92 protein-coding genes (1 of these 92 running past the window's edge) are annotated in these 115,343 nt (G+C 46.0%); 64 read left to right on the top strand and 28 right to left on the bottom strand.

Translation table 11 applies throughout. The features are described from left to right. Window positions 1-3: 3 nt before the first annotated feature. The 13 genes from AB6805_RS23445 to AB6805_RS23505 all read left to right on the top strand — a co-directional run bounded on the left by AB6805_RS23445 (window position 4) and on the right by AB6805_RS23505 (window position 17,887). Window positions 4-4,140, top strand: coding sequence for a condensation domain-containing protein (locus AB6805_RS23445; RefSeq protein WP_370912161.1), 4,137 nt, complete (start codon window positions 4-6; stop codon window positions 4,138-4,140). Continuing rightward, window positions 4,137-7,235 carry a cyclic peptide export ABC transporter gene (locus AB6805_RS23450; protein WP_370911885.1) on the top strand — a complete coding sequence of 1,033 codons (3,099 nt, stop codon included), beginning with the start codon at window positions 4,137-4,139 and terminating at the stop codon, window positions 7,233-7,235. The genes AB6805_RS23445 and AB6805_RS23450 overlap by 4 nt, the downstream gene beginning before the upstream one ends. Window positions 7,236-7,271: 36 nt before the next feature. After that, the gene (locus tag AB6805_RS23455; RefSeq protein WP_370911886.1) at window positions 7,272-8,801 is read left to right on the top strand and encodes a serine hydrolase; all 1,530 of its coding nucleotides are present in this window, start codon (window positions 7,272-7,274) and stop codon (window positions 8,799-8,801) included. Window positions 8,802-8,823: 22 nt separating this feature from the next. Continuing rightward, entirely contained in the window at window positions 8,824-9,024 is a 201-nt protein-coding gene (locus AB6805_RS23460; RefSeq protein WP_370911887.1) for a hypothetical protein, read from the top strand. Then, window positions 9,017-9,970 (top strand): glycosyltransferase family 9 protein, encoded by a 954-nt coding sequence (locus AB6805_RS23465; RefSeq protein WP_370911888.1) that lies wholly within the window; start codon window positions 9,017-9,019, stop codon window positions 9,968-9,970. Before AB6805_RS23460 ends, AB6805_RS23465 begins: the two co-directional genes overlap by 8 nt. A gap of 17 nt (window positions 9,971-9,987) precedes the next feature. Next, the gene (locus AB6805_RS23470) at window positions 9,988-10,779 is read left to right on the top strand and encodes an aspartate/glutamate racemase family protein (RefSeq protein ID WP_370911889.1); all 792 of its coding nucleotides are present in this window, start codon (window positions 9,988-9,990) and stop codon (window positions 10,777-10,779) included. A 111-nt stretch (window positions 10,780-10,890) separates the two neighbouring features. Beyond that, complete coding sequence (locus AB6805_RS23475) at window positions 10,891-11,226, top strand: DUF6249 domain-containing protein (protein WP_370911890.1); 336 nt, start codon at window positions 10,891-10,893, stop codon at window positions 11,224-11,226. A 31-nt stretch (window positions 11,227-11,257) separates the two neighbouring features. Then, entirely contained in the window at window positions 11,258-13,702 is a 2,445-nt protein-coding gene (locus AB6805_RS23480) for an outer membrane beta-barrel protein (RefSeq protein WP_370911891.1), read from the top strand. Window positions 13,703-13,752: 50 nt separating this feature from the next. Beyond that, window positions 13,753-14,307 (top strand): RNA polymerase sigma factor, encoded by a 555-nt coding sequence (locus AB6805_RS23485; protein ID WP_370911892.1) that lies wholly within the window; start codon window positions 13,753-13,755, stop codon window positions 14,305-14,307. After that, window positions 14,304-14,732, top strand: coding sequence for a hypothetical protein (locus AB6805_RS23490; protein WP_370911893.1), 429 nt, complete (start codon window positions 14,304-14,306; stop codon window positions 14,730-14,732). Before AB6805_RS23485 ends, AB6805_RS23490 begins: the two co-directional genes overlap by 4 nt. A 207-nt stretch (window positions 14,733-14,939) precedes the next feature. Further along, window positions 14,940-15,452 (top strand): UpxY family transcription antiterminator, encoded by a 513-nt coding sequence (locus AB6805_RS23495; protein ID WP_370911894.1) that lies wholly within the window; start codon window positions 14,940-14,942, stop codon window positions 15,450-15,452. A 31-nt stretch (window positions 15,453-15,483) separates the two neighbouring features. Beyond that, the gene (gene ggpS, locus AB6805_RS23500; protein WP_370911895.1) at window positions 15,484-16,995 is read left to right on the top strand and encodes a glucosylglycerol-phosphate synthase; all 1,512 of its coding nucleotides are present in this window, start codon (window positions 15,484-15,486) and stop codon (window positions 16,993-16,995) included. A gap of 10 nt (window positions 16,996-17,005) precedes the next feature. Next, window positions 17,006-17,887, top strand: a complete 882-nt coding sequence (locus tag AB6805_RS23505) for a glycosyltransferase (RefSeq protein WP_370911896.1) — start codon at window positions 17,006-17,008, stop codon at window positions 17,885-17,887. Here the strand turns inward: AB6805_RS23505 and AB6805_RS23510 are convergent. After that, on the bottom strand, window positions 17,884-19,224 hold the full coding sequence (locus AB6805_RS23510) for a condensation domain-containing protein (RefSeq protein ID WP_370911897.1): 1,341 nt from the start codon (window positions 19,222-19,224) through the stop codon (window positions 17,884-17,886). The genes AB6805_RS23505 and AB6805_RS23510 overlap by 4 nt on opposite strands. A gap of 70 nt (window positions 19,225-19,294) precedes the next feature. On the opposite strand from AB6805_RS23510, the gene AB6805_RS23515 reads away from it, so the two are divergent. The 5 genes from AB6805_RS23515 (at window position 19,295) to AB6805_RS23535 (ending at window position 25,064) form a co-directional block, all read left to right on the top strand. After that, window positions 19,295-19,867 (top strand): M15 family metallopeptidase, encoded by a 573-nt coding sequence (locus AB6805_RS23515; protein ID WP_370911898.1) that lies wholly within the window; start codon window positions 19,295-19,297, stop codon window positions 19,865-19,867. Between the two features lie 23 nt (window positions 19,868-19,890). Then, on the top strand, window positions 19,891-20,595 hold the full coding sequence (locus tag AB6805_RS23520) for a thioesterase II family protein (protein WP_370911899.1): 705 nt from the start codon (window positions 19,891-19,893) through the stop codon (window positions 20,593-20,595). Between the two features lie 25 nt (window positions 20,596-20,620). Beyond that, entirely contained in the window at window positions 20,621-22,771 is a 2,151-nt protein-coding gene (locus tag AB6805_RS23525; protein ID WP_370911900.1) for a carbamoyltransferase, read from the top strand. Between the two features lie 106 nt (window positions 22,772-22,877). Next, window positions 22,878-23,921 (top strand): glycosyltransferase family 2 protein, encoded by a 1,044-nt coding sequence (locus AB6805_RS23530; protein WP_370911901.1) that lies wholly within the window; start codon window positions 22,878-22,880, stop codon window positions 23,919-23,921. 78 nt (window positions 23,922-23,999) lie between these two features. Then, on the top strand, window positions 24,000-25,064 hold the full coding sequence (locus AB6805_RS23535; RefSeq protein WP_370911902.1) for a TauD/TfdA family dioxygenase: 1,065 nt from the start codon (window positions 24,000-24,002) through the stop codon (window positions 25,062-25,064). 21 nt (window positions 25,065-25,085) lie between these two features. On the opposite strand, the gene AB6805_RS23540 is transcribed toward AB6805_RS23535, so the two are convergent. Together AB6805_RS23540 and AB6805_RS23545 are read right to left on the bottom strand one after the other, a co-directional pair. Beyond that, window positions 25,086-25,832, bottom strand: coding sequence for a hypothetical protein (locus tag AB6805_RS23540; protein WP_370911903.1), 747 nt, complete (start codon window positions 25,830-25,832; stop codon window positions 25,086-25,088). 170 nt (window positions 25,833-26,002) lie between these two features. Beyond that, on the bottom strand, window positions 26,003-26,158 hold the full coding sequence (locus tag AB6805_RS23545; RefSeq protein WP_370911904.1) for a hypothetical protein: 156 nt from the start codon (window positions 26,156-26,158) through the stop codon (window positions 26,003-26,005). A gap of 287 nt (window positions 26,159-26,445) precedes the next feature. Between AB6805_RS23545 and AB6805_RS23550 the strand changes: the two genes are divergently transcribed. After that, on the top strand, window positions 26,446-26,901 hold the full coding sequence (locus tag AB6805_RS23550) for a protein-disulfide reductase DsbD domain-containing protein (protein ID WP_370911905.1): 456 nt from the start codon (window positions 26,446-26,448) through the stop codon (window positions 26,899-26,901). Between the two features lie 113 nt (window positions 26,902-27,014). On the opposite strand, the gene AB6805_RS23555 is transcribed toward AB6805_RS23550, so the two are convergent. Together AB6805_RS23555 and AB6805_RS23560 are read right to left on the bottom strand one after the other, a co-directional pair. After that, the gene (locus AB6805_RS23555; RefSeq protein WP_370911906.1) at window positions 27,015-27,410 is read right to left on the bottom strand and encodes a nuclear transport factor 2 family protein; all 396 of its coding nucleotides are present in this window, start codon (window positions 27,408-27,410) and stop codon (window positions 27,015-27,017) included. A gap of 57 nt (window positions 27,411-27,467) precedes the next feature. Continuing rightward, entirely contained in the window at window positions 27,468-27,896 is a 429-nt protein-coding gene (locus tag AB6805_RS23560) for an EthD family reductase (protein ID WP_370911907.1), read from the bottom strand. A gap of 242 nt (window positions 27,897-28,138) precedes the next feature. Between AB6805_RS23560 and AB6805_RS23565 the strand changes: the two genes are divergently transcribed. From AB6805_RS23565 to AB6805_RS23620, 12 genes are all read left to right on the top strand, one after another. Next, entirely contained in the window at window positions 28,139-28,726 is a 588-nt protein-coding gene (locus tag AB6805_RS23565) for an RNA polymerase sigma factor (RefSeq protein ID WP_370911908.1), read from the top strand. Between the two features lie 64 nt (window positions 28,727-28,790). Beyond that, on the top strand, window positions 28,791-30,002 hold the full coding sequence (locus tag AB6805_RS23570; RefSeq protein ID WP_370911909.1) for a FecR family protein: 1,212 nt from the start codon (window positions 28,791-28,793) through the stop codon (window positions 30,000-30,002). 228 nt (window positions 30,003-30,230) lie between these two features. Beyond that, window positions 30,231-33,533, top strand: a complete 3,303-nt coding sequence (locus AB6805_RS23575; protein WP_370911910.1) for a SusC/RagA family TonB-linked outer membrane protein — start codon at window positions 30,231-30,233, stop codon at window positions 33,531-33,533. A gap of 10 nt (window positions 33,534-33,543) precedes the next feature. Further along, window positions 33,544-35,001, top strand: a complete 1,458-nt coding sequence (locus tag AB6805_RS23580) for a RagB/SusD family nutrient uptake outer membrane protein (RefSeq protein WP_370911911.1) — start codon at window positions 33,544-33,546, stop codon at window positions 34,999-35,001. A gap of 32 nt (window positions 35,002-35,033) precedes the next feature. Next, window positions 35,034-35,801: a hypothetical protein gene (locus tag AB6805_RS23585; RefSeq protein WP_370911912.1), complete on the top strand. Its 768-nt coding sequence runs from the start codon at window positions 35,034-35,036 to the stop codon at window positions 35,799-35,801. A gap of 29 nt (window positions 35,802-35,830) precedes the next feature. Further along, entirely contained in the window at window positions 35,831-36,766 is a 936-nt protein-coding gene (locus AB6805_RS23590; RefSeq protein WP_370911913.1) for an ABC transporter ATP-binding protein, read from the top strand. Then, window positions 36,766-39,090: a Gldg family protein gene (locus tag AB6805_RS23595; protein ID WP_370911914.1), complete on the top strand. Its 2,325-nt coding sequence runs from the start codon at window positions 36,766-36,768 to the stop codon at window positions 39,088-39,090. The genes AB6805_RS23590 and AB6805_RS23595 overlap by 1 nt, the downstream gene beginning before the upstream one ends. A 34-nt stretch (window positions 39,091-39,124) precedes the next feature. Then, on the top strand, window positions 39,125-40,438 hold the full coding sequence (locus AB6805_RS23600; protein ID WP_370911915.1) for a DNA mismatch repair protein: 1,314 nt from the start codon (window positions 39,125-39,127) through the stop codon (window positions 40,436-40,438). After that, window positions 40,435-41,754 (top strand): DNA mismatch repair protein, encoded by a 1,320-nt coding sequence (locus AB6805_RS23605; protein ID WP_370911916.1) that lies wholly within the window; start codon window positions 40,435-40,437, stop codon window positions 41,752-41,754. The genes AB6805_RS23600 and AB6805_RS23605 overlap by 4 nt, the downstream gene beginning before the upstream one ends. Window positions 41,755-41,808: 54 nt before the next feature. After that, window positions 41,809-43,287 carry a S41 family peptidase gene (locus AB6805_RS23610; RefSeq protein WP_370911917.1) on the top strand — a complete coding sequence of 493 codons (1,479 nt, stop codon included), beginning with the start codon at window positions 41,809-41,811 and terminating at the stop codon, window positions 43,285-43,287. A 150-nt stretch (window positions 43,288-43,437) separates the two neighbouring features. Beyond that, window positions 43,438-44,421, top strand: a complete 984-nt coding sequence (locus tag AB6805_RS23615; RefSeq protein WP_370911918.1) for a YhcG family protein — start codon at window positions 43,438-43,440, stop codon at window positions 44,419-44,421. A 190-nt stretch (window positions 44,422-44,611) separates the two neighbouring features. Then, complete coding sequence (locus AB6805_RS23620) at window positions 44,612-45,721, top strand: acyltransferase family protein (protein ID WP_370911919.1); 1,110 nt, start codon at window positions 44,612-44,614, stop codon at window positions 45,719-45,721. Between the two features lie 24 nt (window positions 45,722-45,745). On the opposite strand, the gene AB6805_RS23625 is transcribed toward AB6805_RS23620, so the two are convergent. The 5 genes from AB6805_RS23625 to AB6805_RS23645 all read right to left on the bottom strand — a co-directional run bounded on the left by AB6805_RS23625 (window position 45,746) and on the right by AB6805_RS23645 (window position 52,957). Next, on the bottom strand, window positions 45,746-46,123 hold the full coding sequence (locus AB6805_RS23625) for a nuclear transport factor 2 family protein (RefSeq protein ID WP_370911920.1): 378 nt from the start codon (window positions 46,121-46,123) through the stop codon (window positions 45,746-45,748). 169 nt (window positions 46,124-46,292) lie between these two features. Next, window positions 46,293-47,684, bottom strand: a complete 1,392-nt coding sequence (locus AB6805_RS23630) for a RagB/SusD family nutrient uptake outer membrane protein (protein WP_370911921.1) — start codon at window positions 47,682-47,684, stop codon at window positions 46,293-46,295. A gap of 14 nt (window positions 47,685-47,698) precedes the next feature. Further along, a complete protein-coding gene (locus AB6805_RS23635; protein WP_370911922.1) occupies window positions 47,699-50,974 on the bottom strand; it encodes a SusC/RagA family TonB-linked outer membrane protein in 3,276 nt (1,091 codons plus the stop codon). 157 nt (window positions 50,975-51,131) lie between these two features. After that, window positions 51,132-52,295: a FecR family protein gene (locus tag AB6805_RS23640; protein ID WP_370911923.1), complete on the bottom strand. Its 1,164-nt coding sequence runs from the start codon at window positions 52,293-52,295 to the stop codon at window positions 51,132-51,134. 65 nt (window positions 52,296-52,360) lie between these two features. Then, window positions 52,361-52,957 (bottom strand): RNA polymerase sigma factor, encoded by a 597-nt coding sequence (locus AB6805_RS23645; protein WP_370911924.1) that lies wholly within the window; start codon window positions 52,955-52,957, stop codon window positions 52,361-52,363. A gap of 439 nt (window positions 52,958-53,396) precedes the next feature. On the opposite strand from AB6805_RS23645, the gene AB6805_RS23650 reads away from it, so the two are divergent. Then, window positions 53,397-54,530: a DUF4932 domain-containing protein gene (locus AB6805_RS23650; protein WP_370911925.1), complete on the top strand. Its 1,134-nt coding sequence runs from the start codon at window positions 53,397-53,399 to the stop codon at window positions 54,528-54,530. Window positions 54,531-54,597: 67 nt separating this feature from the next. On the opposite strand, the gene AB6805_RS23655 is transcribed toward AB6805_RS23650, so the two are convergent. From AB6805_RS23655 to AB6805_RS23680, 6 genes are all read right to left on the bottom strand, one after another. Further along, on the bottom strand, window positions 54,598-55,656 hold the full coding sequence (locus tag AB6805_RS23655) for a hypothetical protein (RefSeq protein ID WP_370911926.1): 1,059 nt from the start codon (window positions 55,654-55,656) through the stop codon (window positions 54,598-54,600). A gap of 89 nt (window positions 55,657-55,745) precedes the next feature. After that, window positions 55,746-56,642: an aminoglycoside 6-adenylyltransferase gene (locus tag AB6805_RS23660; RefSeq protein ID WP_370911927.1), complete on the bottom strand. Its 897-nt coding sequence runs from the start codon at window positions 56,640-56,642 to the stop codon at window positions 55,746-55,748. A gap of 31 nt (window positions 56,643-56,673) precedes the next feature. After that, window positions 56,674-59,322, bottom strand: a complete 2,649-nt coding sequence (locus AB6805_RS23665) for an ABC transporter permease (protein ID WP_370911928.1) — start codon at window positions 59,320-59,322, stop codon at window positions 56,674-56,676. Window position 59,323: 1 nt separating this feature from the next. Continuing rightward, window positions 59,324-59,656, bottom strand: a complete 333-nt coding sequence (locus AB6805_RS23670) for a PadR family transcriptional regulator (RefSeq protein ID WP_370911929.1) — start codon at window positions 59,654-59,656, stop codon at window positions 59,324-59,326. A 156-nt stretch (window positions 59,657-59,812) separates the two neighbouring features. Further along, window positions 59,813-60,793: a type I glyceraldehyde-3-phosphate dehydrogenase gene (gap, locus tag AB6805_RS23675; RefSeq protein WP_370911930.1), complete on the bottom strand. Its 981-nt coding sequence runs from the start codon at window positions 60,791-60,793 to the stop codon at window positions 59,813-59,815. Window positions 60,794-60,821: 28 nt separating this feature from the next. Then, window positions 60,822-61,823: a GlxA family transcriptional regulator gene (locus tag AB6805_RS23680; protein ID WP_370911931.1), complete on the bottom strand. Its 1,002-nt coding sequence runs from the start codon at window positions 61,821-61,823 to the stop codon at window positions 60,822-60,824. 296 nt (window positions 61,824-62,119) lie between these two features. Here AB6805_RS23680 and AB6805_RS23685 point away from each other — a divergent pair, with 296 nt between their 5' ends. Together AB6805_RS23685 and AB6805_RS23690 are read left to right on the top strand one after the other, a co-directional pair. Further along, window positions 62,120-63,271: an alginate lyase family protein gene (locus AB6805_RS23685; RefSeq protein WP_370911932.1), complete on the top strand. Its 1,152-nt coding sequence runs from the start codon at window positions 62,120-62,122 to the stop codon at window positions 63,269-63,271. A gap of 15 nt (window positions 63,272-63,286) precedes the next feature. Beyond that, window positions 63,287-63,643 carry a nuclear transport factor 2 family protein gene (locus tag AB6805_RS23690; RefSeq protein ID WP_370911933.1) on the top strand — a complete coding sequence of 119 codons (357 nt, stop codon included), beginning with the start codon at window positions 63,287-63,289 and terminating at the stop codon, window positions 63,641-63,643. A gap of 12 nt (window positions 63,644-63,655) precedes the next feature. Here AB6805_RS23690 and AB6805_RS23695 read toward each other — a convergent pair whose 3' ends face one another. Then, window positions 63,656-64,429: a hypothetical protein gene (locus AB6805_RS23695; RefSeq protein ID WP_370911934.1), complete on the bottom strand. Its 774-nt coding sequence runs from the start codon at window positions 64,427-64,429 to the stop codon at window positions 63,656-63,658. Between the two features lie 103 nt (window positions 64,430-64,532). On the opposite strand from AB6805_RS23695, the gene AB6805_RS23700 reads away from it, so the two are divergent. Beyond that, window positions 64,533-65,000: a hypothetical protein gene (locus AB6805_RS23700; RefSeq protein ID WP_370911935.1), complete on the top strand. Its 468-nt coding sequence runs from the start codon at window positions 64,533-64,535 to the stop codon at window positions 64,998-65,000. Between the two features lie 39 nt (window positions 65,001-65,039). On the opposite strand, the gene AB6805_RS23705 is transcribed toward AB6805_RS23700, so the two are convergent. Then, window positions 65,040-65,366 carry a multidrug efflux SMR transporter gene (locus tag AB6805_RS23705; RefSeq protein ID WP_370911936.1) on the bottom strand — a complete coding sequence of 109 codons (327 nt, stop codon included), beginning with the start codon at window positions 65,364-65,366 and terminating at the stop codon, window positions 65,040-65,042. Window positions 65,367-65,441: 75 nt separating this feature from the next. Further along, the gene (locus AB6805_RS23710; protein ID WP_370911937.1) at window positions 65,442-66,005 is read right to left on the bottom strand and encodes a Crp/Fnr family transcriptional regulator; all 564 of its coding nucleotides are present in this window, start codon (window positions 66,003-66,005) and stop codon (window positions 65,442-65,444) included. A 50-nt stretch (window positions 66,006-66,055) separates the two neighbouring features. Here AB6805_RS23710 and AB6805_RS23715 point away from each other — a divergent pair, with 50 nt between their 5' ends. The 11 genes from AB6805_RS23715 (at window position 66,056) to AB6805_RS23765 (ending at window position 82,357) form a co-directional block, all read left to right on the top strand. Then, window positions 66,056-66,622, top strand: a complete 567-nt coding sequence (locus tag AB6805_RS23715) for a Crp/Fnr family transcriptional regulator (RefSeq protein ID WP_370911938.1) — start codon at window positions 66,056-66,058, stop codon at window positions 66,620-66,622. Window positions 66,623-66,685: 63 nt separating this feature from the next. Further along, window positions 66,686-67,498 carry an alpha/beta fold hydrolase gene (locus AB6805_RS23720; RefSeq protein ID WP_370911939.1) on the top strand — a complete coding sequence of 271 codons (813 nt, stop codon included), beginning with the start codon at window positions 66,686-66,688 and terminating at the stop codon, window positions 67,496-67,498. A gap of 185 nt (window positions 67,499-67,683) precedes the next feature. Then, window positions 67,684-68,274, top strand: a complete 591-nt coding sequence (locus tag AB6805_RS23725; RefSeq protein ID WP_370911940.1) for an RNA polymerase sigma factor — start codon at window positions 67,684-67,686, stop codon at window positions 68,272-68,274. 111 nt (window positions 68,275-68,385) lie between these two features. Continuing rightward, the gene (locus AB6805_RS23730; protein WP_370911941.1) at window positions 68,386-69,552 is read left to right on the top strand and encodes a FecR family protein; all 1,167 of its coding nucleotides are present in this window, start codon (window positions 68,386-68,388) and stop codon (window positions 69,550-69,552) included. A gap of 253 nt (window positions 69,553-69,805) precedes the next feature. Further along, the gene (locus tag AB6805_RS23735; RefSeq protein WP_370911942.1) at window positions 69,806-73,051 is read left to right on the top strand and encodes a TonB-dependent receptor; all 3,246 of its coding nucleotides are present in this window, start codon (window positions 69,806-69,808) and stop codon (window positions 73,049-73,051) included. 15 nt (window positions 73,052-73,066) lie between these two features. Continuing rightward, a complete protein-coding gene (locus AB6805_RS23740) occupies window positions 73,067-74,530 on the top strand; it encodes a RagB/SusD family nutrient uptake outer membrane protein (protein ID WP_370911943.1) in 1,464 nt (487 codons plus the stop codon). 79 nt (window positions 74,531-74,609) lie between these two features. Then, window positions 74,610-76,259, top strand: a complete 1,650-nt coding sequence (locus AB6805_RS23745; protein ID WP_370911944.1) for an FAD-dependent oxidoreductase — start codon at window positions 74,610-74,612, stop codon at window positions 76,257-76,259. Window positions 76,260-76,262: 3 nt separating this feature from the next. Beyond that, window positions 76,263-77,498 carry an MFS transporter gene (locus AB6805_RS23750; RefSeq protein WP_370911945.1) on the top strand — a complete coding sequence of 412 codons (1,236 nt, stop codon included), beginning with the start codon at window positions 76,263-76,265 and terminating at the stop codon, window positions 77,496-77,498. 32 nt (window positions 77,499-77,530) lie between these two features. After that, on the top strand, window positions 77,531-80,446 hold the full coding sequence (locus tag AB6805_RS23755; RefSeq protein ID WP_370911946.1) for a T9SS type A sorting domain-containing protein: 2,916 nt from the start codon (window positions 77,531-77,533) through the stop codon (window positions 80,444-80,446). Between the two features lie 124 nt (window positions 80,447-80,570). Beyond that, window positions 80,571-81,473 carry a helix-turn-helix domain-containing protein gene (locus AB6805_RS23760; protein WP_370911947.1) on the top strand — a complete coding sequence of 301 codons (903 nt, stop codon included), beginning with the start codon at window positions 80,571-80,573 and terminating at the stop codon, window positions 81,471-81,473. A 107-nt stretch (window positions 81,474-81,580) separates the two neighbouring features. Then, window positions 81,581-82,357 (top strand): alpha/beta fold hydrolase, encoded by a 777-nt coding sequence (locus AB6805_RS23765; protein WP_370911948.1) that lies wholly within the window; start codon window positions 81,581-81,583, stop codon window positions 82,355-82,357. A gap of 48 nt (window positions 82,358-82,405) precedes the next feature. On the opposite strand, the gene AB6805_RS23770 is transcribed toward AB6805_RS23765, so the two are convergent. Next, window positions 82,406-84,028 (bottom strand): NADP-dependent glyceraldehyde-3-phosphate dehydrogenase, encoded by a 1,623-nt coding sequence (locus AB6805_RS23770; RefSeq protein ID WP_370911949.1) that lies wholly within the window; start codon window positions 84,026-84,028, stop codon window positions 82,406-82,408. 330 nt (window positions 84,029-84,358) lie between these two features. Between AB6805_RS23770 and AB6805_RS23775 the strand changes: the two genes are divergently transcribed. Genes AB6805_RS23775 through AB6805_RS23785 form a run of 3 tightly spaced genes read left to right on the top strand, consistent with a single transcriptional unit; the run spans window position 84,359 to window position 87,928 of the window. Then, window positions 84,359-85,195, top strand: coding sequence for a hypothetical protein (locus AB6805_RS23775; protein ID WP_370911950.1), 837 nt, complete (start codon window positions 84,359-84,361; stop codon window positions 85,193-85,195). A 39-nt stretch (window positions 85,196-85,234) separates the two neighbouring features. Further along, a complete protein-coding gene (locus AB6805_RS23780) occupies window positions 85,235-87,526 on the top strand; it encodes a glycoside hydrolase (RefSeq protein WP_370911951.1) in 2,292 nt (763 codons plus the stop codon). A gap of 12 nt (window positions 87,527-87,538) precedes the next feature. Then, window positions 87,539-87,928: an STAS/SEC14 domain-containing protein gene (locus AB6805_RS23785; protein WP_370911952.1), complete on the top strand. Its 390-nt coding sequence runs from the start codon at window positions 87,539-87,541 to the stop codon at window positions 87,926-87,928. Window positions 87,929-88,006: 78 nt separating this feature from the next. On the opposite strand, the gene katG is transcribed toward AB6805_RS23785, so the two are convergent. Continuing rightward, the gene (gene katG, locus AB6805_RS23790; protein ID WP_370911953.1) at window positions 88,007-90,283 is read right to left on the bottom strand and encodes a catalase/peroxidase HPI; all 2,277 of its coding nucleotides are present in this window, start codon (window positions 90,281-90,283) and stop codon (window positions 88,007-88,009) included. 224 nt (window positions 90,284-90,507) lie between these two features. On the opposite strand from katG, the gene AB6805_RS23795 reads away from it, so the two are divergent. Next, entirely contained in the window at window positions 90,508-91,662 is a 1,155-nt protein-coding gene (locus AB6805_RS23795) for a peroxiredoxin family protein (protein ID WP_370911954.1), read from the top strand. On the opposite strand, the gene AB6805_RS23800 is transcribed toward AB6805_RS23795, so the two are convergent. From AB6805_RS23800 to AB6805_RS23815, 4 genes are read right to left on the bottom strand one after another with little or no spacing between them, the layout of a single operon-like run. After that, entirely contained in the window at window positions 91,651-92,400 is a 750-nt protein-coding gene (locus AB6805_RS23800; RefSeq protein WP_370911955.1) for an NADPH-dependent F420 reductase, read from the bottom strand. The two genes, AB6805_RS23795 and AB6805_RS23800, sit on opposite strands and share 12 nt — an antisense overlap. Before the next feature lie 13 nt (window positions 92,401-92,413). Then, window positions 92,414-92,872, bottom strand: a complete 459-nt coding sequence (locus tag AB6805_RS23805) for an SRPBCC domain-containing protein (protein WP_370911956.1) — start codon at window positions 92,870-92,872, stop codon at window positions 92,414-92,416. A gap of 12 nt (window positions 92,873-92,884) precedes the next feature. Continuing rightward, window positions 92,885-93,208 carry an ArsR/SmtB family transcription factor gene (locus tag AB6805_RS23810; protein WP_370911957.1) on the bottom strand — a complete coding sequence of 108 codons (324 nt, stop codon included), beginning with the start codon at window positions 93,206-93,208 and terminating at the stop codon, window positions 92,885-92,887. Next, complete coding sequence (locus tag AB6805_RS23815) at window positions 93,189-93,641, bottom strand: SRPBCC domain-containing protein (RefSeq protein ID WP_370911958.1); 453 nt, start codon at window positions 93,639-93,641, stop codon at window positions 93,189-93,191. The genes AB6805_RS23810 and AB6805_RS23815 overlap by 20 nt, the downstream gene beginning before the upstream one ends. Window positions 93,642-93,875: 234 nt before the next feature. On the opposite strand from AB6805_RS23815, the gene AB6805_RS23820 reads away from it, so the two are divergent. The 14 genes from AB6805_RS23820 (at window position 93,876) to AB6805_RS23885 (ending at window position 113,758) form a co-directional block, all read left to right on the top strand. Next, window positions 93,876-94,697: an alpha/beta fold hydrolase gene (locus AB6805_RS23820; protein ID WP_370911959.1), complete on the top strand. Its 822-nt coding sequence runs from the start codon at window positions 93,876-93,878 to the stop codon at window positions 94,695-94,697. Between the two features lie 148 nt (window positions 94,698-94,845). Beyond that, window positions 94,846-95,448 carry an RNA polymerase sigma factor gene (locus AB6805_RS23825; protein ID WP_370911960.1) on the top strand — a complete coding sequence of 201 codons (603 nt, stop codon included), beginning with the start codon at window positions 94,846-94,848 and terminating at the stop codon, window positions 95,446-95,448. A gap of 162 nt (window positions 95,449-95,610) precedes the next feature. Further along, window positions 95,611-96,759 (top strand): FecR family protein, encoded by a 1,149-nt coding sequence (locus AB6805_RS23830; RefSeq protein ID WP_370911961.1) that lies wholly within the window; start codon window positions 95,611-95,613, stop codon window positions 96,757-96,759. Between the two features lie 206 nt (window positions 96,760-96,965). Next, a complete protein-coding gene (locus AB6805_RS23835; protein ID WP_370911962.1) occupies window positions 96,966-101,183 on the top strand; it encodes a TonB-dependent receptor plug domain-containing protein in 4,218 nt (1,405 codons plus the stop codon). Window positions 101,184-101,203: 20 nt separating this feature from the next. Continuing rightward, complete coding sequence (locus AB6805_RS23840) at window positions 101,204-102,589, top strand: RagB/SusD family nutrient uptake outer membrane protein (protein WP_370911963.1); 1,386 nt, start codon at window positions 101,204-101,206, stop codon at window positions 102,587-102,589. A 10-nt stretch (window positions 102,590-102,599) separates the two neighbouring features. Then, complete coding sequence (locus AB6805_RS23845; protein ID WP_370911964.1) at window positions 102,600-103,331, top strand: RNA polymerase sigma factor; 732 nt, start codon at window positions 102,600-102,602, stop codon at window positions 103,329-103,331. 106 nt (window positions 103,332-103,437) lie between these two features. After that, window positions 103,438-103,905 (top strand): DUF2059 domain-containing protein, encoded by a 468-nt coding sequence (locus tag AB6805_RS23850; protein ID WP_370911965.1) that lies wholly within the window; start codon window positions 103,438-103,440, stop codon window positions 103,903-103,905. A 58-nt stretch (window positions 103,906-103,963) separates the two neighbouring features. Then, window positions 103,964-104,893: an ABC transporter ATP-binding protein gene (locus tag AB6805_RS23855; RefSeq protein ID WP_370911966.1), complete on the top strand. Its 930-nt coding sequence runs from the start codon at window positions 103,964-103,966 to the stop codon at window positions 104,891-104,893. Window positions 104,894-104,903: 10 nt separating this feature from the next. Then, a complete protein-coding gene (locus AB6805_RS23860; protein WP_370911967.1) occupies window positions 104,904-107,246 on the top strand; it encodes an ABC transporter permease subunit in 2,343 nt (780 codons plus the stop codon). Window positions 107,247-107,258: 12 nt separating this feature from the next. Further along, window positions 107,259-109,607, top strand: coding sequence for a Gldg family protein (locus AB6805_RS23865; protein WP_370911968.1), 2,349 nt, complete (start codon window positions 107,259-107,261; stop codon window positions 109,605-109,607). Between the two features lie 26 nt (window positions 109,608-109,633). Further along, entirely contained in the window at window positions 109,634-110,965 is a 1,332-nt protein-coding gene (locus AB6805_RS23870; RefSeq protein WP_370911969.1) for a DNA mismatch repair protein, read from the top strand. 54 nt (window positions 110,966-111,019) lie between these two features. Next, window positions 111,020-112,345 (top strand): DNA mismatch repair protein, encoded by a 1,326-nt coding sequence (locus AB6805_RS23875; RefSeq protein WP_370911970.1) that lies wholly within the window; start codon window positions 111,020-111,022, stop codon window positions 112,343-112,345. Next, complete coding sequence (locus tag AB6805_RS23880; protein WP_370911971.1) at window positions 112,342-113,283, top strand: serine protease; 942 nt, start codon at window positions 112,342-112,344, stop codon at window positions 113,281-113,283. The genes AB6805_RS23875 and AB6805_RS23880 overlap by 4 nt, the downstream gene beginning before the upstream one ends. An 85-nt stretch (window positions 113,284-113,368) precedes the next feature. Continuing rightward, window positions 113,369-113,758 (top strand): DUF1801 domain-containing protein, encoded by a 390-nt coding sequence (locus AB6805_RS23885; protein ID WP_370911972.1) that lies wholly within the window; start codon window positions 113,369-113,371, stop codon window positions 113,756-113,758. 15 nt (window positions 113,759-113,773) lie between these two features. Here AB6805_RS23885 and AB6805_RS23890 read toward each other — a convergent pair whose 3' ends face one another. From AB6805_RS23890 to AB6805_RS23900, 3 genes are all read right to left on the bottom strand, one after another. Then, window positions 113,774-114,103 (bottom strand): hypothetical protein, encoded by a 330-nt coding sequence (locus AB6805_RS23890; protein ID WP_370911973.1) that lies wholly within the window; start codon window positions 114,101-114,103, stop codon window positions 113,774-113,776. Window positions 114,104-114,206: 103 nt separating this feature from the next. Then, complete coding sequence (locus AB6805_RS23895; RefSeq protein ID WP_370911974.1) at window positions 114,207-115,028, bottom strand: helix-turn-helix domain-containing protein; 822 nt, start codon at window positions 115,026-115,028, stop codon at window positions 114,207-114,209. A gap of 71 nt (window positions 115,029-115,099) precedes the next feature. Beyond that, a protein-coding gene (locus AB6805_RS23900) for an SDR family NAD(P)-dependent oxidoreductase (protein ID WP_370911975.1) crosses the window boundary here: on the bottom strand, window positions 115,100-115,343 show its final stretch. Its footprint extends 779 nt past the window's final position; 244 of the gene's 1,023 nt are visible here — the last part of the coding sequence; the start codon falls outside the window, past its right edge — the gene reads right to left on this strand; its stop codon occupies window positions 115,100-115,102.

A 115,343-nucleotide genomic window follows, 5' to 3' on the forward strand; every position in this document is an offset into this window, starting at 1 on the left:
CAATTGACTGTAACGGGTCTGTCTTTACGCTATGTTATTTTCGGGGGAGAAGCACTGAGCCCTGGGAAATTGCATTCATGGCGGGAGCTGTATCCTGCTGTTAAGCTGATTAATATGTACGGGATTACGGAAACGACGGTGCATGTTACCTACAAAGAGATCACAGAAAAAGAGATCGGTAGTAATATCAGCAACATTGGCAAACCTATCCCTACTTTATCAGTTTACCTGCTGGATGAGCATCAGCGGCTGGTTCCGGCTGGTATCACCGGTGAATTATACGTAGGGGGATCTGGTGTTTCCAGGGGTTACCTGGGCAACGAAGTCTTAACATCTGCAAAATTTGTACAGGATCCGTATAAAATGGGAGGCCGGCTTTACCGCACCGGCGATCTTGGGCGTTTGCTGCCCGGAGGTGAAATTGAATACCTTGGCAGGAAAGACCACCAGGTACAGTTACGGGGTTTTCGTATAGAGCTGGGGGAAATAGCGCATGCCTTATCAGGTAACAGCCGTATTGGTGAAGTGGTGGTGGAAGCCCGTGAAAAAGAAGACGACAAATACCTGGTGGCCTATTATACTGCTGATCAGGAGATCAGGGTGTCAGAGCTGCGTACTTACCTGTTAGGGAAAATACCGGACTACATGGTCCCTTCTTATTTTATCTACCTGGATCACTTCCCGCTAACCTCAAACGGAAAACTGGACAGGGCAGCGCTTCCGGAGCCTCATGTATCCGCTACGGATGAGTATATACCACCATCCGGAATAGTAGAAACGAAACTGGTGGAAATATGGGCTGATATATTGAAGCTGGATAAAGATGCCATCAGCGTAAATTCCAGCTTCTTCGACCTGGGAGGACATTCGCTGAGGGCAACTGTACTGGTGAACAAAATATTGAGCGAGCTGGGAACAGAGGTGCCACTCAAAGAAATTTTTGAAAGACGCGTGATTGCCAGCCTGGCGGAGTATATCCGGCAGGTGGGGGCAATGCAGGTGTCCCGTGTGCCCAAAGCAACCCCTAAGCCTTATTATAGCCTCTCACCGGCACAAAAAGCGATATACTATTTCTCAGAATACGACAAACAGACCCTCGCTTACAACATGCCCAGGGTAGTGGTGATGGAAGGAAACCTGGATAAAGACAAGTTGAAACAGGTAATGGAGCAACTGGTAGCCCGGCATGAGGCATTCCGTACTTCTTTCCAGGTGATAGGGGAAGAGGTGGTGCAGCAGATTGCAGATAGTGCCGCGCTTACCCTAACACATTATGTGGCAGCAGAGGAAGATGTTAAACAGCTGGTGCAGCAGGTCATCGCACGTTTCGACCTTTCCCGCGCACCGTTGTTAAGAGTAGCATTAATTGAAGTGCAACCGGAAAAGCATGTACTGGTAGTGGATACCCATCACCTGGTAATGGATGGTACGTCCTGGGGAATATTTATCAGGGAATTCAAGACATTGTTTAATAATGGCATACTCGCGCCGTTAACCCTACAGTATAAGGATTATGTAGAATGGCTGGATACAGAGGAGAGAAGGGCCGAAATGGACAAGCAGAATGATTTCTGGTACCAGGAGCTTTCCAGGGACATGCCGCAATTAGATTTGCCGGTTGACTTTGAACGGCCGGAACAAAAGAACAATCATGCAGGAAACGTCAACTTCAGAATTGAAGAGGAACATACCGGTCATCTCAAGGCAATTGCCGATAAAGAAGGCGCTACTTTGTTCATTGTACTGCTTTCCGTTTATAATATTTTGCTTGAAAAAATTACTAACCAGGAAGATATCATGATCGGTATCCCCGCATCGGGAAGGGATCATAGTGATCTGCAGCACATGTTGGGCATGTTTGTTAAAATATTGCCCTTTAGAAATTTTCCGGCAGAACAACTAAGCTTCCGGCAGTTCATGAATGAGGTGAAGGAAAGGACATTCGCTTTCCTGGAGAATCAATCCTATGAATATCACCGGTTATTGGACAGATTAAAGATCAGGCGGGCAAGAGCGCACAGCGCATTGTATGATGTCATGTTCGTATTTCAGAATTTTGAAGAAACCAGGTTTGTCATTCCTGATTTAAAAATATCCTCCTACAAAGCCAGCCATCTTGTAGCTGAATTTGATATGTCTTTAACTGCGTTTGAAAATAATGGGGAAATAAGACTGGCTATTGGTTACCAGGATAGCCTGTTCAAACCGGAAACTATCTTGAAATTTGCCGCTTACTTCAGAAAAATAGTAGCAGCGGTGGTAGCAGATCCTGACATTAAAATTGCCGATATTGATGTAGTCAGCGAAGACGAACGGAAAGCCCTGTTGGGTCGTTTCCCCGGAAATGGGAATAGTGTGCCAACAGAAACGATTCTCTCCCGGTTCGAAAAATCCGTTAGCCGTTTCCAGGAAAAAACCGCTATAAGATACAAGGATGTTTCCTGGAGTTATGCGGATGTAGACCGCATCTCCAGTCAGATCGCATATCACCTTAAAGAAAATACAGGTGTCGGGAAATCGATGCTGGTTGGTGTAATGATGGAGCGGGATGAATACCTGGTTCCCACTATATTAGGCATTCTCAAAACCGGTGCAGCCTTTGTTCCATTGGATCCCGCTTATCCTCCCGGTATTTCCGGTACGCTTATCAGCAAGGCGGGGATTGGGGTTTTAATAACGGGGAATACCACCTTCGATGTTTCAGCTATAAATGTAAAGGTTCTTAACATACAGCAGGAGTGGAACTCCATATTGGAATGCAGGGAACTTCCACCGGCTTCCGGTGTAACCGCCGATGATCTGGCATACGTCATGTATAGCCTGGAGTCTTTATCAAATCCTGTCGGATTCATGTTCAGTCACCAGGCACTCTTCAGCGCCCTGGCAGGAATGCAGGACACATACCCTGTACAGGAAACGGGCGGCTACTTATTAAGAACGAATACCAGTCTGCAATCTTCCCTGCAGGAGATATTCAATTGGTGTTTATCAGGAGGATGCTTGTCCATTCTTCCTCCGGAAAACGAAAGCGAAATAGATAAGATCATCAGCTGGATAGAGGTTTATGGCATCACACACATACATTTTGAAGCGCCGGTATTCAATGTGTTTACTGACGTGCTAACACGCCGGGGACGGGAGAAAATTAAATCCCTTCAGCATATCTTTCTCACCGGTATGGGCGCGTGGGCAGATCCTGTCCGCAAATTCAGCCAGCTGAATACGGGCATCCTGCTGGAAGACATGTTTGGCGTACCGGAGTATGCAATTTTTGCCTGTGGACGTACGCTTCCTGCACCTGGCGCCACAAATACCAGGATACTATACCAGGCTTTACCGGGAGCTGTTTTATACACCGTTGACAGGAACAACAAATTACAGGCAGATGGTTTATATGGCAGTTTGTGTATAGGTGGTACCGGCCTGGCCAGTGATTATCTGACGGAAGAAGAACTGTGCCACCAGCTATATTTTCCACTTCCGGAACTGGAAGTTAGTGTAATCAAAACTCCCTGGCAGGCAAGATACTTAGCGGAGAAAGGAATTGAATTTTCAGCAAGGGAAGCCGGGCCGCTGATGCTGAGCGGGCACCGGGCAGACTTATCAGAAATTGAAGCTGTGATCATGCGGCATGGAGAGGTAACCAATACTGTAGTCATTATTCCCGGGAATCAGCAACCTGGCAAGCGGCTGCTGGCATTGGTGGAACTGCCTGATAAGTCGGCCACTGTTGGAAAGATTAAAAAGTATTTGAGAAGTCAGCTACCCAGGCATCTGATGCCTACCGACGTCATAAAATTTGGACACCTGCCATTGACAGCGGCAGGAACAGTGGACCGGGATGCCATTCCTGCATTGCTGGAAAGATCGGCCATTGTGATAGACGAAGCCGCTCAGCCACAAACAGCTGTGGAAAAACAGATTGCACTGATATGGAAGGAATTGATGGGACTGGAACAGGTGACACTAAATGATACATTTTTTGGTTTGGGCGGACACTCGTTGTTACTGGTGACCAATAACGAAAGAATGAAGAAACAATTTAATGTGGATCTCCCTTTCAGTATATATTTTAACTGTACCCTGAAACAGATTGCCGAAAAAGTTAGCCAAACCTCACCGCACAAAGTAGCAGAATGAGCAAATTCATCGCATCTTTTATCGTGACAGCCTTAAAACCTATACCGGTTTTTGTTTTTTTACTGGTATACTCCGGCCACCTTTGTTTTGCCGGCCCCGTGGCTGACACTATTCCATTACATGCGGTAGACTCCATTGTGAGTAAGCTGATGAAAGACGGCAGCATTCCTGGACTCAGTGTTGCTATTATCTCGGGGAATACAACCGTTTTCAGGAACTACGGGTTTGCTGATTTGGATAAAAAAACACCGGTCACCCCCGCCACATTATTCCAGATAGGTTCATGCAGCAAGGCTTTCACTGCATTGGCTGCACTTAAGCTGCAACGGTCCGGATTGCTCGACCTGGATGCTAATGTCAGGGACTACCTGCCCTGGTTTAATGTGAGTTACAACGGGAGGCCGGCGCAAATAAAAATCAGGCATTTATTGCATCATACGAGTGGATTACCCTGGAAAACAATTTCACTTATTCCGGAAAGTGACAGCAGCAACGCCCTGGAAAGGACCATACGGAATCTTTCCGGCGTCAAACTGGCGAATAAGCCGGGTCTGTACTTCGAGTACGCCACGGTGAACTATGATATACTGGCTTACATTATTGCGCTGCGCAGCGGAGGTTCCTTTGAGGACTATCTGCAGAAAAATGTATTGGATTCCCTCGGTCTTACCCAAACTACTATTGGTGCGCCGAAAGACAGCACCTTCATGTCTGCCGGTTATAAGATTGGCTTCTTTAAACCCCGGAGATATGATGCACCTGTGTACAGGGGAAATAATGCGGCGGGATACATCATATCCGATATACGGGATATGGCGAAATGGCTGAAGCTGCAAATGGGGCTGCAACCTTCAAATCTTTATCCGCTGATAGCAAAAACACATGAGGGGGACGTGACTGTGCCCATACATGATATGTCTTCCTATGGAATGGGCTGGCAGGTTTCATTGATGGGGGATGGGGCTGTTTATCACGGGGGACTGAACCCTAACTATACTTCTTACGCTGCATTTGATCCTGGGGAAAGAACCGGTGTAGTAGTGATGGCCAATTCAAACAGTGGCGCTACGCGTATTATTGGCGCCTCACTGCTGGACCTGGTGTCAAAAGAAATAAGAGACAGGGAATTTACGGTTGCAGATGGTAATGATAAAGCTTATAGCATTGTATGTGCGGCACTGTGTATCTACCTGCTGGTGTTGCTGGGCTTCACGGGAATGGTGATATATCAGATATTCACCGGCACAAGGCGCCTGGAGGGAGGGAACATCAACACTGTGGGACGGATAGGACTTTCAATTGTGCTGGCATTGCCATTTTTATATGGATTTTATATGTTACCGCACGCCCTGTTAGGGATGAGCTGGCAGCCCGTTATTGTCTGGAGCCCGGTTAGTTTTGTGGCAATGGTAGGTCTTGCGTTATTATCGCTGGTGACAACCTACCTGGCATACTTTATCACATTGCTGTTTCCGCAACAGAACAAGTACAAACGGGTGATTCCCAAAATATTGCTGGTAAGCATCGTGTCCGGAATGTCTAACATGGTATTGATACTTTTGATTGTATCTGCCATTAACAGTAAGGTAGAATTACAGTACCTGGTGTTTTATTTCCTGTTAACTGTTGCTGTGCATATGTTCGGGAGGAAGTTTGTGCAATCCAGTTTAATTGAGCTCTCCAAGGGTATCGGATTTGAACTGCGGATTAAAGTCTTTGAGAAAATATTTTCTACCTCTTACCAGAAATTTGAAAACATGGACAGGGGAAGGGTATACACCTCTGTAAATGATGATGTGGACACCATCGGCAATTCTTCCAATATGGCCATTACGCTGGTGACCAGTGTATTCACTGCTGTGGTCGCCTTCCTGTACCTGGCTACCATGGTTTTCTGGGCAACGCTCATGACATTGATACTCATTATTGCGTTGGCGACGCTCTATTATTTTGTCAGCAAAAGCACCAATAAATATTATGAAGAAGCCCGTGATACCAGGAATATTTTTATGCGACTGACCAATGGCATGATCGACGGGTTTAAAGAGATCTCCCTGCAACGGAAAAAGAAGCTGGAGTACTATAAGGACATTACAGATGCAGCGGATAGCTATCGCCAGAAAATATCATTCGCAGCCATGCGTTTCCTCTATGCCTCTTTGCTGGGAGAGTCCATGCTGATACTTTTGCTGGGTACGGTGGCATTTATTATCCCACGTTTGTTTACAGATACTAAGTCAGGTACCATCATGAATTTTGTGATCGTACTTTTATATCTTATCGGACCGGTAAACAGGTTACTGACTGCAGCACCTTCTATATTACAGTTGAGGATTGCCTGGAACAGGATCCAGCAATTTTTGTCCGAAATACCGTCCAATCTCGACTTACATGAACTTTGTCCTCCTTTGGAGCCCGAAGTGATGAGCATAAAGGCACAGGGTTTGAAGTTTGCCTATAACAGCCAGGAGGGTTTCCAGGTAGGAGCCATTGATCTTGAAGTGAAGAGCGGGGAAATACTCTTTATCATTGGGGGAAACGGCAGTGGTAAATCCACATTGGCTAAACTGCTCACGGGTTTATATGAGCCCTCTGAAGGAACGATCACTATTAATGAAAAAGAGCTTAAAAGCTGCGACCTGAGCGAATACTATTCTGCAGTATTTTCCCCGTTGTACATCTTTGGAAAACTGTACAATATTGACACTGTCAGTAAGAAAAATGAGATTGAAAAATATCTTCGTGTGCTGAACCTCGAAAATATCGTCGGTATCCTGGATAACAAATACACCACTATTAACCTGTCTGGCGGGCAGCGAAAGCGATTGGCGCTGTTGCAATGCTACCTGGAAGATGCCCCCATCTACCTCTTTGATGAGTGGGCAGCGGATCAGGACCCTGCATACCGTAATTTTTTCTACAGAACACTACTGCCACAAATGAGGGAAGCGGGAAAGATCGTTATAGCCATTACTCATGATGACCATTATTTCGATGTGGCGGATAAGATCCTGAAAATGGAACATGGCAAGCTGGAAATTTATAATGACGAACGTTCCTTTACATCTCTCACGATGAAAATAGAGAAATTCTAAACGGCCCCAGGTAATCATTCATCTTATTATTTTTTTATGAGAATATTTGATTTTTCAGCGGCATATGCCCGGAAGGTTTTGAATGCAACGGTGGTATCAATGTTATTGCTCACCGCTTGTTTTCAGTTTAGCCTGGGTCAATCACCGAAATACTTTAAAACCGATGGCAGAAAGGTAAATATCAATGCATTTAATGCTGAAGTAAGCCACATGATGGAAGAGGTGGGGATTCCTGGTGTATCCCTGGCCGTTATAGAGAATAATAAGGTTGCTTTTTACCATACCTATGGTTACAAGCAGTCGGGGCAGCCGGAAACTGTAGATGATGAAACTCTTTTTGAGGCCTGTTCACTGTCGAAAAATTTCATGTTGTTCATGGTATACCAGTTGGTGGATCAGCATAAGCTTGACCTGGATAAGCCGATGTACCAGTACCTGGAGTACGAGCGGCTTAAACATGATGCGCGGTATCGCCTGATAACTCCCCGGATGATCCTGGGTCATTGCTCCGGCATTGAGAACTGGAAATCCGATTTTAACCCCGATACCCTCGATATTGTTTCCAACCCGGGTGAGAAATTTATTTACTCCGGGGAAGGGTTTCATTACCTCGCCCGGGTAATTGAAACCATACTCAAAGAGCCTTACCAGGATATTGAAAAAAGGATGGTTTTATCCCGGTTGGAGCTGGAAAGGACCTTTACCAGTTTTAAAGATAGTGTTCCGGGTAATTATTCAAATGGACATGATGTGCTGGAGAGAAAAATTCCCAAATGGAAAAATAAGTCGGTTTTTCCGGCCGGGGGCGTTAACACTACTGCCCTGGACTACGCCCATTTGCTGATAGGCATGTTCAATGGTAAATATTTATCACGGGATCGCATAAACGATATCCTGCACAAAACGACCAGCCTGGATGATTATTTTCCTCCCAACCACTACTTCGGAGGAGGGTATGAAGTTATTTATACGCCAAAAGATACCATCATCGCACACGGAGGTAGCAATCCTGGTTATAAATGCCAGGTTTTCTATTCTGTTGTTCATAAACGGGGAATAATATTTATGACCAACTCTGACCGGGGTAAGCTTATTTCGCAGCGACTCGTGGATATGTCTGTCCGGCTGGATATCAAATCGGAGTTTGCCAAACAATACTATGAGCAGTATCCCAGTAATGCCATTACATTGCTGAAAAAGTACAGGCAGGCAGGAGGAGATGCAATGATAGCTGATGCAGGAAGATTGAAGAGCGAACAAAAGCTGGGTGTTAATACGTTGAATGAGCTTGGACATATTTTTATAGGAATAGATACTGCTATAGCCCGGAAATTACTAACGGAAAATACCATCCTGTACCCGGATGCATCCAGGGCTTTCTACCTGCTGGGCACACTGGATATGAAACAGAAAGATTTTAACGCGGCCTACCAGGATTTTCTCAGAGCAAAAGCCCTCCATTCAGAAGAATTTACATTGGATTTTAATTTGAGAAAATGTGAGAAGGAGCTTCGGAAGCAGGCCGTTTATTCCGGCAGCAGCAGCGGAGCCGCTTCAAATGATTAATACACCGGCAATTTTATTTTCTATGAAGACCAGGACGTATGAAGAAATCACGGCGCGGGCTGATGAAGTGAAAACCCGTTTGGCGCTCATTAACCACGAGATAGAGAAGGAACTCTCCCGGCCGTTTCTCGACAGATGCCAGTTCCGGTCAAGGGTACTGGACCAGAATAAAAAGGTATGTACAGCAGCTTTAGAACAATTGAACTGGATTTTAAATGCGTGAAGAAATTATTGTAGTTACCTGGGGTGGTATCGGTGATCTGATGCTCTGTACCCCTGCTTTGAAAGCCCTCAAAGAGGAAAATCCCCACTCAAGGATCATTGTGTACTATCAGCACTTTCATCCGGGACATAAGCAGGTGTTACTGAACAATCCTCATATTGATTCATTGAGGGAATTGCATGTTACATCCATGTGGAGGCATCCCCGTCACTTGTTTGTATATCTTTTTAAAAGGAAAAAGTGGATCAAAGACAGAAAGTATTATCACATGTATCTGAACCATGTTCCGGCTACATGGATATACGAAAAGAATTATAAAGAAGTAGCGGCTGATGTTTTCGATGTGAAGCTGAGTGGGGATCGTAAGATACAGCTGTTTTTCACAGCAGCGGAGGAACAACAGGCCCGGGAGCGGATCAGGCATTTTAAAAACGTTGTTTTTATTCATACCTATTCCAAATGCTCCGTCAATCATTTATGGGATATTAAAAAATGGAACCGCCTTGTAAAAGAGTTACCGGAGCTGACGTTTATCCAGATTGGGATGCCAAATGAACCAACCGTGGAAGGAGCCATTGACTGGAGGAGTAAATTATCGCTTCGCGAAACACTTTGCCAGCTTAAATATGCCACTTCATTTGTAGGGGTGGAATCAAGCTTTGCGCATGCAACCAATGCTTTCAACCTGCCAGGTGTGGTATTGTTTGGAGATACCAGTCCCCAGCACTGGGGACATGAAAACAATATTAATATTTATAAAGGCGTGGCTTGTTCTCCCTGCTTTCATTATTTGTGGGGCCGGTCATGCCCGCTGGGTAATGATTGTATGAAGCTAATTGAAGTGGAAGAAGTAAAGGAAGCCCTGATCAGGCAGGTAAGTATCAGCAGTGCCGGTTTCCGGCAGGAAGCGCCGGCTGCCGAACTGATGGGGAAATTACATTTATAATATTTATTGCAACAGATATGAAGCCCGGACGAAACAAGGTAATTGGTATAGTAGGCGGAATGGGGCCTGAGGCAGGGCTTGCCCTTTTTAAGAGCATTCTGCTGATGACACCCGCAACGCTTGACCAGGAACATTTGCCGGTTATATTGATGTCATTTCCCGATGCTATCGGCGACAGGACCCAATACCTGGACGGATATATCTCAGTAAACCCTGCGTACAGTATTGTTAAGATGATCCGGAAACTGGAGGCTGCCGGCGCGGAGGTGGTGGGCCTGGCTTGCAATACAGTGTATTCGCCCGCCATATTTGATGTTATTGCCGGCAGGATACAACACCCCGACAGTCGTATTGCTTTGCTTAATATGCCTTTTGAAACCTGCCGGCATATTAAGGATAACCTGCTGGGCGTGCGGCGTATCGGGCTCATGACCACCAATGGTACTTACAGATCCGGTATTTATAAAACCGTCCTGGAAACAATGGGGTTTGAAGTGGTGATACCGGATGCCCGCTTTCAGAATGATATTATCCATAGAATGATTTATGATCCCCGCGATGGTATCAAAGCTTGTCCTGGTAATATAACACACCAGGTAAAGCAATGGAGCGGGCAGGCACTCAGTTATTTCAAACAGCAACAGGTGGATGCCATTATCCTTGGTTGCACGGATTTGTCCCTGGTATTTACAGAAAGCACGATAGATGAGATGATTATAGTCGATTCCACGGCATCTTTTGCCCGGGCTCTTATCAGGGAGGCATTGGCTGAAAACCCGTTTACAGGAGCCGGTAAACAGGAAATCTGACAGGAGCATTCCCCTGTACTTTTAACCACAAAAAAGAAATTTGTGAACGCTGCAACTTTTTAGGTTTTATGGGTGTCTACTGGGGAAAGATCATTTTATAAACGAACTGACATGCATCCTAAAACTTTGGTATTCCTTTTACCGGTAGCGCTTTTCATAACAATTGCGGTGGTGATAGTAGCTTATTTCAACTATAAGTTGAAAAAACATATTATAGATTCAGGTATAACAGATGCTGCCGCAGCAGAGCTTCTCGGGCAGCTGTCTGCTTCCCGCCGTGAGGCACTTAAATGGGCGCTGGTACTCTTTTTTGGAGGGCTGGGCCTGGTGGTGATCGGGTTCCTTTCTTTTGCTGATGCCGAATCCCCGGTGCCATATGGTATCGAGGCTATTTTCATTGCATTGGGTTTTGGGCTTTATTATTTCATCGTACAAAAGGACAGGTAATTTGTTCATCATCAGTTTTAAACCCAAGGCAATGAATAAATTAACCCGGAAAACCTGTTTGTTCTTTACTGTGTGTTGCTTGTTTGTGTTACCCGTATTTGGTCAGGCTCCCCTGAATGATTCAACAATTACTGGTGTTGTGGTTGATTCTGCTACAGGATCACCTCTTGCTTATATCACCATCGGATTAAAAAATGATACCGGTATTATTAAGGCTGCCGTGACGAAGGAAGACGGTTCTTTTATATTTTCTGATTTGAAACCGCTCAGTTATTCATTAACGGTAATGGCTATGGGTTTCCGTAAGCAAACGCTCCAGGTAAACCTGGCTGCGGCAAACGGACATGCCGGACTCGGCAAAATAAGTATTGTAAGAGCATCAAGTACCCTGAAAGAAGTAAAGGTGACCGGGGAGAAACCCATCATTACCCAGCAAATTGACGGCATTTCTTATGACTTGCAGGCCGATCCGGACAGTAAGGGTAGTAATGTGCTGGAGATGATGCGGAAAGTACCGCATATTTCGCTGGATGCCGATGATAATATCTTGCTGAATGGAGACGCAGGGTACAAAATACTGATCAACGGTAAACCTTCCAGTATGGCAGAAAGAAATCCGAAAGCCATTCTGCGATCCATGCCAGCCTCGACTATTCAAAGGATTGAAGTGATTACAACGCCTTCCTCAAAATATGACGGTGAAGGCTTTGCAGGAATCATTAATATCATTACCAACAAACGACCGGCGGATGGATACAAAGGCACCATCAACCTCAACGGGCGTACCCCGGTGGGTGGCCCCGGAATGGGCGGCTCCCTTTCCCTGAAAAGTGGAAAATGGGGCATATCAGCTTCCGGCGCCGCCAGTATTTATAATTCCCCGGAAACGGAAACTACGATAGACAGATCGGCGACCGGCGCCAAAAAAGACCATCTGCTTCAGAACGGAACACAGAAATCCAATAGCAGCAATGGTTATATTGGTGCGGAATTCAGTTATGAAGCGGACAGTCTTAACCTGGTATCGGTGCAGCTGAATATCAATGGCAACAAGGATAAGGATAATAATAAGCAACAATCCGTGCTGACGGCAAGTGATGGCTATCTGCAAGGGTACGATATAGCCGGGGAGGGAGAAACACATGGTAGTGGAAAAGATATTTCCCTGAATTATCAGCTTGGATTCAAAAGGAATAAAAAAGACCTGCTGACATTCTCTTATCGTTATTTTACATATGACTCGAGGCAGCAGACAGATGTATCAGTATTAGATACCATTAACTACCCGTTATCAGATTATAAACAATCGAACAGGCAAAGCGCCGCAGAGCAAACAGTGCAGGTGGATTACGTGTTCACTATAGGTAAAGTGGCTGTCGAGTCAGGAGTGAAAGCTATTTTCAGAAAGAACGAGGGGGATTTTCAAACAAGTATATTTGACCATTTAACAGGTGATTTTAACCAGGATACCAGCCTCGGAAACGTACTCCGCAACCGGCAGAATATACTGGCCGCTTACAACACATATGAGTATGGAATTAATGGCTGGTCATTTAAAGGAGGTGTGCGGATTGAACAAACTACTATTGATGCAGACTTTATTTCCAATGCCTCAAATGTTAAGCAGAATTACTTTAATGTGATGCCTGCAATTTCCATTGGCAAGAAGTTAAGTAGGAAAAGTATGATGACGCTGGGATTCAGGCAGCGGATAAAGCGCCCGGGTGTGAACCAGCTCAATCCTTTTATAGACCGTTCTAATCCTAATGTGGAACATACCGGTAATCCGGAGCTCAGCCCGGCGTTGCTCAACGGCGTTCAGCTGGGATACACTTATTCCGGTAAAGTGGTCATTGTAACAGGTGTGGACTATGCCTATTTTAATAAACTGGCGATACCGGTATCATTTTTTATTCCGGAAACAAATGTAGTGCGGACAAGATTTGAAAACGCCGGCAGCGGCAAGGGATTAAGCGGAAGCCTGAATATCAGCTATCCTGCAACGAAGCGATTGAGCTTAACCCTGAATAATAATTTCGTTTATATATGGACAAAAAGTGTTTCCAAAGGAGCCAATATTGATAATCAGGGTTTCATGTATACTATTGCCGGGTCAGCAGGGTATAAGTTTGATAAGGGATGGCGCGTAAGCAGTAATGTAAATGTGATCAGTCCGAAAGTAACCTTTCAGGGGACTTCTAATTCCGTTGTTACATCTTCATTTGGCTTAACAAAATCCCTGCTGAATGATAAACTGTCCCTGTCAGCCGCGCTCATCAACCCTTTTGGTAAATTCCGGAACGATATCAGAAGCACTTTTGGAAATGATTTTGAACAAAATATTACCAGACGGTTGTATTTCAGAGCAATTAGTTTTAACTTAAATTATAATTTCGGAAAACTCAGAGAAACGATCAGGAAGAATAAGCGTGGAATTAAGAATGATGATGTATCCAATGAAGACTTTAATCAATAATATCCATATGATGATACCCATACCCACCAACGCCGAATTCCAGAGAAATTATGGTTGATGAAAAAGAACTGATTCCTGTTATCTTAAAGGGTGATTTACATGCATTTGAGATACTGGTGAAGGAGTATCAGCGGCTTGTGTTTTTTATAGCAGGTAAAATAGTAACAAACAGGGAAGAAGTAGAAGATGTCTGCCAGGAAGTATTCATCAAGGTGTACCGTCATCTGGGTAGCTTTAAATTTCAGTCGAAACTGTCAACCTGGATAGCCCGCATTGCCTGGGTTACCGCTGTTAACCATAATAGAAAACAACGAAGGGAACACAGGCGAAAAATCACAGAAATAGAAACCATTGAGCAGGCCAGCGAAAACCCGGAAGAACTTTTAGATAGAAAAGATGTAGCAGCTTATCTGAATCAGCTAATAGATCAGATGCCGGAACAGTACCGGACAGTGATCGTATTATATCATCTGAACGAATTTTCTTATGAGGAAATTACGCAGATAACAGGAATGCCATTGGGAACGATAAAGAGTTATCTTTTCAGAGCGAGGAAGCTCTTGAAGGATAAATTAACGGGTAGTTTAAAAAAGGATATAGTATGAGCAATACAAACGATGAAAGTATCCAGAGAATGCTGGAAGAAAAGGGAGAGGGGGCCGGTGAACAGGCGCCTTACAATGATCCCCGATTCAGTGCAGATGTAAAACTGTACCAGTTATTATTTGATGAACTGAAAAAACTGCCTGAAGCTGATCCTCCACCGGATTTTGCCCGGAATGTTACCGCCGCATTAGCCGCATCCGGTAAGAAAGTGAAGGCTGGCCGGGAAGAACTTGTTATTGTAGTTTCCCTCTCCGTTATTGGCGTATTGCTGGCTGTAAGCATGATAGGATGGATAGGTATGGATACGATCCCATTGGCCTCCATTGCTACGCCCGGTATGCTGTTTATTGCTGTATTTGTATTGACCTGTTTTCTGATTATGCAATCGCTTGAGAACAAGCTGTTGAGAAAGAAGTACAGTTAAAAATCACGTATGTACTAAAAATTGTTGCCACGTAAAAGACCATTATTGAATAAACGCGATTTAGTAAGTAAAAGTACCGTTAGTTAATCCATCTGCTATATTTGATAACCCACCTATATTCCATCATCAAAAATGGGGATTGACTCAATTTGCCGGTAGCGTTATTCTTTGCCAGCATATTCATTTACACAGCTTAAAATACACCCTATGCGCGAATTAGCACTTCAGCAAACTGTATGCAGTTGGTATGTCGTTTACACATACCCACACTATGAGAAGCGAATTCTCAATCAATCCAAAAAGATAGGTATTCACTGTTTTCTGCCTACAAAAAAAGTTGTCAAGCAATGGAGCGACAGGAGAAAGATTGTCGATGAACCGCTTTTCCCGAATTACGTTTTTGTATATGTGGAAGAACAGGCAAGGTTCAGGTTGTTGGATATTACGGGGGTGTCACGTTACGTGGCCTTTGATGGAAAGCCTGTTGTTGTATCGGAAAAGGAGATAAACACCATTAAAAAACTAATGATTGAACCGGAGGTGACAGTTGAGCAGGAACTGCAAAGTGGCAATAAGGTGCTGATCACAGAAGGACCTTTCATTGGAATAGAAGGTGTTATTTTTCAGAAGAAAGGAAAAACAAGATTTGGGGTAAAAATTCCGGTGCTCAACCACTCCATTTCCGTGGAAATACCAGCCTCCTCATTCAGCAGGATCTGATAGCATGTAATACTCAAATTTTTTACCATTTATGAAGAGAAAAATAATAGTGCTGTATCATCGCCAGCCATATGAAGAGGTGATGGTTAATGGCAGCACCATTTACAGGCGGGATGCTGGTAAACCAAATGGTATTATTCCCCTGCTGAAGGGATTTTTTTCTGTAGTGCCTGATGGCATGTGGATTGCCGGAAGTGAATTCGCGGATAGCCCGTCCGTTCCGGTTTATGAAAGGATTGATATGCCGGAAGCAGCGGCGGCTTGTACGCTTAAACGGGTGCTTATTACAAAAGAAGAGCTTAATTGCTTCTATCATAAAACATCGAAGGAAGGATTTTGGCCCATACTGCATTCATTCCACGAAAACTTTGACTGCCAGAAGATCAACTGGGAAAATTTTGTAATGATCAACAAAAGGTTTGCTGAGGCTGCATTAGAAGAAGCAGATAGCAATACCACTGTCTGGATCCACGATTATAATTTGTGGCTTGCTCCATACTTTATAAGAAAGAAGGCGCCGGATGTGAAAATTGCTTTTTTTCTCCATACGCCTTTCCCCGGACCGGATATCTTCAATGTTATATCATGGAGGGAAAAAATCATAGAAAGCCTGTTATGTTGTAATCATATCGTTTTCTCTATCCCCAGGTACATCGAGAACTTTATAGCGGTAGCCAAATCAGTGACCAATATTTCGATTAAGCAACGTAAGAAGGTAACACCTTATTTTTCGCAATCCGGTAACGCCCTGAGCGAGCCTGTAGTAACATCGAAAGTGTTGTTTGATAACAGAACCGTTCAGCTGGATGCTATCCCGGTGGGTACGAGTTGTGCCCGTATTGACCAGCTACTTAAAAACCGGCGCATAAAAAGCAGCGTATCAGCTATCAGGAGCCAGTTCAAAGAGAGGATACTGATTTTCGCGGCTTCAAGAATGGATTATGTAAAAGGAATGGACAAACTGTTGGAGTGTTACAGCCGTTTGCTGGACAGGCGGCCGGAATTAGAAGGTAAAGTGGTGCTGTCTCTCGTAGCGGTGCAACCGGCCGCCGGCATAACCGCTTATGATCAGTTTCAGATAAAAATCAGGCAACAGGTGGCCCGGATTATCAGCGCTCATGGCGCCGCAGACTGGACCCCGGTTATTTATTCGGAAGCAGCCCTTTCTTTTGAGGAAATGGTGAGTTGGTTTTCCGCTACAGATATTATGTGGGTACCCTCGTTGCGGGATGGCACTAATCTCGTGTGCAAAGAATTCCTGGCGGTGAAAAAAGGTGGGAAAGGCGTACTCGTCTTGTCTGAGTTTGTTGGCGCTGCTGTTGAGCTTCATGAAGCAGTACTTACAAATCCTTACTCTTACAACAGCATGGATAATGCGATAGATCAGGCATTGGAGATGCCGGTACAGGATCAGGAAGCGAGGAATCGTAAACTTTACCTGAAAGTCAGGCATTCGGATGTGCAACGCTGGTCGAAACGCCTGATGGATCTTGGTGGAAAAAAATTGAATAATCACCCGTCTTTCGCTTTGAAAACAAGTTAAATATAGCATCATGAACAAAAAGGCGCCCAGCATCAGTATTATTATTCCAACGTACAACAGGGCATATCTGTTAGACTACACATTAATGAGTATCAATGCCCAGACACTGGATAAATCCCTGTTTGAAGTGATCGTAGTGGATGACGGGTCCTCCGATAACACCAGGGAGACTGTCGGTAAATACGAGGGCAATTTCCCATTGAAGTACCTGTTCCAGGAGGATGACGGCTACAGGGTGGCAACGGCCAGAAACCTGGGAATTGCCAATGCAGAAGGAGAGATCCTGTTGTTTATTGATTCCGGCATTGTACTGGATCCCGGCTGTATCAGTGCACACCTGGCGTCGCACGCAGACCAGAACGTAGTCGTGATCGGCTATGTGCTGGGTATTGAAGAAGTATATGATCCCGGTGAAACCCTTTTGAAAGAGATTGATCTGCTGAACCCAAGGGATACGATCAACAGGTTTATTGCCGGAGATAAATACCTGGATATCAGGGAATCCGTTTATGCTGCCTGTGGCGATGATATTATGACCCTGCAGGCGCCATGGGCTATGTTCTGGACTGGAAATTTGTCCGTGAGATCGGGTGAATTGCAACGAACCGGTGTGTTTGATACTGCTTATGATCAACGATGGGGCGTGGAGGACATCGATCTGGGCTACCGTATCTACAAGAATAATGTTCGCTTTGTACTGAACAGGAAAGCAGCTTCACTACATTGCCCGCACTTCAGTGACACAACGGAGAAACTGCGTCAGGAGCATCACAACAAGTTATATTTCCTCCAAAAACACAACATCCCGGAAGCGGAAGTGTTTATGTCGTGTACCGCAAGAGATCTCAATTTTGAACTGGAGCAACGCAGGGCAGGTATTCCCCAAACCTAATCCAGGTTATTTAAGAAGCTTTTAACATCGGTTTGACTATCGCCGGTCATCATCTCCAGTATCTCTTCAAATTGCGCTGCCAGGAGTTCAATAAGTGTCCGGTTAAAGAATTGAAGATGATAAGACCATTTCAGCACCACGGTATTCTTGTATTCAAACGCCTGGCAAACTAAAGGTGATTCTGCCCAGACATTGCTGCTAAAGGCGGGCTCTTTATAATTATACAGGGAATTATTCTGCATTTCCTTTGGCAGAAAGTTAAAGAACAGGAAGTTGCCTGTAGTGAGTTCAAGAGGATTTAGTTTTTCTGAACTGAATATAATATGAGAGGTTGCTTCCTGGTAACGGTGGCTTGTTTGGTTCATCAACGCTGAAATGCTTTCATCAGGATGGATGTCGGTAAAAATAAGCAGCTTACCCAATAAGTTGCCTATGATATTCGTGGTAATAGGTTCCTGCCGGCAGGCATGATGACATTGTATCAGTATTTGCCGGTTATTGGTCAGCTTTGCCCCCAGCAGGTTAATGGCAGTAAGCAGGATATTCAGCATGCTGGATTTTTCATTATAGCGAAGTTGCTGTAGTTGTTCGTAGAGATGTTCGCTGATAGCAGCAGTATATGCTTCTCCCGTGGGGTTTGCGATAAGGTCGGTGCCTGTCAGTCCCTTCCATGGAAAAGCCTGTTCGGCTGGCGGAGGTGACAGCAGGTTCCGGTGAATGATATCATAGTCTGAATGCCAGCTTTTTGTTTCCAGTTTTGATTCCCAGTACCTGATTACGTTGTCGTGATGTTCATTGTAGAACGCTGTTTTGGAAAGTATATAGGCTCCGAGCTGTTCAGATGGCATTTCATTATGTGTTACCTGGTTGTTGGCATGTTTGAGGTACAATTGCTGCAGGTCATTTTTGATGATGTTGACAGACCACTGGTCCGAAATAATATGATGGACGATAATGTGTAGCCTGTAAAGCCCGGCATCTTTTTTACAGGCTATTCCCCGGATCAGAGGTCCGTTTTCCAGGTCCTTCATTTCCCTGATAACCATTTCAGAAAGGGTGTGCAGAGAGGAAGGGGTATATTCATCCACATACATCAGTTCAAATTTGCCGGAAAGTTCTTCTACCTGTTGTATAACCTGGTTTTCAATTACCCGGAAGGTGGTGCGCAGACTTTCATGTTTTTGTATTAACGAAGAGAATGCGGATTTCAGTGTGCCGATATCGATGCCGGCCAGATCAGTTTCAATTCTCATGATGGTGGGTGGAACACCGGGCTTCAGGTTATAATTATATTTCCAGTCTTCCAGTTGCCTTGGGGATAGAGGGTATTGTTTCATGGTGTGTTGATTGAATCCTATGGGTCTGTTTTTTAAGTATGTAATAATCTCCGAAATCTAATAAAAAAATATGTCAAATAAATACCTGGAGCATCTTATTCCGGAATTCAAAGTGAAGGTTGAAGCATTGATCGGGAAATGCCTCGACAGAAACGTGATAATGCGCCCTTTCGAAGGTATCCGTAATCCCATTGTCCAGGCAAAATACTGGAGGCAGTCAAGATCTGAAGAGGAAGTCAGCAGCAGGTTGAAAGAACTGGAAAAGGAGGGAGCATACTTTCTCGCCAGCTGCATCGCTATGGTGGGACCACAAGCCGGAAGAAAGTTGACCAACGCAATACCGGGCTTGTCGTGGCACCAATGGGGAGAAGCCGTGGATTGTGTATGGATAGTAGATAACAAAGCGGTATGGGATGTTGACGGGCTGATTGACAATGTGAATGGTTACCATGTTTATGCAGAGGAAGCGAGGGCGCTGGGGTTGGAGGCCGGGTTGTTCTGGCCGCGGTTCGTTGATGCCGTTCATGTTCAGTTACGGACTGCTGCCAGTCCGCAGGAACTCTTTTCTCTTCAATACATAAATCAGTTTATGGAACAGTGTTATTCCAGGTTGGTGGATGATGTTAAACTAAAAGATCATTAATTATTTCATCGTATTTCAGTCATATGTCAGGAACGCAGTTATTTGTTATACACTTTGCCGGAGGAAGCTCCTATTCGTTCAAGCCCATCCTCTCTTTGCTGGAGGATATAGATATTATTCCGGTAGAATTGCCGGGTAGAGGTAAGCGGATGGCGGAACCCCTTCTGGTTGATTTTGAAGCCGCCGCCCTTGATCTTTTTAATAAGGTATTGGACAGTGTGGAGTATCCCGGTTTCCTGCTATATGGGCATAGTATGGGCGCTTCTCTTGCATTTAAAGTATGCAGTATGCTGGAAGAGGTTGGGGAGTCGCCCGGGCATCTTATTGTAAGCGGCAATGCCGGCCCGGGGATAAAAGCTCAGCAAACTAAAAGCCTGCTGGCGGATAAGGATTTTATAGAAGCGATCAGGAAGATGGGAGGCATACCGGCTGAGTTGCTCGATAACAGGGACTTCCTGCAATTTATATTACCCATTTTGAGAGCAGACTTCCATTTATCTGAAAATTGCCAGCTAAGCAGGATTCCACCTGTTAATACACCTATCTGGGCTATCATGGGGAACGAAGAGGAGAATGCCGGGAATATCACCAACTGGAAAGCGTTTACCAGGGCGGGGTTTAAGGATAGTATTTTGCCCGGTGGGCACTTCTTTATCGATCAGCATCCTGAGAAAATGGCGGAAATCATCACGGACTGTATTAAATCATCCTCTGCTATTTCAAAATAGAAGAGTCAATAACTTATCAAATCGTATGAGTAAACCAATTTATGTACTTGGTACAAACCTTTCGCACGATGGGTCAGCCTGCCTGTTAAAGGATGGGGAGATTTGTGTGGCTATTGAAAAGGAGAGGATAACAAGGAAAAAGCATGACGGAATGAATGACACCGCTGCTATTCAATACTGTTTGAATGCGGCCGGCATCACTATAAATGAGGTGGACCTGGTTGTTCAGAATGCGCTTTATGGCGGAAGCTTCGATTATGGTAATGGAAGTTTCAAAGGTCCCAGGATTTTTACGGACGATGTAAAAGTTCCTGTCGTCACCATTTCTCATCACCTGGCGCATGCCTATAGTACCATTGGTACCAGCCCGTTTGAGGGAGATTTTAATGTACTGGTGATAGATGGATCGGGAAGTCCTTTCTGCGAATGCATAGACCTGGAAGGAGCATTCATTCCTGACAATGAAAAAATTCATGCAGATGTATCCCACTTGTATTTTGAGAAAGATAGCTTTTATACCTATCAGAACGGGTGCCTTACACCTGTTATAAAAGATTTTTCCCCTTACGGGGTTTTCTATAAAAATGCGCCGGTAGCACCTTATACCATGCATTCTCTGGGAAGTGCCTATCAGGCTATCAGTCACTATTGCTTCAGGAATATGAGTGACGTAGGAAAGCTGATGGGACTTGCCCCATATGGGAATCCTGGTGTGATAAAGGAGGATATATTTCACCTGCGGGACGGCCGGGTTTTTATTAACTATGATTTGATGAAGTCACTGAACAGACCGGCCGGTACGCATAGTGAATTTAAAAGAAACTTTACCTACTATGCCAATATTGCGTATAAAATGCAGGAGGAGATAGAAAAGGCAATTTTATACCTGGTGGAAGACCGGCTAAACAGGGGAGTGGGAAACAAATTATGCTATGCCGGCGGCGTAGCATTGAATGCGGTAGCCAATAACCTTATTTTGAAAAATACCAGGGTCAGTGATTTGTATATTCAGCCTGCCGCCGGTGATAACGGTATTGCTATCGGGTGTGCTTATTATGGCTGGCTGGAAGTAATGAAAAGGGAGCGGAAAATAAAGGCGTCCAGGTCTACCTGCTTTGGCCAAACCTATTCGCAGGAAGAAGTAAAGAAGGCCATCTACTCCTATTCCAATACGCATCACCGGGATAATATCAGGACGCGCATCGACAACTTTTTCCGTTTGATAAAACAGCATGCTGCCGCCGGGAAGGCGAAGGGAGCGGTAAGCCTGATTGAATTCAACATCAGTGATTACTGCAGATACCAGCTGAAGGTCAGTGACAGCGGGGTTTATATAGAAGTGGATGGTGAAGGCCGTGCGGATTGCATTGTAAACATTGATGCGCATCAGTTGGGAGCTGTGATTATGGATCCTTTATATTCCGGTATTTTACTGGATGCAGGCAATGTACAGGTATCTCATCCTCCGTCTATTGGCCTCCTCGGTAAAGTGGTGGACCTGGGAAAAGTATTTGGCAACAAAGAGCTTTTTAACGGAACGCTCCACAGAAGTATTATAGAGCAGGTTATTTACAGTGATAATTATATCAAACAGGCAGCGCAACTGCTGGCAGCAGGGAAGGTGATTGGTTGGTTTCAGGGAGGGTCTGAATTTGGGCCGCGCGCCCTGGGCAGACGCAGCATATTAGCTGATCCCCGGAATAGTGGCGTACGGGATTATATTAATACGGAGATCAAGTTCAGGGAAGACTTCCGTCCTTTTGCCCCTGCTGTATTACGTGAAGATGTAGGAACATATTTTATGACCGACCGGGAGAGTCCTTATATGATCCTGGTAGATGATGTAAAGCCGGAATGGCATCAGCAGATACAAAGTATTGTGCATCGCAATAATACTTCCAGGATACAAACTGTAACAGCAGATTGGTCACCTGAGTTTTATCAGCTCCTGGTTGAATTTAAAGCATTAACCGGTATCTCACTGCTGCTGAATACATCGCTGAACAAACGGGGAATGCCTATTGTAGAAACGCCGGCAGAGGCCCTTGACTTCTTTCATTCCTGTAAGTTAGATCACCTGGTGATCGGCAATTATATTGTTGGAAAAGAGCTGCCGCCAGAGAATAATGGTCCGGCTAATCATTTACTGGCAGTAAACAGCAGCGTTTCGGAATAGGATGATCTGCTGTATTAAAATCTAAAATATGCTGGAGAACGAGCTTGTTAAACAAAGAGCACTCTCTGAATATGGTCCGTGGAAAATATCATTCTGCATAATCTGTATGAACAGATTATACCATTTAAAGGAAACCTTGTTAAAGAATCTTACTAATAATACCGGGTATCCGGGGCTGGAAGTATTGTTGCTTGATTATAACTCGGGCGACGATATGGAGCAATGGGTAAAGAACAATTTATCGGATCACATAGAAAGAGGGGCATTAGTTTACTATAAAACATTTGATCCTTTGGAGTTCAACCATAGCCATGCCAAAAATATGGCGTTCAAACTTGCCTCCGGTAATATTGTTTGTAATATAAATGCGGACAATTTCACAGGAAACAGGTTTGTATATTATATCGATGAGGTTTTCAGGACGAATAAAAAGGTGTTTATGAGACCTTTGGGGTTACATCCCGGTGTAGCGGGCGTTGTATGTGTGAACAAGGCCGACTTCCTGCATGTAGGTGGGTTCGATGAAAGGATGTCTGTTTACGGATGGGAAGATGTAGACTTCAGAAACCGCCTCCGGCTTGCGGGCGTAGAGGAATGGAAGATCAGGGAGAAATTTTACCTTGATGCCATTGGTCATGAAGAGAAGTATGACAGGCAAAAACTCCTTTCCAGGATAAAAGCTGCTTATGTAAGTGAAGTCAATCCCGTTAATGCGGTTACTACAAAGGTGTTGATATTATTTGAGGATTACAGATTCAAATATGGTACTGTGATAAATAATAAGAGAAAAGGAGGGCAATTCGAGTACCTGTTTGATCTGGAAGAAATTTGTTGGACAGAAGGGTATTGGCAAAAAGAGGGTGGCGATCTGAAGTTGCTGGATGAAGCCCGCGATGTTGTATATGACGCAACTATATTTGATGGCCGCAATATACGATTACCCGATAATAATGCCGGAAGTGTGTTGTTGTATCGTGTGACAGACGAGTATGTACTCAATATGATAAGCTACTTTGAGATGGATTATCGTAATCGTACAATTATGATTAATAATATGGAACGCAAGGCAGTTGCAGTGAATAATGGGATGTTTGGGCAGGGACGTGTTTTTAAAAACTTCAATTACGAAATGAAGATAGATATGGAGTAAATAATTTTGCAAGATGGGATACGCAGGCAATAATATTTGGCGGGGCTATTGGCTTTTAATCATCATTAAAGTAAAATAATGGAAAGCAATTTTTCGGACAATATAGCTTCAGGTCCGGCAACGACCATAGACACCGTCATTTACGGTGTGAACAGATCATCCCTGAATGATGAAACCAGGCTCATGCCTCTTGTAATCAGTTCTTCGCAGCCTAACGGGGATCTTGTAAGTTGGATGAACGCCAATAAGACAGTTTTTGAATCCGATCTGGTAAAACACGGAGGCATACTGTTCAGAGGTTTTAATATCAGGACCTCTGCGGACTTTAAAGAATTCATGAATTGTTTTAACACTGATCCGCTTCCTTATCTGTTCAGGTCTTCCCCAAGAAAAGAACTTTCATCTGATATCAAAAATATTTACCTGTCTACAACATATCCGCAGGAGAGGCCCATTAACATGCATAATGAAACTTCATACAGTCGCGTATGGGGAAGGAAGATCGTTTTCTGTTGTCTTGTGCCTGCTGAAAAGGGTGGGGAGACACCCCTGGCAGATTCTCGCCTTGTACTGTCTGATATTCCTCCGGAGCTGCTGACCAGGTTCCGGGAAACAGGGGTAAAGTATCGCCGGAATTTGTCGGAGGGACTTGGAATGCCCTGGCAGGAAGTGTTTCAGACAAACGACAAAGAGGAGGTTTTAGGTATATGTAAAAGAAATGACATTACCTGCGTTTTTACGGGCAGGAACGATGCTGTTATAGAATGGGTGAAACCTGCTGTTTACCGTCATCCTGTTTCCGGAGAGGAGATGTGGTTCAATCATGTCCTTTTCTTTAATAAATATGCCCGTTACGAGGAAGTAGGGCTTGATCATAATAGTTATCTGCCGGAGGATTATCTCAGCTCTGATACCTTTTTCGGGGATGGTTCAGATATCAGCTATAACCAATACCGGAGCATATGGGAAGCGTATGAAAAAAATAAAGTAGTATTTTCTTATCAGCAGGGAGATATTATTTTTCTCGACAACATGCTTACCTCACATGGCAGGAATCCGTATTCCGGCGAAAGGGTAATAGCTACTGCCATTATAGAAGCTTCGTATGATGAGGGATACTCAGCTGTATCCTTTAATGTATAGTATTCTCTTGGGTTTACGCTGCTACTCAAATGACGCACTTCTTTCAATACTTCCCATAATACTGATACTACTGCCTTTGGCCAGCTCAGGACTTACTTTCCCCATCTTTTGAGCAATGAATCTGAACGAGAGTATGTTGACCTGGTGCGTTGGACTATCAAAGGTTGACTTAGATACCACATGACGCCCTTCAGAATGAATGCTGATCGTATCTGGCATATGCTCCTCATAGGTAGTAATATTGGGCTCCTCCTGTTTTTTTACTTTCAGGGTTCTCTCGATGGCCAGGTAATTTACGCCGGTCAGCTCTTTCCAGGTTATTTCATAATCCTTATTTAGATTTCCCTTTTCTGTATAACTGATGTTTTGACCATTCACCAGGTCAAGGGCATCCACCCCGGCCAGGAATGATTTTTTACCATCCGGAAGCACTATTTCAAAATTGAATTGATTGTTTTTAGGATTGGCACTATCCTTTAAATAATAGGTGCTGGATGTGTAATAGAGCCCTTGTCTGACCGTGTATTTTACTTCGTCCCCGTTCACATAAATTTTGATAGAATCGTTTTTAATGGTCTTTCCCTCTTCATCGGACAAAACGACCACCACCTGGTTTTCGATCTTGCTATGTAAACGTTGCGTGATATTGATTTCTGCGCGTATAAGCGATAGGCTGGCTATAGGGCCTTTAGACAATTTTGATTCATTGCACGACAGTGCAACGATCAGCATGCAGAAGATAGGGAATAGTTTTTTCAATTTTGCCATGATTGTACCGTGTTATCATCTGTTGTGAGATGTTTATCTGGGTGGATGTTTTGTTGATTCAATCTTTAAAGCTTTCTCAATGGGGACAAATCCGTTCCCCCTTTTCACTTTTGATGCTATCAACACTTTCATAGGAAAACCGAGAAAGTGCTCCCGGCCGGTGATGTATACTACCGCACCCGGTAACCGGTGGCTACTGCCGGCAGTCGCATTCTTTTATCAATAAACGGCAGCACACTGACCACCAGGTATAACAGCACCCCGGTTATCACTGGTAGCATCGCCGCAAGCACATACATTAGTTTTTTACCGGTTTCTTTCTTCATTGATTAACGGCACTGGTTTTTATTTTCATCTCCGACTGCATATACAGCAGGTATAGCACTTTTTGTACGACATGCCTTAACCATTGAATCTTTTTTGATGGCAATTTGAAATTACTTTGAAAGTAGTATTTTTTGTGGTAATCCAATATGATAGTTTAGATTAATTATGGAATGACCTGAAATTTTTTTTAATGAAGGTAGGGACGAACGGTTGTTTTGATACTTTATTAGTGAGTAGTGTGTAATTACAGTACTAAAAAATGAATGGTGAATCAATAAACATATATATGAGACATGTATTGGTTGCAGTTTTCCTGCTTTTACTATCCCATCTTGCCAGTGCGCAAATCGAGAACCCCGTAAAATGGACATTTAGCGCAAAGAAAATCGATGCAAAGCGAATCGAACTGCAAATGACAGCGAATATTGATGTACGCTGGCATATCTATGCTCAGGAAACCGGAGAAGGCCCCATTCCTACTTCATTCCGGTTTAATAAGAATCCGTTGGTTACGTTCGTGGGAAAAGTTGAGGAATCCGGAACTTTGAAGAAAGCTTATGACGATAATTTTAAAACAGAATTGAAGTACTATGAGAGAAGAGTTAATTTTATTCAGCAGATAATGCTAAAGGGGAAGGCTGCCACTAAAATTAAAGGATGCGTGGAATTTATGGCCTGTGACGACCACCAATGTTTGCCGTCAAAAGTAGTGGAGTTTTCACTTAGTGTTGGCGGAAAGTAGTGCTGTGATCACCTGACTTTAGAAAAACCCGTCTCTACTGAGTAGAAACGGGTTTTTGTTTTTAACCTATAATTCTTTCTATAGAAGCAGGAGAGGCTCCTGCCAACGACTTCTCACGGTAATTCCTGCCGGTAAGAAACCTTATCCACAATCAGCCATTTCCCGTCTAGCTTTATCAGGTTAAACCGGTCAATGAACCGAAAGGTGGCAAAAGTCAATTGCACGTGGGCAGAACCAGTATCTCCATCCCAGGTAAATGAAAGGAGTTCGGGTTGGCATTCCTGTATTGTTGCCTGGGCAACCAGGTCCAGATATTGTGGCAGTGCCCACTGAACTAACTTTCCATCTATGATGGTCCTGATGTAAGCATCGGGGTGAAACGCTGCCCGGATCCTTTCGATGTCGAGTACCGGACGTCCTTGAAGATAATCATTAAGTGTAAGTAGGATCAATTGCTTTTCCTCTTCTACATTGACCTGGCTTGTTTGGGTTTCCATTTTTTTTGCCACAAATTTATTTGTTTTTCCTTATAAATACATCCCCGGAAATAAATCGCTATGTCAGCTTTATTTTACAACTTCACTCACCAAAATGACAGGAACGACATTGGTATAGTTTATAAAATCTGCACGAATCGCATCCCTGTTTGGAGCAATAGCCGCCTGATATTCACTCAGGCTTTTTACATAGAATGTACCAATAGCCATAAAGGGTAAAGGTTGGTTTGGAATACCGCTGGAAAGTCCTTTTTCAATAGTATATTTAACCAGGTTTGCTCCTAAGAAACCAGCCACCATGGGCATATGCTTAGTTTCATAATACTCCATATTGAAAGTTTTACCCTCAGCATATGGATACATGACGGATATCTTTATTAAGCCTTTTTCAGTAACAGCAATGTCTTGATTTTGGGATTTTCCGGATGGCATATCTTGACTAAATGAAACAAAACAAGTGGTTAAAAGAAAAAACGATAAAATTAGTTTAAACTTCATGATCAGTTAACTTTAAGTTACAAACAGGAACAGAACTATCATGATCAATTTACGATTTTTGTTGATGTAGATATAGTTTTTTGGTTAGAAATATCCATTGCTGTAGGCGAATTACTTTTTGGAATACGCCGGGCTTCTTTATTTCCCCGGTAAGGCCGGGAAGAAATTCCACTCCTCAATTGCATTTTTATAGCTTGATTTTTTGACTATTTTTACATTTCAACTAAAATCGGGGTGCAAACTTGTCGCGGAAATCTTTTAATAATGAGTATCAGCTTTTGCAGGGCTTGACTTCGGGGGATACATTGCATTATTCTTATATCTTTAAAGAGTATTATAATGCCCTTTGCCACTACGCCGAATCTATCATCGGTGAGCCTGGGCATGCAGAAGATATTGTGCAGGACGTTTTTGAAAAATTATGGCAGAAGCCATATGCCTTCGAGGATCTCCGGCATCTGAAGGATTTCTTGTACAAGGCTACACGTAATGCAGCCCTTAATTTCCTGAAAGGGGCACAGCATAGCAAGGAACGCCAGGCTAAATTCCTACACGAGCAGGAAAAGGCCACCACAGGTGAGGATCTGGATATCATCCGCATGGAGGTGTTCAGGGTAATTTACCGCGAGATCAGTAACCTGCCGGAACAATGCGGGAAGATCGTCCGTATGAGTTATATCGACGGACTGAAGAACGAACAGATCGCCGAAATCCTTTCTATCTCACTCCAAACGGTTAAAAACCAGAAAACCAGGGGCATGAAGCTGCTGAGAATGCGCGTGTCGCCGGCTGTAGTAGCCTTATTTTTGTCGTTTTCCCTCCACTCATAATTTTTTTTTTGGTTCTTTTGGTACGATCGGGACACCATGTTGTAATAAGATAAACACATCAGACATGGGGTCTTCTTTAAACGATCCATTCATCATAGCTGCGCTTATTTCCCGTTCGCAACAGGGCACGCTTACCGCCGACGAGCAGGATCAGCTGGATGCGTGGATCGCTGCCAGCGACGAGAACCGGCAGTTATGGATGGAATTGAACAATACCGACATACAACAGCAAAATGTGCGGGCCATGGCCCGGTTTGATGAAACCGCTGCGATGGAACGTTTTCTTTCTAACAAACCTGCAAAATCAAATATACGCCGGATGCAGTTCCTTCGCACCTGGAAATGGGCGGCCGCGGTACTTGTGCTGGGGTTAGGCATATCCACTTATTTCCTCCTCACACCTGGTGCGCAAAATGCTGATCCTTTTGGCCGGAAATCCGCCCTGCACGACATCCCACCGGGTAAAAACGGCGCTATCCTGACACTGGCAGACGGTACGCAACTGGTACTGGATAGCCTGGGCGAAGGAAAAATCGCTACGCAAAACGGAACGCAAATTTCCCTGAACAATAACGAGCTTAAATACGACGCCTCCGCCGCAACAGACGGGGAGGCCCATAATACCATTACCACACCTAAAGGCCGCCAGTACCACGTCACTCTTCCTGATGGAACGGAAGTATGGCTGAATGCCGAGTCTTCTATACAATACCCGGTTGCTTTCAAGACGGGGGAACGAAGGGTGAAAATCAGCGGGGAGATTTATTTTGAAGTAGCCAGCAAAAGCTGGCAGCCATTTGTAGTGGAAACCGGTCAGATGAAACTGGAAGTATTGGGTACCTCATTTAATGTGAACACGTATGATGACGAAAAAACAATCCGCACAACACTATTGACCGGCGCTGTGAAAATAACGCCGCTGGCAGGCAATAAGCATACCACGCCTCCCCAGGTGCTTGTGCCCGGCCAGACAGGGGTTTTAAGCAAACCGGATGCATCGGAGGAAGCCACGTTGACCGTAACGGAAACGCCTGATGCGGGCAACGTGATCGCATGGAAAAACGGGCTGTTTAATTTTGACGGCATGGATTTATATAGTGTAATGCGCCAGCTGGAAAGATGGTACAATATAGATGTGCAATACGTTGGGAAGCCGGATAATGTCATCTTCAAAGGGAAAATGCACCGCAATACCAATTTGTCTAATGTATTAGAAGTGCTGGAAACGATGGATGTGAATTTCGAACTGAAGGGAAATATTTTGTATGTAAGATAGCAAGTAATAAAAGAGGTTGCTTAAAACGAAACCGGAAGTGCTTGCGACACTCCCGGTAGATGTTCAAGTAATGTAATCATCACAATCAGGTAAAGACTGCTTATTTATTCACTTAAACATTCCGCCCTTTATGAAAAGGACGGACGATGCAAAGCTATGCTAATTATTTCTTATTGCATACGGGTTCCCTATGGATGGAAACGTGGCTCAACCAAATCTCTGTTAGTCATGAAGCTAACATTCTTTCTCCTTACCGCTGCCCTGTTGCAGGTATCTGCCAGAGGGCTTTCACAGAGCATCAACTTTAACGGTAAAAACGTTGCACTGGAAAAAGTTTTTGCAGCTGTAGAATCGCAAACCGATTATGTTTTCCTGTACAAGGCTACCGCCTTATCGGTGGCAAAGCCGGTCACCATTACTGCCAGGGGAATTGACCTGGGAGCCTTTCTCAACAAGGTATTTGAGAACCAGTCACTGACCTACAAGATCATCGACAAAAACATCCTGGTATCCCAGAAGGAGTCCAGGCCGGCTGTAGCCAGTCCGCCCGTTGATACGGTGCCGGCGAAACAGGAATCGATCACTGTCTATGTCTATTCTTCCGGTTACACGCCGTTGGTCAGCGCTACCATTAGCAATCTTACCGACAAGCGGAATTATCTGACCGCAGGGAATGGATCGGTCCAGGTGCCGATGAAGGTGGGCGACCAGATGCGGATCAGCTATATCGGCTATGTGGACCATCTATTTAAAATAACGGAACCCATTTTTGCTGCCAGGGCATACAACACGGAGCTGGTGCTTTCCGAAAACAAACTGGATGAAGTGCAGGTGACTGTTTTGGGCACCACCAATAAAAGAATCGGCACCGCCAATATCGCTACAGTGAAAGCCAGTGATATTGAAAGGCAACCCGTCGTAAATGTGCTGGACGCGATCGCAGGCCGCGTCCCTGGCCTCCGGATCAGCCAATCGGCCAACACGGCAGGAGCGAGGAAAGTAGAGCTACGCGGACGGAATGTGCTGAACGAAAACATGTTTACGGACCCGCTGTATGTGGTTGATGGATTACCGATTGCTACTTTATCCGTTAATCCATTGGGTGCAGGCACACCTGTTAGCGGCGGTTACTCGACTACTGAAAGTCCTTTGTATATGATCAATCCCCTGGACATTGAAAGTGTGGATGTGCTGAAAGATGCGGATGCCACCGCGTTGTATGGCTCCAGGGGCGCCAACGGCGTGATCATCATCACTACCAAAAAAGGAAAGCCAGGTCCTACCCGGTTTAATGTAAGCTACTCCAAAGTGTTTTCGGGCGTGCAGCGTTACATGGATATGATGAACACGGAACAGTACCTGGCGGTGAGAAAGGAGGCAATGCTGAATGATGCAGTTCTTCCTACCCGGGATAATGCCCCGGACCTCACGATCTGGGATCCCAAGGCCTATACCGACTGGCAACGCGTCTTCTTCAAAAATGAGCAGTCGAATGATGTGCAGCTGAGTGTGGAAGGCGGATTGTTGCAGAATACCTACCGCGTGAGTGTGGGATATACCTCCACAACGGAAATGTACAACCAGGGGAGAGGAAACGATCGCCTAACAGTGGGATTGTCTTTCAATCATCGCAGCCCGAACGGCAAGCTGATGGTGGAACTTTCTTCCAACAGTACCTATTCCAACAATGAAACTGCCGCTACGTTGGACTTTTACTCGCTGGCGCCCAATGCTCCATGGATTTATGATGAGAACGGGCAATATAATTTTGAACCGTACAGGAACCAGTATGGGAGCGTTTATCCATTCAGGGATATTAAAAACTGGGGGGAGAATCAAACGCTGAAAAGCCAGACCAATGTTGGTTTTACCTACGAAATATTTAAGGACCTGACGGCAGGCGTTCGCTTTAGCGGGGAATTTTTCTCCAATAAATCCGGCTACTATATGCCTAAAGCTGGGAAAGATCCTATGTATTTTCCCATAAGCATGGCAATTTTCGGTAATGGTTCCGGAAAGAGCCTGCTGGTGAGGCCAAGTATCAACTATGTTAAACTGTTCGGCGGCGCCAGGGTGTCGGCTTCCCTGGCAGCAGACTACAGTTATGCCGATCAGGATGTGGTAACAACGATAGCGATGATGTTCTCGAACGATAACCTCATCAAGAGCTACTCGAATGCCCAGCTGGTGCAGGCGATGAATAATTATGCCCAGCTGAAAGTTGCTTCGTTGCTGGCAACGGTGGCATTCGACTGGGAAAATAAATACATCGTTAGTTTAAATGGCAGGAGGGATGGCTCGTCGCGTTTCGGTGACGGGGCCCGTTTCGGGAACTTCGGATCTGCAGGGGTTTCATGGGTTTTATCTAATGAAGAATGGTTTAAAAATGCCGGCATGGATTGGTTCTCGTTTGCCAAAATCAGGTCTACCTATGGCGTGATGGGGAATGCCAATGTGGGCGATTATCAATATCTCTCGCGCTGGTCGAACATTCCAACGGGTATCCTGGACAAACTGCCGGATTATGACGATCAGACTATTTATACGCTCATACAGCCCGTTAACCAGAAATACAGCTGGTCCAGCGCCAGCAAGTTTGAAGTAGGCGCCAGGGTGGGATTTTTCAACAGCACCGTGAACATTGAAGGTAACTTCTACATCAACAGGGACGGAAAGCAGCTGACAAGCATTACCACGCCGGCATTCACAGGGTTTCCTTCTGTGGTGGGCAACTGGCCCGCTGTTATCCGGAACAGAGGGGTGGAGCTGATGTTGGATGGAACGATTCTGAACACGAAGACCTGGGGTGTGACCGCACGATTCCAGGTAAGTAAGAACAATAATACGCTGGTAGCTTTCGAAGGGTTGGAAGATTCTCCCTACAAGGATATGTACAGGATAGGGGCTTCCGTAACCGCCAGGTCCTACTCGCATTATATCGGCATCAACCCAATGAAAGGAACACCTGAGTTTGAGGATTATAACGGGGATGGGGTGAGACCTGTCGGAATAGCTTCCACGAATTTTCCTGACACGGAGCTGGACGATCATTACCGGGTGGTTGACCTGAATCCTAAATATTTCGGTGGGATGGGCTTCCGGGTAGATTTCAAGCGGGTGTTGTCGCTGGATGCACAATTCAGCTTTGAAAATTCCCTGGTCGCGGATCAGTTGAATAACCTCGGGTATGGGAATCAGGCCAACATGGTGATGTATAAGGAGGTCCAGGACAGGCACTGGAAACAACCGGGCGACAAAGCTCTTTACACCAAGTATTCCACTTTCAACAGCGGTGGATTTTCCGGGTCGGATGCCTACTATGCCAAAGGGGCTTATGTCAGCCTGGACAATCTTAGTTTGTCGTACATGCTGCCGGTAGCATGGTTAAAGAAAGTAGGCATGACGCAGGGAACGGTCTCCGTGAATTCATCAAAGATTTTCAAATTCTCGCAATACAGGATGTCGGATGTTGAATTGGGCACTACGCCGCAGATCAGAAGAATTGCCGCAAACCTGAGATTAAGTTTCTAAAATCAATCGTATGAAAAGATTTGCTTTCAATATATATGCAACCGGTATTCTGTTGTCAGGCGTGCTGGTAACGGGGTGCAATAAATTGCTGGATATAAAGGACCCGGTAAATTCGATTACTACCAACCAGGTTTTCCAGAGCGATGATCAGGCATCCATTGCGCTTAATGGTTTGTATTCTTACCTGATCAGCGGAGGAGAACTCGAAGTTAATTCGTACGACCAGCTGGGCAGCGATTTATACAGCGCCGGGGGAATTACGCTGGCTGCCGGGCATTCGGCGGATGAATTATATCAGCCTTCGCTCAGCGGGGACTACCAGTACTATGTGGAGATGGCCGCCAGGATTACATTGCGGAACCCCGGGTATTCCACTAAAATATGGAAGACGGCCTATAAGGGAATTTTCAATGCCAATGCGCTGATAGACGGTGTAAAAGCTGCTACGTCAAACGAGTTTACGCAGGACTACCGGAAACGGGTGCTGGGCGAAGCGCTGGCGGTAAGGGCAATGGGATATTTCTACCTGGTAAACCTGTTCGAAAAAATTCCCCTCGCTTTATCCATCGATTATAATAATACAGTAAAACTCCCTTCTGCCAGCCCTGGCGCTGTATACCAGCAAATCATCAACGACCTGGAAGAGGCGTCAGGGTATCTTTCTGAAAATTACGATGGCAACAACACGGAGCGCATCCGGATCAATAAATGGTATGTTAAGGCAATGCTGGCAAGGGTATACTTGTTTACCAAGGATTATGAAAAAGCCTGGCAGCAGGCGAACGATGTGATCAGCCGGACAGATCTGTTTAAACTGGAAAGTCTGAACAGCGTGTTCAGTATATCCAGCCACGAAGTTATTTTCCAGTTGAAGCAGACCAATATTTCAGCGACGCGGCGCAATGCCACGCCAGAAGCGATTTCCATGACAGGCCGGTATCTCACGCCGGCGCTGATGAATGCTTTCGAAGCGGGCGACAACAGGAAAGCGGCATGGACGACGGCTATCACCGGCGGTACATCAATACCTGCAGGATTTTCTCCGGCCAAGTATAAAATCAATACCACCAACTTCGAATTGGGAGGGTTCAGGTCCGAATATTATGTAGTGATGCGGCTTGCAGAAATGTACCTGATCAGGGCGGAAGCGAATATGTTGCGGAGTGCGGGCAATAAAAATGCCGCGATCGATGACCTGAACGCCATCAGGGTACGCGCCGGATTGAACGGTCTTCCTTATACTTTAACCGATCAGCAGGTAACGGATGCCATCGCGCAGGAAAGGCGCATAGAGTTGTTTGCAGAGTGGGGACATCGCTGGCTGGACCTGAAAAGGACGAACAAGGCCACGCAGGTGCTTTCGGAGATATTTTACAAACAGCCGTGGAGTCAGCATCAGTTGCTATACCCCGTTCCGCCGGACGAAATTCTCCTGGACAACCATCTCTCCCAGAATGCCGGCTACTAATAAAAAGTTGATCACTATATAAATCAAGCAAGATGTTTCAATTCAGCTATAAAGAATGTTTCAAAGCGGTCCTGTTAGCCGGAGGGATGCTGATTGCCGGTACTTCCTGTAAGAAGGAGTTACGGGAAGAGATATTTCCGGCGTCTTTGACGATTGTGAATGGCGTTAACGACAATACCTCCTCTCTGTTAGCCTATTTTGGAAATTCACAGCCAAAATACTACAACAGTCTGTCATATATTGTCAGCGGCGGCTCTTTTGATTATGCTACCGATAAAATGAACCAACAGGTTACGGTATTCAGAAACTACGATACGCTCCAGCCCAATAATCCCTTTCTGAAAACCACGCTGCAACTGGAGCCTGGCGGGATCTATACGCATTTTGTGTATGGTAGTCCGGCGAAAGTGCAACAAAAAACGGTGAAGGAACAACTTCCTTCCCGTAGCCTGAATGACAGTGTGGTGAACCTCCGGATTATTAATCTTTTCGATAACAGGCCGATCGATGTGGTACAGCTGGAGCCGGTACCGGGCACTATGGTCACCGATCTCGCTTATGAACAACTATCCGGTTTTATAAAAGTTCCTGCTAATGTATCCGTGAACAACTTCCGTTTTGAAGTGCGGGATCATGCAACAGGCGTCACGCTGACCACCCTGTCCGACATAAATATTTTCCCGGGTACTACTACACAGAATACCCAATGGCTGTTTAAGGCACGTACCATGCTGGTAACCGGAACATGGACTTCAGAAGGTGTTTTTTCGGCCAGGGCAAAAACTATCGGTCATTTTTAATCCAAGTTTTTAATCATAAGTAACATTATATGCAGCCTATATTAAAGGTGGAGAACCTATCGCATAAGTATGCCAGTTCCTGGGCCATACGCGAAATAAATTTTGAGATCAATGATACCGGTGTTGTCGGATTGCTGGGTTCGAACGGAGCAGGCAAGTCTACCACTATGAATATCATTTGCGGCACCTTGCTGCAAACGGAAGGGAATGTTTCCATCAATGGGTTGAACATCAAAGATGATCCTATTGCATATAAAAAGCAGATCGGCTTTTTACCGCAGCAGGCGCCCCTGTATCTGGATTTTACCGTGCAGGAGTACCTGGAGTATTCCGCGCAGCTGAGGTTAATGGACAGGCGTCTTATCAAAAGCGCCGTGGATGAAGTGCTGGAGAAAACGTCCATTACACAGATGAGGTCACGTCTTATAAAGAATCTATCAGGCGGATACCGCCAGCGGGTGGGCATCGCACAATCCATCATCAATAAACCGAAAGTGGTAATCCTCGATGAGCCTACCAATGGCCTTGATCCCAACCAGATCATTGAAGCAAGGAAACTGATCAAGGAAATTGCGCAGGACCGTGCGGTATTGTTGTCGTCGCATGTATTGTCCGAAATTAACCTGCTCGCCAAAGAGATCATCATGATCGAATCCGGGCAGGTGGTGTTTTCTGATACCCTCGATGCTTTCAATAATATTCTTCAGCCCAATACCATGATGGTGAGAATGCTCCATATGCCTCCGCCGGAAGAATTGATGGCGATGGAAGATGTACAGAAAGTAGAGTTGCTGCCGGATAACAAATGCCGGATCTATTTCCAGCCCAACGACGATCTGGCGGAAAGAATTGTGAGGAAGAGTGCGGAGAAAAACTGGAGACTCACTTCTATTCACATCGAATCTTCCGGTATGGACAATGTATTCAAACAATTATCATCAAATTCTTCTTCAACATTACACTAATGAGAGTAGTTTTTAATATAGCGCGGGCAGAATTACGATATTTTTTCTTTTCGCCGATCGCATGGTTTATATTGATTTTATTCCTGATGTCCAGTGGGGGCATCATTATGGGAAACCTGGCGGATACCGCGTTGCAGCAGGACACCTTCCTGGAGTTGCAGGGGAGTGCTTTCAATGGTTTTCTCAATTTGCCGCTCACCCGGGTGGTGATCGGCAAAGGGCTCGATACGGTGATGATGATCTTCTTTTTGTTCATTCCGCTGTTGACCATGGGTGTGATTAACCGTGAATATTCTGCCGGAACGATTAAGTTGCTTCATTCGTCGCCTTTGAAAACACGCCAGATCGTGCTGGGTAAGTTTTTGGGTGTATACAGTTTTGTATGCCTGATGATCCTGATTTTCCTGGCGGAGGTGCTCATATTGACCTTTTCTATTAAGAATGCAGAGTTCCCGCATATTATGTCCATGGTGCTGGGGTTCTTTTTACTGGCGGCGATGTATGTGGCGGTAGGTATGTATATCTCCAGTTTAACCTCGTATCCGATTGTTGCCGGGATCGGAACATTTGTGGTGCTGATCATGTTCACCATGCTGGGTATGCTGTTCCAGGGAACGGATTACGTGCGGGATGTGACTTATTTCCTTTCCAGCTCGGGAAGAGTGGAGAGCTTTCTGTCTGGCCTGATTACCACAAAGGACCTTGTCTACTTCTTTAGCATTATTTCCCTTTTTATCATATTCACCATCATCAAAACGAAATCCGTTACCGAGTCGAAGTCGTGGCGTGTATCGGCAGGCAGATACCTGTTGGCGTTCGCGATAACGGTTGTTATACTAGTCGTTACCTCCCTGCCCAGGTTGATCGGCTATTGGGATGTAACGAGAAGCAAGATAAATACGCTGCATGAAAATACCCAGGGCGTATTGAAGCAGCTGGACGGATCACCACTGAAGGTAACGCTGTATACTAACCTGTTGGGGTATAACCTGGGCAGTGGCTTGCCTACTGCGCGCAATGCCTATCTGTGGAACTTCTGGGCCAGGTACCGCCGCTTTTATAATAATATGGAGTTTAAATATGTGTATTATTACGATGTAAACGAGGGAGACAGTTCAATATTCCAGGCATACCCGGGCAAATCGCTGGATGAAATCGCGGAGAAGTATGCGGAAATGTATAAAACCGATCTCTCGATGTATAAAAAGCCAGCAGAAATCAGGAAGATCATCAACCTGGAATCGGAAGCGAAAGGCTTATTGATGGAGGTGGAGTATAAAGGGAAAAAAACGATCCTGAGAACATACCCCGACCCGGAGGTTTTTCCCTATGAGAAACATGTTTCCGGTAGCTTGCTGCGTTTAGTGAATGATACAACGCCTACGTTTAAATTTCTTACCGGGCACTATGAGCGTTCACCGCTGAAGTTGGGCGAACGGGAATATGGGAACCATGCTGTCAATAAAGCTTCCAGGGGCGCGATGATTAATATGGGATTGAATTTCGACACCATCCCGGCGGTGGGCTCCGGCAGGTTTAAGCCCAACGATGTACTGGTGGTTTCCGATCCGAAATCAATATTGGATAATGCCATTATCGATAGCGTTAAACGGTATATCGACAATGGAGGAAATGCTATGTTCTATTCCGAACCAGGCAAGCAGTTTATCATGAACCCTATTCTGAATCATGTGGGGGTAAATGCGGATGAAGGCACCATTGTACAGGTGAACCCGCAGGATATGCCGCACAAGTTTTTAGGATTGATTGCTAAGAAAGGTTCGGATATGGCGGATGAGCAGCCGTTTTTCTACCTGAGAAACGGTATCGTCAAAGCTTGCTATACCGCTATCGTTGGTGCCAGTGTATTAAGCTATTCTGATACCACCGGATTTAAGGTAGAACAAATTACCACTTTACATAACAATGAAAATACCTGGGTAGAAAGAGGCTTGCTGGTAGTAGACTCCGCAGCGCCGGTATTCAATATCGCGGAAGGGGATTACAGGAAGGAAGCGCCTTATCCGGTGGGTCTGCAGCTTACCCGCAAAATCGGCAACAAATTGCAGAAGATCATTATTTCCAGCGATGCGGACATGATGTCTGCGGCGAGAGGGGATGGAAGGGATTATGGTAACGCGTTCTACAGCTATACGGTTGATAACAAATACCCGGTTTACCATAATTTTAAAGTGCCCACGGATATATGGCTGACGATTAAAAAGGCCCCGGCGCAAACATTGAAGACGATACTTCAATATGTTATACCTTCCCTGATCCTGGTGGCAGGTATCATCATACTGATACGAAGAAAACGCAAATAGCGGGTACTTTAACTGTTTCATAAAAAGTATAATTATGTATTTGCAGACAGATATGCAGACGATGGATGATCTGCGCTTGTTTTCGAAAGCAGACACGCAAGGTATTTACGATATTTATAATCATTCGTTTACCCGCGGCGGGCAAACCATTATGGAAGCGATGTTCAGGAAACCACTGAACAACAGGGAAGCGATCATCAAGCGGATCAACATCATTACTGCTTTCGTGAAAATGAAGGCCAGCTTTCCTTTCGATGGCGCCATGCTGGACCAGGCCGAGAAATACATCTCTTTTGACGATAACCCGGATGGCGGAACAAAAGTCACGCTCAGCGAAAAGGAAGTACAGAATGGGATTATTTCCATCATCGATCTTTTCCATGCACTCAGAAAATACCTGGAGTCGCCGGAAATGGTGGGTGTGAAGGAGCTGGAGGAAGAACGGCTGGCGGCTATCGGGGTATTGAATGACCCGGTTTTTATACCGGTGTTTAACGAAAAACCGAATGCCAGAATTTCATTCGCCGCCGTTACGGCTTTTGATGTGTTAATCCGTAGTAAGGAGAAAAGGAAGGTACTGCAACTGCTGCATTTTATTTATCATATCGATGTGTATGTTTCAGTGGCGCAGGTTACCCTGAAGCATAACATGGTATTCCCCGTTGTGCACCCGAAAGGCACCAGCATTTTAAAAGTGGATGGTGTATACCATCCGCTTTTAAAAAATGCGGTGGCCAACAGTCTGCATATGACGCCTTCCTGCAACCTGGTTTTTCTTACGGGCGCCAACATGGCCGGGAAGTCTACCTTCCTGCGTTCGTTCAGTACCGCCGTTTACATTGCGCATATGGGTTTTCCGGTGGCCGCGGCCTCCATGGAGTTTTCTGTAATGGACGGCGTATACACTACGATCAACCTGCCTGATAACCTGGGCATCGGGGCCAGCCATTTCTATGCGGAAGTATTGCGCGTGAAGAAAATAGGGCAGGAACTCAGTGAAGGAAAATCACTGTTTGTATTGTTCGATGAATTGTTCCGGGGTACGAATGTGAAGGATGCGCTGGAAGGAACCCTGGCTGTTTGTAATGCGTTTACGAACCGGAAAGACAGTAAGTTTATCATCTCCTCCCATATTATAGAAGCAGCGGACGAATTGCGGAAAAAGGAAAGCGCCGCGTTTTATTTTCTGCCCACCGTGATGAGAGGTACGGTACCTGAATACACGTATACCCTCGAGGAAGGCGTTACCAATGATAAGCATGGAATGATTATCATTAATAACGAAGGTATACTGGACATTCTCAAGCACGGAAACAAAGGCGGAAAAAAATTAAATAAGCAATTATGAGTTTTAAAATAGATCGCCAATCGATAGGGGAGCTGAACCTCATGGGGAAATTCCGTCAGGGATCGGTATACTTTTTATTCAATAAAGTGAGAACACGGATCGGGGAGAAGCTGATGGATGAGATGTTTTCCCATCCGCTGAATGATGCCAACGCGATCAACCGGCGGGTAGCGATTTTTGAGTTTTTTGAAGAGAAAGGTGTTGCATTTCCTTTTGAGGCCGACCAGGTAGCCCTGATGCGGGAATATATTGATACTACGGCGGGAAAATCGCAATGGGCGGTAGCGGTGGATATACAACTGCAAAAAGTACTGGCGGGCCTCACAAAAGACGGCCGTTTCAAAAATACGCTGCTGCAGTTGCAGGCAACGATCGTAACGCTGAAGAAGTGTTTCGGACTGCTGGAGTTGCTGAAGCTCGAAAACAGTCCTTTGCAGGACCGTGTGGAAGGCTTGCTCGCTATCATGCACCAAAAGGATATCCGCAGAATCCTGGACAGCGACATCTACAAGTCGATGTCGACGGGGACGGTATCCGAGTACGATTTCCTGCTGCGCAACAGGCACAACGAAGCTATGAAAGACGTGCTGCAGTTCATTGCGGAAACAGATGTATACATCGCGGTCAGCAATGTATCGCGGGAACGGCATTTTTGTTACGCAACGGCAGTGGAGAAAACCGAAAACCTGTTCCATGCCCGGGGGCTGAGGCATCCCTGTATTTCAAAAGCGGTGGGCAACGACATCCAAATGATGGAGGGCAGCAATGTCCTGTTTCTTACGGGAGCCAATATGGCGGGTAAGTCTACCTGGATGAAATCTATCGGCATCGGTATGTACATGGCGCATATCGGTTTCCCGGTGGCCGCTTCTGAAATGGTGTTTTCGGTACGCGAGGGCATCTTCTCCAGCATCAACGTGGCCGACAACATAGCGATGGGCTACAGCCATTTTTATGCGGAAGTAGTAAGGGTGAAGGATGCTGCGCTGGCCGCAGCCACCGGCGAACACCTGCTGCTGATGTTCGATGAATTGTTTAAGGGCACCAATGTGAAAGATGCCTTTGATGGTACCCTGGCGGTTACGAGGGGGTTCTCCGAATACAATAATTGCCTGTTTATCGTATCCACGCATATCATTGAAGTAGGGGAAGCGCTGGAAGACCTGCCCAATGTGCAGTTCCGGTTTATGCCTACTGTACTGGAAGGAAATGTACCCAGGTACACGTACACTTTGCAGGAAGGTATTACGGAAGACCGGCAGGGTATGATGATCATCGAAAACGAAGGAATTATTGCGCTTATCAATAAAATGTAGCCTGGGAGAAACGCTCACCTGATCCTATCAACTATTTAAAAAATTACAAATAGCATGAAGCAAATTTTTGCCTCAGGGATACTTATGTCCCTGCTCTCCACCTCTGTTATGGCCCAGGTACAACCTTTTACCGGGTTTACCAGGCAGGATTTGAAAGATGATTTTAAATATGCCGTTGAGCTGTTGAAGAAGCAACATCCGAATCCTTATAAGTTCACGGACACTGTTACGTTTAACCGTAGAATGGATTCCCTGATGAACAGGCTGGATAAAGATCCATCGATATTAAGTGGTTTGCGGTATTCTCCCGTACAGTTATTCAATGATGTGCATCTGAAACTGGATTATGATGAGGAGCGTGTGGTGGATGTATTATATGGTATGAATCACTTTCCCCTGGCCACTACCACTTTTAAAGACAGGATCATTGTTAATGCGAAAGGAGAAACCATTCCTTTTGGTGCAGAGATACTGAGTATTAACAAAATGCCTGCCGCAAAGCTGTTGAGCGAAATCGGCTACGCCACTTATAGCGATGGCTTTATCAGAACAGGCGCCGATCGTACCGGAACAAGTCTTAGTTTGTTTATCAGCCTCATTTTTCCGGAAGCTACCAGCTATGAGGTGGTATACAAAGCGTATGGCGCTAAAAATTCCACTACCATACAGCTGAAAGCAGTAGACGCTAAAACCGGTTATCATAACCGGGCCCTGGGAGAGCTGCCCTTTAATACTTTCCTGAAGCGTGCCTACGTAACAAAGGAATACCAGGAGAAGGAATCTACCGCCATCCTGACGGTTCTTACATTTATGCTGCAGGAAAATGCCATGTATAAGGAGCTGAACGATTTCTTCGCAGAAGTAAAGAAGCGTAATATCAGCAACGTTATCATAGATATCCGGTCGAACGGCGGAGGCAATCCGAATATGTCTGCCCTGCTGTATTCCTTTGTGGCGTTACGTCCGTTCGATAATGTGTTCAATTACCGGACAAAGAACATACAGATGCATGATCCCGAAAACCTGTTGAATGGTTACGGCACCAAGATGGCAGAAACGGAAGTAAAGGAGACGGAAAATTTCCTGAAACAACGGTTCGATTACGACAGTGCGGCAGGGTTTTACTATGGCAATGCGCGCCTGACAGAAGGTTCCATTTCCAACTATCCGCCCGATAAGAATAGCTTTAAAGGGAACGTGTATGTACTGATCAGCGGAGGCACGGTAAGTGCGGCCACCTACTTTGCGGCGCTGGTGAAGAATAACAAACGTGGAGTGCTGGTAGGCACCGAAACCGGTAGTGGCGAGGCGTCTACAACAGCCGCATGGTTCAATACCTATACACTGCCTAGAACGAAAAGCAAGTTAACCGTTCCGATGAGCGAAGTATATTTTATGAAGGCGAAGCAGGATAATGGGCGGGGCAGTCAGCCCGACAAAGAGCTGACTTTTGACGCGTTTCAGCAATATATTCGTGCGGGTAAAGATCCGGAGATTCAGTATACACTGGATATGATCCGGGCTGGTAAGTGACAGGTTCGGGGTTTGGTATGAGAAAAATTACCTGCGTATAACGCAGGTAGTTTTTCTAACGGTTATCAGTTGGATACGCTGTTATGTTAATCTTTTATTGTTAACCCCAGCATATAAAGTCCTGTTGGTGCAAAGAAGAATATTGCACTTATGTTAAGCAAACAATTTTTAGAGATAATTCAACTGATCAGAAATTCCCGTATTGCGGCGATAAGATCAGTTAATACCGAGTTAATCAACCTGTATTGGAATATTGGTGAATACATTAGTAAAAAGGTGAAATGTGCGGAGTGGGGGCAATCAGTGGTTAGCGAGTTGGCGGAGTACATACGACATAATGAGCCAGAACTTAAGGGATTCTCTGACAAAAATCTATGGCGTATGAAACAGTTTTATGAAGCTTACGAATCTTCTCCGGACCTCATTCCTTTGTTAAAAGAGGTGACCTGGACTAATAATCTAACTATTTTTAGTCGTACTAAATCACAAGATGAGCGTAAATTTTATCTCAAGCTATGCATACGGGAAAAATATAGTACAAGGGAATTGGATCGACAGATTAATAGCAGCATCTTTGAACGGACAGTACTCGGTAATTCAAAACTCTCAGCAGTGCTGAGAGAAATTCATCCCAATATAACAAACACGTTTAAAGATAGTTATATATTTGATTTTCTGAATCTTCATGAGTCTTTTAGTGAAAACGATTTGCAGAAAGCATTGATAAGACAAATGAAGAATTTCATTCTTGAATTAGGTAAGGATTTTTTATTTGTCGGAGAGGAATATAAGATCCAGGTCGGGAACTATGATTTTTACATTGATCTGTTGTTTTATCACAGAGCTTTGCAATGTTTGGTTGCAATAGAATTAAAGGCAGATAGATTTAAACCAGAGCATATGGGGCAAATCAATTTGTATTTGGAAGCATTGGATAGAGATGTTAAAAATGATAATGAAAATCCGAGTATTGGTATCTTACTCTGTAAAGATAAAGATAAAGAAGTAGTTGAATATACCCTAAGCCGGTGCATGTCGCCAACGCTTATTGCAGAATATCAAACCAAGCTTCCCGATAAAAAGATACTCCAGAAAAAGCTTCATGAGATTTTTGGAGACGATAGGAAGAGTTGAACTTTAGCAAAAGTATCAATTATAAAATTATTGAGAGCAGAATAGTATAAAACATGTTCCTTAATTACAATGTAATTATATTTGAAAATGAGACTATGCGTCTGCATTTTGATACGATTTAAATAAATCACTTCCTTAATTTTGCAACTCCATAAATTTTAAACATTTTATTAGAACAGGCTAAGTTTCGATGAATAATAACCTTTCCACAAAGCCGCATTATCCCATATTGGATGGTTTACGTGGCGTTGCGGCCATTATAGTTGTAACCTTTCACCTGACCGAGCCTTTAGGAGCGGGACACCTGGATATCCTGGTCAACCACGGTTACCTGGCCGTTGACTTTTTCTTCCTATTGTCTGGCTTTGTGATCGGCTATGCTTATGACGACCGTTGGCATAAAATGACTATCGGTACTTTCTTTAAGCGCCGGATCGAACGGCTTCAACCGATGGTGGTACTGGGGATGACCCTTGGGGCGATCGGGTTCTATTTTACAGATTCAGCGATCTGGCCGCTCATCCATACCATTCCCTTGTGGAAAATGCTGCTGGTGATGCTTATCGGTTATACCATTCTGCCTGTTCCCTTATCACTGGATATACGGGGTTGGGAAGAAATGCACCCGTTCAATAGCGTGGGCTGGTCATTGTTCTTTGAATACATTGCCAATATCCTGTACGCCATCGGCATCAGGAAGTTCTCAAAAACAGCGTTAAGTATTTTGGTATTGATCGCGGCGATTGCGCTCGCTCATTTGGCCATTACCAGCCCTAACGGGGACGTCAGCGGCGGTTGGACATTAAACTGGGAACAGGTACGCGTGGGTATTACCCGGACAATGTATCCCTTCTTTGCTGGTCTGTTGCTGTCACGGATAGCTAAACCCACCCGCATTAAGCATGCCTTTCTATGGTGCAGCCTCTTAATCGCCCTCGTCTTATACATGCCGCGCATAGGCGGTGCTGAGCATCTCTGGATGAATGGAGTCTATGAATCAGTATGTATCATCATTATTTTTCCGCTCATTGTTTATCTGGGCGCCGGCGGAGTGGTACATTCCCGCAAAGAAAGCAGGATATGCAAATTCTTAGGTGATATATCTTATCCGCTTTACCTGGTGCATTACCCGCTGGTATATTTTTATGTCGCCTGGATCAGCAACCATAAAGGCGTGACCATCGTGCAGGCTTGGCCTTATGCGTTGTTGATTTTGACAGGTAGTATTATTCTGGCATATGCAAGTTTGAAATGGTATGATGAGCCGGTTCGCAAATGGCTGAGAAGAAAAATTGGATAAATGAGCGTGTAAAAATCTGATGTATTAAAACATCGGATTATTATTTGCCCGTTCCTCAGGCATTGGCATCATCGCATCCCAATGCTCCACTAATTTATCATTCTTTACACGGTAAATATCAATAAATCTCCATTCTTTCCCTGCCATTTCGTAGCGTGAGTGAAGGAAAACGATATCATTTTCTGCGGCAACATGCTTAAAGGTGATTTTTTGTTTCGGCACTCCTTGTGAGGCGAGCATTTGTAATAAAGCCTTTACTCCCTCAGGACCGTTGGCTATTGTAGGATTGTGTTGTATAAAGTCTTTACTTATATAGTCATCTACTGCTGTGGTATCCAGGTCACCAAAAATTCTTTGGTACGCTGTAGTGGCAACCTGCTTGTTATTTTCTTCCTGCGTCATAATATGGTTTTTTAAGTATTTATTGCGCAATATAGTTACACAAAGTGGTATAGTACAAGTACTTACGGAATGGTAAGGTGCTTACTTTATGGTTAGAAATGTTGATTATCAAATAGAAGAAATTCGAAAAATAGTTAAGCAATCATCCATTCTTCCTGCCATCTGGTACTCAATAGCCGGAATTTTGACTTAGGTTCAGATTAGTACTCCTTGCGGATTGAGGTATAGGAAATAATGAAGCGAAAGACTTCCATGTATTTGGCTTTTCAGATTTCAGTACGGCATCCAGTCTTTTCGTACGTTTCAGATCGAACCAGCGATGCGCATATTCCGCAAATAATTCTGTTCTGCGTTCTTTTTCAATCGCCAGGAGCAATGAAGCTTTATCACTCGCCGCCGGGCGTCCAAGGCCGGCTCTTTTCCTTATAAGTGTCAGATCATCCTGTGCCTCCGTCAATTTCCCTAACTGAGTATATGATTCGGCACGGATAAGGAATTGCTCGCCCAGCCGCAGGAACAGGTCGTATTCCGGAGACCCGGCGTTGGAATAGCTGTTACGTTTATATTTTTGTGGATAATAGTACGTTTTGTTATTGTAGATAATAGAAGCGACCCAGGCATTCTTTCTCTGATCGCCCTGCTCAAATTCTGACAAAAGCCCGTCTCTGATTACATATGCCGGTATAGCAGTCGTAGCATCGGTTTGGGGACTAAGACTATTTTGTATATAAGTATAGTTATAAACGTTGGTATAAAATTGAAGGATGGCTTCCCTGCTGGATGCCAGGAAAGCCTGGCTAGGTGTTGGGATAGTATAAAAGGTATTCTGATTAATAACTGCCGATGATTCCAGGATGGCGTCTGCGTAGTTCCCCATATACAGATAGACACGTGAGAGCATGGCTGTTGCGGCCCATGAGTTAGCGCGTGTTCTTTCTCCTCCAGATTCATTATAATCTATCGGTAACAGCTGTTTGGCTTCTTTTAAATCCACCACAATCTGTTCATATACCTTTGAGCCTTCGCTTCTGGCCAGCATGCTGTTTTTTGATACTTCGGTAGTGAGGACCAGTGGAACATCGCCATAGAAGTTGGTTAGATAAAAATAACTTACTGCCCTTACAAAAAGTGCTTCCCCACGAAGGTGATTTTTTAAATTGTCAGAAACATTGCCTGAAACTACACCTTCAATAATACTGTTGGCCTGGTAAATTACTCCGAACATTGTAGTCCACATACTGAGGTTTGTAGCATCTGTTACAGGGATAGCATTATTTTTATATTGGTCAAATGTTGACGCGCTGAAATAATAGAACTCATCTGCAGCCATTCCCCCGGTTAAAGTAATTTGGTTCTTAAATGCTGCATCAGCAACAGATGTATAGTTATACATATAACTGTATAGCCCATTTATGGCCGATACTGCTGTAGCGGAATCATTAAACACATTTCCCCGTGTTAGTTGGTCGGAAGGAGAAGGAATTTCGATTAATTTTTTACAACTGCTTGTAGCAACAATTGCCAGCAAAAACAAGCTTGAAATGATATATTGCTTATTCATGATCATGATTTAGATTATAAAGTTACCTGTACACCAGCAGTGATTGTTTTGAGAGGCGGAAGAGCGAGTGATTTTACTTCAGGATCGAAACCCAGGTATTTGGTAATAGTGATCAGGTTTTGTGCCCTCACATTTATTCTGCAAGATGAAACTCCCTTTTTAACCAACCATTCACCTTTGAAACTGTAAGAAAGAGAAAGGTTTCTTAACCTTATGTATGAGGCATCCTGGATCATAGCAGTGGACGCGGTATAGTAGTTATATGCGATATATGCCGGAGATCCAGCGGTAACTGTAAGCCTGAGACCGTCTGAAAGCACTTTGTTGTCCTGGTTATAAGCTAGTCCGGGTACACTATAGGAGTTGTATGAACGCATATGCAATCCATCCTGCTTCACAAACTGGAACAGGAAGTCCAGATCCCAGTTACCATATTGGAAACTGTTATTGAGGCCGCCGAAATAATAAGGTGCTGTTTGTCCGGCGGCAATGAAGTCGCCACCGCCATTAACATAAATTCCCGGCACCATTGAGTTGTCGCCATCTTTGTCAGCTACAGTTGGTATCCCACTTTTGAATCCGGTAAACTCATAGAATGCAATAAGTGTCAGTGGCTTTCCTATAATGTACATGTCCCGGAATGAAGATTCTTTTAATCCCGGAAAATCAACCAGCTTATTTTTCAGATTGGTAAGATTAAAAGATGCGTTCCATGAGAATTTAGAACGTTGTATAGCTTTTATACTGAGTTCCCACTCCAGACCATTATTCTGTACTGTCGCTGGAAAGTTTGACTGATATTCTGTAAAGCCTGTTTGAGGAGTTAAGGGAGTACCTACCAGCATATTATCTGAGCGATTCCTGAAATAATTCAAATTGAACATTATCCTGTTATCAGCAAACCCCAACTCAATTGCTCCCTCCAACTTTTTGGTGACCTCCCAGCTGAAATTGGGATTGGCTACTCTTGAAGGCATGATTGCAGAACCCGAACCATAAGGATATGTATTACTCATGTACGTATCCAGATAGCCATAATCCGGAATTTGGTCATTACCGGTCGATCCATAGCTACTCCTTATTTTACCATAACTAAGCCATGAAATTGCAGATTTGATAAAATTCTCATTGGTAAATATCCATGCCACACCAATTGATCCGAAATTTCCAAATTGCTTTCCCGGCGCAAATCTGGAACTTCCATCCCGGCGCAGGATTCCATTTAAAACATATTTATCATCAAAATTATAGGTGAATTTTCCATATCCGGATGCATACCGGTAAATTGACTGACTGTTCGTAATGGAATTTATCCGTCCTGCGGAAGCTATATTATCTAACAGGGCATCGGAAGAGTAATTGGTAGCATAAATGTAATACGGCATTACAAACCTGCTTTCCTGGTAGCTACCCCCTGCGAGCACTTCGAGTTTAGTCTTGCCAAAGCCATCACTGTATTGTATCTGTGGCTCCAGGATCAAACTTTGTGTATTATTATTTGTATATATTGCCAGGTTATTTAAGCTGCCAAGTACAGGTTTGGGGCGAGTGATTGTTTGTATAAGATCAATTTTGTTATATCCTGCACTAACCTTTAAGTTCAGTCCTTTTAGTAATGTGTATCTAAGCGTCAGGTTGGATAATGTATTATCAGAGTTTGACTTCTGACGTGCCAACAACCAGGAATAAGGGTTGTTATAATCAGGGTGATAAAAAAAACTGCCATCGGGATTACGGGCAGGAAAATTTGGAGGCAGGGAGAATACATTCACAGGATCAAAAAAAGCAGGAATGATATTTCTATCTTTATTATAAAAAGACATTAATGACAAACCAAATTTATTATTTTTTGAAGTGTGATCGAAGCTAAAGTGCAGACCACCCCGCCGGTATCCGAACTCTCCCGGATACACCGCCAACTCGCGATGGTAGCTGCCACTGATTATATATTTGTCTTTTTCATTTCCACCGGAAAATGCCACAGAAGCATCCGTAAAGGAGGCATTTTTTCCAATTATTTCCTTTTGCCAGTCGGTGCCCTGTGATTGACTCCAGTCCACCAAGTCAGGTGCATTACCACTATTAGGGGTTTCACTGTCATTTTGGAAGGCTTCTTTCCTCATTGTCAGGTAATCCTGTAACCCCAGTACCGGCGCAAACCGCGTTACGCGACCGGCGCCGCTGCTGAAATTGATATCAACTTTTGAAACCCCTGTCTGTCCCCTTTTTGTTGTGATCAGCACAACACCATTTGCACCCCTGGAGCCATAAATTGCGGTGGCATCTGCATCTTTTAATACGTCAATACTGGCAATATCACCAGGGTTAAGTGTATTTAGAGGGTTGCCCCCATTGTTGATACCATAAAAATAACCGCCCGTTCCATTCTGGTCTACTGGGCTGCCGGAAAATGGGACTCCGTCAATAATGAATAATGGGTTCCTGCCAGCCGCAATACTGTTTATACCGCGTATTTGGATATCCATTCCTCCACCCGTCACTCCTGTAGTTTGCGCAATGAAGACACCAGCAACCTTTCCTTCCATTGCAGATAGAACATTTGTGACAGGTTGCTTTTCTATCTCTTTTGCTGAAATAGAACTTACTGAACCGGTAGACAGTATTTTGCTTTCTGTGTAGTATCCTTTATTGATCACCACCTCGCGTATCGATATCTCAGACCGTTTTAACGTAATTGTGAAAGAAGCGTTGTTGTCCTGGACTTCTACATGGGTACTCCGGCTTAAAACAGTTGGACTGATATTAAATTCGGTGGGTTTATAGCCGATATATGTAACCTGTAAGACATCGCCCGGGTTAACTGATAACTTAAAAATGCCCTGGGCATTTGTTACAGTAGATTGTTTGCTTCCTTTGATTGTAACAGAAGCGCCGGGTAATGGAGTTCCGTCTCCATCTGCAACCAATCCACGTATGGGAACTTCAGTAGCCTGGTCAGCCGTGGCTTGCTGATGTGGTTTACCTTTGGCGCCAGCTGTATTATCACCAGTAAGTATAATGGTTTTGCCTCTTACAGCATAAGAAATATGCTGAAACTTAAGAATGCTGTCGAGAAATGCTGTGACAGGCAAATTTTTTGCATCAATTGTTACCGGTTTTGCATTGACGACTAAATTATTATTGGCGATTACATAAAAACCTGTCTGTTTTTCTATTACAGAAAGTACTTCTCTTAAAGAAGTGTTGCTGGCGGAATATGTTATTTGTGCATACCCTGTGGTAAATGCATGAAGCAGAATGGTAGTTAGTAAAAGTGCGGTAGTCCTCATGATGCTGTAGATTTTGGTTAAGGGATGATTTCCCCTAAAGCGGATTAATACTCCGCTGCAGTTTTTGGTTTAATGGTTGGCTTTTGCTGCTGCAAGGATGTATAAACTGATAATGCCGGCAAATAAAATCTGTCAGTAATGCCAATTACAAACTTTACTACGGCAGCAGTATTAGTTGGTTGCTTTCTAATCGATAATGAACACCTAATTTTTCCAATACATACATCAGGTCATTCAATGACAAATCTTTGCTCATCGAACCATACAGTTCAATGTCCGGCACTTCTTTTTCGTAAATTACCTGTATATCATACCATCTTTCCAGTTGCCGCATCGCGGCAAAAAGAGAGACATTTCTGAAGTTAAATGCGCCATTTTTCCATGCCATTACTTTTTCAATATCAGGCTCTTTCTGAACTTTTATGGCACCTTGCATCATGTTTGCCTGTTGTCCTGCCTTTATTATTGCGGCTGTTGCAGAATCAGTCTTTACCAGGACTGCACCAGTCAGAACTGTTGTCAGAACAACGGGTTCATTGTAATATGCATTTATATTAAAACTTGTGCCGAGTACTTCTACCAATTGTTTCCCTGGTACATGGACCCGGAAAGGTTGCTTTGCATTGGGAGAGACCTCAAAGTACGCCTCGCCGGATAGTGTCACATCTCTCGATTTTCCGGTGAAGATGGTAGGATAACGAATGGAACTGGCGCTATTCACCCATACCCTGGTATCATCTGGTAGTACAAAGGAGAATTCCCTTCCTTTAGGAACTGAAATAGTATTAAAGGCAGTTACCGTATCTGAACCAGTATAACGAAGAACTCCCCTGGTGGCCTTCAGGATCATTCCTCCCTGATAAGCGACAATTCCATTTGTAACGGAATCTAATGGAACTTGTGTGCCATCGGAAAGGAGTAAAGTTGCTCCTTTTTTTCCCGGTCCTACAACTGTTTTTGATTTCTCTGCAATTGGACGGTAGGTGGACTTTGTCCATTTTGATACAAACAGATAACAAATACTTGTAAATATTATTATAATAATTGCTGCTGCAGCCTTCCACCTGAAAATTGGAAACGCTTTTCGCGTTTTTACTTTGGAGGCAAGGCGGCCTTTTAAATGATTAAATTCCTGCTGCAGTTGTTGCGGTGTAAAAATATCATCGAATTCCGGATGATGAAAGTCAAAGTCAATGACCTCTTCCAGAATAGCCTGGTTCGCAGGATCGGTTACTGCGTCTTTGAATAATACAAATTCGCCTTCCGACATAGTGTTGGAACGCCATTGGTAATATAGTTTTTCCAGTAAATCCTTAGTCATAAAAGAACCAGTCTATATCCTAAGTAGTCGCATTGAATAAAAAAAAGGGGGGGATAGCAGGGAAATTATTTTATGAAAATTGCCATCAATATTAATTGTATTAACTCTTCCCTGTGTATTAAAAGGTATTTACGTATTTTGGCAAGGGCAATCTGCATATATTCTTTTACCGTTTCTTTGCTTACTCCAAGAAGATCAGCGATTTCCTGGTATGTTTTACCTTCCTCTCTGCTTAATTTATAAATCTCTTTCTGTTTGGGGGATAGTTCCTGGAGGGACCGGCTTAATATTTCTGAGCGTTGTTGATTAAGAATAAGATCCTCAGGCGATTGACCAGCGGTTTCGAGAAATTCAATAGCAAAACGAAGATATTTTTCCTCTACAAGCTTGCTTCTGAACAGATCTGCAACCAGATTTCTGGCTATGCCGAAAAGCCAGGCCGACGGTTCTTTTACTTTCGGTAGCTCAGCGCGTCGTTCCCATACTGCCAGAAAGACTTGCTGTGCAATATCCTGGGCTATAGCGGAGACCTTAACAATTTGCAGCGACTTTCCATAAATTCTGTTATAGTACCGGGAAAAAAATATTGAAAAGGCATGTTCATTATCTCTTGATATTAAAGATACCAGCTCCTTATCACTATATGATTGAATAGTCGACATTAATCGCCGCGATGGCTAATAGGTATTAAGTAATTTATTTATGAAATCTCAGTAAGAGAATTCCAAAATACGACTTAAAGTGAAATTATTGAAAGAAATTTGAAATGCGTGTCTTACAAACCCGGGGTTGGAATGATTATCTTTTCCTGAGATCATTTAAGCCTTAATTGGGGCAACTTGATATGTTTATACCTGATCCCCGGGTTATTAAGCTATTTTCTTTCTACAACTATGCACTAAAGCTGATAATGCCGATTTTGAATTTGATGAAATTCCAGGATTTGTTTGTATTTTGTTACCCCGGTTGCCGGACAGTGTTTTGTTGGCCTGGTGCAGCAGTTTAAATCCGGTAATTGCCGGTATCCCGTTTGCCTGTAATGTCTCCTCATCGCGTTCAGTACGCATGTGCGTAATAAAAAAACCGAACAGACAATACCATATGAAAAGAACAACTTTAGCAGCCCTGCTGGCGTTTATCCCTGCTTTTTTATTTGGACAGGACGGAGATGTGAATTTTTCTGCCGCTTTTAAAAAGGAAAATGATGGAAAATCCAGGATCGAGATCAATGAGGTAAAGGAACTGATTCACATCATGATCGCCATTACCCCAACGGGCCTGGGAAATGATGACATGATACAGTTAAAAGGACCCTATTACCAGGATGTACTGAAACAATTTGCTCCCTATGAAAAGGAACCGGTTATTGCCACCTTCGATTCCCTGCTCCGGGAAAGTCCCTTGCACTACGTCTTTTTAACCGGGAATGCCATCGCATATTATTTCGACAAGGACCAGCTGCTGCCTGATAGTGTATTTCTATTGCCCGCCGATGAACTGGCCGGCACCAAAATCACGGTAAATCCTATTACCACGTATAAAACAGGCATCGAAGAATTTGCGAAAAGATCAGGTTTCCGTGCCTTCTATGCGGAGCATGCCGCTTATTACCAGGGCATCGTTTCCGATTATGAAAAGAATGCCAACCTCGATAAACAATGGAAATGGCTGGAAGCTAATTTTAATACCCATATCAATAGTTACCAGATCCTTTGCTCGCCGCTGATCAACGGGCTTAACTACACACTGTCGTTTAAGAAAAGCGACTTTGAGATGATACAAATGGTATTGCCTCCCATCGATCACAATGATGCATGGTCTGCAAAATATACCGAGTCATTTAATACCAGGGGCATGTTTACGGAGATAGACCATAATTATGTGCGGAAGCCAGGTAATCAGTCAGAAAAGAGAATCAATGAAGCGCTGAAAAACAGGAGTAAATGGGTGGATACCACGGTAGAAGGCACTGCGTATTATCCTACACCGGTGAAGGTATTCAACGAGTATATGACGTTCGGGGTCTTTGTATTGTATTGTGAAGATGTGTATAAGAATGATCCTGCGACCTTGAAAGAAATTTATGCAGATGTAAATGGGGTGATGAGCAAGCAACGGGGATTTATAAAAATGCAGGAATTTACAGACTGCCTGGTTAAGCTGCGTAAAGCACATCCCCGTAAAAAAATAGATGACTTGTATCCCGCATTGTTGGATTGGTGTATGAAACAATAATATCTGCTGCCGTAGCGGGTTATCAAAAAGGGTGTCTCCTGATTCGGGAGACACCCTTATATTTTTATCACACCGGCAGCCCATAACTGCGTAACTCACCCTCACCGGTCGTCATCAACAGCATGTCATGCACAATCATTACATTGATAATATTGCTGCTGTAATCAAATATATAATCCGGGTTGGTAGTCGGATTACCATCCAGGTTGTACGCGGTAAATTCAATACCCTCCGGCATTACCTCTGCCTTACAACGTAAATCTTTTCTGTCCAGCAACAACAATCGTCCAAACTGGGAAACCACCAGGATGTTATGATCATCCACAAAAAATACACTGTAGTTGATATTATCCGGTTCAGCAGCGGGAAAATCTTTACTGCCGTCGAAAATAGCCTCCTGATCCTGCTCTGCTACTTTGGCAATTTCAGGGAAGGAGTAGATGGCTAACGGCCCGTCATAATGTGGAGCCATAACAAACTCTTTCCCGGATGGGGCAAAGTTGCCCATGATCATATCACTGCATTGGGTGAGTTCAACGAGGGAAATGACGCCGTTGTTCAGCTGTAACTGCATCAGGATGGTTTTCTCCTGACCAGCAGAGGCTTCGAGCAGGATAATACCATTGTTGGGCGTAGAGTGAAAAGCGTAGGCGTATTGCTGGCTTTCCAGCAGGGGGTAAGACGCAATTACTTCAAAAGTAGCCGTATCCATTACCTGCAGCTTGTCATTTTCATTTTCATCGCCTGGTAGTACATACCAGATCGTTTTATTATCCCTGGCGAAATAACAGGCCGCACCCAGGAACCAGCCCCAGGAATTATGTTCTACGGTATGTAATACCGTAGTCCCTTCTGCATCAAGAATACGCATATCGGTTATACCCGCAATAACAATCAGGCGGCCATCAGGAGAGGCCGACAGCTTGCTGCTGACATAGTTTGCATTCCGTCCCTGGATGATTTTTTCCCAGACAATTTCAAGGTTGGCATTGAGCTTTGTAATCAGCGGCTGACTTGCAAAGTTCATCAGGATTTCTCCATCTGGCAATGGCACTACGTTTACCGGGTTGGCCGTGAATGTCAGTTTGTTCTTTAATGACAGGTTTATATGCGGAAATTGACTCATGTATTTTGCTTGTAAGTCGCAAAGGTAATACACAACAGCTTTTCCAGCAAGCCTGTATTTTTTTTCGATTATGCAAAAGGAAAAGGCATTTATTCCGATGCATAAATCATTTCCGCATCCTTCTGCAACTGCTGTACATGCATCATATAAGCCGTTACATCCTCGTCCCAACTTTCCGGATACTCATAACCCAGCTGCGTTGCAACAAACCTGGCGGAATTGCTGAAGAGATCCATAGTAGCATACACTGCCTGCCATATATGTTGCAGGTCGGCATCTGAATAAGTGGCCAGCATTTTTTCATAAACTTCCGGCTCTAAGTAACGCTGGTAGAATTTTCCAAACTTGCCGGGGTTTACGGTAAATCCGTGACGGCAACCGATGTACCAATCCATCATTTGTATCAATGCCTGGCGAATAACCTGGTTGAGTAATTCCTTGACCAGTATCACTTCTTCACGCCACAATCCCTTTGCCAGGCCGGCATTGGTATACCAGAATTCGTTACAGCAATCGATGAACGAACGTGCCGATGGCTTTTGTACGATGTAACTCCCGTCGCTTGCCGGAGGAAGGGGATGATCATTTAACACGCCCTTTTTATCCCATATAACTTTACAAAGACTATCACTGGTGAAGTGATCCACTATTTCCAGGGGGACCATCACCAGGTCAATACGGTTCCCATCTTTGAACTGCAACAGGTAGGAGAATGCACCTGCCAGTTCAGGTGAAGGTGGGTACAGTTCCATGTCTTCCGGCATCTGCATAATCATCCTTTCTCCAAATACATCTACCCAACTATGATCCTGCACGAATGGGTCGAGACTTTCAACCACATAAATAATATCGTAATCCTGGAAGACATCCTTTGTTACATTAGGATTAGATCGAGATCCATCCTGTAATACAGCCAGTATCTGAGGTGTTCTTTCTGCCACTCCCAGTATTAATTCCATCATTTCGGTTTCACTCCTGCTAACCATATTATGCTTAGTTTAATGATATTTTTTTCTGTTACTCGCTCTTCAAAACCGCCACCGGGTTGCTCCTCGCCGCCTTCAATGTTTGTGAACCGATCATAATCAACGCGATCAGCAATACCGCCAGTAAGCCTGCGAAAAGCTCGGTGATATGCACGGGCGTATGATAAGGGAAATTCGGCAGCACAACGGCGCTGAAGAAGATGTAAGTTACCGGCAGTGCGATGATGGCCGACACAGAGAGCAGTAATAGAAAGCCGCGGCTCAGCAGGTATATAAGGTTGCCTATGCTGGCGCCCATCACCTTGCGGATGCCGATTTCTTTTAGTCTTGTTTCGGTAGTGAATACCACCATTCCGAACAACCCCATTGATGCAATGGAAATGGCCAAAACCGAAAGGAAACCAATGATCTTGATCATGGTGGAAAATTCGCTGTATGCATCTTCTATTTCTTCGGTATAAAATTCAGCCGTAAACGGGTGAACACGATCGATCTTCTTCCATATGGATTCGATCCTGGCTAAGGTGGCCGGCATATCGGTGCTTTGTATTTTGGCGCTGATGATGGCCCTGTCTTCAGGTGTCCAGAAGGTGAAGGCTACCGGTCCGATGAGGTTGTCCACTTTGCCGTAGTGAAAGTCCTGCATTACACCAACAATGGTCATTTTGCGTCCATTCAATATGATTTGTTCCCCGATGGCTTTCCGGGGATTATTGGCGCCGATGTTGAATCGCTTTACCACCTGCTCATTAACGATTACCTCGCCGGTGGCCTGGGCGGTGGCCGGCCGGGCAATGAAATTTCCGCCAGCAACGAGTTTATAGTTATGCAGCGGCAAATAGTTTTCATCAACGTGGTTGGTCATGACCAGCACCGAATCCCGCGAATCTTTGTATTTCATATTACTGCCCCATGCATTCCCAACGCCTGTTGTAATCAGGGACCGGGACAGCGCGGTTACTTCCGGCAGCTCACTGAGTTCCTGGAGCATGGCGTCGGGTTTATTATCCAGCATGTTGATGTTCAGAATATTGGCGGTGCTGAATCCCAGGTCGAATGCCAGTATGTTTTTATACTGCACATAGCCGACGGCGGTAGTAGTGATAAAGATCAGTGTAACGGTGTATTGAATCACCACCAATGCGCGCCTGAAGGTGAGGTGTTTGAACATTTTTACGGAGGAAGCATTTCCAAACGCATTGATCGGACTTACTTTCGAAAAGAATATAGCGGGTATGAACCCAGCGATAACACCTACGGCCACCGCAAAAACGATGAAGGCCGCAACCATGGATGGTGTGAGATCGAGCTTTACGGTACGCTGCATCTCCGGGGCCATGTTGATCAGCATCGGCCGCAATATAAGAAACAGAAGGAACGAAAGAAGAAGAGAGGCCAGGGAAATCATGACCGCCTCGGCCAGGAACTGCAGCCTCACCTGGCTCTTTCCGGCGCCGATAGCTTTGCGGAGACCTATTTCCTTAATGCGGCGCATCGCGCGTGCTATAGAGAGATTGGTGTAGTTGAAGCAGGCAGACAGTATCACAACAGCTGCGAGTCCGCCGAGTATCCAAAGCACCACAGGGGGCATGTGAGGGCCTGCAAAGCCAGGCCCACCCTCGGATTGACGGAGGCTCTCCCCAACCACGATGTTATATAAAGGAAGCAGTTCGAGTTGAATCTTTGTATTTTCTTCAGCGAGGTTTTCCGTTCTGGCAAGTGTGTTGAGCTGCGACCGGATGGCATCCATGTCGGCATTTTTTGAAGGGAGGACGTACACCGAATGGGACCACATGTTTGTCCATGCGTCAAAATTTTTATCACCTTTATTGGTTTGCTCAGCCGTGGACAACGACACCAGCGCTTCAAAACTGAGATGCGAAAAGAAGGGAACGTCCTTCATAATACCGGTCACCTGGTAAACGGCGGTATCAATCCTGATGGCCTTTCCGAGTGCCGCCTGGTGGCCGAATAATTTCCTTGCTGCCGTTTCAGTGAGCACAACTGAATACGGATCTTTCAATGCCGTTTCCGGGTTGCCTTCCAGCATCGGAAAGGTAAAAACCCTGAACAGCGAAGGCTCCGCCCAGTAGCCCTGGATGGGGATTATATTGTCTCCTACCTTCGCATCACCCGAAAAGTTGTTGCGCATCGTAGTCACTTCTTCAATGCCGCTTACCTTCTCGCGGATCAGCTTTCCCGTCTTTATAGAGGTAGAGGCAAACTTGCCGTTTTCTTCACTGTTGGAGGTCAATACGTTGGTGATGCGATAGATCCGCTCGCCATTTTTATGGAACCTGTCGTACGAGCGCAGGTCGAGCAGAAACGCGATCAGCAGTAATCCAACGGACATACTGATGGCAAGGCCCAGGATATTGATGAAGGAGAACAACTTGTTGCGCATGATGTTGCGCCCTGATGTTTTAACATAGCTTCCGATCATGATGCGGTTCGTAAATAGGTTGACAAATATTGATCTTCGTACCGTATAACTTCTGAAGAATTTGAAGGCGTCAATGATGTAGATCAGCTTTGCACGGCGTGGCCCGATGGATTGTACATTCCGGTCGAAGCACTCGTGGAGGTCGCCCGTAAGGTCTTCCACAAGTCCGGGTTTACAATACCATTCTACAAATCGCTGCGCCCAGGCGGGCGGATGGTGTTGCCGTTGTTCTTTCATGCTACATTTTTTTCCAGGCAAGCGCGGGTATCCTGGCCCACAGCTGATCCCGCATCGATTTGGCGTTGATCAATGCTGCCTGTCCGTGCATAGTGAGTTGATAGAATCTTTTGCGTTTACCGCCACGGGCTTTCGTTGCTTCCCCCAGCTCACTTTTCACAAGTCCCTTTTCTTCGAGACGGTTGAGCACTGAGTGCACTACGCCAAGTTTCACAGAACGGCCGGTATGGTTTGAGAGTTCGTCGCATACCGCTACGCTATATGCTTCGTTTGTCAACGCTGCAATGGTGAGTAGCACCAGTTCTTCAAATTCTCCGAGGTTTGTACCTTTCATTTCCGATATTAATTACGTAAATGTATGTAAAAGGATCTTATTATACATACAAAACGGGAATAATTAATTTGATCAGGATTAAAACAAGGGAGATAGAATAGGAAAAGCCGCGCAAATCCTAAGATTTGCGCGGCTTTTCCTATTCTATCTATAATCTTATAACGTACTAACCAGTTCAGCTATACGATTAGAGATACCCATCTCATTGTCGTACCATGCCACCACTTTAACGGTGTTGCCTATATTTTTCGTCAGCAGGCTGTCCACGATAGAGGAGTGGGTATTACCAAGGATATCAACAGAAACGATGGGGTCTGTGGAATATTCCATTATTCCTGCCAGATCAGTTTCAGCATGATGTTGAAGCAACTCATTTATTTCTGCTGCGGAGGCAGACTTTGACAAGTTAAGCGTCAGTTCTGCAATTGAGCCGTCGATAACCGGTACCCTGTAAGAAAAGCCATCCAGCTTACCTTTAAGATCGGGTAAAACATCTCCTATTGCCTTGGCTGCACCTGTGGTGGTAGGGATGATCGATTGCGTGGCTGCCCTGGCCCTGCGGAGGTCTTTATGCGGACCATCCTGTAACATCTGGTCCATCGTAAATGCGTGTATGGTAGTCATAAAGCCGGACTCAACGCCATAGGTATTATGCAGTACATGTAAAACCGGGGCGATACAGTTGGTGGTGCAGGATGCCGTGGACAGAATGGTATCTTCCGGGCTGATGATATTATTGTTAACGCCATCTACAATGGTTTTCACGCCACCACTGGCAGGCGCCGTGATCAGCACTTTTTTTGCGCCGGCTGTAATATGTGCCTGCGCCTGTTCCTTTGCGGTAAAGCGTCCGGTAGATTCGATAACAACCGCCACTTCCAGCTCCTTCCAGGGCAGGCTTTCCGGGTTTCGTTCATTCAATAACCGGATATGTTTACCATTGATCACCAGGTCGTTATTATTCACCGCCACTGTTCCGGCAAACTTACCGTGCGCCGAATCAAATCGGAAAAGATGTGCCAGCGTATTAATATCTGCGAGATCGTTGATGGCAACTACTTCAGCGCCTGGTTGGGCAAGGAGCGCCCGCATGGTCATTCTTCCAATCCGGCCGAATCCATTGATCGCAATTTTCATGATATCCAATTTTATAAGATGAAATAAATTAATCGGTATGCAGTGCAGTACGGAAAGTACTGCGATAAGTGCCGGGCGATATTTCCAGGTGACGCAGGAATACCCTGCGCATGGAAACGAGGCCGCCCAGCCCACATCTCACGGCTATTTCCTCCAGGGAGAGCGCGGAGTTCTCAAGGTAATTGCGCGCCATCTCCACTCTTAATTTCTCGAGGAATTTAGCGGGAGTGAAGGTGGTTTCTTTCAGGAATACCCGGGCGAAATTACGGGCACTCATATTGCATTGAGCTGCCATTTCCTCCACACTGATGTTTTCGTGCAGGTGTTCCAGTAACCAGGGACGTAATTGTACCAGCAACGGAGACACCAGCTCATAGCCTGGCAGCAAACCGCCAAATTGTTTCTGATTCCCCGGCCGCTTCAGGTGTATAACCAGTTTCCTGGCAACCCGCAGCGCAATGTCACGGCCATAGTCTTCTTCCACCATCGCCAGCGACAAGTCCATACCGGAGGTAACTCCTCCCGCGGTGTAGATATTGCCGTCCTTTATAAAAAACGGGGTAGTATCTACCATGATATCAGGATATTGCCGCTGCAGGTCATCATTGCGCTCCCAGTGCGTGGTAGCACGCCTGTTATGTAACAATCCGGCTTTGGCCAGCACAAATGTGGCCACACATACGCCTGCTATTCTCCTGATCTTCGGCGCGTGCGTGGTCAGCCAGTGATAAAACTGATCTGAATCCGGTTGTTCTTCCAGTCGCGCGCCAATCAGCATCAGGGTGTCTATCTTCCGGTCTATTTCATGCACCGTGGTGGCAGCCACCAACCTGGCGGAACTGTTAAGTTGCAGGTCCTTCTTGTTAGTGGCGCTCGCCAACACTACTTCATATCCTTTGGAATGCCCACCGGATTCCGCTTCCAGCATCTGCTGCGCAAAGGAAAACACGTCTGCCGGGCCTGCCAGCGTCAGCAATCTGCTGCCGGGAAGGACAACAATAACAACAAGTTTGGAAGTATTGGTAGCCATGATGCGCTGCTTTGTGACCACAAAAATACAACCGAATCGGCGTGGCTGCAATGACAAAAATTATACAGTTTCTGCCAATCCAGGATGCTCCCCTGATAATCAGTGTGTTAATTCCCATCTCATATGATGGCTATAGCAAAAAGAAAACAGATGGTATACTTATCATGTTTTTTTAATTGTCATTATTACAATTATATTTGCCGCACATATACAGAATCATTCCTATGAGAACAACTCAATTTTGCTGGTTTGCCGCGGTTTTTATCTTGTTATACTTAATGGCATGTAAAAAAGATATGTCAACGAATGCGCAGAAGCTGGTTCTTAACGACCATGATACCGCTTTTGTACATCCCGGATTATTGCATAAACAAGCCGACCTGGATCGCATGAAAGCAAAAGTGGCGGAGAAGGCAGAGCCGTGGATGTCCGGTTGGAACAAGTTACTTACCAACTCACACGCAGCCCTTACCTGGCAGCCGAATCCGGCTGATACCATTTACAGGGGCAGCGATGGGGTTCACCGGGAAAATTACCCGCGGCTGTATAATGATATCGCCGCAGCCTACGCCACTGCCTTACGATGGAAGATCTCAGGAGAAAAATCCTATGCCGATAAATCCATAGAGATCATGAATGCCTGGTCAGCCAGGTTGAAAGGACTCGGCGGCAATAACGATGCGAACCTCGCAGCCGGTTTGTATGGCTACCAGTTTGCCAATGCAGCGGAAATTATGCGGTCGTATAATGGCTGGGCAGCGGCCGATTTTACCCGTTTCCAGCAAATGATGCTGCATGTTTTTTATCCGTTAAATCATAACTTTATTACGAGAAAGGAGAGATGTATGAGCCATTTTTACGCCAATTGGGACCTTTGCGTGATGAATTCTTTGCTGGCTATCGGTGTGCTTTGCGATAACAGGGACATCTACAATGACGCCATCAGTTATTTTAAATCCGGGGCCGGCAATGGTGCTATTGGAAATGCGGTATATTTTATTCACCCGGGAGGGCTGGGGCAATGGCAGGAGAGTGGTCGCGACCAGGGGCATGCAACATTAGGTATTGGCCTGATGGGCGCCTTTTGTGAGATGGCATGGAACCAGGGACAGGACCTGTACGGCTATGACGATAACCGCTTCCTCAAAGGTGCCGAATACGTAGCAAAATACAATCTCGGCGATTCCGTACCATACGTTACCTACAGCAATTGCGTGGGCGTTAGCCAACCGGTAATCAGCAGCGGTGGAAGAGGTAATATGCGGCCCATCTGGGAACTGGTATATAATCATTATGCGAACCGTAAAGGCCTCGCGGCGCCGAACTGCCAACGGATGGCACAGGCAGTAAGACCGGAAGGCGGTGGTGGTAATTATGGACCCAACAGCGGCGGTTATGACCAGTTGGGATATGGTACGCTTACCTGTTCTTTAGATCCTATTAAATAAGTAAACCAGTAATACATGAATCCGGATAATAAAGCCATACTGGAAAAGGCTAATGCAGCTATCACTAATGGCGATAATGAGGGGTTCCTGTCGTTCTGCACGGACGATACGGAGTGGACATTTGTAGGTGACAAAACCCTGCGGGGAAAGGAAGCTGTTCGACAGTACATGGCTACCGCATACGCGGAGCCGCCCAGGTTCATGGTCGAAGCCCTCATCGCCGAAGGGGAGTTTGTTACGGCAACCGGCAAAATAAGCATGAAGGACGAAAACGGCACGATGGTCGATTACGACTACTGCGACGTATGGCGGTTTCGTGATGGTAAGATGGCTGCATTAAAGGCGTTCGTCATAGCAACCGGGTCAAGATAAAAATCCGGGTTATCAGGTATATTCAAAACAAATCACTGCTTTCTTTACCTGATCATTATGAAATAAATAGAGCTGATCGGCGGCATTTTCCTGGAAATGGTATCCTTCCATACAGGCTACATAGTTAAAAAGGCTTCCATCTGCATTCACAGGCTTTTCCATCAGGTTGTCACCCGTGTATTGGCATTCTTCGAGAGGAAGATGACCGGTATTAATTTCATCTATTACCCCGTTGATTTTTTTACCGATAATTTCTGACATGTAATCCGAAGGTGCATCATTCCGTAAATCATCCGCAGTGAGTTTCAGCAGCCGTTCTAATCTCCTGATGTCGTCTACCGTTAATCCCGGCCGGTGGAAATCCCGGTCGTATAATTCTCCGAATTTCTTATAATACGACTTCTTTAACTGATACATCGCATCGTTAAAATTAAATTGGATCTCTTCGTCGCTATATTCCAGGTGGTAATTTTCCGGCGAAATTTCAGTGGAAACGGTAAAGTATTCCCACGGCGCGTCAAACTTATATTTACCATCGATAATATCAAAACCAAGCATATCGCACCTGGTATAGTCGGTATGAAAAGAGGTGGTGTTTTCGCCTAACCGGCCGTTGTATATCTCTTTTACCGATACAAAATGCAGCCACTGATCTTTTCCCTGGGGCAGGAACTGCAAATTAACAGAACATAACGGCAGGAAATATTTCCTGTGATTTTCTATATCACCATAAAAAACATCCTCATATTCCGGAAATATTTTAATGAAGTTTGCTGGTATTTCCATTAACGCCTGATTTTATTTATTTGAATTTTTAAAGATAGTTTTTTGCCTGCTGATTATAATGTTAAATGAATATTGTATTATACTTGCTATTCAATGAACCTTTATGACAAGCCAGGAGAAGATCGCTTTTAAAGCCAGGTTAAAACAGGCAGGGCTGCAGTTAATATCCGAACGTATTGCCATGGCTAAAGCGGCCGGGGACCGCGCACAGGAGGCAGCGAATGGTGAAGACAAAAGTTCGGCGGGAGATAAATATGAAACAGGAAGGGCAATGGGGCACCTGGAGAAAGATATGTATGCACGGCAACAGGCGGAGCATGTAAAGGAATTGGCCAGGTTGCAGCAGGTAAATACAGATAATATTTATACCACCCCGCAAACAGGCGCCCTGGTGCAATGTGCAGAGCAGTCTTTTTTTATTGCAGCAGGACTGGGGAGGCAACTGATAGAGGAGCAAACCATCTTTTTCCTGTCTCCCTATACACCCCTGGCGAAATTATTGCTGCAAAAAAAAGCGGGAGATCAATTCCTGTTCAATAAAGAAGAAATAACGATCCTCACAATTTATTAGACGCTTCTTTGCAACAATAATTTTCACCGGCTGATATCGCTAATGCGAGGCCGCTTTCAGCCCAACAATAGATCCTATTAATGTTGCTATAAAGAACAGTCTCCAGAAATGAGCAGGTTCGTTAAAAACAAAAATACCCATCAAAGCAGTGCCCACCGCACCGATACCTGTCCATACCGCGTAGGCCGTTCCCAGGGGCAGGTTTTGCGTAGCCTTCATCAGTAAAAGCATACTGGCCACCAGTGAGAACAGGAAAGCGCCGTACCACAAATACATGGTGGTGCCTGTTGATTCCTTTGCTTTTCCAAGGCTGGAGGTAAATGCCACCTCGAACAAGCCAGCGATGATTAAAATAATCCAGTTCATGATAATTGATTTAGTGCAGCTAAGGTCGCATGTTGCCGGCAGTAAAAATTTTACAAATGATAAAAACTTTGTAATCTATTTCAATTCAGACCTGATCCTGCTCAAACTGACCTGTGTCATACCGAGATAAGAGGCGATATGACCAAGTTGCACCCGTTGCAGTAATTCCGGATCGGTTGCCATCAGTTCTTTGTAGCGTTCCATGGCGGTTCTGCACTGCCTGAAAATAAGCCGTTCTTCAATTTTTATCAATTCCTGCTCCGCAAATTTTCGCCCCCAATTGGCGATATGAATATCTTTATTAAACAGCTTACGCAAATGATCTGTATTTAATTCATACAGGTCGCATGATTCCAGCAATTCTATAGTTTCATATCCTTTTTGATTGTCCACATAGTTTTTCATGGAGATAACAGCGTCGCCTTCTTTTCCAAACCAGAAAGTTACTTCTTCCTCACCCGGATTCGCGTATGCCCGTACCACACCTTTCGCTATGAAATACATTTTAGATTCTATCCTGTTCACTTTAAATAAAACATGTCCTTTGGGATAGGTTATTTCGTAAATATTTTCTTTTAGTAAGACTTTTGATTTTTCCGGTAACGGATATATGCTGTCAATTATATTGTCTATATTCATAAAGCGCCTGCGTTAAAAAGTGAATATACTATATATTAAGAATTGAATTTATGGAGCGATATGAGTTTTTCCGGCAATTTCATGATATCAGTATAGCCGATTATCAACTGCTGACGGATAGTCTTGGCGTAAGGTCGTTTAAGAAAGGGGAGTTCATTACGGTGCCAGGGCAGGTTCAACGCGAGCTGTACTTTGTGAAAAGCGGTGTGCAGATGTCGTACTTTGATACAGGCGACAAGATCTATACACTTGCTTTTACCTATTTCCCGTATCTATGCGCCATCGCAGCATCTTTTTCGTTCCAGGAACCTTCGAAATACTTTTTAACCTGTTTAACCGACAGTGAACTGGAGTACATTACTTATGATGAACTGCAGCAACTGATCGATCAATCGCAGCAAATAGAAAGGCTTTTCAGGCGGATGACGGAAGCCATGTTAGCAGGCATGATTGACCTGCATATCGACCTGCGTGCCATGACCATTGAAGAACGATATAAAACGTTTTGCAGGAAAAACCCCGACCTGCTTCAACTGGTGCCACACAAGTACATCGCGTCTTACCTGGGGATAGACCCCACTAATTTCAGCAAGCTGTTTAACAACGTTATATTCTGATGTTGGTGTATACCAAGATTTGTTTGCCGGCAAGGAACGAATTTAGCAGGCAAATAAACAGCTATGCAGTTATCAGAAAAATATGCGATCCATGGGAATTATGCGGAGGTGAATGGACTAAAGATGTATTATGAAATACACGGAGAAGGAAAGCCGCTCCTGCTGTTACCGGGAGCGCTTTCCGGAATCGGCACTGCATTTGGAAAGCTAATTCCGTTGCTCGCCGGGGAGAGACAGGTGATTGCCGTTGAATTTCAGGGGTACGGGCATACCACAGACATACCGGAACGTCCGCTTTCTTATGAGCAATTTGCGGATGATGTGACTGCTTTACTCGGTGTGCTGAATATATCGCAAACAGATATTTTCGGCTATAGCACGGGGGCCGGTGTGGCGCTCCAGGTGGCTATCCGCCAGCCGGGCGCCGTCAGAAAACTTGTACTGGCCTCCGTCAGCTACAACAGCAGCGGGCGCCATCCGGATCTCAACATCCTGTTTACCCCGGAAGTGATGAATGAAGCGCTGAAGGGGAGCCCTTATGAAGCGGAGTACCTGCGTACAGCCGCCCGGCCGGAAGACTGGCCCGCGCTTCTTGCCAAGGTGAGAGCGTTTGAACAAACGGTGCAGGATTGGCCTGCAGCTGACATCAGGAATATCAAGGCGCCTGCCCTGATTATAGCCGGCGACTCGGATATTGTACTGCCGGAACATGTGCTGGAGTTATACAAATTACTGGGTGGGGGCAGCCTGGGGGAGTTGTCGATGCCTGTGTCGCAATTGGCCATATTGCCCGGAACCATGCATACCGCGTTAACCCAAAGGACTGATTTACTCATGGCAATGATCCCTGGTTTCCTGGACCCAGAAATAATGTAACGAATACTTCACGAATGCCTATGCCATGGGTAGGCTATGGGTAACCAATGGGGTCCGCATGGACTTCTGATGCACTTCCAATGCACTACTCATGGACTCCCCATGCACTCCCTATACACTATGCCCGCTCCAATTTCCCGTAGAATCCACTTTTCTAATTCCCAATTTTATTACATTTATGCCAAATGGGGGATTCCACGATCACTGAAGCAGAATACCTGGAGCGGCTCCGGAAGGGCGATGTAGCCGCATATATGCAGCTGTACGACCAATACAGTGGGCATGTATATGGATGGGTGCTTCGTTTTGTGAAAGTACCCGCTTATGCGGAAGACATTGTACAGGACGTATTCCTGAAGATATGGGAAGTCCGCGATCGGCTGGACCCTGCGCAATCCTTTCCGGCTTATCTTTATAAAATCAGCCGTAACAAAACTTTTACTTTCCTTAAAAAAAATGCTTCTGACGAAGCCACCCGCCTCCAGATCATGCAGCGGATCGGCGAAATAACAGAATCGCCCTATCACCAGGCGCTGTGGGCCCAGTACCAGCAAATGCTCAACAACGCTATCACCCAATTGCCTTCCCAGCGGCAAAAGGTGTTTGTGCTGTGCCGGCAGGAAGGCAAAAGCTATGAGGAGGCCGCAAAAGAGCTGGGCATTTCCCGCAATACCGTGAAAGAACATATGGTGATGGCCCTCAAGGATATCAAAGCGTATTTCTACCGGCACGGCGACCTCTCCCTGGCCATACTGCTTTTCCTGCACCGGCTCTGACACCGGCTGTTTATATAATAATAAAAATTATTTATTCACCGACCCACCCTCTTTTTTCCGGCGACAGTATATATTAGAAGCAGGTCCACGTACTGCGTACAAAACTGATACATGCCACAGGAAAAAGATCATTACCAGCAACTGCTGCGGCGCTTTCTTGACAATAACTGCACTCCCGCGGAAACCAGGGAGCTGTTCGACTTCCTGCAGCAGGACGCATCCAACCGTTTGCTGCTGGAAGAAATGAATGCTTCGTTCGGCCTGCCCGCTCCCGGAGAGCAGGGGCCATGGCGCGACCGGGTAAGAGAACAACTGCTCCTTGCCGCGCAACCGGTGAAAGTAATCCCGCTCTATAAAAAATGGCTGCCGAAAGTAGCGGCGGCGGTGCTATTGCTGGCAGTCGCCACTTTTGCATGGCAGTATTTCCGCACCACAAAAATTGCAGCGCCCGCCACCACGCTGGCCAGCGCCTCAAAGGATGCTATGCCGGGCGGCAGCAAGGCAACGCTCACCCTGGCCAATGGCGCCACAGTAGTGCTCGACAGCGCCGCTCATGAAATGATCCCCAGTCAGGGTACAGCAAAAGTGATCCGGATAAACGGACAATTAAAATATGAAGCAGGCCAGGCAGCAGATGCTCCCGTGGTATATAATACACTGGCCACACCACGGGGTGGTCAGTTCAAAATAGAGTTGCCGGATGGTACGATGGTATGGCTCAATGCAGCGTCATCCCTGCGTTTCCCAACTGCGTTTAACGGGAAAGAGCGCACGGTGATACTTAACGGCGAGGGCTACTTTGAAGTGGCACACCGGGATAATATGCCCTTTAAAGTACAGCTGGGCAGCGGCGTGGTAGAAGTGCTGGGCACCCGCTTTAATATTATGGCTTACCAGAATGAAGCAAACGTAAAAACCACCTTGTTACAGGGCGCGGTGAAAGTGAGTCACAACAATGAGAGTGTTCGCCTTGCGCAGGGGCAGCAGGCCAGCTGGGCGGCCGGTGGCAGCAGTATCACCGTTGGTCCGGCAGATACCGATGAAGCAGTGTCCTGGAAAGAAGGCTACTTCCAGTTCAACAGGGCGCCGCTGACGGATGTAATGCGGCAGCTGCAGCGATGGTATGATGTGGAAGTCCGTTATGAAGGCAATACCGGAAAAAGAGAGTTCTGGGGCAAGATACCGAGGAATGTGCGGCTGAGTGAAGCGCTCAAAATACTGGAGCTTAGCAGCATTCAATATTCCATGAAAGGCGATACTATTATTATTCACCAATAAAAACAATCAACAACCAACAGTGTCCACTTATGAAATGACAGCAATGGTAAGATAACCAAAAACGGAAGTGTCGTTACCACCTCCGTTTTGTTCAGGTTATCATTACAATAATTCCGTGTATGAAAGATTGATTATCTCACCTAAACAATTCCAATTTATGCAATTATCAGGTCTCTTCAAAAACCTGAGCGAGAAACATTTTCCTGTTACCAGGCGATTCCGCCTTTTACCGGGCAGAAAAATCAGGCTCATTATGAAACTGACATACTTTCTTTTACTGGCATGTTTTTGCCAGGTACACGCCAGCAGTAGTTACGCGCAAAAGGTCACGCTTCATGAAAAAAACGTATCCCTCGAACACCTGATCAGGAATATTGAACGGCAGTCGGGCTACGTATTTTTTCTTGACTATGCACTACTGGATCCTGCAAAAAAGGTCAGCGTAGATATTACGGAAGGCACCTTACAGGACGCGATAAACCTTTGTTTCCGGCAGTTTGCGCTGACTTATACCATCGTAGGCAAAACGATTGTTGTAAAACAAAAAACGTACGAGGCGGCCGATCCCGCCATTGAGGTGCGTGGTAAGGTAACGGATGCGGATGGCAAACCGGTTCCGGGTGTATCCGTTTCGGTGCCGGGAACGAAACTAGGCACCGTTACAAATGACAGCGGCGACTTTATATTATCGGTGCTGCCTACAGCCACCCTGCATTTCAGCATGATAGGTTACAAGGCAACGGATGTTGCGGTGAATGGACGTAAAACTATTACGGTAGTTATCACGATGGAGAACACTGCACTGAGTGATTTTATCGTGGTGGGTTATGGCACACAACGCCGGGGAGATGTAACCGGTGCTATCGCTTCGGTAAACACCAAAACGCTGGAAGGAACGCCTATCCGCTCGGTGGATCAGGCGTTGCAGGGCAGGGTAGCGGGTGTTACCTTTGTGCAGAACTCCGGTATGCCGGGCGCAGGATCTTCTATCCGCGTGCGTGGCGGCAACTCCATCAACGGCAGCAATGAACCATTGTATGTGATAGATGGTGTGCCGGTATTTGCAGATCAGGGCAGCGATGGTACATCGCTTAACCCGCTGAACAGTATCAGCCCTACCGATATCGCCTCCATTGAAATATTGAAAGATGCTTCGGCAACGGCGATTTATGGTTCGCGTGGGGGCAACGGCGTAGTGCTCATCACCACTTCCCGCGGGCAACGCGGCGATTCGCGGGTTACATTTGATTCCTACTATGGCTCGCAGCAGGTGCTCAAAAAATATTCGCTGCTGAATGCGTCGCAGTTTGAGCAGCTGGCCAATGAAGCCAGTGTTGCCGAAAACGGTCCTGAATTATATGATCTCAGCAAAACTCCCGCCACTACCGACTGGCAGGACGCGATTTTTAAAACGGCTCCCATACAAAGCTATTCCCTGTCATTTTCCGGTGGCGATCCAAAGACCCGCTTCCTCGTTACCGCCAATTACTTTGATCAGCAGGGTATTGTGCGGGCATCTGATCTGAAGCGGTATTCGTTGCGCGCTAATCTTGATAAAGATATCCGGGATAATGTTAAACTCGGGAGCAGTCTTACCATCAGTAATGTGCGCACCAACCGGGTGAACAGTTCTTCCCTGTTTACAATGGCCACTACCGCACCCAATCTGCCTATATATCAGCCGGATGGCAGTTATACGGAAGTGAACAACCAGGGCGCGCCTTTCGATAACCCGGTGGCGTTGATTGAAAACTATCAGAACTATAACAACGTTTACCGAACGCTGGGAAACGTATACGCCAGTATCGACATCATCAAAGGGCTTACTTTCAAAACGCTCTGGGGTGCCGACGTTAGTTTCGCCCGCAATGATACTTACCTTCCGCAAGCCGTGTATTCAGGATCACAGCTGGGGGGAAATGCAGCGGTATCCACCAATCAAACCTTTACGTGGCTAAACGAAAATACGCTTAACTACACGATGAACCGCGACGGGCATCAGCTCAACCTGCTCGGTGGGTTTACCCAGCAAAGTTCTTCTTATCAGTCGCTCGGTGCGGAAGCACAAGGCTTCCTGAACGATAACCTCGGCACCAACGCATTGGGCAATGCGGCCTCTGTGCAACCTTCTTCTTCCAGCATTGCCAGGTGGGCGCTGCTCAGCTATCTCGGCAGGATCAACTATAGCTTCCGGAACAAATACCTGCTTACCCTCACCGGCCGGTACGATGGCTCTTCACGTTTTGGAAAAAATAACCGCTTTGGTTTTTTCCCTTCAGCTGCAGTGGGCTGGAAACTGGACCAGGAGCCTTTCATACGCGATCTGCATGTTTTCAGCAACCTGAAATTAAGGGTGAGTCATGGCCTCACCGGTAACCAGGACGGCATCGGTAATTATCCTTCACTCGACCTGATGGGCAAGGCTAACTATTCCATCGGCGGCGTGAACGTGATAGGGCTTACGCCTTCACAGGTAGGAAACCCGGATCTGCGCTGGGAATCCACCGCGCAATCGGATATCGGTCTTGAATTCGGATTTTTTGATAACAGGCTGACTTTTATCACCGATGTATACTATAAAAAAACAAGCGACCTGCTGTTGTATGTGAAAATTCCAACCACGTCAGGTTTTTCCACTTCACTGCAAAACAGGGGACAGGTAGAAAACAAAGGGATAGAGTTCACGGTAAATGCTACGCCGCTGGAAAAGGATCTCCGCTGGGAAACCGGGTTTAATATTTCTTTCAATCGGAACAAAGTGCTGGACCTCGCCGGGGCCGAACGCCTCTTTGCAGGCCAGGGTCCTAACCAATCCACCATTGTGCAGGTAGGGCAGCCTCTAGGCACTTTCTTCGGCTTTGCCAGTGATGGTATTTTTAAGTCGAAAGAAGAAGTGGATGCTTCCGCCCAAAAAACTGCCAAACCCGGTGATATCCGCTTCAGGGATGTAAACGGCGATAAAAAGATCAACGACGACGACCGCGTATTACTGGGCAATGCACAGCCGAAATTCTCTTTCGGATTCAGCAATACATTTTCCCTGAAAGGATTCGACCTGATGGTGCTGCTCCAGGGTGTTTACGGCAACAAGCTGTATAACGTTAACACCAGTACGCTGGAGAATCTTACCGGCCTGCAAAACCAAAGCACTACCACACTTAACCGCTGGACGCCCGATAACACCAACACAAATATTCCGCGTGCTACCACGGTGAAGCCAACCGCCCGTTCGTGGGACCGGATGGTGGAAGACGGCTCTTACATGCGGGTGAAAACGGTGCAGTTGGGATACAATCTGCCGCAGGCAAACCTGCAACGCATTAAACTCGCTGCATTGAAGGTATATGTGAATGTACAGAACCTGGTCACCATCACCAATTACTCGGGGCTTGATCCGGAAGTAAGCCGCTATGGATCGGACAATGTAAGCCCGGGCTTCGACTCCGGCGCTTACCCGAACGCACGTACGATTTCTTTTGGTATTAATGCCAGCTTCTAATCAAAATCATTTGTCATGAGATCTGCATTTTATTTCATCATCATATTTTTTACGCTGGCAGCAGCGGGTTGCGCCAAACTTGACGGCGTTCCGGAAGGCACTTATACCACGGACAATTTTTATAAAACAGAAGCAGATGCCGTGTCTGCCGTTAACGCGGTGTATTCCGGCATGACCAGCTCTTATCTCTACAACCAGTTTATGGAAGTGATACAGTCGCAGGGCACGGACGACTGTGAATGGGGCTTTGGCCGCAACACCAGCAACACCGATAAAACGGCGCTGGATAAATTCAATTTCGATGCCGGCACTAATTTGTTTTACCAGTTCTGGAGCACTTCTTACCAGGTGATTAACCGTGCCAACACAGCGGTGGAAAATATCGGGGCCATGACGGCCGTTGGCAGCGATAAAAAGCAGCGTATGCAGGCGGAAGCCCGTTTTGTGCGGGGGCTGATATATTTTAACCTTGTTCGGCTTTTTGGTGGCGTGCCATTGCAGTTGGCGCCTACCACTTCGTTGAATGATCTTGCCGTTAAAAGAGCTACTGAAGAAGAAGTGTACGCGCAGATTATTGCCGACTTCCAGTTTGGTGCGGAGCACCTGCCGCCGGATTACGATGCGGTGAACGCCGGAAGGGCCACCAGCGGCGCTGCTACGGCCATGCTTGTGAAAACCTACCTGACGCGGAAGGAATATTCAAAGGCAGTGGAAGAGGCCAGGAAGGTGATCACATCGGGGCGTTATTCGCTTTGGGCATCTTACCAGGATGTATTCCTGATCGCCAATGAAAACAAAACGGAATCCATTTTTGAAGTGCAGTTCCTGAGTGGTTCAGGTAATATTCCCAGCAGCTTTGCGGGGTTCTACCGTCCATCGTTTGATAAGCGGCCAGGCTTCGGTGGTAATGGCGATAATCCTGTTACCAAAAATCATTACGAAGCCTATGCAGAGGGCGATTTGCGGAGGGATGTAAACGTGATTAAGTATTCCTATACCACGGATCCAAAAGCGCCTGCCACGATAAAAAATCCTTATTACGTCGCCAAGTTTAAAGATCCTGCGGCGCTGAATGTGAATGATGGCGGCAATAACTATTACATTGTCCGTTATGCAGATGTATTGCTGATGTTCGCAGAAGCGCTGTATATGTCCAGCCCCGGCAGCACCGAAGCGCTGGAGGCATTTAACCAGGTAAGAAGGCGCGCGTATGGCCTGCCTGTAAACACGCCGTCTGCGAAAGATCTTGCAGGAGGTTTGAGCGCTGCGGCATTCCAGGATTCTGTACTGAAAGAAAGACGGCTGGAATTTGCGTTTGAAGGGCAGCGTCGCTTCGACTTGTTGCGTACCGGCAAACTGAAACAGGCCATGAACGCGCAGGATGCGGCTATAACAGTGAGGGATTCCGATACGCTTTTCCCGATTCCGTCGCAGGAAATGGATACCAATCCGCTGCTGGAACAGAACCCGGGATTCTGATCAGATAACTTTTTCCGGCTGGCACGAACAGGATTGTACCTGTTCGTGCAGCTATACTCATGCTTAAATAATAACGAAAATGAGGACTTCAATTATCCGTAGCCTGGTAGTAATGATCATTTTGCTGGGCACTAACCGGTTGCAGGCCCAGAAGCGCTGGGATGTATGTGTGTATGGAGAAACGCCTGCGGGCATTATGGCGGCCATACAGGCGGCGAAAATGAATAAACAGGTATTGCTGATCAGCAACACGGCGCATCTGGGTGGTGTGGCTACTTCGGGTCTTACGGCCACCGACCTGAATAATTTCAGGAGCGCCGGCGGACTCACACGCGAATTTTACCAGCGCCTGTATACTTACTACAGTGACAGCAGCGCATGGCGTTGCGAATCGAGAGACGTGTTTTTTGAGCGTTCCAAAAAGCGCACCTTCTCCGGGAAAAACGACTCCCTGAAAATGCAGTGGGTGTATGAATCCCGCGTAGCGGAAAATATACTGAAAAAAATGCTGGAAGAAGCCGGCGTGGAAGTGGTATACAAAGAAAGGCTGCGGCTGAAAAAAGGTGTAGAAAAAAAAGATGCCCGCATTGTTTCCATTCAAATGGAGAACGGCCATCGCTATCATGCAAAAGTATTTATCGACGCTACCTATGAAGGAGACCTGATGGCAACCGCCGGTGTTTCCAATATCGTGGGCAGGGAAGCGAATAGTGTATATAATGAAACGTTGAATGGTATTAAACTGAACGATATCATTGGCAAAGGCAGTAGTTCTATCGATCCTTATATTAAAAAAGGTGACCCTTCCTCCGGTGTGCTGCCTTTCCTGGAACCAAAAATTCCGGGTGCAAACGGGGAAGGTGATCACCGCACGCAATCGTACTGTTACCGGATGACGCTGACCGATGATCCGGCGAACCGTATCGACATTGTAAAACCTGCCGGCTATCAGCCGCTCTGGTACGAATTCCTGGCGAGGATGCTGGAAATGAATCCCGGCTACATGCTGAAAAATATTATTTCTTTCACACCCATGCCCAATAAAAAAACGGATACCAACCAGGCCGATTTCGTGGGCGCCAATTACGGATGGCCGGAAGGCAATTATGCAGAACGGGGCAAGATCGCTCAAATGCATAAGGACTATGTACTGGGGTTGCTCTGGTTCCTGGGTAACGATCCGCGGGTACCCGATTCCCTGCGTACAGAAATGAAGCGCTGGGGTTTACCGAAAGATGAGTTTACAGATAATGGCAACTTCCCTCACCAGCTGTATGTACGGGAGGCGAGGAGAATGGTGAGCGATTACGTGATGACAGAAAGGAACTGCAATGGCGAGGAGCCTGTGGAAGATGCCGTGGCAGTAGCCACCTATCCGCTGGATTGCCACCATGTTTCCCGCGTGGTAGACGCGCAGGGGAGAGTACATGCGGAAGGCAGTTATGGTAAACAGAAGAACACTTATTACACGATCAGTTACCGTTCATTAAGACCAAAGTCCTCCGAAGCAGTCAATCTGTTGGTACCGGTATGCCTGTCGGCCTCGCATGTGGCTTACAGTTCTATCCGCATGGAGCCGGTATTCATGGTGCTGGGGCAATCTGCCGGCACAGCTGCCGCACTTGCGCTTGACCGGAATATTACCCTGCAGGAATTGTCTTATGATGTTTTACAGCCGGTGTTGCTGAAAGACGGGCAGGTACTTTCAATTGAGCGGAATAAATTATAGCAGATGACGAACATACAACAGTCGAACAGGGGCGCCGTTTTAGCCGCCGTAGTAGTAGCTTCTCTCGGATATTTTGTAGACATCTACGACCTGCTGCTTTTCAGCATTGTCCGTGTGCCCAGTTTGCAGTCGATTGGACTGCGTGGGGAGGATGTAACCAACAAAGGTATTTTATTACTCAATGTGCAGATGACCGGTATGTTGCTCGGTGGTATTCTCTGGGGCGTGCTGGGCGACAGGAAAGGGCGGTTGTCTGTACTTTTCGGGTCCATCTTTCTTTATTCCGTGGCGAACATTGCCAACGGTTTTGCAGACAGTGTGTGGAGCTATGCGTTATGGCGTTTTGTTGCTGGTCTTGGCCTGGCTGGTGAACTCGGTGCAGGCATCACGCTGGTGGCGGAACTGATGCCGAAAGAAAAGCGGGGTTATGCCACCACCATTGTTGCGGCAGTAGGTATCAGTGGTGCAGTGGCGGCATATTTTGTGGCGCAGTATTTCACCTGGAGAACCAGTTTTTTTATTGGCGGAGGCCTCGGTCTTTTATTATTGCTGCTGCGCATTGGCGTGGCAGAATCGGGCATGTTTGGAGCGGCGAAGCATTCGGAGAACAGGGGCAACTTCCTGGCGCTTTTCACAAATGGGAAGAGGTTCTTTAAATACCTGCGCTGCATCCTGATTGGCGTGCCGCTCTGGTTCGTGGTGGGCGTGCTGATCACACTCTCGCCTGAATTTGGGAAGGTGCTGCATATCCAGGGCGATGTGAATGCCGGTGCGGCAGTGGCGTGGTGTTATGGCGGCCTGGTAGTGGGCGATATTTTCAGCGGCGCCCTCAGCCAGTTATTAAAAAGCAGGATCAGGGTGGTATACGTTTACCTGTTCTGCTGCATGGCGGCTGTCAGCATTTATTTCCTGGCGGCGGGTATCAGCCTGCAGCTCTTTTATTGGGTATGCGGCCTGCTTGGTTTTTCTGTTGGCTATTGGGTAGTTTTTATGACGATTGCCACCGAACAGTTTGGCACTAATATCCGGGCAACGGTGACCACCACCGTCCCCAATTTTGTGCGCGGCGCAGTAGTGCCGCTCACCTTTCTTTTTCAATTCATGCAACTGCTTTTTAACGGATCCCTGGTGTATGCCGGCATCAGTGTAGGCGTGATATGCCTGGCACTGGCGTTCTGGTCGCTTACCGGCATGCAGGAAACATTTCATAAAGACCTGGATTACCTGGAGGAATGGTAGCTATACTCACTTTTTAAAACCACGTTCCACTTATGAAAAAACTGATACTTATGCTGACGATGCTTATCGTCGCGGGCAACGCGATTGCACAAGCCGTCAAAACCACGTTGACAGATTCCGCGGGCATATATACCCTGCATCGCGGCGGTGTGCCGTATTACATTAAAGGCGCCGCCGCCAACAATTTTTATGTGCAGGTAGCTGCCTATGGGGGCAATACCATCCGTACTTACAGTATCAACGATTCCACCGCAGCGTGGCTCGACAGCGCCAATGCGCATGGCATCACCGTTTGTTTGGGGTTGGGGATTAAGAAGCAGCAGGAAATGAATTATGGAGATACCGCTGCTGTGCGGTTGCAATTTGAAAATATGCGAAGCCAGGTGCTCGCATTCAGGGATCATCCTGCCGTGCTGATGTGGGCGATCGGTAATGAAACAGATGCCAATTATAACAGCCTGGATACCGCCGCCAATATCCTTTTCTGGGATGCCCTCAACAACATTGCCACCATGATTCATGAAGTGGATACCAACCATCTCACCACTGCGGTACTGGTAAACTCCGATGTAAAGAAGATTAAGTTGTTGAAAGAAAGATTTACAGCATTGGACATACTTTCCATTAACAGCTATGCGCCTAATATTCCCGGGGTGCTGGGCAACCTGCAAACCGCTGGCTGGACAAGGCCCTATATGATTACGGAGTTCGGGCCGAGAGGCACCTGGCAAATGAATCCGGAGCCTTCGCGGAAGATGCCCTGGGGTGGATTGGTGGAACAAACCAGTACAGAAAAGGCGGTGGTGTACCGCCAGATATACCAGGATCATATTGCTGCGAATGCGTCCAATAATTGTCTTGGTGGCTTTGTGTTTGTATGGGGATATCAGTCTTCCGGCGACGTAGTCACCTGGTTCGGACTGTATAACCGGCTGGGAGAAGCTTTCGGGGCTGCCGATGAAATGCAGTATGTATGGACGGGGCAGTATCCTGTGAATCACGCACCGGTGATCCGCAACAGGGATTCGCTGCTGCTCAACGGGAAGCGCGCGGAAGATACCGTGATCGTGGAAGCAAATTCTCTTAATACCGGGTGGGTACGCGCCAGTGATCCCGATAATGATTCATTGCATTACGAATGGCTGATCATTCCCGAAAACAGTATTATGGCCGGAGGAGAGGCTACGGCCAGTTTACCTGCGCTCCCGGGTTTGATTGTTTCGCAGCATGCCGACAGCGCCCGCTTTACGGCGCCGGCAGCAGCGGGCAACTACCGGTTATATGTATACGTACATGATCAGCGCGGGAAGATTGCCAATGCGTCTATCCCGTTTAAGGTAACACCATCTACCATCGGAAGACTCATAAGATCTACATCCACCGGCGGCAGCTGGTCGTTGCCCGGCAGCTGGCAGGGCGGCGTAGTACCCGCGGATGCGGATACGGCGGTGATCATTGCAGGCAGCACCATCACCATCAATACGCCGGTGAAAGTAACACGCACGGAAATTACCGGCACACTGGGCTTCAATACCACTACCACCCACACCTTTACTACCGGGGACCTGTTAGTGAACAACACCGGTACTTTCTATGCGCGCAACGGCACCATTGGCAGAACAATTACGGTGAATGGCAACCTGCTGAACAACGGTACCGCCGATTTTTCAAAAGGAAGCACCACCCTGATCATGGGGCCGGCAGCAGATAGCACCGTGATTGGCGGAACAGGAAGTTATACCAATGGCATTATCCGCAGTCTTACGATCAATAATGCCGCCGGTGTTACGTTGCAAACACCCGTAAGCATCCCGTCGGTGCTAACGCTTGCCAGTGGTGTGTTCCATAATGGCAGCAACCTCACGATGGATAATACGCAGGTAGGCGGCAGCGCCAGCTCTGTGAACTGCCAGATCAGGCGTTCGCAACATGCGTCGCTTGCCAATAATTATACATTGGGAAGTACTGCTGCATTGTACGTTGTTTATAATCATGATGTGAATGCGCCGGGGCAAATCATAACCGAAGGTCATGAAATCCCTGTTACCCGGTCGCTGCACAACATCACCATCAACAACCCCGGTGGCGTAATGCTCAGCGATAGTCTCACGCTGAAATCGAGCAATGCCGCTATCACATTAACAGATGGCATCATCCATCTGCCGGCAGGGAAAGCGCTGATCTGTACCAATACTTCGTACAATGGTACATCCGGAAGTAATAATAGTTTTGTGAATGGTGCAGTGGCGCTTACTGCAGGGGCAACGCCTGTTACCAAAACTTTCCCAACCGGGTCTGCGGGGCAGTACAGGAAAGTAGTATTAACAGGATTGTCGTCTGTTACCGGCGCGTTGCTGATGCAGGTGTCTACTGATAGTGCAGTGGGTACGCCGGGTACGGGCATGAGCAGTTTATCTGCTGCAAGACGTTGGCGTTGCGCCGTGCGTAGTGGCAGTCTTGCTGGTTTCACCGCCATCAGTATCGGTTACGGGGCAGATGACGGAGCCACACAAAACCGGCTCGCATTTTCAACTACGCGTACGGGCGCCTATAATGTAATACCCACCGATACCAGCACCGCCGATGCTGTTACCAGTTCAATGGGCAGTTACGGAGCAGGATGGTATTCAACAGGACTAAACGATAGCACTATGCTGCGAACATCCAGGCCCGCCGTGGTTTCCGGAAGTACCACGCACGAGGCGGATGCTTTTGTTTATCCCAATCCGGCAGCGGAAGTGATTTATGTGGTATGTCCGCGGGCAATGAAACAGAAGCTATACGCAAGCCTGCTTGATTTGCAGGGAAGAGTAGTGCATTATTGGATGTTAACACAAGGACAGGTGCGGCAGCCGCTGCGGTTCCCTGCAAAAACCGGCAGTGGTGTTTATTTGCTGGTGCTGGAAGGAACAGGATTCCGGCAAACGTTTAAAGTGGTGAAATTATAAACAATATGGCGGCGCTTCACGATGAAGCGCCGCTTTGTTATTTGAGCTTACTATATTTTTCCTATCTTCAATAGTGTAGTAAAAAAAGGTGCTTTAGCTGTTTGATCAAAACCATCTCTAAGTAATGGGCAATTCCAAAGGTGTTATTCCTTTTTACGATGATATTAATGAATTCTTTGCCAGTACGCCATTTCCTGATAGAACAAATGACCCGGATCTGTTTTGTTTCCGGGTGAGGAAAGGAGAAGACGTAAAAAAATTCTATAAACCCCCGTTCAGAAGATCATTTTATTTTATGGGGCTGATGAGTGGTGTTAGTCAGTCGCAGATTGTTTATGACAATATGAATGAAGTGCGTATGAACAGCTTTCTCGTTTGCCAGGCGCCCGGACTGCTTTCCAGCTTTTACAACTCAGGACTTGCCTATGGGTATTTTGTTTATTTTAAGCTGCCCTGTTTTTCTTTCTTCAGACCGGATTTTGAAAAGCAGTTTTCTTTTTTTGATGTACAACAAACGCACTTTTTTGAATTATCGCAGGAAAAGTATAATGAGTTCTCCCAGGCGTTTGAAGATTTTTTTATTGCGTATGAGAACGCAGACGATAAACTGCACACAGTAGCCAGTTTGAAGATATTGGCTGTGCTGTATCAATTAAAAAGTTTCATCCAGCTTAACCAGCAGCAGGAGCGGATCAGCAGACCTGAGTCGATTTTGCTGAAGCAGTTTCTCCAGCTTGTCAACGACAATTATATAGAACGGAGAACAGTGAATGAATACGCCGAAATGCTTTCCATTACCCCTAAATATCTTTCTGAATACATTAAATCCACCACCGGGAAGAATGCACTGTTCTTAATCCACGAGAGAATAGTAGCTGAGGCAAAATCGCTGATCCTATATACTGATTTGGATATGGCTGAAATCTGTTACCAGCTTAATTTCTCTGATCCGGCAAATTTTAATAAGTTCTTTAAGAAAAATGCAGGCGCTACTCCTTTGGAATTCAGAAATCAGTATAACAGGTAAATTTACCATTCAAAGCGGTTTTTGGACAAAGCTATCGTAAGTGGCCCATCTATCTTTGTGTTGAAATTACATCGGAACATTAAACAAATCTTTAAAAACAGATCACGATGAAAACAACACACTCCAAAGATGGAACAAAGCTGGCTTACAATATGACTGGCAAAGGCCCTGCCCTAATCTACATTACGGGGGCTACCTGCCACCGTGAATTTAACCCGGTACTGTACGATGCATCTGTTTTTTCGGAAGAATTTACGGTGTACAATTATGATCGCCGCGGCCGTGGCGACAGTGGTAATACCTTGCCTTATGCGGTGGAGCGTGAAATAGAAGATATTGAGGCGATGATAGCTGCCGCCGGAGGCCGGGCGTTTTTGTATGGTCATTCTTCCGGCGCTATCCTGGCGTTAAAGGCAGCTATGACACTCGGCGACAAAGTGAGTAAACTGGTAATGTACGACGCAGCTTATTGTCACAACGAAGCCTACCTGGAGGAATTTAAAACCCTCAGCCGGGGTTTATACCAATTGCTGGAGAATGGTAAAAACGAAGCCGCGATTACCGGATTCCTGGAAGGTATCGGCATCCCTGGCGAGGCATTTGAAAGCCTATTTCCCGACTGGCCAACCATGGTGGCTTTGGCCCCAACGCTTGCCTACGACACTACTTTGGCCAGTAGCTTAGCGCCCGTAAAGGAGGTGGCAACGCTCACTACGCCCACCCAAATTATAGTGGGGGAAAAAAGCCCTGAATCTATTCAGGAAGTAGCCAAACAATTGAATGCTGCCATCCCGAACGTTACTTACACCGTGCTGAAGGGCCAGGATCATATGCCTGCGGCAGAAGTGGTGTTGTCTGTTTTAACCAGGTTCCTGAAATCTTAAAAGCGGGTATTATGCCTTGCAGCGGATGGCTGCAAGGCATAAGTAATTTTAGAAAATGAAATTGGTGCTGAGGAAGTCGGAGCTGTGCTCATTCACAATATCTTCCAGCAGTTTTTTATTGGTATCGTTCATCTTGGTGGCCACCAGTGAGCGGATAGAAAATGACCGCAGCGCGTCATGCACGGAGAGTGTGCCTTCTGCACTGTCTTTCCTGCCGGTGAACGGGAACACATCCGGTCCGCGCTGGCACTGGCTGTTAATATTCACCCGGCTTACCTGGTTTACCAGTGGATCTATCAGTGTCGCCACTTCATCAGCGTTGTTGCTGAAAATGCTTACCTGCTGGCCGTGTGGCGATTCGATCAGGTAATCAATGGTTTCTTCAATATCATCATAGGGCACTACCGGGATTACCGGTCCGAATTGTTCTTCCCGGTAGAGTTTCATTTTATCATTCACGGGGTATACCACTGCCGGGAATACAAAGGATTCGTTGGTAGCGCCACCGTTTTCATTAACAACGGCCGCACCGTGGGCGATGGCGTCGTCGAGCACTTCGCGGATATAGGCTGGTTTGCCGGGTTCCGCTACTGGTGTAAGTTGCACACCTTTTTCCCAGGGCATGCCGAATTTCATTTTGCCGATAGATTCGCCGAGGCGTGCATTGAATTCGTCGGCGATGGAGCGGTGCACAAATAATATTTTGATGGCGGTACAACGTTGACCATTATACGATAATGCGCCCAGGATACATTCATTCACGGCCACTTGTATATCTGCATGCTGCGTGATGATGGCGGCATTTTTGGCATCCAGGCTCAGTACAGCCCGGAGGCGGTTCAGCTTAGGATGGTGCTTGCGCAGGTCGTTGGCTACTTTACTGGAACCGATAAAGGCCAGTACATTGATTTTACCCGTAGCCATAATGCCTGGTATCACAGAAGCGCCGCGGCCATAGATGGTGTTTACCACGCCTTTCGGGAAGGACTCCATGAATGCGCGCAGCAGCGGATAGTGCACCAATGTGCCGTGCTTGGGCGGTTTGAAGAGGATGGTGTTGCCCATCAGCAATGCCGGGATCAGGGTGGTAAAGGTTTCATTCAGCGGGTAGTTGAATGGTCCCATGCAGAGCACTACTCCTAATGGCGAACGGCGGATCTGCGCGATGGTGCCTTCTTTGATTTCAAAGCGGGAAGAGCTGCGGTCTATTTCCTTGAGCGCATCTATGGTGGCGTTGATGTATTCTATGGTGCGGTCAAATTCCTTGATGGAGTCAGCAAAGGATTTCCCGATTTCCCACATGATCAGCTTTACAATCAGGGCGCGTTGCTCCGTCATTTTGCGGGCAAATACGGACAAACAGTTGATGCGTTCATCCAGTCGCATGGTAGGCCATTCACCGCGGCCGTTATCATATGCGGCGAGGGCGGCATCCAGCGCTTCAAAGGCTTCTTTTTCGGTGCCCAGCGGGTAAGTGCCTATCAGCTTGCGTTTCAGGCCATTTGCAGTAGGGATGTTGATAGGGGAGTACACTTCACTCACCGGCCCATCCCATTGTTTCATTTCCCCGTTTACCAGGTACTCTTTCTGATGAATTTCGGAAATACGGAATTCCCCGGGTATTTCATTTTCTTCAACAAAAAGTTTCTTCAGCTCATCTTGAAAACTCATGTGTTAAAATTTTATGCGTACAAATTACACAAAATAGACCGGATTGTGTGCATAGAATGTTTCGATCGGGGGAGTGGGGGAAATCTATAAGGTGGGTAAACCGCCAGGAAAAACATGGGTTGAACCGGTGCTAACTTTTTTATTTTCAACGATTCACCTATTTTCGCCGGATGTTTTACAGGAGAGAATTAATACAGCGCATAATAGAAAAAGGTTACCGGGAATTGTTTTATGGTCCGTATCATTCATCGTTGCACCAGGGGGAAGAAAGTATTTAAAATAACCCTGGCGGAAACCATTGGATTTGCATATTTATAAAACATCTTGCGCATGCCTTCGACAAAAGTTTTGATCACCGTTAAAAGTTATCCCACCGTATCTTCCCATTATGAGGAGCAGGTTAGCATCGCCGGTTTCCGGGAAGATGGCGTTTTTATCAGGATATATCCCATCCCTTTTTCAAAGAAAACCTATGACGAACAATATCAGCTCTACGATTGGGTGGAGCTGGATCTCGAAAGGAATACCCGGGATTTCCGGCTGGAAAGTTTCAGACCGGTAAACCTGGATGCACCGGTAAAAAAGGCCGGGCACCTGGGAACGGAAGATCACTGGAGTGAGCGGAAAGCCATTGTGCTGAAGAATGTATACCGTAACCTGTCTACGGTCATCATGGAAGCGAAACACGAAGCATTTTATACTTCACTGGTGGTATTCAAACCTGCCAGGATACTGGATTTTGTAGTTGAAGAAACGGAGCGGGAATGGAACCGCAACCGCTTGAATGCATTGCAGGAAGAGCTGCTGCGCGGCGTGGTAGCTGAGCAGCCGGAAGATCCTTTTGCCGTGATGCCAAAGCTGCCGTACAAATTTTCTTTCCGTTTTATTGATGATAAGAACGAAGAAATCACCCTGCCGGTGGAAGACTGGCAACTGGCGTCCCTGTATTGGAAAAGCCTGCAAAAACAGCGTGGCGCTGATAAGGAACTGAAAGCCGTCAACGAGGTAAGAAAGAAATACCTGCACGAATACGCGAGGAACAGCGACCTGTATTTCTTCCTGGGTACTACGCAAAATGTACATGCAAGTGCCAGGCAGCCGTTTACGATCGTTGGCTTGTTTCATCCTACGATGCCGCCGGCGGTAATACAGGGCAGTTTATTTTAGCGAAATTGTATATTTGAGCAAACCGCTTAAATAAACAGCATGAAACAAGTACGGGAATGGATGTTAACTGTACGGATTATAATAAGTGTTAACCTGCTTGTTTGTATCTTATCATATAGCCAACTATTCGCATTTCAGCAGGTTAAACCGGTGGCTGGAGACTTTACTTTTGAAGTAATCCCGGAAACCTTTGAGCTGAATCTTTATTACAACGGCATAGCAGAAAAAGCGGGCGATCCGCTGCCACCCATGCGGGTAGCCAATTTGAAAAAGACCGCTGATTCGGTATCGTGGTTCTATCCTGATGTTCTTGTTTCGGTAAACATTGTAAAGAAAGAAAATTACTTGGACGTTAATATCCGCTCGGAAGGCGCCGGTAAATTTGTATGGCCGCATGTTCAGGCAGAAAGTTATATGCTGCCTTTGTGGGAGGGGAAATATATTCCTGCTAAGGATAACTATTGGAAGTCTTTTTTAAAGCATCAGTCGTTAGATTTTCCCGGAAGTTTTTCAATGGGATTTTTTGCTGCCAACAAGTCGAAGTATACCATTGTGTATGTACTGAAAAATGTTTTTAACAGCGACTTACATTTCGATGTGAACCCGGACATCAGTTTTTCCTTCTTCCATGAATTCCCTTCCATTAACCCGGACAAAACCTACGGCTTCAGCATTTATGTTACTGCAAATGATCCCGTAGCTGTAAGTACCGTATATAAAAATTATATCCGGGAAAAAAACAGGTTTGAAACACTGGAGGAGAAAGCGGCTAAAAATCCTAATGTCCGGAAATTATACGGCGCGCCACATATTTATTTCTGGCCGCACGGACTTATTACAGCAAAAAATATCAAGTGGAAGCAGTTGCAGGCGTCCTGGCCAGCGAAAGAAAAGTTCTTTTCCCGGCTTGTACAATCGTTAAAAGATAATGAAGAAAACGACGCTGCCAATGCGTTTAACCAGGTGTGGCTGGAATGCAAAAAGCAAACACCCATTAATGATTATCAGAAAAGAATTATCCTTGAGGCCCTGAATAAAGCACTCCGGACGAAAGCACTATATCAGCCGGATGTTTTTGGCAGCATGCCGGGGACAACATCAGCAAGCACGCTGAGTGAACAGCAACTGTATGTTTGGAATAAGCGATTAATAAAAAAGGCACTGGGAGATGTTATAGATGATCCCGGCGACTGGGGAAAAGAAAATGTGAGCCTGATGGCGGATATGTACCAGTCGGGAATAAAGAAGGCGTGGATCGGTTTATCTGATTGGGCAGATGGATTGAAGAACCCGCGTTTGGTGGAGGAAGCCAATAAATCCGGCTATCTCATTGGCCCATACGACAGCTATCATTCCATTCATCCAAAAGAGGACAGGGAATGGCGTACCTGCTGGTTTCCTGATTCATCTTTATACGACAATGCTTCTGTGACCAATGCCTCGGGGAAAAAAATAGGTGGTTTTATAGGGGTAGGAAGGCAGTTGAATCCCACGCTGGCATTTCCATCTGTAAAACAACGGGTAGCAGCCATTTTGAGCGATCGTATTCCGTACAATACCTGGTTTGTAGATTGTGATGCTACCGGTGAGGTGTTTGATGATTACTCGCCGGGTCATATTACTACAAAGGAGCAGGATTTTAAGGCCCGTCTCCAGCGGATGGAGTACATCGGTAATGAAGTGGCAATGGTGGTAGGATCTGAAGGTGGAAATGATTTTACGGCCAAATCACTGGCATTTGCCCAGGGTTTGGAGATGCCGGTGCTGTTCTGGGGAGATCCTGATCTGAGGGAAAATAAAAACAGCCCTTATTATGTTGGGAGCTACTGGGGACAAGGCGGCACCATTCCATCTATCTACACCAAAGTAATACCCATCAAGGAACGCTATGAAAAAATATATGTTGATCCAACTTATTCACTGCCGCTGTTCCGCCTTGTTTACAATGATGCGGTGATAACCACCGCGCACTGGGAAAATGGTTCCCTTAAATTAAAGGATGAAGTAGGGACGCGGATGCTGTCGGAGCTTTTATATAACACGCCACCTTTATACCATATTGATCAGGCCGAATGGAAGCTCAACAAAACACGGATCATCGATCATATAAAGGTATGGAGACCATTGCATGAAAAAGCAGTGATCCTGCCGGTGACGGCTTTTAATATTCTTTCTGATGACCGGCAAGTGCAACAAATGATATACGGCAACCAGATAAAAGTCACCGTAAATTTTTCCAATAAAGCTGCCATGGCGGGTACAGTACCCATTAAGGCCCGGTCTGCAATTATTGATGATGGATTTAAGAAAGTAAATTACAGCGTACAATAAAACGGCCATTCCATGAACCCGCCCAATAACATTCCACTTATTGAAGGAGAAATAGCGGACTATTATTATGATAGTACGGGCATTTTATATTCCTATTCGAAAAGCACACTGCGAACAGTGGAAAATATTTCGCGCAATATTGCACTGGTGAAACAGATCACCGGGAGTAAGAAAGTACCCTTGCTGATTTATCTTACCAATTCACCTGTTCCTGATAAGGCTACCAGGCAATTTTCAACGGAGCAGTTACCTCATGTATATACTGCCATGGCAATGGTTTCAAAGCCGGGCTTGTCGAAGCTGATCATGAATATACTGTTTAAGTTAAAAACGCCGCCTATTCCCATGAAGTCGTTTACAAACGATGCGGAGGCAAAGGAATGGCTGCTGCAGTATGTTTAGAGGGCGTTTCGCTGGTGAGAAACGGGCATAAAAAAAGAGCCCCCGGTGAAGGAGGCTCCTGTTATTCTTTTAATTTAATTAAGCGAGATCAAACCTGTCGAGGTTCATTACTTTGTTCCAGGCTGCGACGAAGTCTTTCACAAATTTTTCCTGGCCATCTGCGCTGGCATATACTTCTGCGTTAGCTCTCAGTTCTGCGTTAGCGCCCAATACCAGGTCGGCACGGGTGCCGGTCCATTTTACTTCGCCGGTGGCGCGGTCGCTGCCTTCATAGTGTTCCCTGTCTTCTGATACTGCTTTCCATGCAATGCGCATATCAAGCAGGTTCACAAAGAAATCAGTCGTAAGCTGGCCGGGGCGGGAAGTGAAAACGCCATGTTTAGATCCATCGAAGTTAGTGTTCAGCACGCGCATACCACCCAGCAGCACTGTTAACTCCGGTGCGGTAAGGGTGAGCAACTGGGCCTTATCTATCAGCAATTCTTCTGTAGACACGGGGAACTTTGACTTGCGGTAGTTGCGGAAGCCGTCGGCCACAGGTTCCAGGTAGCCTACTGATTCCACGTCGGTTTGTTCCTGCGAGGCATCCATGCGGCCGGGGGTAAAGGGAACCGTGATGGTTTGTCCCGCATCTTTCGCTGCTTTTTCAACGCCGGCTGCACCTGCCAGTACGATCAGGTCGGCCAGGGAAACTTTTTTACCACCCGACTGGGCGCCGTTAAATTCTTTCTGAATGCTTTCCAGTGCATCCAGTACTTTTTGTAATTGGGTGGGGTTGTTTACTTTCCAATACTTCTGAGGAGCCAGGCGAATGCGGGCGCCGTTAGCGCCACCGCGCTTGTCGGATCCACGGAAGGTGGAAGCTGACGCCCATGCAGTGGAAACCAGCTCGGATACGCTTAATCCGGATGCCAGTACTTTTGCTTTCAGGGCCGCAATATCTTTCTCATCTATCAGCGCATGGTCAACCGCAGGAATAGGGTCCTGCCAAAGCAGTTCTTCTTCCGGCACATCGGGGCCGAGGTAACGTGCCTTGGGGCCCATGTCGCGGTGTGTTAATTTAAACCAGGCCCGGGCAAAAGCATCTGCAAATTGATCGGGATTTTCCAGGAAGCGCCTGGATATTTTTTCGTAGGCCGGATCCATTCTTAAAGCAAGATCGGTAGTCAGCATGGTTGGCAGGTGCTTTTTGGAGCTGTCGTATGCATCAGGGATAATGCTGTCTGCATTTTTAGCTACCCATTGGTGGGCACCAGCCGGACTTTTAGAAAGTTGCCATTCAAATCCAAAGAGGTTTTCGAAGAAGTTATTGCTCCATTGAGTGGGTGTTTTCGTCCATATTACTTCAAGTCCGCTTGTAATGGTGTCTGCACCTTTACCGGAGCCATAGCTGTTTTTCCAGCCAAGGCCCTGCATTTCCAGGTCAGCTCCTTCCGGTTCTGCGCCTACATGGGTGGCAGGTGCGGCGCCGTGGGTTTTGCCAAAGCTGTGTCCACCCGCTATGAGGGCTACTGTTTCTTCGTCGTTCATGGCCATGCGGCCAAAAGTATCCCGGATATCTTTAGCGGCTGCGATGGGGTCTGGATTACCATCGGGGCCTTCAGGGTTTACATAGATAAGTCCCATTTGCACAGCGGCAAGGGGCTTTTCAAGGTTGCGGCCGTGGATATTACCATCTGCGTCGTCGTCTGATACCAGTACGCCATGATTTTCTTCCACGCCGGGGGAGCCGTGCGCATAACGCAGGTCGCCACCGAGCCAGGTGGTTTCGGAGCCCCAGTATACATCTTCATCCGGTTCCCATACATCTTTACGTCCGCCGGCGAAGCCAAATGTTTTGAAGCCCATTGATTCCAGTGCCACGTTGCCGGTAAGGATCAGGAGATCTGCCCATGAAATTTTGTTACCATATTTTTGTTTGATGGGCCAGAGCAACCTGCGGGCTTTATCCAGACTTACGTTATCCGGCCAGCTGTTAAGCGGGGCAAAACGTTGCTGTCCTGAGCCTGCGCCGCCACGGCCATCCCCTACACGATAGGTGCCTGCACTGTGCCATGCCATGCGGATGAACAGGGGGCCATAATGACCAAAGTCGGCCGGCCACCAGTCCTGCGAGTCAGTCATGAGTGCATGAAGGTCTTTCTTCACTGCTTCCAGGTCGAGGCTTTTAAAAGCTTCGGCATAGTCAAAATCTTCACCCAACGGGTTTGATTTGGAGGAGTGCTGGCGCAGGATACTCAGTTTTAACTGGTTGGGCCACCAATCCCGGTTCCTGGTGCCGCCACCGCCAACATTGTGCTTCATACTGCCATTATGAAACGGACATTTACTGATGTCGTTTGATTCTTTTCCCATTTTTAGAAGTTTTATGGTATTGAAAGAACACTTGCCTGCACCTTTTAGTTGTGCATAATGATAAAGTTATGGTATTGAAAGAATAATCACAATCAATTAATTTCTATGTTTCAATAGTTAAAATCTATTTGTAGGGCGGTCTTGCATAGAGAGAGAGAATTAAGCAGTAACAGGAATTTGCTCTATCTTGTTAAAATAAGTATATAACACTAGCCACCATTAAGATGATTTATACTATAAAAAGATTTACCGGGCCATTTATTTGCCTCCTGTTAGTGTTGTTGCATTTGGATGTGCACGCGCAGGTTTCCCTGTTGCAGAAAGCCCTTGATAAAATGGCGGGCTATAAGAACTTTAGCTATCAATCAGTTTATAAGCAAAAGGAGTATACCAGCGATACACTGGAAATACATCACCGGGATATTTTTTCAAAAGCACCGGAAGATAAAGTTTTTGGTTATTTGTTTAGCCTGGAGCAAACATTCAGTGGTAATAAATTTCCTTCAACAACTATCTACAATGGGCAAAGCTTAATCAATATAAATCCTGCCGACAGTACCTATGAGATGAAAGAAATCAAAGCTGCTGCTATCCTGGGTTCACTGCCGGATTATCTGAAAATGATGGAAGGACTGTTAAAAAGAAGACCGGCTGAATTGGTTGGCGATACCATCATTAATACCATCACCTGTGCTCATTTGGTGGTTAATAGCGCCGATACGGTTATTAATAAAGAACATTACTATACACGTATACATTTGTATATAGATAAGTTGTCGGGTATGCCGGAGCGTGTCATTGCGCATGCAAGAAGCAGTGGTATTGGCGATGGTATCTCCAACTATTATTCAGAGACCCGCTATTTCGATTATCAATTTGACCAGGATCATATAGACCTTGCGTCCATAAAGATTCCGGAAGGGTTTCATCTTCCAAAAGAACGGCCAACCTTATTAACGCCGGGCGGAACAGCGCCCGGTTGGGTTTTGCATGCTGCTGATGGCAGGAAGGTGTCATCTGCACAAATGAAGGGCAAAGTGATGTTACTGGATTTCTTCTTTATCGGGTGTGCGCCCTGTATGCTTTCCCTGAAACCATTGAACCGTCTTCATGAAAAATATAAAAACCAAAACGTTGCCATGGTGAGCCTGACGGAAAGGGACAGCCCGAAATCCGTTCTGGGATTCCAAAAGAATTATCACATAAAGTATCCCATGTATGTTGATGCAAAGGAGGTGGTGCAATCATACCATGTAGCAGCCTTCCCGACTTTTTATTTCATCGGCAAAGACGGAAAAATTGCCCAGGTAATTGAAGGGTATGAGGAGGGGTTTGAAGAGAAGGCTACTGCCATCATTAACGACCTGTTAAAGAAATAGCCGTTCATCCCGCAGGCTTTCCAGATAGGCTGGATAGTCTGTCTTCATCAGTACTTCATCGCTGTTCCGTTTTCCAATGATTACATTGTGTATGTCTGTCCATGCAGTTCCCATTGCATGTACCCTTTTCTTTAATTCTTCCAGGTTAATATCCCTGCAATAAATGGTGGAACCTGGCTGCTGCTTCCATGATTGGGCGATAGTGCCCACGTCAAAGGGATCAAATCCTACATCGTTTACCAGTGTAAATACCACTTCTTTAGCGGCGGTATCGTCGCCCGAAACGGCCAATGCAATGCGGTTTTGAGCACCTTTGGGTTGACCCAGGGCTTCCAGGCTTTCCACTACAATAGAGTTAAAAACCTTCACAACGTGAACGCCTAACTGCTCCTGTACCCACAGGCTGTCGATGCCACTTTGAATAAGCGCCGGTATGATGCCATCGCGGAGGGTAGGATAATAATTTCCCGTGTCAATAACCACTACGTCTTCCGGAAGATCTTTAAAAATGTTTTTAGGAAGATCAATGATGCTTTTCTGGGGAAGAGTAACGACGATCACTTTTTTATTCCTGGCAGCTTCTTCTACAGTAACAGCTTTCGCCCTGGTGTTCTCCGCCACTTGCTGCAGGGTTGCGGGACCACGGGAGTTGGCGATCGAAACGGTATGTCCCAGTTTAACAAATTTTGATGCCAGGCAGCTTCCGAAAGCGCCTGCGCCGATGATGCCTATATTCATAACCTAAAGTAATTTATATGGTAGCATTTTCAATGGGATTCGGCTGGCCTTTACCCGTAGTGATCAGGTTGCGCAGGCTATTCCCGATATAATTGCTCCAGGCATCAAAGCAAACATGATAGCATTCATATGCGGGAACCAGTCCATGGTGGGTGAAGTGAAGCTGTGTCTGATGTTCTTTTTCAGAGATCTCAAATTCGATTTTTGTACCGGTCCATTCTGTTTTGTCTTCCGTGAAATCGAAGTAGTTGTCCAGCACCTGCCAGGTAACTTTTTTATCCGGGACCACTTCTGTCAATTTCATGGTACACTTGTGAACGTCTTTGAACCGGTAGGTAAACTCGTCATTGAGTTGTGCAGTACCGCCTTCAATGTTTTGGGACCACCATCCGCGAACATTCGTGATGGCATTGAATACCCCCGCGGGAGTTTGATCTACCAGGATGGTAGTGTTAAAATCTGATGCAGACATGTTGTTGATTTTTTAGTTGGGGAATTTGTTATTTAATAAAGTTTCTAACTTTTTCAGTTTAGATGTCCAGAACTTATCGAAGTAGGAGATCCAGTTCTGCAATTCCTTAAACCCGTCCTGTTTCAGTGTGCAATACCGTTCCCGGCCTATATCCTCGATGGAAATAAAGCCTGCGTTATACAATATTTTGATGTGCTTTGAAACGGCGGGGCGGCTCATATCAAAATTATCTGCCAGGCTGTTGATGGTCAAACTATCTTCTGATAGCAGCATCAGCATTTTTCGCCTGCTCGGATCTCCGATTACCTGGAATGCATCAAGTGTTGGTGTTGCCATGTTGTGCTGCGTTTATACGGTCCGCAATTTTGTGCAAATTCTTCAGCCAGCCGTCGGTCAGTGCATTGAACATATTCAGGTTTTCTTCTTTCGTGAAACCGCTATGCTCCAGGAAAAGTTCCGTGCCTTTATCGGTTGGTTCCAGTTTCCATGCTACCACAGAATCCAGTGTGATCTTGCCATCGCCGGGGCCACTTTTCCAGGAGTAGGAGAGCCGTTTGAAGGGAACCACCTCCAATACCTTACAGTAGAAGATCCCGTCGAAGTTAAGGCTGGGTATCGGGTTTGTTCTGAACTGAAAGTCGAGTCCCACGATGGGCTGGAAATCATTCTTCATGAGCCACAGCTCCATCAGCTCAGGCTTGGTAAGGTAGTTCCAGACTGTTTCAACCGGGTGTGCGAAGAAGAACTGGTGCTTAATTGATCTGGTCATAATAAGTAACTTTGAAGTTACGTAAAGATATATGTAACTTTTGAGTTACCCAAATATTTTTTAGAAATAATGTAAAATGGAGAAGAAGCATGATACAGATCAGCGGAATAATTTTTTGTTTTTCAGACGAACAACATCTATTAAATCTTTGTTAGCAGGAATGAATGCCAGCTAAACATGCTTAAATTGATGACAGCTGAAAAATTTTTAACCAAATAAATAAAGCCAAACAACATGAGTAAAATCACAGTAAAAGATGGTACTGAAATTTATTACAAGGACTGGGGAACGGGCCAGCCCATTGTATTTCATCATGGCTGGCCTTTGTCCGGTGACGACTGGGACGGGCAAATGATGTTCTTCCTGGAGCAGGGCTACCGGGTTATTGCGCATGACCGGAGAGGTCATGGAAGATCCAGTCAAACCGCCACCGGCCATGACATGGATACCTATGCCGCCGATGTGGCGGAGCTTACCAAGGCGCTTGATTTAAAAGACGCCATCCATGTCGGTCATTCTACCGGCGGCGGGGAAGTAATCCGTTATGCTGCGAAATATGGTAAAGGCCGCGTGGCAAAAGCGGTGCTCATCAGCGCGGTAACGCCCCTGATGGTGCAAACTGCCGGTAACCCCGACGGCGTGCCGTTGTCTGTATTTGATGACATCAGAAAAAATACGGCCACACAGCGCTCGCAGTTCTACCAGGATTTTACGCTGCCATTTTATGGATACAACCGTGAAGGAGCTAAGATATCGCAGGGTGTGCGGGATAACTGGTGGCGCCAGGGTATGATGGGAGCCATCAAAGCGCATTACGACTGCATTAAGGCTTTCTCTGAAACAGATTTTACAGAGGATCTTAAAAGTGTGGACATTCCCGTGCTGGTGCTGCATGGCGAAGATGACCAGATCGTTCCGTTTCCCATTTCAGGCGCAAAAGCGGTGGGCCTGTTAAAGCATGGAAAGCTCATTTCCTATCCGGGGTTCCCTCATGGTATGCCTACTACAGAAGCGGCCACGATCAACAAGGATCTGCTGGCCTTTATCAAATCATAACATCGTAAGATATTAGTGCCATAGAGATGAAAAAGCGTGATGCCATCCGGAAGAAGGTATTACGCTTTTTCATTTGCCTGAACGGATAAAATTAGTTTGATATTTTTCCGGCAAAGGATTATCTTGTTATCTCAACATCTAAGCCACTTTGCTGCCGGGTACTTTTTCATATGATGAAGAGAAGTTAGTTATACAAATCTCAGAAGGAGACGAAGAGGCCTTTACCCGCCTGTTTTACCATTACGGTGCTATTATTCATCCCATTGTACTTAAAATAGTAAAAGAGGAAGCTGCTGCTGAAGATGTGGTAGCGGAAGTATTTCTGAAGCTCTGGATAAATAGAAAAGGGCTGACCGCTGTTAGCAATCTCTCCGGCTATATCTACCGCATGGCCACCAATTTTTCCATCAATCACCTGAAACGTAATAAAACAGAGGCGCATGTATTACAGGATATGTACCTGGATGTGCCGGGTCATGATGCTACCGCGGACGAACAACTTACTGTACAGGAACTGAGAAAATCCATCCACAAAGCGGTAGACGGGCTACCCGGGCAACGCCGCAGGATCTACGAGTTAAGCAGGGAAAAGGGATTATCCAGGAAAGAAATTGCCGACCTGCTCCAGATCTCAGAAAATACCGTAAAGAACCAACTGCGTATTGCGTTACGCCATATACAGGAATCTATACTAAAAGACCAGGGTACTTTAATAGCGGGTATCTTTTTTATAGAGATCATCACGCATTAACGCCCTGTTATCACCGGTCAATGCCCACCACCTGCCGGTTGCTGCAACAAACACTTCCTATGTATTACGCTTAAATTTTTTTTATTCCGGAGGAGTACCGGTAATCATTTTTGGTGTCTATTACTAAGAACGACCTGGCCGGGCCGGGACAAAACGTATACTGTGATACAGGAAGACCATATAAAACAGTTGTTAGAACGATATATAAATGATCTGTCCACAGAAGAGGAGAGGCTACAACTATTGGACATCATCGACTCCCGGCCTGAGATAGACTGGTATGCCCTGCTGGCGCCTGCATTTACGGATGCCGTTGCCGATAAAACGTTTACTCCTGAAAAGTGGCAGCCGGTACTGGATAGCATTCTGAAGTATCCGCAGGCAGAGAAAAAGACGAGGGTAGTACCTCTTTTCAGAAGATGGTGGTCAGTGGCCGCAATGCTTGCCATACTGCTGGGAGCAGGTTGGTGGTTTTATCGCGCCGGCAATGCAAAGGTGAGTCCACCGGTAATAGCCATGGCGGATGTGCCGCCGGGTAGCAATCGCGCCGTACTGAAGCTGGCCAATGGGCAGGAGATCACCCTGGATAGTGCGCATGGTAATATTGTTCAGCATGGCAATTTTAAAGTGAACAACGACAGCGGTATGCTGAATTACGAGGGAAAAGCCAATGTGGCGGAGTATCATACACTGTCAACGCCACGGGGAGGGCAATACAAGCTGCAATTGCCGGATGGCACCAATGTATGGCTGAACGCGGCTTCTTCCATTACATATCCAACGGTTTTCACCGGGAGGAAGCGGGAGGTGGCCATTACAGGAGAAGCATATTTTGAAGTAGCGAAAGATCCCGGTAAACCTTTTAATGTACAGGTCAACCAAATGAATATAGCCGTATTAGGTACGCATTTCAATGTTAATGCTTACAACGACGAGCCCGATGCTAAAACAACACTACTGGAAGGCGCGGTAAAAGTGAACGCCGGCAACCAGGTGAAAATACTTGCGCCGGGCCAGCAGGCGCTGTTAGAAAAAAATAATACGCTTAGGCTCATTGAACAGGTGAATGTGGAAGATGTGATTGCCTGGAAAAACGGGTACACTGTTTTTGAAAATGCCGACATCCAAACCATCATGCGGCAGGTATCCCGCTGGTACAATGTAGATGTTGTTTTTGAAGGGAACATTCCTCAAAGACAATTCGCCGGAGGCATCTCCCGCAAATCCAGCCTGGCGGAACTTTTAAAGGTGCTGGAATTTGCCAATGTAAATTTTGTAGTAGAAGGGAAGAAGATTGTCGTAAAACCATAGCATATCCCGTGGCCGTTCCCTTCGCCGGCAACACGGATAATCCGGAAGTATTTTTATAGTCATGTGAATAACTAATATCAACCAAAAGGCTTGCAAAAAAAAGCCGGAAGCGTTCGCGGCGCATCCGGCAAGGCTTTGGGCAACCCTTTTTCCAACAAGGCGTTTGAAAAAGTAATTTAATTATGAACCCAAAACAGTTCAAAACTATGAATTTTTATTCATTACAGGTCCCTGTATTTTTTAAACATCACAAAAAGCTGACGAAGATTTTTCTGCTAAAGACGATTACGGTATCAGTATTGTTATTTGCGGGCGTATTCGCAAGTACTATAGCAGCGGCGCAACAGATTACGCTGAATGAAAAGAATGCGCCCTTAAAAAAGATATTCAATCTTATCAAAAAACAAGGGGATTATATCTTCTTTTACGAGAAAGGTGTGCTGGATAAAACAGCGCCCGTAAGCATCCAGGTGAGCAATGCCGCGATCCGTGATGTTCTTGAAATTTGCCTGAAAAACCAACCATTATCTTACATTATTTCCGGTAACAACATTGGTATTAAAAGAAAATCTGCCGGGTCAGAAGAGGGCAGGGAGGCATCGCCGGCAGCGTTGCCGGACGAAGATATCCTGATAGGAGGACTGGTGGTTGATTCCATTAGCATTCCCAAGCAAGGTGTAACTGTTACCAGCATATCCGGCGGGTCGCACCAGAAAACATTTTCCGTTACCAATGCCGACGGTACCTTTCAAATATATGGGCAGAAAGGCGACAAGCTTATATTCAGCGCCATCGGGCACAGGAATGTAGAAGTCCGGTATAATGGTGAAGTGAGCCTGAAAGTAACGATGAAAGTGGCGCCCATTGAAATGAATGCCGTAGTGATTGACGACATTGACATGAGCCGGAAAAGAACACCTTTTACGGATACCATCGACATGACCCACCGGACGCACCTGAACCTCGGGCAATTGCTACAGGGCAGCATCCCCGGCCTCACTTTGCAAAATTCTTCTCAGAGTCAGCAAACATTGCAGTCCATCGACTTTACCGGGCGTGGAGTACCCATAACAGGCACCTACACACCCACTATTGAAGCTCTACGGGCACACTATAATCAATATCAGAGCATCTATTCGTCGACCGGTTATCCAACCTTTGATTCGTGGATCAATTCTATGAAAGGTGTGGATGGCATTCGTTTTAATTACAGCACTTCCGTTGGTAGTAATGGCCTGGTTCCCCAATTAAGAGGCGTAAGTGGATTTAGTGGCAACACGTCGGGTATGCTGGTCATCATTGATGGTTTTCCGCAGGATGGGTTTCCTGCCAATTACCCGATGACCAATATAGAATCGGTGAAAGTGATCAAAGACCCCGAAGAACTGACCAAATGGGGACCTGCCGCCACCGGTGGCATTATTATGATCACCAGCAAGCGCGCCGTGAAGGGAAAATTGCAGCTCAGCTATAGTTCCAACTTCGGTTATGCAGCGGCGCCCCGGTTTAACCACAGTAAACTACGCCTGGCTTCTTCCGCCGATATGATCGACTATTTAAGGTCTGCATCCGATTCGGGGTTTATGGTGCTGGCAAATAAAAATGATCCACGTGTAGCTTTTAGTCTCAATCCTGCTGAGCGTATATTTTATGGCTGGCAGCTGGGCACACTGTCTGAGCATGACTATAACACCCAACTGGATTCGCTGGCCAGGCTATCCAATGAAAGCCAGTTAAAGCTGCTGCAACAAAATTCCTTTAACCAAAACCAGATGCTTACCCTTTCAGGAGGCAGCAATGCCTGGCGCTTCAGGGCAGCCGGTATTTACAACACCGACCGTAGCAGCGCCCTGGACAATTATGGCCGGACGTTCAGCCTGAATATGAACAACGACTTCTTATTATTTAAAAATAAACTGCGCGCGCAATGGTATGTGAATGTTGCTCAAACTACAGCCAGGGCCGGGGCCAACGCCGACTTCCGCAACCTGCAACCTTACCAGCTGCTTGTTGATCCGGAAACCGGGAAGTATGTATACGATTATTCTTCCTTTAACCCGGATGCCAATACGGCCCTTAAGAAATACGGGTATGAAGATCATGGCGCCAATATGCTGGAGGATGCACGGATAAACAGCCGGATCAGCAAAAACCTCCAGGTGCAGTCGAGGCTGACTACCGACTGGGATATCCTGCCCTCTCTCCGTTGGTCCACTTCACTGCAATATGATCTGCTGAATGGCAGAACAGAGAACCTGCAGGACGCAGCGTCCAGCACGGCCAGGCAGCTGGTAAATGAATACGGCAGTCCTGTGTTCGATGACTTCGGCGCCCTTACCGGCATTGATTTTTACGTGCCCCGTGGTGGCATTATGCAAAAACCATCTTTAAAAAACAAGGAGTGGAATCTGAGATCCGCTTTGCTGTTTGATAAAAGTTTCGGGAAGCACCGCCTCGCTGTAACACTGGGCGGCGGCGGTTTTGGTAATGCGTCACGCAGTCCTTCCTATTCGTCCATTTATGGTTATAATAAACAAACCCGCCAGGGCCAGGCGGTGCAATTGCCATCGCCCGACCCTACTGCAGGTGTCCTCAATTTATTCAGCCTGCCCGACAGGTATTGGGAAGGTACCTATGGCAGAATGGTTTATCCGAATACATTACTAACGCCGCAGGCAGGCGATACTACTATCTCGCGGGGGCTCAACTGGAACGGCAGCTTTTCTTATTCCTATGACGATACTTATATACTGAGCGGCAAGTACAATACAACGTTAAATCCTGACTATGGCAATCCGCATCCCTATACCAACCTTACTAACTATTCCGCGGATGCCACCTGGCGGTTAAGCAGGAACCATTTTTTTCAGGCTCCTTCCTGGGTCAGTAATGTGGCCCTGTCGGCCGGCGTAAATGGAATCAGCATACCCGGTTTATCCACGCAAATTGCCGCCCAGCGTAATCGTCAAAGCAACTGGAATAACTATGGCGTTTGGGTAACCCGTTTTAACCTGCCCCAGCAAAGCGGACAAAGTTCGTACAACGTGTATGAGAAGCTCGGGATAGGCCTGTTGGACGACCGTTATACTTTTGACATCAGCTACAATAGCCTGCGCATCAATAATAATAGCGGAGATAATAGCACCAACGGCCTTGAAATAAAAAATTATGTGGGCGCAAACGCACGGGTGAGACTGAGAGAGGGACTCCTGCATTTATATGCAGGTTATGGCTATTCGCTGGACGGGAATCCTCAAACAAATGTCAGGGTTGCTTATGACATCGGCAGGGAATCGTATTTCCATGCCGGCGCTATCAGCAAATTAATGGCGGATTTTACCCTGCAAAATATCAGTGGTTTCCAAGGTATGGAAATAATGACAGGTACCAATGCACCGTTATCCGGCGGCGGATTTACGATGGCGGTAAATAGCAACTTCGGACAGCTTCCGCCAACAATAAGAAACATGGAAGCGCATACAACATTGGGATTGGCCAATGACCGTTATCTTTTCGACTTCCGCTATTACCAGACAAACACTTCGGGGCTCAATAATTTTATCCCGGTACCTACTGATCCTTCTACCGGCTTAGGAACAAAAATCAGTTATAGTGAGATAGTGAAAAAAGGAGTAGAGATGTACTTGCAAATAAAAGTATTGCAGCAGAAAGATTTTAAATACGTGATTACGCTCAACGGCGCCTATAATAAGAATATCGCGAAAAAAGTGCCGCTGGTGAATTTTTCACAATCCGCACGTTATTTAACGGACTATCGCAACGGTTACAGCACAGAAAACCTCTGGAGTTATCGCTGGGCCGGACTGGATGCTACAGGAAGCCCCATGATTTATGACGCCAAAGGGCAGAAGACAGCCAGCCCCGACAGCGCCACACTGGCTTCCTCACTGGTGTACAGCGGCGTTACCCGTGCGCCCTTTACAGGTGGTCTTATACAGGAATGGGACTATAAAGGTTTTTTCCTGAGAGCAACATTGCTGCTGAATTTTGGTCACGTGATGCGGGAATACCTGCCGTCTCCCTCCAGAACGGCTGACAACAGCCTGCTGATCCGCGACCGCTGGCGGAAACCGGGAGACGAGGCCTTTACAGATATCGCAGCGATGTCGGGAAATGCAGATGAAGGCAGTACACGGAAATTCATTATTCAGAACTCATCGAACAGTATTATGTCTGCAGACAATATCCGTTTGCAGGAGGTACAGATAGGCTGGCAGGTATTGTCCGGTGAAATACTGCAGCGTTACTTTATCAAAGATCTTACGGTATCCCTGCAAATGCTGAATGCCGCTTTATGGACCAGCAACAGGTTGCATGTGGATCCCCAGGCGGTGGCAAATACAGGGGAGATAGGGCTGCCGGTTCCCCGGCAATATATGTTCAGTGTTAATATGAAATTTTAAACAAGCGACAACGAACGAATATGAAAAGAAAACTTCTCCGGCATAGTAGCCTGTCAGTGATGATCGCTGTGCTTTGCATACTCCTGCTGCTGTCGGCTGGTTGCAAAAAATTCTTTGATGTGCGTCCCAGCACTACCAGCATCAATCCTACTACCCTGGGGGATTTTGAAGAGATGCTGAATAATGATTCCATGGCGATATGCAATTACCTGTTGGCCGACTTCATGAGTGATGATGTACGGCTGGAAGATGCGCACCTGTCTGCCGATGCCGCTTCATCCTATACGCGTTCTTATTTATGGGAACAAACGATCTGGAAACCAGGTGATGCAGACTTTATGTACAACGCGTCGTATACCCGTATCCTGCAAATGAATATTATATTGGAACGGATAGGCCGTTCAGCAGGCAGCGAACAACAGAAAAATGTGATCCGTGCACAGGCGCAAATTAACCGCGCATGGTATTACCTGCAATTAGCCAGTTTGTATGGAACCGATTACCAGGTGGCAACAGCTGCCGCCGACCTGGCTGTTCCTTTGGTATTGTTTCCTGATGCCAGTGCACAACCGGTGAGGGCTACCGTACAACAGGTATACAACCAGGTTATCAGCGATCTGACGGCTGCAGTAGCCACGCCGGGTTTACCGGGTATGGGCCGGGATGTGGTGCATCCCGGCAAAGCAGCGGGGTATGCATTACTGGCAAGAATTTATCTGAACATGGGTAAATATCCCGATGCACTCAACGCCGCACAATCAGCATTAGCCATTAACAGCCAGCTGCTGAAATACGCCCGGGATTATGCGCCGTCTTCCAGCCTGCTCGACCTGTCGAAGAATCCGGAAATATTACTTGCCAGGCTGTGCATCGATTATGATTTCTACAACATCCGGCATACCGGGTTTAATATTAGTCCCAGCCTTCGTGCCGTACTGGACAGCAACGATATAAGGTTGCTCAACAATTTTGCAGATGGGGGTCTTTATATTAACGGCCTCGCCTTTAGCGGAACAGCCTATGATTATAGCCTTGGCGTACCGGAAGTAATGCTGATAAAAGCAGAATGCCTCGCCAGGCAGCAGGATGCAGCGGGAGCGCTGGCGTTGGTGAATGAGCTTAGAAAAAATCGCCTCGTTACCTATGCCCCGCTGAACAGCACTACCGATGTACTGACCACGGTACTACAGGAAAGAAGGAGGGAACTCTTTTATCACGGAGGGCTCCGGCTCTTTGATCTGAAAAGGCTGAACAGGGACAGCCGCTTTGCACAAACGCTGCAAAGGTTCGCCGATAACGGCACTACGCTGAAGGCCACATTAACCGCTAATTCACCGCGCTACCTGATGCCTTTTTCGCCCCTCATTATTGCTAATAACCCCGCTATTATACAGAACCCACGGTAAAATCAGCGTCATGATAACGATGAATCAGTCGATAGAAAATCAGTTACGTCCCGCCAATGAAGCGGGAACAGAGCGTATATGTTTTGAAGACGAAGCAGGATTTAATGAAATCGTACGATGTTATTCCACGAAGCTACTCACCATTATTACCTATATCACCAGGAGCCGGCAAACAGCGGAGGATATTGTACAGGAAACTTTCCTGCGGTTGTGGGAAAAACGGGTGGCAATCACACCGGATAATGTGGGCGGCTGGTTATATAGAGTGGCTACTAACCTCGCCATGGGCCATTTGAAAAGAGAGTCCTGCAAAACCAGGGTATATGCTTCTTTACGTACATCGCAGCAGGAATTTTCTACCGAAGTGGAAGAGCGTCTGGTACAAAAAGAAAACAGGATCGTTTTAAATAAAATATATGCCCGGCTACCTGAACAACAACAGGCCGTATACCACCTGAGCAAAGTGGGCGGGCTCACCAGGGATGAAATTGCGCATCATTTGAAGATCTCTCCGCATACGGTTAAAAACCATCTGAGCAGGGCCGTTCAATATATAAGAGAACATATTGGCGGTGTTACCCTCTTCATTTTATTTTTCGTTTTTAACAATATATTTTTTAATCGCACTAGTACAAAAGTGAAGTCTGATAGTTTATATACTATACAGCAACAGGCAAACGGCAAACCAATATTCCCTTTAAAATCAGGTGTGTCTGAATTAATGAAATTGGCGCTGAAATAAGGCCGTCATTAATCCGGATGGGTGAATGAATTCATGGAGCATTTCATGAAACAGGGTTTGCTATGTCTAAAGACAAAGAAATTATTCAACAATTAATAAAAAAAACATGAAATCAAGAACACTCTTACTGGCCGCTATGATCATCTGCGGAACATTTGCTGCACACGCACAACAGGATAATACGAAACAATACCAGAAAATAGAGCAGTTGTTTGCTGCGATGAACCTGGAAGAAGCCTATAAGCAATCAGCTATTGTAGCGGCAGATCAAACCGCTGCAGGATCACCGCAACTGGCTGGAAAGAAGGAAGAAGTGCGGGCCTTTTTTATCAAATACGCATCGTATCCGGCCTGCAAAAATGACCTGCTGAAGTTGTACGCAAAATATTACAGTACGGAAGAAATTGAGGTGCTGACGGCATTCTACAAAACATCGGCCGGAAAGAAACAGCTGACCACTGCTGCCCAGTTACAGATGGAATCGGCGCAAATGATGAGCAACAACCTGCAGGCACACGCGGAAGAATTGAATAAACTGAATACGCCTGCTGCCGGCGGCCCTCAAACACGGTAATTGCGGCATAAGCCATCATCGCAGTGTATTTAACAAGCAAATTGTCAAACGAATATTTATGACTTCCATTTTAAGAACGGAAAATCTTTCTCACCGGTATTCCAGTACATGGGCCATCCGCGACATCAACATTGAAGTGGGGCAATCAGGCATAGTAGGCTTGCTGGGCTCAAACGGCGCCGGCAAATCTACCACCATGAATATTATTTGTGGTGTGCTGAATCAAACGGAAGGAAGCGTGTATATCAATGGTATTGATCTCAGAAAGCATCCGGAGGCGGCGAAGAAAGAGATCGGGTTCTTACCGCAGAATCCTCCGTTGTACACGGATCTCACCATCGACGAATACCTCACCTACTGCGCGCAACTCAGGCTGATGGAAAATGATAAGATCAAACCGGCTGTGGAAGAAGCCAAAGAACGTTGTGGCATCACACACTTCAGCTCCCGGCTCATCAAAAACCTGTCAGGTGGCTACCGTCAGCGGGTTGGTATTGCGCAGGCCATTATTCACAAGCCCAAACTTGTGGTGATGGATGAACCTACCAACGGGCTTGATCCCAACCAGTTGATTGAAGCAAGAAAACTGATCCGGGAAATAGCCATCGATCATTCCGTGCTTTTATCCTCGCATATCTTGTCCGAGATCAATTTGCTCTGCAAAGAGATCATCATGATAGAGGCGGGCCGGATGGTGTTTTCAGACAGTATGGATGCGTTCAATAATTACGTGCAGTCGAAAATTATGCTTTTGCGCATGGATAACCCGCCGCAGAAAAGCGACCTGTTAAAAATTCAGGGCGTTACCCAGGTGGAATTTATGACGGACAAACAGGCGAGGGTTTATTTCGATGGCAGTCATGAAGATATTTCGGACCGGCTGATAACAGCGAGCGTGGAACAAGGATGGAAATTAAAAGAGATAGCGCTTGATAAGGGCCTGCTCGATGATGTTTTCAAACAACTATCCTCCCAGTCTCCACAATAAAGCGCAACTAATGAAGACGATATTTCAAATAGCAAAGAATGAGCTTCGTAACCTGTTCTATTCACCAATAGCCTGGTTTCTGCTGATTGTTTTCCTGGTGATGTGCGCGTATTTTTATACCGGCACCACTTATAACTGGGCCAAGCTGGCCCACCTGGCGTATTCCAATGATCCTAACTGGGTTTGGCGCGCCACGCAATCCGGAACCTCAAGTATTTACCTGGATGGCGATGGTATCCTGATCAATGTATTACAAAGCATCTATTTGTTTGTGCCCCTTCTTACCATGGGGATCATCAGCCGCGAGATCAACAGCGGGACTATTAAACTGCTGTACTCTTCACCGGTTAAACTAAGCCGGATTATCCTGGGGAAGTATCTTGCCCTGATGATCTATAACCTGCTGCTGGTGCTTATCCTCAGCATTTTTATTATCTCGGGGTTTTTCGATATCAAATCGCTCGACTATGGCCCGCTGTTATCGACACTGTTAGGGTTTTACCTGTTGTTATGCGCATTTACGGCTATCGGGTTTTACATGTCCAGTCTGACAACTTATCCCATTGTGTCTGCCATTGCAAGTTTTACAGTGTTTTTTGTATTGATGAGCATCGGACGCTTATGGCAACAGTATGATTTTATAAGAGATCTTACCTGGTTCCTTTCTATTGCGGGACGTACTGAAAAAATGGTGATTGGCCTGATCACTACCAAAGATGTGATCTACTACCTTATTATCATTTACCTGTTTATCAGTTTTACGTTATTAAAACTGCAGGCCGGGCGTGAAGCCAAACCCTGGTTTGTAAAAGCCGGCAGATACGTGGCAGTGATCCTGGTGGGCCTGTTGATGGGCTACATCAGTTCGCGTCCCCGCTTTACCAGGTATTGGGATACCACCGCCGGGCAAATCAATACACTCCTTCCGCACTCACAGAAAATTATCAAATCATTCGACGATAGTCCGCTTGAAGTAACGCTGTACACCAATTTACTTGGTGCCGCTGCGCAGCATGGCCTTCCGGAATGGCGCAATATTTACCTGAAGCGCTGCTGGGAAAATTATCTCCGTTTTAACTGGAACATCGATTTTAAGTATGAATATTATTACGACGTTGACAGCACCGACGCGACCAACACTGTTTTCAAACAGTTTCCGGGAAAGAGCCTGGAACAGATAGCAGGGGAAGTAGCGAAAGTACTCAAAGTGGATGTATCCTCCTTTAAGCCTCCGGCGGAGATGCGCAAGCTCATTGATCTTAAACCGGAAGGTTACCGCCTTGTGATGCAACTGAAATATAAGGACCGCGCTGTTTTCCTGCGGACATATGGCAGTGTCGAATGGCCCAGCCCTGCAAATATCGATGTAGCACTGGAACGGCTGCGGGGTGTTAAAATGCCGAAAGTAGCCTTTGTTAGCGGAGACCTGGAACGTAGTATTTACAAGCGTGGAGAACGGGAGTTGTTCCTCCAGGTAATAAACAACGATAATTCCGGGGCATTGGTGAATACCGGCTTTGATGTGGACACCGTTAACCTGTCTACACAGGACATTGCGCCTGATGTGACCACGGTAGTACTGGCCGATCCAAAAATGGAATTAGGCGCTGCTGCATTGAGCAAACTTAAAAGCTATATAAGCAGGGGTGGTAATATGCTGATACTGGGCGAACCCGGTAAACAACATATTTTGAACCCCGTACTTGAGGTGACCGGGGTTCAGTACGTGAACGGCAAGCTGGCACAGCCCGGCTATAATAACGCGCCGGATATGCTGACGCCTTATATGACGGCGGCAGGCCTCCGTATTGCGCATGAAGAACCCGCCTTGCTGATGAATCGTTTATGGTCTCATGGCGTGTATGATGATACGCTGAAAATACAGATGCCTTCCGCTATGGGAATTGCTTATTCAACGGACAGTGGCTTTACCGCAAAGCCATTGTTTGCAACGGTTCCCGGAGCCGTATGGTCAAAAGCCGGAAAATTTGTGACGGACTCCGTTGCGCCGGTATTCAGTCCGCAGGAAGGCGACATTCAGTTTAACGCTTTCGCTACCTGTATTCAGCTAACGCGACAAATCAATAACAGGGAACAGCGGATGATTGTGTGTGGTGATGCCGACTTTCTCAGCGACAGGGTATCATACGCGGGTTGGGTGAGCAGAACATTCTACTGGTGGCTGAGTGATGGCCGTATGCCGCTTTACTCAATCTATCCGTATGCCAGCGACAATATGCTGCTGCTCACCCCGGCCAGGGCAACGGTACAACGAATAGCATACCTGTGGGTATTGCCTGGTATATTAATCTTCCTGAGCACTGTATTGCTGATCAGGAGAAAAAGGAAATAAATAAGCGCACCCATGAAGTTATTATTTAGAATTGCAAAGAATGAATTCCGGTACCTGTTTTACTCGCCCATTGCATGGTTTCTGATCATCGTGTTCTTGGTGCAATGTGCGCTCGTGTATACGGGGCCTGTTTATGACCTGGCACTTTACCAGGATATGGTGCTGAAAAACTATCCCATGCCCAGAATATCGATGGCGGCGGAATCATTAACCCTCAAGGTTTTCCTGATGGGTGGCATATTCTCCCGTGCGATAGGAAACCTGTATCTCTTTATCCCTTTGCTCACTATGGGGTTGGTGAGCCGGGAAATCAATAACGGGACGGTTAAGTTATTGTATTCTTCGCCGGTTCAGCTGCGGCAGATTGTACTGGGAAAATACCTGGGTATTATGCTTTACAGCCTGCTGCTGATAGGGATCATCGGAATTTTTATGATCACCGGTATTTTTAATATTAAAGATGCTGATTATGGCATATTGTTTTCTGCCGCCCTGGGTTTTTACCTGATTGTATGTGCTTATTCAGCCATCGGGTTGTTTATGTCCAGTCTTTCCACTTACCAGATCGTATCGGCGCTCGCCAGTTTTACGATCATTTTTATCCTCAGCCGGATCGGTGGACTGTGGCAGAAATATGATTTTGTAAGGGACCTTACCTATTTCCTGTCTCTTCAAAACCGTACCGGGAAAATGTTGCAGGGATTGGTCACCACTAAAGATGTCATCTATTTTATAGTGGTTTCATCGATGTTCGTTGGCTTTACACTGATAAAACTAAGGAATGCCCGGGAAGTTAAACCCTGGTATATAAAAGCAGGACGCTTTGCAGGCGTTTTTGCGGCAACGCTTATAATTGGCTATGTCACTTCCCGCCCGGCACTCACCGGCTACTGGGATACCTCCGCTACCAAAATGAATACCATACATCCCCGCACACAGCAGCTCCTGAAGGAAATGGGTGATACCACGCTGGAGGTGACGCTGTATACCAACCTGGTAGACCGCATGGTAGCTAGTGGACTTCCCGAAGTACGGAATGTAAATTACCTGGGCGATTTCTGGGAAGCCTATTTACGTTTTAAGCCTGGTATCTCATTTAAGTATGAATACTATTACGATAACGACGCTAAAGCAACGGACAGCGCATTGTATAAAATGCTTCCTGGTAAAAGCCTGAAACAGATTGCAACGGAGTTTGCAGAATCGCTGGACATAGACCTGTCGATGTTTAAGACACCGGAAGAAATGCGCAAGATGATTGATCTTAAACCGGAGGGCTATCGCCTGATCATGCAATTAAAATACAAGGGACGCACCGAATACCTGCGCACTTTTGAAGATAATTTTGTATGGTCCGATGAGCAGAACATGAATGCGGCCCTTAAGCATTTATTATATGGAGATGTACCAAAGTTATTATTTGTAAGCGGCGAGCTTGAGCGCAATATTTATAAAAAAGGGGAGCGGGAATATGCTTTTCATACCACGTTAAAAATAGCGCGCAATGCTTTGGTGAATATGGGCTTTGACGTAGATACCATCAACCTTGCCACGCAGCATATTCCGGAGGGGATTACAGCGCTTATACTGGCCGATCCCAAAATGGACCTGAGTGCTGCTGTGTATGATAAACTTAAAAACTATATCGATGCAGGTGGTAATATGCTGATCACCGGTGAACCCGGCAAACAATATGTACTCAACCCATTGCTGAAGCAAATGGGCGTGCAACTGATGAATGGGCAGCTGGTGCAGCCAACGTATAATGAAACCCCCGATAGGGTAATGCCCTATCTGACAGCAACGGCTGCCGGTCTTGCTGAAGAGCCACTGGTGCTGTACTTGCGGAAGATGCTACAGGCGCATAATACCCTTGATTCAGTACAAACGCAGATGCGCGGGGTTGCGGGAATTTCCTGCGCGGGGGATAGCGCCTTTAAGGTGGCGCCCTTGGCTATGACCAGTCCTGGTCGTGTATGGCTGAAAGCGGGCGACCTGGTAACGGATTCCACGCTTCCTCCATTTAACCCGCTGGCAGGCGATATAAAACAAGCTTCCTTTCCCACCATGGTGCAATTAACAAGGTCCATTCATGCGAAAGAGCAACGGATCGTTGTGTGTGGCGATGCTGATTTTCTGAGTAACAACCAGACGGGGGACCACGCTGTCGGTAGGGCACTTTATAGCTGGTTAAACTACAACCGGTACCCTGTTTATACACCGCGTCCACAACCGGAAGATACCCGTTTGCAGATCAATGCGGCAGTTGCCGGTGTACAGAAAATCGTATACATATGGGTGCTGCCGGGTGTAATACTGTTACTGGGCACCATACTACTGATCCGCAGGAAACGCAAATAAGCATACTTCTACTAAATACACATCAGATGTTACGAACCGACGAACAAACCATAGACGACCTTGGAATATTTGGAAAGAAAAGCGGCAGCGGGATTTATGATATCTATAACCGCTCGCATACCAGGGGCGGAGAAGCCTTACTGGAAGAGATGTTCCGCAGCCCTTTGTCTGATAAGGACACTATCAACCGGCGCAGCAGCATCATCGAAAATTTTGAGCGGCTGGGCATGTCCTTTCCTTACAACGCTTCGTTATTTGACATGGCGGAGAAGTATCTTATCAGCGGGGGGAAAAATGCAAAAAGCAAAAACGATCCCACCTTACTCGGTGAAAAAGAAGTGCAAAACGGGGTGGGAGCAGTAATAGAACTTATCCGGCTCACAAAAAAATTTGTTGAGCAGCCCGAGGTGAAAAATATACCTGCTTACGCATCGGAGTGTGAAGCTATTACCCGGTTGCTGGCGGATCCTGTTTTTGAGCCTGCACTCAAAGAACAGCCTAAAGGAAAACTGTCTTATGGCGCTGTTACAGCTTATGATGCCCTGTTCAGGGTGAGCGACCGGCCCAAGGTGGAAAAATTGTTAGGCTATATCTACTACCTGGATGTGTATATGTCCGTTGCCAAAACAGCTACAGAAAGGAATTTTATTTTCCCCAAGGCATTGGACAAGGGATTGTGCGAACTCAAACTGGAAGGCGTGTATCATCCGGCATTAAAGCACCCGGTTGGCAATGACATTACGATGAACGCTGCACAGAATGTGATTTTTCTGACCGGTGCCAATATGGCTGGTAAGTCCACCTTTCTCCGTTCCTTGAGTACCGCTTTGTACCTGGCGCATATGGGGTTCCCGGTCGCCGCAAAAGCTATGACCTTCTCCGTTATGGATGGTATTTATACCACGGTGAACCTGCCCGATAACCTGGGCATGGGCGCCAGCCATTTTTATGCGGAGGTGCTGAGGGTGAAAAAAATGGCGACAGAGTTAAGCTCGGGGCAATCATTTTTTATTTTATTCGATGAACTGTTCCGCGGTACCAATGTAAAAGACGCCCATGAAGCCACTGTTGCCGTTACAAATGGCTTTGCAACAAAACAAAACAGCATGTTCATTATTTCTTCGCATATCGTGGAAGCAGGAGAGGAGCTCAAGAAAAAAAGCAATATCGACTTTCTTTACCTGCCCACACGAATGAACAACCATGTACCGGAATATACTTACACACTGGAAAAAGGCATTACAGATGACCGGCACGGCATGGTGATCATCCGTAATGAAGATATCCTGAACATACTGGAGAAAGGGAAGAAGAAAAGAGCGCCGGAGTCGGCAGCTCAAAGGGTGAAGCCCGTATAAATCAGCCAGGAGCCGTTTGGGAATTAATCACCGGTAAAAAAAATAACTGTTCGTATGAGTTTTGGAATCGACAAACAAACCCTTGATGAACTGAACCTGCTGGGCAAGTTCCGGCAGGGATCAGTATATCATTTATTTAACCGCGTAAAAACGCGTGGTGGAGAGCAGCTGCTTGACAACATGTTCCGCTTTCCTTTGAATAGTGAAACCGCGATCAATGATCGGAGCAGTATTTTTCAGTATTTCCAGCAGGCAAAGCTCTCTTTCCCCTTTGATGTGCAGCAGGTAAGCCTTATGCGGGAGTACCTTGATGTGCAGGCGAATAAAAATGCTGCGCTGGTATTGGCTGGCACACTAATTAAAAAATGGCTTTCTACGCTGACAAGGGACGAACAGTATAAAAAAAATGTACAGGGATTACAGGCAACTATTATTACCCTGAACAAGTGCCATGCTTTTGTAACAGCCATGTATCCCGCGGAAAATCCCTATTATCCCCGTGTGCAGGCAATGAAGGATATCTTATCGGATAAGCGGATTGAAATCCTTCGGAATATCGACATCTACCAGGCATTGCCGATAAAAACCTTAGCCAGTTACGATCATCTGTTAAAGGGAAGGTTGCTCCGGCAGATGGAAGATATTTTACAATTTATTTATGAAACAGATGTATACATTTCCGTGAGCGCTGTGGCGGCAGAAAAAGCATTCAGCTACGCCCGGGCGCTGCCGCCGGAAGCCAACGTGTTATCGGCTTCGGGGCTTGCCCATCCATGTATCGACGGGGCCGTAGGCAACCGGCTCTTCATGGACGCGGAGAGTAATGTGTTATTTCTCACAGGCGCGAATATGGCGGGTAAATCCACGCTGATGAAATCGGTGGGTATCGGATGTTACCTGGCGCACATGGGCTTCCCGGTGGCGGCGGAGCGCATGGAATTCTCCGTGAGGGAAGGATTATACACCTCCATCAATGTGGCGGATAATATCGGTCTGGGCTACAGCCATTTTTACGCCGAAGTAGTAAGAGTAAAGCAGGCGGCGGAAGCGGCAGCGAGCGGGAAAAGGCTGCTGCTCATGTTTGATGAGCTGTTTAAAGGAACGAATGTAAAAGATGCTTACGACGGTACACTTGCTGTAACAGAGGGCTTTTCTGACTATGAGGAATGCCTGTTTATCGTTTCCACGCATATTATCGAAGTAGGGGAAGCGCTGAAGTACCGCGACAATATTCATTTTGTATACATGCCTACGGTGATGGATGGCGCCTATCCCCGTTATACTTACCAGCTGCAGGAAGGGATTACGGAAGACCGGCAAGGGATGATGATCATCCGCAACGAAGGTATCCTGGAACTGTTGTACAACAAATCATCATGACTAAAAATACATGCTTACTAACGGGCATCCTTATACTATCCGGATTACTGCGGGCCGGGGCGCAAACATCGGCTACCGCTGATATGTACACCAGCTATCAGCACTACTTCAGTGATTTAAAATTCATGCCTCCCGGTAAAAGTGCTATGATACAGGATTTGAAGGACAGCGCAGCACTGCTGGCCGACGAAGCATCTCCATCTGGAAATAAAATCAAACTTCTTCCCGCTACCACCAAAGTACTGACCGATGAAGAGATCTATGCCAGGAGAAAAAGCAGTGTATTCATTGTGGGGAAACTGCAGAAGACGACTAACAGCACAGACCCGCTATCGTTCGCTTTAACAGGCACTGCTTTCGCGCTGAACGCCGATGGGGTATGTGTAACCAACTATCATGTATTGAAAAGCATTATTGTAAATGATAGTCCGGATGCTGTGAAGGACAGCGTTTACTTTATTATTACCTGGGACAAACAGCTTTATTTCATAGAAAAGATACTCGCCTATTCCCAAAACAATGACCTCGCCATTTTTAAGGTAAATACCAATAGCAATAAGCTCCTGCCGGTACCGATAGGGAAGCCTGCGGAAGTAGGGACGGCTGTTTATTGCATTTCCCATCCTACCGGTTATTTTTATTATTTCAGTAAAGGAATGGTAGCAAGAAATGTGACCATCAGTGCCCGGCAGACAGCGGCCGGCTATAATCCCCTGGGTAAGCCGCCCATCCGGATGGAGATTACCGCCGACTATGGCGTGGGTTCAAGCGGGGGACCGGTACTGGATAAACGTGGTAATCTTGTTGGAATAATTTCGGCGACTATGCCGCTGGGATCCATGATAAAAGACGATGCCGGTAACGTTACAGGGCACCAGCAAATGGTGATAAAGGATACTTTGCCCGTGAGTGCATTATTGGAGTTGCTGGGCAATTAAATCTTCGAAAAAGGCAGCAGTCAGATACTGGTATTTTGTTGTACTTTTAATCTGACCCTATGGTTTTAATTTAAAACCCTGCAATATGAACGAAGAAATACAGGCCTACAACGATTCATTGTCAGCTGCAGATAAGGCTATTGCCGATAAGCTGGCCCGGGAAATTAACAAGCATCTGACCAATGCAGAAAGTAAAATATGGCACCGGCACCCGGTGTGGTTCCTGAATGGCAATCCCATTGTTGGGTACAGTAAATTAAAAGACAGCGTGCGCCTGTTATTTTGGAGCGGGCAGTCGTTTGAAGAAGAAGGCCTGCAACCGGAAGGTACCTTCAAGGCCGCAGAGGCCCGTTACACCGATGTAAAACAAATAGACACCGGGCTGCTAAAACGCTGGCTCGAAAAAGGCACAAAGATCCAATGGGATTATAAAAATATCGTCAAGCGGAAAGGCGTGCTGGAACGATTGCTGTAGCAGCGTTTCAGCTTCTTATACCGTAACCCGCTGCAATAACTTCCTGCTTTCTTTACTCACAAAAGTAATCGGCACAAACTTGTCTGTAGGGGCGCCGATATAGTATACGGTCCATTCCGGATCGTGATGCGACAGCATTTCGCTGATACAATCTGCCCGGTGTCCCATGGGATTGGAACAATCGTCCCAATAAAACAATTCTACCCGGTAGTGCAGCTGCTGCTTCTGGTTGTTGATGGTTACTTCAACTTCAATCTCCTGCTTACCCGGGAGTGGGGGAATAGGAATCACGATGTGGCTCATGGTGTTGTTATTATACAAGCGTTTCCGCAAGAAGGTTGCCATATCCGGGCAGTATGCACATACATCACTTATGTATAATTGTTTTCCGTAATTGTTCAAACGCGGGCGCCGGGTGTCCGGAAACGGACAGTTTAAAGCGAAAAGGTCAACGGGGTGCACTGTTATTGAATAACGCGTTAGGCGGGTATCCGAAATAATTTTTAAATGCACTTGAAAAATGTGACAGGTTTTCAAAGCCTACTTCAAAATAAACATCAATGGGTTTCCGCTTCTTTTCCGACATCTGGTAATGCGCCAGCTGCAGTCTTTTTTCTGTCAGCCATTTTTGCGGCGTGGTATGATAGGTCTTTTTAAAATCCCTTCTGAAAGTCGCCAGGCTCCGGCCGGTTAGGTAGCCAAACCGGTCCATCGTCATGTTAAACATAAAATGCCGCTCCATAAAATCGGGAAGATCTATTTTTCCAGGTTCGTCAAAGTCGGCCAGGAGGCCATCCACGCTTTTGTCGATAGATCTCAGTATACTGATGGCTTCTTCAATTTTAATGGCAGCGATATCCCGTGGAAGGTTTTCACCCAGATCAAAATAGGGGATCAGGGAAGCAAGGCAGCTTTCCAGCAGCGGGTGTTTGGAGAAGTGATATATTTTTGAATGAGAGGCCGTTCGTCCGGCCGCCTTATGCCGGGAATAAAAATCCCGCAGCCTTTCTTTGGTTAAATGCATGGCCACTGCTTTATGCGGCATCCCGTTTTTCGGGTAATTGATCACCGTCGTCAATTGATTGCGTGGAATGAGGAAAATATCGCCGGTGTTAAAAGTATACGCAGCGTCAGCCTGTATAATTTTTGTTTCACCCGAGATAAACCAAACCAGGATATGGTGTTCAAATATTACTTCCGTTTTGAACCCTTTGCCGTTAAACTCCGACAGCTTGATATCCGGCGTAATATATTTTGTTTCAAACTCCATTTTTCAACAATAGATTTAAGCCGAATATAAGAATTCGGCTTGTGAGAGAAGATTTTAATTGTGGGTAATGATCAGTTGACAGGAAAAGCAATACCCGTTAGTTTTTCGGTTAATGCCCACAGCTTCCTGGCATTTTCAGCATCCACCGAATAAGGTTTTACGCCTCTCAGGGAAGAAGGATCGTTATAGTTGTGTGCAATATTTCCTTCATCCAGTCCGGCTACGTCTGCATCCTCGCAGTATACGCCACCCAAGTCATTTAACCGCGGGGTAGTTGCGCACCATACGGATGTTGCAGCGCCCTGCTCAATCGTT

Source organism: Chitinophaga sp. RCC_12 (assembly GCF_041360695.1).
Lineage (GTDB): Bacteria > Bacteroidota > Bacteroidia > Chitinophagales > Chitinophagaceae > Chitinophaga.

Coding starts and splice junctions, on each gene's coding strand:
- AB6805_RS23450 (WP_370911885.1), top strand. CDS start 4,137: ATGAGCAAATTCATCGCATCTTTTATCGTGACAGCCTTAAAACCTATA.
- AB6805_RS23455 (WP_370911886.1), top strand. CDS start 7,272: ATGAGAATATTTGATTTTTCAGCGGCATATGCCCGGAAGGTTTTGAAT.
- AB6805_RS23460 (WP_370911887.1), top strand. CDS start 8,824: ATGAAGACCAGGACGTATGAAGAAATCACGGCGCGGGCTGATGAAGTG.
- AB6805_RS23465 (WP_370911888.1), top strand. CDS start 9,017: ATGCGTGAAGAAATTATTGTAGTTACCTGGGGTGGTATCGGTGATCTG.
- AB6805_RS23470 (WP_370911889.1), top strand. CDS start 9,988: ATGAAGCCCGGACGAAACAAGGTAATTGGTATAGTAGGCGGAATGGGG.
- AB6805_RS23475 (WP_370911890.1), top strand. CDS start 10,891: ATGCATCCTAAAACTTTGGTATTCCTTTTACCGGTAGCGCTTTTCATA.
- AB6805_RS23480 (WP_370911891.1), top strand. CDS start 11,258: ATGAATAAATTAACCCGGAAAACCTGTTTGTTCTTTACTGTGTGTTGC.
- AB6805_RS23485 (WP_370911892.1), top strand. CDS start 13,753: ATGGTTGATGAAAAAGAACTGATTCCTGTTATCTTAAAGGGTGATTTA.
- AB6805_RS23490 (WP_370911893.1), top strand. CDS start 14,304: ATGAGCAATACAAACGATGAAAGTATCCAGAGAATGCTGGAAGAAAAG.
- AB6805_RS23495 (WP_370911894.1), top strand. CDS start 14,940: ATGCGCGAATTAGCACTTCAGCAAACTGTATGCAGTTGGTATGTCGTT.
- ggpS (WP_370911895.1), top strand. CDS start 15,484: ATGAAGAGAAAAATAATAGTGCTGTATCATCGCCAGCCATATGAAGAG.
- AB6805_RS23505 (WP_370911896.1), top strand. CDS start 17,006: ATGAACAAAAAGGCGCCCAGCATCAGTATTATTATTCCAACGTACAAC.
- AB6805_RS23510 (WP_370911897.1), bottom strand. CDS start 19,224: ATGAAACAATACCCTCTATCCCCAAGGCAACTGGAAGACTGGAAATAT.
- AB6805_RS23515 (WP_370911898.1), top strand. CDS start 19,295: ATGTCAAATAAATACCTGGAGCATCTTATTCCGGAATTCAAAGTGAAG.
- AB6805_RS23520 (WP_370911899.1), top strand. CDS start 19,891: ATGTCAGGAACGCAGTTATTTGTTATACACTTTGCCGGAGGAAGCTCC.
- AB6805_RS23525 (WP_370911900.1), top strand. CDS start 20,621: ATGAGTAAACCAATTTATGTACTTGGTACAAACCTTTCGCACGATGGG.
- AB6805_RS23530 (WP_370911901.1), top strand. CDS start 22,878: ATGAACAGATTATACCATTTAAAGGAAACCTTGTTAAAGAATCTTACT.
- AB6805_RS23535 (WP_370911902.1), top strand. CDS start 24,000: ATGGAAAGCAATTTTTCGGACAATATAGCTTCAGGTCCGGCAACGACC.
- AB6805_RS23540 (WP_370911903.1), bottom strand. CDS start 25,832: ATGGCAAAATTGAAAAAACTATTCCCTATCTTCTGCATGCTGATCGTT.
- AB6805_RS23545 (WP_370911904.1), bottom strand. CDS start 26,158: ATGAAGAAAGAAACCGGTAAAAAACTAATGTATGTGCTTGCGGCGATG.
- AB6805_RS23550 (WP_370911905.1), top strand. CDS start 26,446: ATGAGACATGTATTGGTTGCAGTTTTCCTGCTTTTACTATCCCATCTT.
- AB6805_RS23560 (WP_370911907.1), bottom strand. CDS start 27,896: ATGAAGTTTAAACTAATTTTATCGTTTTTTCTTTTAACCACTTGTTTT.
- AB6805_RS23570 (WP_370911909.1), top strand. CDS start 28,791: ATGGGGTCTTCTTTAAACGATCCATTCATCATAGCTGCGCTTATTTCC.
- AB6805_RS23575 (WP_370911910.1), top strand. CDS start 30,231: ATGAAGCTAACATTCTTTCTCCTTACCGCTGCCCTGTTGCAGGTATCT.
- AB6805_RS23580 (WP_370911911.1), top strand. CDS start 33,544: ATGAAAAGATTTGCTTTCAATATATATGCAACCGGTATTCTGTTGTCA.
- AB6805_RS23585 (WP_370911912.1), top strand. CDS start 35,034: ATGTTTCAATTCAGCTATAAAGAATGTTTCAAAGCGGTCCTGTTAGCC.
- AB6805_RS23590 (WP_370911913.1), top strand. CDS start 35,831: ATGCAGCCTATATTAAAGGTGGAGAACCTATCGCATAAGTATGCCAGT.
- AB6805_RS23595 (WP_370911914.1), top strand. CDS start 36,766: ATGAGAGTAGTTTTTAATATAGCGCGGGCAGAATTACGATATTTTTTC.
- AB6805_RS23600 (WP_370911915.1), top strand. CDS start 39,125: ATGTATTTGCAGACAGATATGCAGACGATGGATGATCTGCGCTTGTTT.
- AB6805_RS23605 (WP_370911916.1), top strand. CDS start 40,435: ATGAGTTTTAAAATAGATCGCCAATCGATAGGGGAGCTGAACCTCATG.
- AB6805_RS23610 (WP_370911917.1), top strand. CDS start 41,809: ATGAAGCAAATTTTTGCCTCAGGGATACTTATGTCCCTGCTCTCCACC.
- AB6805_RS23615 (WP_370911918.1), top strand. CDS start 43,438: ATGTTAAGCAAACAATTTTTAGAGATAATTCAACTGATCAGAAATTCC.
- AB6805_RS23620 (WP_370911919.1), top strand. CDS start 44,612: ATGAATAATAACCTTTCCACAAAGCCGCATTATCCCATATTGGATGGT.
- AB6805_RS23625 (WP_370911920.1), bottom strand. CDS start 46,123: ATGACGCAGGAAGAAAATAACAAGCAGGTTGCCACTACAGCGTACCAA.
- AB6805_RS23630 (WP_370911921.1), bottom strand. CDS start 47,684: ATGAATAAGCAATATATCATTTCAAGCTTGTTTTTGCTGGCAATTGTT.
- AB6805_RS23635 (WP_370911922.1), bottom strand. CDS start 50,974: ATGAGGACTACCGCACTTTTACTAACTACCATTCTGCTTCATGCATTT.
- AB6805_RS23640 (WP_370911923.1), bottom strand. CDS start 52,295: ATGACTAAGGATTTACTGGAAAAACTATATTACCAATGGCGTTCCAAC.
- AB6805_RS23645 (WP_370911924.1), bottom strand. CDS start 52,957: ATGTCGACTATTCAATCATATAGTGATAAGGAGCTGGTATCTTTAATA.
- AB6805_RS23650 (WP_370911925.1), top strand. CDS start 53,397: ATGAAAAGAACAACTTTAGCAGCCCTGCTGGCGTTTATCCCTGCTTTT.
- AB6805_RS23655 (WP_370911926.1), bottom strand. CDS start 55,656: ATGAGTCAATTTCCGCATATAAACCTGTCATTAAAGAACAAACTGACA.
- AB6805_RS23660 (WP_370911927.1), bottom strand. CDS start 56,642: ATGGTTAGCAGGAGTGAAACCGAAATGATGGAATTAATACTGGGAGTG.
- AB6805_RS23665 (WP_370911928.1), bottom strand. CDS start 59,322: ATGAAAGAACAACGGCAACACCATCCGCCCGCCTGGGCGCAGCGATTT.
- AB6805_RS23670 (WP_370911929.1), bottom strand. CDS start 59,656: ATGAAAGGTACAAACCTCGGAGAATTTGAAGAACTGGTGCTACTCACC.
- gap (WP_370911930.1), bottom strand. CDS start 60,793: ATGAAAATTGCGATCAATGGATTCGGCCGGATTGGAAGAATGACCATG.
- AB6805_RS23680 (WP_370911931.1), bottom strand. CDS start 61,823: ATGGCTACCAATACTTCCAAACTTGTTGTTATTGTTGTCCTTCCCGGC.
- AB6805_RS23685 (WP_370911932.1), top strand. CDS start 62,120: ATGTCAACGAATGCGCAGAAGCTGGTTCTTAACGACCATGATACCGCT.
- AB6805_RS23690 (WP_370911933.1), top strand. CDS start 63,287: ATGAATCCGGATAATAAAGCCATACTGGAAAAGGCTAATGCAGCTATC.
- AB6805_RS23695 (WP_370911934.1), bottom strand. CDS start 64,429: ATGGAAATACCAGCAAACTTCATTAAAATATTTCCGGAATATGAGGAT.
- AB6805_RS23700 (WP_370911935.1), top strand. CDS start 64,533: ATGACAAGCCAGGAGAAGATCGCTTTTAAAGCCAGGTTAAAACAGGCA.
- AB6805_RS23705 (WP_370911936.1), bottom strand. CDS start 65,366: ATGAACTGGATTATTTTAATCATCGCTGGCTTGTTCGAGGTGGCATTT.
- AB6805_RS23710 (WP_370911937.1), bottom strand. CDS start 66,005: ATGAATATAGACAATATAATTGACAGCATATATCCGTTACCGGAAAAA.
- AB6805_RS23715 (WP_370911938.1), top strand. CDS start 66,056: ATGGAGCGATATGAGTTTTTCCGGCAATTTCATGATATCAGTATAGCC.
- AB6805_RS23720 (WP_370911939.1), top strand. CDS start 66,686: ATGCAGTTATCAGAAAAATATGCGATCCATGGGAATTATGCGGAGGTG.
- AB6805_RS23725 (WP_370911940.1), top strand. CDS start 67,684: ATGGGGGATTCCACGATCACTGAAGCAGAATACCTGGAGCGGCTCCGG.
- AB6805_RS23730 (WP_370911941.1), top strand. CDS start 68,386: ATGCCACAGGAAAAAGATCATTACCAGCAACTGCTGCGGCGCTTTCTT.
- AB6805_RS23735 (WP_370911942.1), top strand. CDS start 69,806: ATGAAACTGACATACTTTCTTTTACTGGCATGTTTTTGCCAGGTACAC.
- AB6805_RS23740 (WP_370911943.1), top strand. CDS start 73,067: ATGAGATCTGCATTTTATTTCATCATCATATTTTTTACGCTGGCAGCA.
- AB6805_RS23745 (WP_370911944.1), top strand. CDS start 74,610: ATGAGGACTTCAATTATCCGTAGCCTGGTAGTAATGATCATTTTGCTG.
- AB6805_RS23750 (WP_370911945.1), top strand. CDS start 76,263: ATGACGAACATACAACAGTCGAACAGGGGCGCCGTTTTAGCCGCCGTA.
- AB6805_RS23755 (WP_370911946.1), top strand. CDS start 77,531: ATGAAAAAACTGATACTTATGCTGACGATGCTTATCGTCGCGGGCAAC.
- AB6805_RS23760 (WP_370911947.1), top strand. CDS start 80,571: ATGGGCAATTCCAAAGGTGTTATTCCTTTTTACGATGATATTAATGAA.
- AB6805_RS23765 (WP_370911948.1), top strand. CDS start 81,581: ATGAAAACAACACACTCCAAAGATGGAACAAAGCTGGCTTACAATATG.
- AB6805_RS23770 (WP_370911949.1), bottom strand. CDS start 84,028: ATGAGTTTTCAAGATGAGCTGAAGAAACTTTTTGTTGAAGAAAATGAA.
- AB6805_RS23775 (WP_370911950.1), top strand. CDS start 84,359: ATGCCTTCGACAAAAGTTTTGATCACCGTTAAAAGTTATCCCACCGTA.
- AB6805_RS23780 (WP_370911951.1), top strand. CDS start 85,235: ATGAAACAAGTACGGGAATGGATGTTAACTGTACGGATTATAATAAGT.
- AB6805_RS23785 (WP_370911952.1), top strand. CDS start 87,539: ATGAACCCGCCCAATAACATTCCACTTATTGAAGGAGAAATAGCGGAC.
- katG (WP_370911953.1), bottom strand. CDS start 90,283: ATGGGAAAAGAATCAAACGACATCAGTAAATGTCCGTTTCATAATGGC.
- AB6805_RS23795 (WP_370911954.1), top strand. CDS start 90,508: ATGATTTATACTATAAAAAGATTTACCGGGCCATTTATTTGCCTCCTG.
- AB6805_RS23800 (WP_370911955.1), bottom strand. CDS start 92,400: ATGAATATAGGCATCATCGGCGCAGGCGCTTTCGGAAGCTGCCTGGCA.
- AB6805_RS23805 (WP_370911956.1), bottom strand. CDS start 92,872: ATGTCTGCATCAGATTTTAACACTACCATCCTGGTAGATCAAACTCCC.
- AB6805_RS23810 (WP_370911957.1), bottom strand. CDS start 93,208: ATGGCAACACCAACACTTGATGCATTCCAGGTAATCGGAGATCCGAGC.
- AB6805_RS23815 (WP_370911958.1), bottom strand. CDS start 93,641: ATGACCAGATCAATTAAGCACCAGTTCTTCTTCGCACACCCGGTTGAA.
- AB6805_RS23820 (WP_370911959.1), top strand. CDS start 93,876: ATGAGTAAAATCACAGTAAAAGATGGTACTGAAATTTATTACAAGGAC.
- AB6805_RS23835 (WP_370911962.1), top strand. CDS start 96,966: ATGAATTTTTATTCATTACAGGTCCCTGTATTTTTTAAACATCACAAA.
- AB6805_RS23840 (WP_370911963.1), top strand. CDS start 101,204: ATGAAAAGAAAACTTCTCCGGCATAGTAGCCTGTCAGTGATGATCGCT.
- AB6805_RS23845 (WP_370911964.1), top strand. CDS start 102,600: ATGATAACGATGAATCAGTCGATAGAAAATCAGTTACGTCCCGCCAAT.
- AB6805_RS23850 (WP_370911965.1), top strand. CDS start 103,438: ATGAAATCAAGAACACTCTTACTGGCCGCTATGATCATCTGCGGAACA.
- AB6805_RS23855 (WP_370911966.1), top strand. CDS start 103,964: ATGACTTCCATTTTAAGAACGGAAAATCTTTCTCACCGGTATTCCAGT.
- AB6805_RS23860 (WP_370911967.1), top strand. CDS start 104,904: ATGAAGACGATATTTCAAATAGCAAAGAATGAGCTTCGTAACCTGTTC.
- AB6805_RS23865 (WP_370911968.1), top strand. CDS start 107,259: ATGAAGTTATTATTTAGAATTGCAAAGAATGAATTCCGGTACCTGTTT.
- AB6805_RS23870 (WP_370911969.1), top strand. CDS start 109,634: ATGTTACGAACCGACGAACAAACCATAGACGACCTTGGAATATTTGGA.
- AB6805_RS23875 (WP_370911970.1), top strand. CDS start 111,020: ATGAGTTTTGGAATCGACAAACAAACCCTTGATGAACTGAACCTGCTG.
- AB6805_RS23880 (WP_370911971.1), top strand. CDS start 112,342: ATGACTAAAAATACATGCTTACTAACGGGCATCCTTATACTATCCGGA.
- AB6805_RS23885 (WP_370911972.1), top strand. CDS start 113,369: ATGAACGAAGAAATACAGGCCTACAACGATTCATTGTCAGCTGCAGAT.
- AB6805_RS23890 (WP_370911973.1), bottom strand. CDS start 114,103: ATGGCAACCTTCTTGCGGAAACGCTTGTATAATAACAACACCATGAGC.
- AB6805_RS23895 (WP_370911974.1), bottom strand. CDS start 115,028: ATGGAGTTTGAAACAAAATATATTACGCCGGATATCAAGCTGTCGGAG.